This is a genomic window from Thiomonas sp. X19 (assembly GCF_900089495.1).
GTDB lineage: Bacteria > Pseudomonadota > Gammaproteobacteria > Burkholderiales > Burkholderiaceae_C > Thiomonas_A.
The window spans coordinates 457953-573295 of sequence record NZ_LT605203.1 but is presented as its reverse complement, the minus strand read 5'-3'; the positions used below and the strand labels follow the sequence as shown (position 1 = coordinate 573295).

General features: G+C 65.7%; 98 protein-coding genes and 4 pseudogenes (2 of these 102 cut by a window edge). 37 read left to right on the top strand and 65 right to left on the bottom strand.

Annotated features, from left to right (window positions below):
* The 3 genes in view from glnE to THIX_RS02755 are tightly spaced (at most 52 nt apart) and all read left to right on the top strand, a layout consistent with a single transcriptional unit that may run on beyond the window.
* On the top strand, positions 1–1589 hold the 3' portion of the coding sequence (gene glnE, locus THIX_RS02765; RefSeq protein WP_112488094.1) for a bifunctional [glutamate--ammonia ligase]-adenylyl-L-tyrosine phosphorylase/[glutamate--ammonia-ligase] adenylyltransferase. Its footprint begins 1186 nt before the window's first position; only the last 1589 of its 2775 coding nucleotides appear in the window; the start codon falls outside the window, past its left edge; the stop codon is at positions 1587–1589.
* 39 nt (positions 1590–1628) lie between these two features.
* Positions 1629–2579, top strand: coding sequence for a transaldolase family protein (locus THIX_RS02760; protein ID WP_112484757.1), 951 nt, complete (start codon positions 1629–1631; stop codon positions 2577–2579).
* 52 nt (positions 2580–2631) lie between these two features.
* Positions 2632–3387, top strand: coding sequence for a 16S rRNA (uracil(1498)-N(3))-methyltransferase (locus tag THIX_RS02755; RefSeq protein ID WP_112484755.1), 756 nt, complete (start codon positions 2632–2634; stop codon positions 3385–3387).
* Here the strand turns inward: THIX_RS02755 and THIX_RS02750 are convergent.
* The gene (locus THIX_RS02750; protein ID WP_112484752.1) at positions 3302–4399 is read right to left on the bottom strand and encodes a LysR family transcriptional regulator; all 1098 of its coding nucleotides are present in this window, start codon (positions 4397–4399) and stop codon (positions 3302–3304) included. The two genes, THIX_RS02755 and THIX_RS02750, sit on opposite strands and share 86 nt — an antisense overlap.
* A 575-nt stretch (positions 4400–4974) precedes the next feature.
* Between THIX_RS02750 and THIX_RS02745 the strand changes: the two genes are divergently transcribed.
* The 9 genes from THIX_RS02745 to THIX_RS02705 all read left to right on the top strand — a co-directional run bounded on the left by THIX_RS02745 (position 4975) and on the right by THIX_RS02705 (position 14800).
* Positions 4975–6057 (top strand): class 1 fructose-bisphosphatase, encoded by a 1083-nt coding sequence (locus tag THIX_RS02745; protein ID WP_112484750.1) that lies wholly within the window; start codon positions 4975–4977, stop codon positions 6055–6057.
* Between the two features lie 134 nt (positions 6058–6191).
* Positions 6192–7067 carry a phosphoribulokinase gene (locus THIX_RS02740; protein WP_112484749.1) on the top strand — a complete coding sequence of 292 codons (876 nt, stop codon included), beginning with the start codon at positions 6192–6194 and terminating at the stop codon, positions 7065–7067.
* Between the two features lie 39 nt (positions 7068–7106).
* On the top strand, positions 7107–9194 hold the full coding sequence (gene tkt, locus THIX_RS02735) for a transketolase (protein ID WP_112484747.1): 2088 nt from the start codon (positions 7107–7109) through the stop codon (positions 9192–9194).
* Between the two features lie 16 nt (positions 9195–9210).
* Positions 9211–9909: a phosphoglycolate phosphatase gene (gene gph / locus THIX_RS02730; protein WP_112484745.1), complete on the top strand. Its 699-nt coding sequence runs from the start codon at positions 9211–9213 to the stop codon at positions 9907–9909.
* Between the two features lie 62 nt (positions 9910–9971).
* Positions 9972–10979, top strand: a complete 1008-nt coding sequence (gene gap, locus THIX_RS02725; protein WP_112484743.1) for a type I glyceraldehyde-3-phosphate dehydrogenase — start codon at positions 9972–9974, stop codon at positions 10977–10979.
* Positions 10980–11044: 65 nt separating this feature from the next.
* The gene (locus THIX_RS02720) at positions 11045–12250 is read left to right on the top strand and encodes a phosphoglycerate kinase (protein WP_112484741.1); all 1206 of its coding nucleotides are present in this window, start codon (positions 11045–11047) and stop codon (positions 12248–12250) included.
* Positions 12251–12298: 48 nt separating this feature from the next.
* Entirely contained in the window at positions 12299–13363 is a 1065-nt protein-coding gene (gene fba / locus THIX_RS02715) for a class II fructose-bisphosphate aldolase (protein ID WP_112484738.1), read from the top strand.
* A gap of 92 nt (positions 13364–13455) precedes the next feature.
* Positions 13456–14013, top strand: coding sequence for a thioredoxin family protein (locus THIX_RS02710; RefSeq protein WP_112484736.1), 558 nt, complete (start codon positions 13456–13458; stop codon positions 14011–14013).
* Between the two features lies 1 nt (position 14014).
* A complete protein-coding gene (locus tag THIX_RS02705) occupies positions 14015–14800 on the top strand; it encodes an HAD family hydrolase (protein ID WP_112484734.1) in 786 nt (261 codons plus the stop codon).
* 9 nt (positions 14801–14809) lie between these two features.
* Here the strand turns inward: THIX_RS02705 and THIX_RS02700 are convergent, their stop codons facing one another.
* The 4 genes from THIX_RS02700 to leuS all read right to left on the bottom strand — a co-directional run bounded on the left by THIX_RS02700 (position 14810) and on the right by leuS (position 20053).
* Positions 14810–15493: a hypothetical protein gene (locus THIX_RS02700; RefSeq protein ID WP_112484733.1), complete on the bottom strand. Its 684-nt coding sequence runs from the start codon at positions 15491–15493 to the stop codon at positions 14810–14812.
* Between the two features lie 243 nt (positions 15494–15736).
* Positions 15737–16828, bottom strand: coding sequence for a DNA polymerase III subunit delta (holA, locus tag THIX_RS02695; RefSeq protein WP_112484732.1), 1092 nt, complete (start codon positions 16826–16828; stop codon positions 15737–15739).
* 26 nt (positions 16829–16854) lie between these two features.
* Positions 16855–17379 carry an LPS assembly lipoprotein LptE gene (gene lptE, locus THIX_RS02690; RefSeq protein WP_112484731.1) on the bottom strand — a complete coding sequence of 175 codons (525 nt, stop codon included), beginning with the start codon at positions 17377–17379 and terminating at the stop codon, positions 16855–16857.
* Between the two features lie 43 nt (positions 17380–17422).
* Entirely contained in the window at positions 17423–20053 is a 2631-nt protein-coding gene (gene leuS, locus THIX_RS02685; protein ID WP_112484730.1) for a leucine--tRNA ligase, read from the bottom strand.
* A gap of 268 nt (positions 20054–20321) precedes the next feature.
* On the opposite strand from leuS, the gene THIX_RS02680 reads away from it, so the two are divergent.
* From THIX_RS02680 to THIX_RS02665, 4 genes and pseudogenes are all read left to right on the top strand, one after another.
* Positions 20322–20777: a MarR family winged helix-turn-helix transcriptional regulator gene (locus THIX_RS02680; RefSeq protein WP_112484729.1), complete on the top strand. Its 456-nt coding sequence runs from the start codon at positions 20322–20324 to the stop codon at positions 20775–20777.
* 44 nt (positions 20778–20821) lie between these two features.
* Positions 20822–21345, top strand: a pseudogene (locus THIX_RS23925) (YceI family protein); the annotation flags it as partial.
* 15 nt (positions 21346–21360) lie between these two features.
* Positions 21361–21705, top strand: coding sequence for a YceI family protein (locus THIX_RS23710; protein WP_371412988.1), 345 nt, complete (start codon positions 21361–21363; stop codon positions 21703–21705).
* Positions 21706–21945: 240 nt separating this feature from the next.
* On the top strand, positions 21946–22275 hold the full coding sequence (locus THIX_RS02665; RefSeq protein WP_112484728.1) for a cytochrome c: 330 nt from the start codon (positions 21946–21948) through the stop codon (positions 22273–22275).
* A 70-nt stretch (positions 22276–22345) separates the two neighbouring features.
* Here the strand turns inward: THIX_RS02665 and THIX_RS02660 are convergent, their stop codons facing one another.
* From THIX_RS02660 to THIX_RS02645, 4 genes are all read right to left on the bottom strand, one after another.
* Complete coding sequence (locus THIX_RS02660; protein WP_112484727.1) at positions 22346–22783, bottom strand: biopolymer transporter ExbD; 438 nt, start codon at positions 22781–22783, stop codon at positions 22346–22348.
* Positions 22784–22862: 79 nt separating this feature from the next.
* Positions 22863–23567 carry a MotA/TolQ/ExbB proton channel family protein gene (locus tag THIX_RS02655; protein WP_112484726.1) on the bottom strand — a complete coding sequence of 235 codons (705 nt, stop codon included), beginning with the start codon at positions 23565–23567 and terminating at the stop codon, positions 22863–22865.
* A gap of 25 nt (positions 23568–23592) precedes the next feature.
* Entirely contained in the window at positions 23593–24420 is an 828-nt protein-coding gene (dapB, locus tag THIX_RS02650) for a 4-hydroxy-tetrahydrodipicolinate reductase (protein WP_112484725.1), read from the bottom strand.
* A gap of 144 nt (positions 24421–24564) precedes the next feature.
* Positions 24565–25239: an outer membrane protein assembly factor BamE gene (locus THIX_RS02645; protein WP_112484724.1), complete on the bottom strand. Its 675-nt coding sequence runs from the start codon at positions 25237–25239 to the stop codon at positions 24565–24567.
* A 70-nt stretch (positions 25240–25309) separates the two neighbouring features.
* On the opposite strand from THIX_RS02645, the gene fur reads away from it, so the two are divergent.
* Positions 25310–25783 (top strand): ferric iron uptake transcriptional regulator, encoded by a 474-nt coding sequence (gene fur / locus THIX_RS02640; RefSeq protein ID WP_112484723.1) that lies wholly within the window; start codon positions 25310–25312, stop codon positions 25781–25783.
* 63 nt (positions 25784–25846) lie between these two features.
* Here fur and hprK read toward each other — a convergent pair whose 3' ends face one another.
* The 3 genes from hprK to hpf all read right to left on the bottom strand — a co-directional run bounded on the left by hprK (position 25847) and on the right by hpf (position 27889).
* On the bottom strand, positions 25847–26803 hold the full coding sequence (hprK, locus tag THIX_RS02635) for an HPr(Ser) kinase/phosphatase (RefSeq protein WP_112484722.1): 957 nt from the start codon (positions 26801–26803) through the stop codon (positions 25847–25849).
* Positions 26804–26932: 129 nt separating this feature from the next.
* Entirely contained in the window at positions 26933–27403 is a 471-nt protein-coding gene (locus THIX_RS02630) for a PTS sugar transporter subunit IIA (protein ID WP_112484721.1), read from the bottom strand.
* A 153-nt stretch (positions 27404–27556) separates the two neighbouring features.
* Positions 27557–27889 (bottom strand): ribosome hibernation-promoting factor, HPF/YfiA family, encoded by a 333-nt coding sequence (hpf, locus tag THIX_RS02625; protein ID WP_112484720.1) that lies wholly within the window; start codon positions 27887–27889, stop codon positions 27557–27559.
* Between the two features lie 410 nt (positions 27890–28299).
* Between hpf and THIX_RS02620 the strand changes: the two genes are divergently transcribed.
* Positions 28300–28896 carry a patatin-like phospholipase family protein gene (locus tag THIX_RS02620; protein WP_233224360.1) on the top strand — a complete coding sequence of 199 codons (597 nt, stop codon included), beginning with the start codon at positions 28300–28302 and terminating at the stop codon, positions 28894–28896.
* Positions 28897–29010: 114 nt separating this feature from the next.
* Entirely contained in the window at positions 29011–29160 is a 150-nt protein-coding gene (locus THIX_RS23300) for a hypothetical protein (RefSeq protein WP_158540782.1), read from the top strand.
* Positions 29161–29321: 161 nt separating this feature from the next.
* Here THIX_RS23300 and THIX_RS02615 read toward each other — a convergent pair.
* Positions 29322–29947: pseudogene (locus tag THIX_RS02615) on the bottom strand (glutathione peroxidase).
* Between the two features lie 267 nt (positions 29948–30214).
* Between THIX_RS02615 and THIX_RS02610 the strand changes: the two are divergent.
* A complete protein-coding gene (locus tag THIX_RS02610) occupies positions 30215–31177 on the top strand; it encodes a MerR family transcriptional regulator (protein ID WP_112484719.1) in 963 nt (320 codons plus the stop codon).
* Positions 31178–31184: 7 nt separating this feature from the next.
* Here THIX_RS02610 and THIX_RS02605 read toward each other — a convergent pair whose 3' ends face one another.
* Positions 31185–32660 (bottom strand): chloride channel protein, encoded by a 1476-nt coding sequence (locus tag THIX_RS02605; protein WP_233224359.1) that lies wholly within the window; start codon positions 32658–32660, stop codon positions 31185–31187.
* A 199-nt stretch (positions 32661–32859) separates the two neighbouring features.
* Between THIX_RS02605 and rfaE2 the strand changes: the two genes are divergently transcribed.
* Positions 32860–33372, top strand: a complete 513-nt coding sequence (gene rfaE2 / locus THIX_RS02600) for a D-glycero-beta-D-manno-heptose 1-phosphate adenylyltransferase (RefSeq protein ID WP_112484718.1) — start codon at positions 32860–32862, stop codon at positions 33370–33372.
* A 73-nt stretch (positions 33373–33445) separates the two neighbouring features.
* Here the strand turns inward: rfaE2 and THIX_RS02595 are convergent, their stop codons facing one another.
* From THIX_RS02595 to argS, 6 genes are all read right to left on the bottom strand, one after another.
* Positions 33446–34921 carry an RNA polymerase factor sigma-54 gene (locus THIX_RS02595; protein WP_112484717.1) on the bottom strand — a complete coding sequence of 492 codons (1476 nt, stop codon included), beginning with the start codon at positions 34919–34921 and terminating at the stop codon, positions 33446–33448.
* Positions 34922–34956: 35 nt separating this feature from the next.
* Positions 34957–35682 (bottom strand): LPS export ABC transporter ATP-binding protein, encoded by a 726-nt coding sequence (gene lptB / locus THIX_RS02590; RefSeq protein WP_112488092.1) that lies wholly within the window; start codon positions 35680–35682, stop codon positions 34957–34959.
* Between the two features lie 68 nt (positions 35683–35750).
* A complete protein-coding gene (lptA, locus tag THIX_RS02585; RefSeq protein WP_112488091.1) occupies positions 35751–36380 on the bottom strand; it encodes a lipopolysaccharide transport periplasmic protein LptA in 630 nt (209 codons plus the stop codon).
* A 155-nt stretch (positions 36381–36535) separates the two neighbouring features.
* The gene (locus tag THIX_RS02580; protein ID WP_112484716.1) at positions 36536–37195 is read right to left on the bottom strand and encodes a thiol:disulfide interchange protein DsbA/DsbL; all 660 of its coding nucleotides are present in this window, start codon (positions 37193–37195) and stop codon (positions 36536–36538) included.
* A gap of 90 nt (positions 37196–37285) precedes the next feature.
* Positions 37286–37951, bottom strand: coding sequence for an SPOR domain-containing protein (locus THIX_RS02575; protein ID WP_112484715.1), 666 nt, complete (start codon positions 37949–37951; stop codon positions 37286–37288).
* Between the two features lie 84 nt (positions 37952–38035).
* Positions 38036–39778: an arginine--tRNA ligase gene (gene argS / locus THIX_RS02570; RefSeq protein ID WP_112484714.1), complete on the bottom strand. Its 1743-nt coding sequence runs from the start codon at positions 39776–39778 to the stop codon at positions 38036–38038.
* Between the two features lie 170 nt (positions 39779–39948).
* Here argS and THIX_RS02565 point away from each other — a divergent pair, with 170 nt between their 5' ends.
* A complete protein-coding gene (locus tag THIX_RS02565) occupies positions 39949–40317 on the top strand; it encodes a PsiF family protein (RefSeq protein ID WP_112484713.1) in 369 nt (122 codons plus the stop codon).
* A 45-nt stretch (positions 40318–40362) separates the two neighbouring features.
* Here the strand turns inward: THIX_RS02565 and THIX_RS02560 are convergent, their stop codons facing one another.
* The 3 genes from THIX_RS02560 to coq7 form a co-directional block, all read right to left on the bottom strand.
* Entirely contained in the window at positions 40363–41688 is a 1326-nt protein-coding gene (locus tag THIX_RS02560) for an IS110-like element ISCARN20 family transposase (protein WP_086558138.1), read from the bottom strand.
* Positions 41689–42239: 551 nt separating this feature from the next.
* Complete coding sequence (locus THIX_RS02555) at positions 42240–43439, bottom strand: septal ring lytic transglycosylase RlpA family protein (RefSeq protein ID WP_112484712.1); 1200 nt, start codon at positions 43437–43439, stop codon at positions 42240–42242.
* Between the two features lie 272 nt (positions 43440–43711).
* Positions 43712–44419, bottom strand: coding sequence for a 2-polyprenyl-3-methyl-6-methoxy-1,4-benzoquinone monooxygenase (coq7, locus tag THIX_RS02550; RefSeq protein WP_112484711.1), 708 nt, complete (start codon positions 44417–44419; stop codon positions 43712–43714).
* A gap of 353 nt (positions 44420–44772) precedes the next feature.
* Between coq7 and THIX_RS02545 the strand changes: the two genes are divergently transcribed.
* Entirely contained in the window at positions 44773–45861 is a 1089-nt protein-coding gene (locus tag THIX_RS02545) for a porin (protein ID WP_112484710.1), read from the top strand.
* A gap of 168 nt (positions 45862–46029) precedes the next feature.
* Here the strand turns inward: THIX_RS02545 and THIX_RS02540 are convergent, their stop codons facing one another.
* The 3 genes from THIX_RS02540 to THIX_RS02530 all read right to left on the bottom strand — a co-directional run bounded on the left by THIX_RS02540 (position 46030) and on the right by THIX_RS02530 (position 51619).
* Positions 46030–50010, bottom strand: a complete 3981-nt coding sequence (locus THIX_RS02540; RefSeq protein WP_112484709.1) for a DUF3683 domain-containing protein — start codon at positions 50008–50010, stop codon at positions 46030–46032.
* A gap of 107 nt (positions 50011–50117) precedes the next feature.
* On the bottom strand, positions 50118–50636 hold the full coding sequence (locus THIX_RS02535; protein WP_112484708.1) for a copper chaperone PCu(A)C: 519 nt from the start codon (positions 50634–50636) through the stop codon (positions 50118–50120).
* Positions 50637–50851: 215 nt separating this feature from the next.
* The gene (locus tag THIX_RS02530) at positions 50852–51619 is read right to left on the bottom strand and encodes a class I SAM-dependent methyltransferase (protein ID WP_112484707.1); all 768 of its coding nucleotides are present in this window, start codon (positions 51617–51619) and stop codon (positions 50852–50854) included.
* A gap of 202 nt (positions 51620–51821) precedes the next feature.
* Between THIX_RS02530 and THIX_RS02525 the strand changes: the two genes are divergently transcribed.
* Together THIX_RS02525 and THIX_RS02520 are read left to right on the top strand one after the other, a co-directional pair.
* Complete coding sequence (locus THIX_RS02525; protein ID WP_112484706.1) at positions 51822–52721, top strand: helix-turn-helix domain-containing protein; 900 nt, start codon at positions 51822–51824, stop codon at positions 52719–52721.
* Between the two features lie 49 nt (positions 52722–52770).
* A complete protein-coding gene (locus tag THIX_RS02520) occupies positions 52771–53922 on the top strand; it encodes a homocysteine S-methyltransferase family protein (RefSeq protein WP_112484705.1) in 1152 nt (383 codons plus the stop codon).
* Positions 53923–53999: 77 nt separating this feature from the next.
* On the opposite strand, the gene THIX_RS02515 is transcribed toward THIX_RS02520, so the two are convergent.
* A complete protein-coding gene (locus tag THIX_RS02515) occupies positions 54000–55466 on the bottom strand; it encodes a sensor domain-containing diguanylate cyclase (RefSeq protein ID WP_233224358.1) in 1467 nt (488 codons plus the stop codon).
* A 58-nt stretch (positions 55467–55524) separates the two neighbouring features.
* Entirely contained in the window at positions 55525–56121 is a 597-nt protein-coding gene (locus THIX_RS02510) for a cyclic nucleotide-binding domain-containing protein (protein WP_112484703.1), read from the bottom strand.
* A gap of 90 nt (positions 56122–56211) precedes the next feature.
* Here THIX_RS02510 and metH point away from each other — a divergent pair, with 90 nt between their 5' ends.
* Positions 56212–58959 (top strand): methionine synthase, encoded by a 2748-nt coding sequence (gene metH / locus THIX_RS02505; RefSeq protein WP_112484702.1) that lies wholly within the window; start codon positions 56212–56214, stop codon positions 58957–58959.
* A 155-nt stretch (positions 58960–59114) separates the two neighbouring features.
* Here metH and THIX_RS02500 read toward each other — a convergent pair whose 3' ends face one another.
* The 3 genes from THIX_RS02500 to THIX_RS02490 form a co-directional block, all read right to left on the bottom strand.
* On the bottom strand, positions 59115–62243 hold the full coding sequence (locus THIX_RS02500; RefSeq protein WP_112484701.1) for an efflux RND transporter permease subunit: 3129 nt from the start codon (positions 62241–62243) through the stop codon (positions 59115–59117).
* Positions 62244–62317: 74 nt separating this feature from the next.
* Complete coding sequence (locus tag THIX_RS02495; protein WP_112484700.1) at positions 62318–63460, bottom strand: efflux RND transporter periplasmic adaptor subunit; 1143 nt, start codon at positions 63458–63460, stop codon at positions 62318–62320.
* Positions 63461–63508: 48 nt separating this feature from the next.
* On the bottom strand, positions 63509–64996 hold the full coding sequence (locus THIX_RS02490; RefSeq protein WP_112484699.1) for an efflux transporter outer membrane subunit: 1488 nt from the start codon (positions 64994–64996) through the stop codon (positions 63509–63511).
* 242 nt (positions 64997–65238) lie between these two features.
* On the opposite strand from THIX_RS02490, the gene THIX_RS02485 reads away from it, so the two are divergent.
* Positions 65239–66099 carry a helix-turn-helix transcriptional regulator gene (locus THIX_RS02485; RefSeq protein WP_112484698.1) on the top strand — a complete coding sequence of 287 codons (861 nt, stop codon included), beginning with the start codon at positions 65239–65241 and terminating at the stop codon, positions 66097–66099.
* 556 nt (positions 66100–66655) lie between these two features.
* Positions 66656–68368, top strand: coding sequence for a 2-isopropylmalate synthase (gene leuA / locus THIX_RS02480; protein WP_112488090.1), 1713 nt, complete (start codon positions 66656–66658; stop codon positions 68366–68368).
* Between the two features lie 40 nt (positions 68369–68408).
* On the opposite strand, the gene fabA is transcribed toward leuA, so the two are convergent.
* The gene (fabA, locus tag THIX_RS02475) at positions 68409–68924 is read right to left on the bottom strand and encodes a 3-hydroxyacyl-[acyl-carrier-protein] dehydratase FabA (protein WP_112484697.1); all 516 of its coding nucleotides are present in this window, start codon (positions 68922–68924) and stop codon (positions 68409–68411) included.
* A 98-nt stretch (positions 68925–69022) separates the two neighbouring features.
* Here fabA and ruvA point away from each other — a divergent pair, with 98 nt between their 5' ends.
* Positions 69023–69601 carry a Holliday junction branch migration protein RuvA gene (gene ruvA, locus THIX_RS02470; RefSeq protein WP_112484696.1) on the top strand — a complete coding sequence of 193 codons (579 nt, stop codon included), beginning with the start codon at positions 69023–69025 and terminating at the stop codon, positions 69599–69601.
* Positions 69602–69606: 5 nt separating this feature from the next.
* Positions 69607–70656 carry a Holliday junction branch migration DNA helicase RuvB gene (gene ruvB / locus THIX_RS02465; protein ID WP_112484695.1) on the top strand — a complete coding sequence of 350 codons (1050 nt, stop codon included), beginning with the start codon at positions 69607–69609 and terminating at the stop codon, positions 70654–70656.
* A gap of 53 nt (positions 70657–70709) precedes the next feature.
* On the opposite strand, the gene THIX_RS02460 is transcribed toward ruvB, so the two are convergent.
* From THIX_RS02460 to THIX_RS02385, 16 genes are all read right to left on the bottom strand, one after another.
* Positions 70710–71837 (bottom strand): DUF3443 family protein, encoded by a 1128-nt coding sequence (locus THIX_RS02460; protein ID WP_233224357.1) that lies wholly within the window; start codon positions 71835–71837, stop codon positions 70710–70712.
* Positions 71838–72073: 236 nt separating this feature from the next.
* Positions 72074–72574, bottom strand: coding sequence for a DUF2844 domain-containing protein (locus THIX_RS02455; protein WP_112488089.1), 501 nt, complete (start codon positions 72572–72574; stop codon positions 72074–72076).
* Positions 72575–72881: 307 nt separating this feature from the next.
* Positions 72882–73526 (bottom strand): histidine phosphatase family protein, encoded by a 645-nt coding sequence (locus THIX_RS02450; protein ID WP_112484693.1) that lies wholly within the window; start codon positions 73524–73526, stop codon positions 72882–72884.
* Positions 73527–73656: 130 nt separating this feature from the next.
* Positions 73657–74202 (bottom strand): acyloxyacyl hydrolase, encoded by a 546-nt coding sequence (locus THIX_RS02445; RefSeq protein ID WP_112484692.1) that lies wholly within the window; start codon positions 74200–74202, stop codon positions 73657–73659.
* A gap of 56 nt (positions 74203–74258) precedes the next feature.
* The gene (locus THIX_RS02440; protein WP_112484691.1) at positions 74259–75863 is read right to left on the bottom strand and encodes a DHA2 family efflux MFS transporter permease subunit; all 1605 of its coding nucleotides are present in this window, start codon (positions 75861–75863) and stop codon (positions 74259–74261) included.
* Between the two features lie 33 nt (positions 75864–75896).
* The gene (locus THIX_RS02435) at positions 75897–77138 is read right to left on the bottom strand and encodes an efflux RND transporter periplasmic adaptor subunit (protein ID WP_112484690.1); all 1242 of its coding nucleotides are present in this window, start codon (positions 77136–77138) and stop codon (positions 75897–75899) included.
* Positions 77139–77189: 51 nt separating this feature from the next.
* Positions 77190–78758: an efflux transporter outer membrane subunit gene (locus THIX_RS02430; RefSeq protein WP_112484689.1), complete on the bottom strand. Its 1569-nt coding sequence runs from the start codon at positions 78756–78758 to the stop codon at positions 77190–77192.
* A 116-nt stretch (positions 78759–78874) separates the two neighbouring features.
* Positions 78875–79429, bottom strand: a complete 555-nt coding sequence (locus THIX_RS02425) for a MarR family winged helix-turn-helix transcriptional regulator (RefSeq protein ID WP_233224356.1) — start codon at positions 79427–79429, stop codon at positions 78875–78877.
* A 90-nt stretch (positions 79430–79519) separates the two neighbouring features.
* Positions 79520–80749, bottom strand: coding sequence for a deoxyguanosinetriphosphate triphosphohydrolase (locus tag THIX_RS02420; RefSeq protein ID WP_112484687.1), 1230 nt, complete (start codon positions 80747–80749; stop codon positions 79520–79522).
* Positions 80746–81885, bottom strand: a complete 1140-nt coding sequence (aroB, locus tag THIX_RS02415) for a 3-dehydroquinate synthase (protein ID WP_112484686.1) — start codon at positions 81883–81885, stop codon at positions 80746–80748. Before aroB ends, THIX_RS02420 begins: the two co-directional genes overlap by 4 nt.
* Positions 81886–81998: 113 nt before the next feature.
* Positions 81999–82628, bottom strand: a complete 630-nt coding sequence (locus tag THIX_RS02410; protein ID WP_112484685.1) for a shikimate kinase — start codon at positions 82626–82628, stop codon at positions 81999–82001.
* A gap of 69 nt (positions 82629–82697) precedes the next feature.
* Positions 82698–84929: a type IV pilus secretin PilQ gene (gene pilQ / locus THIX_RS02405; protein ID WP_233224355.1), complete on the bottom strand. Its 2232-nt coding sequence runs from the start codon at positions 84927–84929 to the stop codon at positions 82698–82700.
* A gap of 92 nt (positions 84930–85021) precedes the next feature.
* Positions 85022–85639 carry a pilus assembly protein PilP gene (locus tag THIX_RS02400; protein WP_233224354.1) on the bottom strand — a complete coding sequence of 206 codons (618 nt, stop codon included), beginning with the start codon at positions 85637–85639 and terminating at the stop codon, positions 85022–85024.
* Positions 85636–86319, bottom strand: coding sequence for a type 4a pilus biogenesis protein PilO (locus tag THIX_RS02395; RefSeq protein WP_112484684.1), 684 nt, complete (start codon positions 86317–86319; stop codon positions 85636–85638). The genes THIX_RS02400 and THIX_RS02395 overlap by 4 nt, the downstream gene beginning before the upstream one ends.
* 7 nt (positions 86320–86326) lie before the next feature.
* A complete protein-coding gene (locus THIX_RS02390) occupies positions 86327–86950 on the bottom strand; it encodes a PilN domain-containing protein (protein WP_112484683.1) in 624 nt (207 codons plus the stop codon).
* Positions 86947–88008 carry a pilus assembly protein PilM gene (locus THIX_RS02385; protein WP_233224353.1) on the bottom strand — a complete coding sequence of 354 codons (1062 nt, stop codon included), beginning with the start codon at positions 88006–88008 and terminating at the stop codon, positions 86947–86949. Before THIX_RS02385 ends, THIX_RS02390 begins: the two co-directional genes overlap by 4 nt.
* A 396-nt stretch (positions 88009–88404) precedes the next feature.
* Between THIX_RS02385 and THIX_RS02380 the strand changes: the two genes are divergently transcribed.
* A complete protein-coding gene (locus THIX_RS02380) occupies positions 88405–90774 on the top strand; it encodes a penicillin-binding protein 1A (protein WP_112484681.1) in 2370 nt (789 codons plus the stop codon).
* A gap of 2 nt (positions 90775–90776) precedes the next feature.
* Here the strand turns inward: THIX_RS02380 and cyaY are convergent, their stop codons facing one another.
* Entirely contained in the window at positions 90777–91094 is a 318-nt protein-coding gene (cyaY, locus tag THIX_RS02375) for an iron donor protein CyaY (protein ID WP_112484680.1), read from the bottom strand.
* A gap of 37 nt (positions 91095–91131) precedes the next feature.
* Between cyaY and THIX_RS24740 the strand changes: the two genes are divergently transcribed.
* Both THIX_RS24740 and lysA read left to right on the top strand, forming a co-directional pair.
* Positions 91132–91290, top strand: coding sequence for a lipoprotein (locus tag THIX_RS24740; RefSeq protein ID WP_112484679.1), 159 nt, complete (start codon positions 91132–91134; stop codon positions 91288–91290).
* 92 nt (positions 91291–91382) lie between these two features.
* Positions 91383–92681: a diaminopimelate decarboxylase gene (gene lysA, locus THIX_RS02365; RefSeq protein ID WP_233224352.1), complete on the top strand. Its 1299-nt coding sequence runs from the start codon at positions 91383–91385 to the stop codon at positions 92679–92681.
* A 29-nt stretch (positions 92682–92710) separates the two neighbouring features.
* Here lysA and THIX_RS02360 read toward each other — a convergent pair whose 3' ends face one another.
* The 5 genes from THIX_RS02360 to THIX_RS02340 all read right to left on the bottom strand — a co-directional run bounded on the left by THIX_RS02360 (position 92711) and on the right by THIX_RS02340 (position 99480).
* The gene (locus THIX_RS02360) at positions 92711–93403 is read right to left on the bottom strand and encodes a sulfite oxidase heme-binding subunit YedZ (RefSeq protein WP_112484678.1); all 693 of its coding nucleotides are present in this window, start codon (positions 93401–93403) and stop codon (positions 92711–92713) included.
* 14 nt (positions 93404–93417) lie between these two features.
* Positions 93418–94428 (bottom strand): protein-methionine-sulfoxide reductase catalytic subunit MsrP, encoded by a 1011-nt coding sequence (gene msrP, locus THIX_RS02355; protein ID WP_112484677.1) that lies wholly within the window; start codon positions 94426–94428, stop codon positions 93418–93420.
* A 344-nt stretch (positions 94429–94772) separates the two neighbouring features.
* Entirely contained in the window at positions 94773–96221 is a 1449-nt protein-coding gene (ccsB, locus tag THIX_RS02350; protein WP_112484676.1) for a c-type cytochrome biogenesis protein CcsB, read from the bottom strand.
* 13 nt (positions 96222–96234) lie between these two features.
* Complete coding sequence (locus tag THIX_RS02345; protein ID WP_233224351.1) at positions 96235–98433, bottom strand: cytochrome c biogenesis protein ResB; 2199 nt, start codon at positions 98431–98433, stop codon at positions 96235–96237.
* A 318-nt stretch (positions 98434–98751) separates the two neighbouring features.
* Positions 98752–99480: a cytochrome c gene (locus tag THIX_RS02340; RefSeq protein ID WP_158540781.1), complete on the bottom strand. Its 729-nt coding sequence runs from the start codon at positions 99478–99480 to the stop codon at positions 98752–98754.
* 49 nt (positions 99481–99529) lie between these two features.
* Between THIX_RS02340 and yihA the strand changes: the two genes are divergently transcribed.
* Positions 99530–100231, top strand: a complete 702-nt coding sequence (gene yihA, locus THIX_RS02335; protein ID WP_112484674.1) for a ribosome biogenesis GTP-binding protein YihA/YsxC — start codon at positions 99530–99532, stop codon at positions 100229–100231.
* Between the two features lie 161 nt (positions 100232–100392).
* Here the strand turns inward: yihA and THIX_RS02330 are convergent, their stop codons facing one another.
* The 4 genes from THIX_RS02330 to groES all read right to left on the bottom strand — a co-directional run bounded on the left by THIX_RS02330 (position 100393) and on the right by groES (position 106533).
* The gene (locus THIX_RS02330) at positions 100393–102882 is read right to left on the bottom strand and encodes a patatin-like phospholipase family protein (protein WP_233224350.1); all 2490 of its coding nucleotides are present in this window, start codon (positions 102880–102882) and stop codon (positions 100393–100395) included.
* A 132-nt stretch (positions 102883–103014) separates the two neighbouring features.
* Positions 103015–104205, bottom strand: a complete 1191-nt coding sequence (locus THIX_RS02325) for a zinc ribbon domain-containing protein (RefSeq protein ID WP_112484673.1) — start codon at positions 104203–104205, stop codon at positions 103015–103017.
* Between the two features lie 362 nt (positions 104206–104567).
* Positions 104568–106205, bottom strand: a complete 1638-nt coding sequence (gene groL, locus THIX_RS02315) for a chaperonin GroEL (RefSeq protein ID WP_112484671.1) — start codon at positions 106203–106205, stop codon at positions 104568–104570.
* A gap of 37 nt (positions 106206–106242) precedes the next feature.
* Complete coding sequence (groES, locus tag THIX_RS02310; RefSeq protein ID WP_112484670.1) at positions 106243–106533, bottom strand: co-chaperone GroES; 291 nt, start codon at positions 106531–106533, stop codon at positions 106243–106245.
* Between the two features lie 199 nt (positions 106534–106732).
* Between groES and THIX_RS02305 the strand changes: the two are divergent.
* A pseudogene (locus tag THIX_RS02305) lies at positions 106733–107023 on the top strand (IS5/IS1182 family transposase); the annotation flags it as partial.
* A 67-nt stretch (positions 107024–107090) separates the two neighbouring features.
* Here THIX_RS02305 and THIX_RS02300 read toward each other — a convergent pair.
* The 3 genes from THIX_RS02300 to THIX_RS02290 form a co-directional block, all read right to left on the bottom strand.
* Complete coding sequence (locus THIX_RS02300; protein WP_112484669.1) at positions 107091–108380, bottom strand: MFS transporter; 1290 nt, start codon at positions 108378–108380, stop codon at positions 107091–107093.
* A gap of 155 nt (positions 108381–108535) precedes the next feature.
* Positions 108536–108970, bottom strand: coding sequence for an aconitase X swivel domain-containing protein (locus THIX_RS02295; protein WP_233224349.1), 435 nt, complete (start codon positions 108968–108970; stop codon positions 108536–108538).
* Between the two features lie 7 nt (positions 108971–108977).
* Positions 108978–110219, bottom strand: coding sequence for an aconitase X catalytic domain-containing protein (locus THIX_RS02290; protein WP_112484668.1), 1242 nt, complete (start codon positions 110217–110219; stop codon positions 108978–108980).
* Between the two features lie 842 nt (positions 110220–111061).
* Here THIX_RS02290 and THIX_RS02285 point away from each other — a divergent pair.
* The gene (locus THIX_RS02285) at positions 111062–111877 is read left to right on the top strand and encodes a GntR family transcriptional regulator (RefSeq protein WP_112484667.1); all 816 of its coding nucleotides are present in this window, start codon (positions 111062–111064) and stop codon (positions 111875–111877) included.
* Positions 111878–111888: 11 nt separating this feature from the next.
* Here the strand turns inward: THIX_RS02285 and THIX_RS23920 are convergent.
* The 3 genes and pseudogenes from THIX_RS23920 to THIX_RS02275 form a co-directional block, all read right to left on the bottom strand.
* Positions 111889–112115: pseudogene (locus tag THIX_RS23920) on the bottom strand (gamma-glutamyltransferase); the annotation flags it as partial.
* A gap of 94 nt (positions 112116–112209) precedes the next feature.
* Positions 112210–112392 (bottom strand): hypothetical protein, encoded by a 183-nt coding sequence (locus THIX_RS23915; protein ID WP_233224790.1) that lies wholly within the window; start codon positions 112390–112392, stop codon positions 112210–112212.
* Positions 112393–112482: 90 nt separating this feature from the next.
* A complete protein-coding gene (locus THIX_RS02275) occupies positions 112483–113235 on the bottom strand; it encodes a GntR family transcriptional regulator (protein WP_112484666.1) in 753 nt (250 codons plus the stop codon).
* A gap of 181 nt (positions 113236–113416) precedes the next feature.
* Between THIX_RS02275 and THIX_RS02270 the strand changes: the two genes are divergently transcribed.
* Complete coding sequence (locus THIX_RS02270; protein ID WP_112484665.1) at positions 113417–113698, top strand: SAF domain-containing protein; 282 nt, start codon at positions 113417–113419, stop codon at positions 113696–113698.
* 291 nt (positions 113699–113989) lie between these two features.
* Here THIX_RS02270 and THIX_RS02265 read toward each other — a convergent pair whose 3' ends face one another.
* Positions 113990–115343, bottom strand: partial view of an IS1182-like element ISThsp16 family transposase gene (locus THIX_RS02265; RefSeq protein WP_112484377.1) — the 3' portion only. The gene runs 2 nt beyond the window's last position; the window shows 1354 of its 1356 coding nt (coding positions 3–1356); only part of the start codon is in view: it crosses the right edge, with 1 base visible at position 115343; its stop codon occupies positions 113990–113992.

The following is a 115343-nucleotide window of genomic DNA, read 5'->3' as shown; positions in this document are numbered from 1 at the left end:
TGCTGCGCGAACTCGACGCGGTGCGCGAATTCGTCGCCGGCGAGTTCGACGCCCTGCTGCATGCCGGGCCGCGTTGCGTCGGCTGCAAGAAACCGGCCGACTCGCTCGATGCGCTGCGCCACAGCCTGGCCAAATCGGGCATTGCCGGCGAGGCCAGCCACGCGCGGCTGAAGGCGCTGGAGCACTCGCCGCGCTACACGGCGCTGACCGAGGCCGGGCGTGGGCGCATGCTGCGCGTGATCGAGCGCGGCATCGCCATCGCCGCCAGCAGCCGCGACCCCGACCTGACGCTGGCGCGCCTGCTCGACGTGTTGGAGGCCATCGGCCGGCGCGAAACCTATCTCGCCTTCTTCGCCGAGCAGCCGCAGGCGCTGACCCGCCTCATCGGCGCGCTCGACGCCTCGAGCTGGGCGGCCGACTACATCAAGCGCAACCCCATGGTGGTGGACGAACTGCTCGACGCGCCGCGCGAGCGCTTCAAGATGGAAGACTGCATCGCCTACTGCGAGCAGCAACGCACCCGCTTGCTCAAGCGCACCGCCTGGGATGCGGGCGAAGGCCTGGACATCATCCGCCGCGGCTTTCACACCGAGCTGTTCCGCACCCTGGTGCGCGATCTCTCCGGTCAGCTCACGGTCGAGCAGGTGGCCGACGATCTCTCCGCCCTGGCCGATGCGAGCATCAACCAGGCCATCCGCTGGTGCTGGAACGAACTGCCCCAGCGCCACCGCGAGCAGCCCGCTTTCGCCGTCATCGCCTACGGCAAGCTCGGCAGCAAGGAGCTGGGCTACGGCAGCGACCTCGACCTCGTGTTCCTGTTCGACGACCCCCACCCCGACGCGCCCGAACGCTACGGCGCCTTCGCCCGCAAGCTGGTGTGGTGGCTCACCGCCACGACCGCGGCCGGTCACCTGTTCGAGATCGACACCCGGCTGCGCCCCAACGGCAACGCCGGCCTGCTGGTGACCACGCTCGACGCCTTTGCCGCGTACCAGCTCGGCCGCGGCAGCAACACCGCCTGGACCTGGGAACATCAAGCCCTGACGCGAGCACGCTGTTGCGCCGGCGATGCCGGCATCGGCGCGCGTTTCGAGGCCATTCGCGAGCAGGTGCTGCGCATGCCGCGCGACGCCGCGGCGCTGCGCCATGAAATCATCGCCATGCGCCGCAAGGTGGCCGATGGCCACCCCAACCGCACGGCGCTGTTCGACCTGAAGCACGACGAAGGCGGCATGGTCGATGTGGAGTTCGCCGTGCAGGCGCTGGTGCTGGAACACGCCCCGGCACATGCCGAACTCGTGGCCGACGTCGGCAATATCGCCCTGCTGCAACGGGCCGAGGCGCTGGGCTTGCTGCCCGCGGGCGTGGGCCGGGCCGCGGCGGACGCCTACCGCCAGTTGCGCAAATTGCAGCATCAGGCGCGCCTGAGCGGCGCCCTGCATGCGGCTCATGTGCTGCCCGAAGTCGTGGGCCACGAACGCGCTGCGGTGCGCGCGCTCACGGCAGCGGTGTTCGGCGCGACACCTTCAGCCGAACAGCTGTCCGAACAGCAGTCACGGCACCTTGCCGCGCCGACGCTGCGGGCGTGAGCGAAAGTGCCAAAACGACCGCTTTGCTACGATGCGGCGATGAACAGCCTGACCGAGCTTCGCCGCCACAGCGCCATCGTCGCCGACACTGCCGAGTACCTGCAACTGCCCCGGCTGCAGCCGCAGGATGCCACCACCAACCCCAGCCTGGTGCTGCGCGCCGTGCGTCTGGCGGACTATGCGCACGTGCTGCAATCCCCCGAGGTTGGTGACGCCGCGCGTCATGACCCCGACTTGGCGATGGACCGCCTGCTGGTGCGCTTCGGCTGCGAGATCCTGCAACGCGTTCCCGGGCGCGTCTCCACCGAGATCGACGCCAGGCTGTCGCACGACACCCAGGCCACAGCGGCGCGCGCGCGCCGCATCATCGCGCTCTACGCCGCAAGCGGCGTGGCCCACGAGCGCGTGCTGATCAAAATCGCCACCACCTGGGAAGGCATCGAGGCGGCGCGGCTTCTGGCGGCCGAGGGCATCGCCTGCAACATGACCCTGCTGTTTTCCTTCGCCCAGGCACGCGCCTGTGCCGCCGCAGGGGTGGATCTCATTTCGCCCTTCGTCGGCCGCATCACCGACTGGTATCGCCAGCAGGCCGGCACCGCCTGGAACGCCGGGGCCATGCGCGGGCCGAACGACCCGGGGGTGCAGGCGCTGCTGCGCATCTGGCGTTTCTACAAGGCGCGCGGCATCGCCACGGAGGTGATGGGCGCGAGCTTTCGCGAACCCGCGCAGATCGCCGCCATCGCCGGCTGCGATCTGCTCACCGTGTCGCCGGCCCTGCTGGACGCGCTGGCGCAATCCACCGAGCCCATGCCGCGGCAACTCGATCCGCAGAACGCCGGCACCCCGGAGGACGACGCACCGCTGCCGCTGACGCGAGCGCAGTTCGACGCCGCACTCGGCGCCGACCCGATGAGCAAAGCCAAGCTCGCCGAAGGCATCGCGCAGTTCAGCGCCGATACCGTGGCGCTGCTGGACTCGCTGCGGGCCTGAGCCTGGCGCGCACGGCCTGCGCGCACCCCGCGAACCCCTTCCTTCCACCCGCATGGCCCGCCTGCATCTGCCCGGGCCGCTGTCGGCGGGCCTGCTCGATTTGCCACGCGACATCGTCCGCCATGTGCAGGCGCTGCGCCTGCGCGTCGGCGACGATCTCACCTTGTTCGACGGCCGCGGTGGCGAGTGGCAAGGCCACCTGGTCAGCCCGCCGCCAGCGGCGCGCGTCGAACTCCTGCGCCATGTCGCGGTGGAGCGTGAACTGCCCTGGGCGGTGACCCTGGCCGTGGGCATGCCGGCCAACGAACGCATGGACTGGTTGGTGGAAAAAGCCACCGAACTCGGCGCTGCGCAGGTGCAGCCGCTCATGACCGTGCGGTCGGTACTGCGGCTGGACGGCGAGCGCGCCGCGCGCCGCGCCGCGCACTGGCAAGCAGTGGCGCAAGCAGCGTGCGAACAATGCGGCCGCAACCGCCTGCCGCAGATCGCCATGCCCACACGCCTCGACACCTGGTTGGCCAGCCTGCCGCCGGCAACACTCAGCGGCTCTGGCGCGGCGGGGCGCTGCATGTTGGCGGCCCCCGGCGAAGGCCAGGCGCTGCCCTTCGCCGCCTGGGCCGCAGGGTTGGCCAGCAGCCAAAACCTGCTGGCGCTGAGTGGCCCCGAAGGCGGACTGAGCGCGGATGAGATCGCCCTGGCGCAACGCGCGGGTTTTGTCGCCGTCAGCCTCGGGCCGCGGGTTTTGCGCGCCGAAACGGCACCGCTGGCGCTGCTGGCGGCACTGGCCGCGCAAGTTCCGCCGCACTGACGGGTGGCGGCGCGCCGACCGGCTCCGCGGCAGCCGGCGACACCCTCCCGGGCAAAGCCAGATCAGCATGCGCTGCCTGCGATCCCAGCGGCTGCATGCTGCCGAACTCCCGCGCGAGATAAGCCTCGCCATGCTCCAGCACGAAATAGCGAAAGGCTTCGGCCGAAGGCGAGAGCATCTTGCTTGAGGTATTGACCACATGCCAGCGCCGCACCAGCGGCAAGCCCTCCAGGTCGGGCACGCCGATCATGCCGGCGCGCAATTCCATGCCAATGCTGTGCAGCGACAGGAAGCTGATGCCCATGCCCGACATCACCGCCTGCTTGATGGTCTCGTTACTCGCCAGTTCCATCTCCGTGCGAACCTCCACCCGGTATTCGCGCAAGTATTCCTCCATCGCGGTGCGCGTGCCCGAGCCGCTCTCGCGAATGATGAAGCCATAGTTGGACAGCGCGCTGGCCGGGCTCTGCTCGCCGAACATCAGCGGATGATCCGGCGCGCAGACGATGCCCAGCGGGTGCGCCGCGAACGGCTCGGACCGGGTTGCGATTTCGCGCGGCGGCCGGCCCATGATGGCCAGGTCCAGGTCATTGCGCTGCATCTGCGCCACCAGCTGCTCGCGATTGCCCACCACCAGCCGCGCCTCGATATGCGGATGCTCCTCGCGGAACAGCTTGAGCAGGCGCGGCACGAAATACTTCGCCGTGCTCACCATGCCGATGGTCAGCCGCCCCGACTCCAGGCCGCGGAACCGGGCCAGCGCGTCCTCCGCGTCCTTGAGGGTTGACAGCATGCGCCGCGCGTACACCAGCAGGTATTCTCCAGTCATGGTGAGACTGACGGATTTGCCGCTGCGCTCGAACAGCGGCAAGCCCACTTGCAGTTCCAGATCGCGGATCTGCATGGAAATGGCCGGTGGCGTCAGATGCAGGTCTTTCGCCGCCTTGCCGAAATTGAGGTGGCGGGCCGCGGCCACAAACACGCGCAACTGGCGCAGGGTGATGTTCTTCATCAGAAATCCTGAACTGAGAATCAAGAAATCGTGAATTTACCTTAAGTCACTGTGGGCTTATATTTGTCGACACGGCTGTTGCACCCAAAACAGCGGCAATCCCAAGGCATGCCGGGCAGCGCTCAAAACACGAAGCTGCGCCCGAACCGTTGTGAACGGGCTCAAAGGGCGACCGATGAGCTTTTACCGCAGTCGCAGTGTTCTGTTCATGCGAGTCTCCGTTAATTCTGGCTGCGGGCTTTTTCAAGGGCCCTGAATCCCCAACCGCCTCACGAGGTGACGGGGTGACGGTTCAGGGCCTTTGAAAAAGCAGTTCGGAGCCGACCGCAATCAGCGGCGTCAGCCATCAAGCTCTCGCCGGATCGCCGGGCGCAGAACTGGAGCCCGACAAGACAGTACCCAACAACCGGCGCAACGATCCAACCAGGACGATTGCTCCGGCCCAGGCCGCGAACCATGCCCTGCAACTGGCCATGCCAGATCGGGCTTGCCTTGCAGCCTCACGGATCTGCGGGAAACCGCGGAGTCGAACCACGACGGGCCCTGCCACCCCGATACGAACCTGGAGCCACATCATGCAGCAAGGCCGCACCACCATTTCCAAATTCCTCATCGAGCAGCTCCGCGGCGCGGAAGACCAGGCCGACCTGGCCGCCTTGCTGATCGACGTCACCGCCGCGGTCAAGGCCATCGCCTCGATGACGGCCAAGGGGGCGCTGGGCGGCTTCCTCGGCTCGCTGGACAGCGAGAACGTGCAGGGCGAAGTGCAGAAGAAACTCGACGTGCTGTCGAACGACGCCATGATCCAGTCCTGCGAATGGGGCGGCCTGGTGGCCGGCATGGCCTCCGAGGAAATGGACGACCCCTACACCCTGCCCAAGGAGTTCGAACGCGGCCCCTATATGCTGGTGTTCGACCCGCTGGACGGCTCCTCGAACATCGACGTCAACGTCTCGGTCGGCACGATTTTCTCGGTGCTGCGCCACACCAGGATCGGCGATCCCACCGTGGCCGATTACCTCCGCCCCGGGGTGGAGCAGGTGGCCGCCGGCTACGCCATCTACGGCCCCTCGACCATGATGGTCATCACCGTGGGCAAGGGTACGCACGGCTTCACCCTCGACCGCGAAATCGGCAATTTCGTCCTCACCCATCCCGACCTCAGGATTCCCGAGGACACCAACGAATACGCCATCAACAGCAGCAACGAGCGTTTCTGGGAACCGCCGGTGCAGCGCTATGTGGCCGAATGCAAGGCCGGCAAGACCGGCGACCGCGGCCGCGACTTCAACACCCGCTGGATTGCCTCGATGGTGGCCGATGTGCACCGCATCCTGATGCGCGGCGGCATTTTCATGTACCCCAAGGACGCGAAAGACCCGAGCAAACCCGGGCGCCTGCGCCTGATGTACGAAGCCAACCCCATCGGCTTCATCATCGAGCAGGCTGGCGGCGCCGCGTCCACCGGGCGCGAACGCATTCTCGAAGTGCAACCCAGCGCGTTGCACCAGCGCGTGCCGGTGATGCTGGGCTCGAAGAACGAGATCGAGCGCCTGGAGCGCTATCACCGCGAATACGATTGCGGTGCTGACAAGCCCTTTGCTTCGCCGCTATTCAAGGATCGCTCGCTGTACAGCAGCGACGATGTGCGGGTCTGATGCGGCATACCCCATCCGGCCCCGACGTCCCAGACCGCCCCACACCGCAGTCAACCACATCCCACCTGCGCAAACTCCGGTCTGCGCAGGCTGCCCTCCGGCTTTCCTGATTCTCTTCTCCGCACCTTCACGCCATGTCAGCCAAACACCCCATCATTGCCATCACGGGCTCGTCGGGAGCCGGCACCACCACGGTGATGCGCAGTTTCCAGCACATTTTCCGCCGCGAAAAGCTCACGGCGCAAATCGTCGAGGGCGATTCCTTCCACAAGTTCAACCGGATGGCCATGCGCGAGGAAATGAAAAAACAGGAAGCCGACGGCAACCTCAATTTCAGCCACTTCGGGCCCGACGCCAATCTGCTCGGCGAGCTGGAAGGCTTGTTCAAGACCTATGGCGCAACGGGCGGCGGCAAGGTGCGAAAATATATCCACGATGCGGTCGAGGCCACCGAGTTCGGGGTCGAGCCGGGTAACTTCACCGATTGGAAAGACATCGCTCAAGGCTCCGACCTGATGTTCTACGAAGGCTTGCATGGCGGCTATGCCGACGGCACCATCGACGTGGCCAAGCAGGTCGATCTGCTGGTGGGCGTGGTGCCCATCATCAACCTGGAATGGGTGCAAAAACTGCACCGCGACCAGGTTCAGCGCGGCTATTCGCAAGAGGCGGTGATGGACACCATCCTGCGCCGCATGCCGGACTACATTTACCACATCACGCCGCAGTTCTCACGCACCCATGTGAACTTCCAGCGCGTGCCCACGGTGGACACCTCCAACCCTTTCATCGCCAAAGACATCCCGACCCTGGACGAGAGCATGGTGGTGATTCGCTTCGCCGATCCGCATGGCATCGACTTCCCCTACCTCATCTCCATGCTGCACGACTCCTGGATGACACGCCCCAACACCCTGGTGGTGCCGGGCGGCAAGATGGGCCTGGCGATGCAGCTGATTTTCACCCCCATGATCCTGCGCCTGATGGACATCAAGCGCCGCGCTGGCTGAAGCGCCAGCATGCCCAACGTCCCCTTCGCGAGAAACCCCATGAACGCGCACAGCGAACTGTTCCCCGTCATCGACCCGACCCAGCGTCGCCGCCTGGCCAACGCCATCCGCTTCCTCGCCATCGACGGCGTCGAGGCGGCCAAGTGTGGCCACCCCGGCGCGCCCATGGGCATGGCCGACATTGCCGAAGTGCTGTGGCGCAACCACATGCACCACAACCCGGCCAATCCGCACTGGGCCGACCGCGACCGTTTCGTGCTGTCCAACGGCCACGGTTCGATGCTGATCTACGCCCTGCTGCACCTCACCGGCTACGCGCTGCCGATCGACGAGCTCAAGCGCTTCCGTCAGCTTCACAGCAAGACCCCGGGCCACCCCGAAGTCGGCTACACCCCGGGCGTGGAAACCACCACCGGTCCGCTGGGCCAGGGCCTGGCCAATGCCGTGGGCATGGCCTTGGCCGAGCAGATGCTGGGGCGCAAGTTCAACCAGCCGGGGCATGAAATCGTCAACCACCACACCTATGTGTTCCTGGGTGACGGCTGCCTGATGGAAGGCATCAGCCATGAGGTGTGTTCGCTCGCCGGCACGCTCAAGCTGAACAAGCTCATCGCCTATTACGACGACAACGGCATTTCCATCGACGGCCATGTCGAGCATTGGTTCACCGACAACACCGCGCTGCGCTTCCAGGCCTATGGCTGGAACGTGATCGGCCCGATCGACGGCCACGACGCGCTGGCGGTGGAGCGCGCCACCGCCGAGGCCAAGACCAGCGACAAGCCCACCCTCATCATCTGCCGCACCACCATCGGCTGGGGCTCGCCCCACAAGGCCGGCACGCACGACGTGCACGGCTCGGCGCTGGGTAGCGCCGAAGCCGAGGCCACGCGCAAGGCGCTGGGCTGGGAGTACGGTCCTTTCGACATTCCACAAGACATTTACGACGCCTGGAGCGCCAAGGCCCACGGCGCCAAGCTGGAGGCCGACTGGAACCAGCGCTTCGCCGCTTACGAGAAAGCGCATCCGGCCCTCGCCGCCGAATACAAGCGCCGCATGGCCGGCGATCTGCCCGCCAACTGGGCCGAGACCGTGCAGGCCCTGTTCACCAAGGCACGCGCCGTGACCGCACCCACCGCGACGCGCAAGTCCTCGCAGATCGCGCTCGAAACCCTGGTTCCCGCATTGCCCGGCATGTTCGGCGGCTCGGCCGACCTGACCGGCTCCAACCTCACCGCGGTGAAAGACTCCAAGCCCTGGGCCAATGCCAAGGACGGCGAGGTCGTGAACTACCTGTCCTACGGTGTGCGCGAATTCGGCATGGCCGCGATGATGAACGGCATGGCGCTGCACATGGGCTTCCTGCCCTACGGCGGCACCTTCCTGATGTTCTCCGACTATTCCCGCAACGCCGTGCGCATGAGCGCGCTGATGAAGCAGCGCGTGGTGCACGTGTTCTCGCACGACTCCATCGGCCTGGGCGAAGACGGCCCCACCCACCAGGCGGTGGAGCAGACTCCGAGCCTGCGCCTCATCCCGAACCTCGACGTCTGGCGTCCGGGCGACGTGCTCGAAACCGCGGTGGCGTGGAAATGCGCCGTCGAGCGCAAGACCGGCCCCAGCGCCCTGCTGCTGTCGCGCCAGAATCTGGTGTCGAGCCAGCATCCCGAAGGTGCCGAGGCGCGCATCGCGCGTGGTGGTTATGTGCTGGCCGAAGCCTCCGGCAAGCCGCAAGTGGTGCTGATCGGCACCGGCTCGGAAGTGGAAATCGCGCTCAAGGCGCAGAAGCTGCTGGAGGGTGCCGGCGTGGCCGCGCGCGTGGTGTCCATGCCCTGCACCGCCGCCTTCGACCGCCAGGACGAGGCCTACCGCAACACCGTGCTGCCGCTGTTCGTGCCGCGCGTTGCGGTGGAGGCGGCGCAGCCCGACTTCTGGCGCAAGTACGTCGGCCTGTCCGGCGGCGTGGTCGGCATCGCCAGCTTCGGCGAATCGGCCCCGGCACCCGATCTGTACAAGCATTTCAAGATCACCCCCGAGCACACCGCCGATGTGGCCCAGGCCGTGCTGCGCATGCACGCCGCGCGGCACGAGTCGGAAGACGGCAATGTCGTGCGGTCGATGAACTGAGCAGCGAGCGCGAGCCATGTTCGATCTGGTGATGTTCGACCTCGACGGCACGCTGGTGCAGACCGCGCCGGAGATTGCCGACGCCGTCAACGACCTGCTGCGCGAGCAGGGGCTGCCCGAGGTGGGCGAGGATCTCATCGCCACCTGGATCGGCCATGGCACGCGCGAGCTGATGACGCAAGCCTACGCCCATGCCGCGCAAATCGGCATCGGCACCTTGCGCCGCACCGGCACCATGGACCGGCTGATGCCGCGCTTCACCGAGTTCTACGAACAACGCTGCGGCACCCGCAGCCGGCTGTATCCGCAGGTGCTGGAGGCGCTGCGCGCGCTGCGCCAGGCCGAGGTGCGCATGGCCGTGATCACCAACAAGGAGCAGCGCTTCACCACCACCGTGCTGATGGCCCACCAGATCCGCCCGTTTTTCGACATGGTGATTGCCGGCGACACCCTGGCGGCGAAGAAACCCGATCCCCTGCCCGTGCGCTATTGCCTGGATGCGCTGAAGGTGCCCGCGGCGCGCGCCCTGTTCGTCGGCGATTCGCAGATCGACGTGGACACTGCGCGCGCCGCGGGCGTGCCCATCTGGGCCGTGCCGTATGGCTACAACCTCGGCCACCCCATCGCCCAGGCCAATCCGGATCGCATCATTCCCACCATCGCCGTCGTGGCCGAGGCCATCGCCGCTGGCGCGCCGCAATCGTGCGCGGCCTGAGCCGGCGGCATATCCCCCATTCACCATCCCAACCATCCACCATCAAGCAAGGAGTGATCCCCATGACTATTCGCGTTGCCATCAATGGTTTCGGCCGCATCGGACGCATGGCGTTCCGCGCCGTGGCGAAGGAAGCCGAGTTCAGCGATCTTGAAATCGTCGCCATCAACGACCTGCTCGAACCCGACTATCTCGCCTACATGCTGCAGTTCGACTCGGTGCATGGCCGCTTCAACGGCACCGTCGCGGTCGAGGGCAGCCATCTGGTGGTCAACGGCAAGAAAATCCGCCTCACCGCCGAGCGCGATCCCGCCAATCTGAAGTGGAACGAGGTCAAGGCCGACGTCGTCATCGAAGCCACCGGCTTCTTCCTCACGCTCGACACCTGCCAGAAGCACATCGACGCCGGCGCCAAGAAGGTGGTGCAGTCCGCACCGTCGAAAGACGCCACGCCCATGTTCGTCTACGGCGTGAACCACGCCAAATACGCCGGCGACGCCATCGTTTCCGCCGCCTCCTGCACCACCAACTGCCTAGCCCCGGTGGCCAAGGTGCTGAACGACAGCTTCGGCATCAAGCGCGGCCTGATGACCACGGTGCACGCCGCCACCGCGACGCAGAAAACCGTGGACGGCCCGTCGAGCAAGGACTGGCGCGGCGGCCGCGGCATTCTGGAAAACATCATTCCCTCCAGCACCGGCGCGGCCAAGGCCGTGGGCAAGGTCATTCCCGAACTGAACAAGAAGCTCACGGGCATGGCCTTCCGCGTGCCCACCTCCGACGTGTCGGTGGTCGACCTCACCGTCGAGCTGAACCGGGAGGCCAGCTACGACGACATCTGCAAGGCGATGAAGGCGGCGTCCGACGGCCCGCTCAAGGGCGTGCTCGGCTACACCAGCGACAAGGTGGTGGCCACCGACTTCCGCGGCTGCCCCCTGCCGTCGATTTTCGATGCCGAAGCCGGCATCGCGCTCGACTCCACCTTCGTCAAAGTCGTGGCCTGGTACGACAACGAGTACGGCTACACCTGCAACATGATGCGCTTCGTCAAGCATGTCGCCTCCCACTGATCTGCGCCGACACGGCCGCTCGCTTCGGCGCGCGGCGGCTTTCATGACTATCGAGAAGCAGCCCCATGCAAATTCTGACCTTTGAGGAAGTCTGCAAACGCGGCTTCGCCCAGGACAAGCGCGTGTTCATTCGCGCCGACCTGAACGTGCCGCTGAACGACCGTGGCGAAATCACCGAAGACACCCGCGTGCGCGCATCCGTGCCCGCCATTCAAATGGCGCTGAACGCCGGTGCCGCCGTGATGGTCACCTCCCACCTGGGGCGCCCGACCGAGGGTGAGTTCAAACCCGAGGACTCGCTCGCTCCAGTGGCCACGCGCCTGTCCGAGCTGCTGGGCCGTCCCGTCACCCTGGTGCAGAACTGGGTGGACGGCGGCTTCGAGTTGCGCCCCGGCGAGGTGGTGCTGCTGGAGAACTGCCGCCTGAACAAGGGCGAGAAGAAGAACGACGACGCCCTGGCGCAAAAAATGGCCAAGCTGTGCGACATCTTCGTGCATGACGCCTTCGGTACCGCGCACCGCGCCGAGGCCACCACCCACGGCATCGCCAACTACGCGGCCATCGCCTGCGCCGGCCCGCTGCTCGCGGCCGAGATCGACGCCGTCAACCGTGCGCTGGCCGATCCGGCGCGGCCGCTGTTGGCCATCGTCGCCGGCTCCAAGGTGTCGACCAAGCTCACCATCCTGCAAAGCCTGGCCGACAAGGTCGATGGGCTCATCGTCGGCGGCGGCATTGCCAACACCTTCATGCTGGCCTGCGGCCTGCCCATCGGCAAGAGCCTGGCCGAGCCCGACCTGCAGGGCGCCGCCCGCCTGGTGATGGACAAGATGAAGGCGCGCGGCGCCGAAGTGCCCATTCCCGAAGACGTGGTCGTGGCCAAGCAGTTCAGTGCCACGGCCGAGGCCACGGTGAAAGACGTCAAGGACGTGGCCGCTGACGATCTCATCCTCGACATCGGCCCCAAGACCGCGGCCAAGCTGGCGGCCAAGCTCAAGGCTGCGGGCACCATCGTCTGGAACGGCCCGGTGGGGGTGTTCGAGTTCGACGCCTTCGCCAACGGCACCAAGACCCTGGCCACGGCCATCGCCGAAGGTGCGGGCTTTTCCATCGCCGGTGGTGGCGACACCCTGGCGGCCATCGCCAAGTACGGCATCACCGACAAAATCGGCTACATCTCCACCGGCGGGGGCGCGTTCCTCGAAGTGTTGGAGGGCAAAACCCTGCCGGCTTTTGAAATCCTGCAGCAGCGTTCACGCATCCCCTTGTCCTGAACCCGCTGTCGCGAGCCCTGTCATTTTTTTTCCATCCCGGAGTTCGTCATGGCCCTCATTTCCCTGCGTCAATTGCTCGACCACGCCGCCGAGCATTCCTACGGCGTTCCCGCCTTCAACGTCAACAACCTCGAACAGGTGCGGGCCATCATGGAAGCCGCCGACGAGACCGACTCCCCGGTCATCCTGCAGGCCTCTGCCGGCGCCCGCAAGTACGCTGGCGCGCCCTTCCTGCGCCACCTCATCGAGGCTGCGGTGGAAGAATGGCCGTACATTCCGGTGGTGATGCACCAGGACCACGGCACCAGCCCCGGCGTGTGCCAGCGCTCCATCCAGCTCGGTTTCTCGTCGGTGATGATGGACGGCTCGCTGGGCACCGACGGCAAGACTCCGACCACCTATGAGTACAACGTCGACGTCACCCGTCGCACGGTGGACATGTCGCACGCCTGCGGCGTCTCGGTCGAAGGTGAACTCGGTTGCCTCGGGTCGCTGGAAACCGGCACCGCCGGTGAAGAGGACGGCATCGGTGCCGAGGGCACGCTGGACCATAGCCAGCTCCTGACCGACCCGGAAGAAGCCGCCGACTTCGTGAAGAAAACCCATGTGGACGCGCTGGCCATCGCCATCGGCACCAGCCATGGCGCCTACAAATTCACCCGCCCGCCCACCGGCGACATCCTCGCCATCGGCCGCATCAAGGAGATTCACGCCCGCATCCCCAACACCCATCTGGTGATGCACGGCTCGTCCTCCGTGCCGCAGGAGTGGCTGAAAATCATCAACACCTATGGCGGCGACATGGGCGAGACCTATGGCGTGCCGGTCGAAGAAATCGTCGAAGGCATCAAGCACGGCGTGCGCAAGGTCAACATCGACACCGATCTGCGCATGGCCTCGACCGGCGCCACCCGCAAATTCCTCGCCGAGCATCCGAAAGAGTTCGATCCGCGCAAATTCCTCATCGCCTCGACCAAGGCCATGAAAGACATCTGCAAGGCGCGCTACGAAGCCTTCGGTACCGCAGGCCACGCATCCAAGATCAAGCCGATCAGTCTGGAAGCCATGGTCAAGCGCTACGAGAAAGGCCAGCTCGATCCCAAGATCAACTGAGCATCCCCTCCGTCTGCATGACCCGCCCCGGCACCTGCCGGGGTTTTCGTCTGCACCTCCCTCGTTCTGAACCCTCGCAAAGGAGTTTGCCCATGGCCGCCACCGCCGATCCCTTGCAACGCGGATTCTCCGCACCCGATTTCACCCTGCCCGGCACCGATGGCCGCGTCCGGAGCCTGGCCGAGCTGCGTGGCCCCAAGGGCCTGCTGGTGATGTTCATCTGCAACCACTGCCCTTATGTGCAAGCCGTCGCCGACCGCATGGTGCGCGACGCACGCGAACTTCAGGCCATCGGCGTGAACGCGGTGGCGATCAGCAGCAACGACGTGACGGCCTATCCGGAAGACTCCTTCGACTCCATGAAGCAGTTCGCCGTGCGGCACGGTTTCGGTTTCCCCTATCTGTACGACGAGACTCAGGCCGTGGCCAAGGCTTATGGCGCAGTCTGCACGCCGGATTTTTTCGGCTTCAACGCCGACCTGCAACTGCAATACCGCGGCCAGCTCGACGCCTCGCGCAAGCATGCAGCGCCGGCCGATGCGCGACGCGACCTGTTCGAGGCCATGAAGCAAATCGCCGCCACCGGCATCGGCCCGGACGAGCAATATCCCAGCATCGGCTGCTCGATCAAGTGGAAAGATGAGGCCTGAAATGTCCAAGCTTCAAGCCCTGATCTTCGACGTCGACGGCACGCTGGCCGAAACCGAGCGCGACGGCCATCGCATCGCCTTCAACCAGGCCTTTGCCGACGCCGGCCTGGATTGGAACTGGGATGTGCCCACCTATGGCCGCCTGCTCGCCATCACCGGGGGCAAGGAACGCCTGCTGCACTACTGGCTCAGCATCGACGCCGAGGCCGCCGCGCGGCCTGACGCGGCCGGACAACTCGCCGAATGGCACCGCCGCAAGACCGCGCACTATGTGCGCCTCGTGGCCGATGGCGGCATCGCCCTGCGTCCCGGCGTGGCGCGGTTGCTGCACGAAGCGCGCGACGCCGGCCTGCGCCTGGCCATCGCCACCACCACCACGCCCGACAACGTCGAAGCCCTGCTGCACGCCACGCTGGGCGCGAGCGGCATGGCGATGTTCGAGTGCATCGGCGCCGGCGACGCCGTGCCACGCAAAAAACCCGACCCCGGCATCTACACCTGGGTGCTGGAGCGCATGAACCTGCGCCCCGAACAATGCGTGGCCTTCGAAGATTCGACCAACGGCCTGCGCGCGGCCCTCGGCGCCGGGCTGCAAACCGTGGTCACCACCGGCACCTACACCGCGGACGAGACCTTCTGCGGCGCCCTGGCCCGGCTGGACGGGCTGGGCGAACCGCAAGCCCCGGCCCATGGCCATGTCGGGCAGCAGGTTTGGAGCGGATGCGTTGACTTGAACACGCTGCGGACTTGGGCGCGGCTCGCGCCCGCTCGGGTTCCACAGGCTTGATCTCGCCGCTCACCCCACCACGCTGATCGATTCCGGCGGCAGGACGATGGGTTGGCGCGCAGCCTTGCTGACGCGGCGCTCCAGCCCGGCCTTGGCGGAGGCTGGTGACGCGCGCAACCAGGCTTGATGCAAGGCGGGTTTGGCGCCAACCCAATGGCCCAGATCGACCCGAATCGGCGTGGCGCCGAGATTCACCAGCAGCACGCGGCTGCCCTGCGAGCCGATGAAGCTGGCGCCCTGCAAGGCGGCATGCGTGGCCGGCGCGGGATAGGCGCCGTCGACGCCGGGAAAGCGCAGTTTCTCGAAGTCCTGCGCGCCCGCCAGGACCACGCCGAGCAAATGCCGCGAGGCGGCCAGCGGGGCGCAGGCCGAGGGCGAGTCGTCCGTCCAATGCGCAGCGCCACACGGCCTGCCGACGCCGGGCTTTGCATGGGGCACCTGGCCTTGGTCCAGCGCCTGCAAGACGGCGACGACGCCGCGCAGTTGCAGCGCCCAGGCCTTGGCCAAGGGGGCGTGCAGGGCACTGCGGCTGACCAGCGCGGCCTGGGTGTCGCGGGTGCGCGGCAGAGCGCGCATCACATCGTCGGGGCCGACTCCGGTGAACAGGGGGCGGGGTGCAACATGCGCCTGAGCGAGGCGGCAAAAGCAGACCAGACCGAGGCAGGCGAAAAGCGAACGGCGCAAGGGCAGCATGGCGTGCAAGGTGAAGTGGAGCTGAAGTGGAGCCGGAGACGATGGCACTCTGAATCGCCGAAGGCGCCAGAAATTCCCGCTGGAGCCGGGCTTTTGGTGTCCGGCTGTAAGCGCGGTGCGGTGCGGTGCTGCGCTGCCGGCGTTAGGGCATGCGGCGTGGCACCAGGCCCGCCAGCCTGCACGTCATCGAACGCATTGCGTGGCCGCGTTTGGAGCGTTGGCCGAACGCGGGCGCGTGGGGCTTCAGTCCGCCGCCAGCAGCACCAGCCTGGCGCCGTGCGGGCTGGCGGCGGGCAGCGGCGCCGCGGCTTGCGCCATGGCCAGCGCCAGGTGGCGTACCGCCTCCCAGGGTTCGTGCGGAATGCCGGGCGGCCGCAGGCCTTTCACGGCGCGGTCGCAGGCCGCGGCGCGCAGCAACAGGCCTTCCAGCAGCGGCAGGCCGAGGCGCGGCAGGGCGCGTTGCAGCAGCTTCTCCTTCGGCCCCCAGATGCGGTTGGCGCGCGCCAGCGCGGCGAAGTTCTCGCCCGCCTCGAGCCCCTGGCGCAGGCGCAGCCAGGCGCGCACTTCCTCGGCCAGCGACCAATGCGCCAGCACCGGCGCCACGCCCTCGCCCTGCAGACCTTCGAGCATGCGCAGCAGGCGTGGCAGGTCGCCGGCGAGCACGCCTTCGCCCAGGCGGAACACGCTGTAGCGCGCCGCACCCTGCACCAGGTCTTCCACCTGCGCGGGGTCGAGTTCGCCGGGCGGCACCAGCAGCGCGAGTTTTTCCACTTCCTGATGCGCCGCGAGCAGATTGCCTTCGGTGCGCGCCACCAGCATGTCCAGGCAGGCGTGGCCGGCGCCGCCGCTGGGCATGCGCAGACCGTGGCGCGCCAGACGGGTGCGCATCCAGGCGCCGAGCTGGTCGGCTTCGATGCTGTCCACCCGCACCGCGACGCCGGCGTCGGCCAGGCGGCTGAACCAGTCGGATTTCTGCGTGGCGGCGTCAAGCCTCGGCAACAGCACGAGCACCAGAACCTCGGCGCTGGTTTCCTGCGCCAGCGCGGCCAGCGCCTGGGCGCCGTCGCGTCCGGGCTTGCCGGTGGGAATGCGAATCTCGATCAGCTTGCGCTCACCGAACAGGCTGAGTTCGCGGCTTTGCGCCAGCAGCGTGCCCCAGTCGAAACCGCGCTCGACCTGGTGTTGCTCGCGCGTGGCGTAGCCCTGCGCCTGCGCGCTGGCGCGAATCGCATCCACCGCCTCGTTCACCAGCAGCAGCTCGTCACCAAACACGGTGTAAGGGCCGCGCAGGCCGGCGTCCAGGCGGGCTTGCAACTGCTCGGCGCGGATCTGCATGGGGTTGGGGCGGCGAACTTGATCGCTCAGGGCGCGGAGGCCGGCGCTGCGGGCATGGGCGCGCGCTTCACGGTGGAGAGCTGGAACATGATGCGGTTGACGATGTCTTGCCGCATGCCGCGATAGAGCAGGTCCGCCTCGTTGGCCTTGGCCAGCGTGGCCGAGGTGCTGTAGCTCAGGCTGCTGGTCTGGCTGATGGTGGTGGGCGCGATCAGCATCTGCCCCGCGGGCGTGGCGAGCTGGAAGCTCACGGTCTCGCGCAACTGGTATTGCGCCACGGTGCCGTTGGCGTTGTAGGCCACGGCGGTTTGCGTCGGGCTGTCCGACAGCAGGGTGAAAATGGCCTGCGCCTGCTTCGGGTCGTTGGCAATGCGGGTGGTGGTGGTGCTGGCAATCTGGCGCTTGAGGTCGATGAGCAGCGGCCCGCCCGGCCCCTGCACCGCCAGCGTCGAGAACGCCAGATTGGTGGAGCCGCGCAGGTGGAAACCGCAACCGGCCAGCCACAGCGTGACCAACAGGGCGAGGATGAACTGAAAGGGGCGTCGCGTCATAGCCGCATTGTCGCTGGATGCGCCGTGTGCGTCGGGCAGGCGCTCACACCACCACGTTCACCAGGCGCCCGGGCACGACCACGACCTTCTTCGCCGCATGGCCTTCGCCGAACCTGGCGAACTCGGCGCTCGCCAGCGCGGCGGCTTCGATCACGCTCTTGTCGGCGTTGGCCGGCACCTGCAGCGCGCCGCGCAGCTTGCCGTTGATCTGCAGCATCAGTTCCACCGTGTCTTGCATCAGCGCGGCGGGGTCCACCTGCGGCCAGGGCGCGTCGAGCAGATCGCCATGCTGCGCGGCGTAGCCGAGCTCCTGCCACAGCGCATGGGTGATGTGCGGCGTGGCGGGGTAGAGCGCGCGCAGCAGGATGCCGAAGCCTTCGCGCAGCGCGGCAGGCATGCCCGCCGCCGCCGTGTCCGCCCCCTCCAGTGCATTGAGCAGCTTCATCGCGCCCGAGACCACGGTGTTGTATTGCATGCGTCCGTAGTCGAAACTCACCTGCTGCAGGGTCTGATGCAACTCGCGGCGCAGTTTGCGCGTGGCCTCGGCAGGCTCTGCCGCGCTGGGGGGCAGGCCCTGCAACTTGAGGCCGAACGCCCACACCCGCTTCAAGAAGCGATGCGAGCCTTCCACCGCGGCGTCGTTCCATTCCAGCGTGGCTTCGGGCGGGGCGGCGAACATGGTGAACAGGCGTGCGGTGTCGGCGCCGAAGCGGTCGATCAAATCCTGCGGATCGACGCCGTTGTTCTTGCTCTTGCTCATGGTGCCGACGCCGCCGTAGTCCACCGCCGAGCCGTCGCTTTTGAGCTTCGCGCCGATGATCTTGCCGTGCGTGTCGAGCACGTTCTCCACCTCGTGCGGCCAGAAGTATTCGATGCCGCCTTGCACGCTCTTGCGCGAGTAGATGTGGTTGAGCACCATGCCCTGCGTCAACAGCCGGGTGAAGGGCTCTTGGGCCTGGGTCAGGCCGAGGTCGCGCATCACCTTGGTCCAGAAACGGGCGTAGAGCAGGTGGAGGATGGCGTGCTCGATGCCGCCGATGTACTGGTCCATCGGCATCCAGTAATCGGTGCGCGCGTCCACCATGGCGCTGTGGTTGTCGGCACAGGTGTAGCGCATGACGTACCAGCTCGAGTCGACGAAGGTGTCCATGGTGTCGGTCTCGCGCTTCGCCGGCTTGCCGCACTTCGGGCAAGCCACGTCGACGAATTCCGCGCACTTGGTCAGAGGGTTGCCGCTGCCGTCGGGGATCAGATTTTCCGGCAGCACCACCGGCAGGTCCTTCTCCGGCACGGGCACCGTGCCGCAGTCGTCGCAGTGGACGATGGGAATCGGCGTGCCCCAGTAGCGCTGGCGGCTCACGCCCCAGTCGCGCAGGCGCCAGGTGGTTTTTTTCTCGCCCAGGCCCTTGGCGGCGAGAAGTTCGGCCACCTTGTCCACGGCGGCTGTGTAGGGCAGATCGTCGAGCACACCGGAGTTGACGCACACCGCGCGCTGTTTGTCGCCGTACCAGTCGGCCCAGGCGTCGAGATTGAAGGATTCACCTTCGACCGTGACGACTTGCTGAATGGGCAGCGCGTATTTCTTGGCGAAGGCAAAGTCGCGTTCGTCGTGCGCGGGAACGCCCATCACCGCGCCGTCGCCGTAGCTCATCAGCACATAGTTGCCCACCCAGACAGGCACTTCGGCACCCGTCAGCGGATGGGTGACGCTCAGGCCCGTGGGCATGCCCTCTTTTTCCTTCAACGCCAGTTCGGCTTCGGTCGTGCCGCCCTGCTGGCAGCGTTCGATGAAGGCGGCCAGTTCTGGGTTGCCTGCTGCCGCGTGCGCCGCCAGCGGATGCTCGGGCGCCACGGCGCAAAACGTCACGCCCATGATGGTGTCGGCGCGCGTGGTGAACACGTACATGCGCCCGCCTTGAATCAATGCTCCGGCGGCGTCGCGGATGGTGTGCGGGAAAGCGAAGCGCACGCCGGCGCTCTTGCCGATCCAGTTCTCCTGCATCAGCCGCACACGCTCGGGCCAGCCGGCGAGGAAGTTCTTGTCCTCGGGGTTGCTCACCGCGGACAGCAGCTCTTGCGCGTAGTCGGTGATCTTGAGGTAGTAGCCGGGAATCTCGCGCTTTTCCACCACGGCGCCGCTGCGCCAGCCGCGGCCGTCGATCACCTGCTCGTTGGCCAGCACGGTCTGGTCGACCGGGTCCCAGTTCACCACCTGGGTGCGGCGCTCGGCGATGCCCTTCTCCAGCATCTTGAGGAACAGCCACTGGTTCCACTTGTAGTACTCCGGCGAGCAGGTGGCCACCTCGCGCGACCAGTCGATGGCCAGCCCCATCGCCTGCATCTGTTTTTTCATCGTGGCGATGTTGTCGTAGGTCCACTTGGCGGGTGGCACCTTGTTTTTCATCGCCGCGTTTTCCGCGGGCAGACCGAAGGCGTCCCAGCCCATGGGCATGAGCACGTTGTACCCGTTCATGCGCAGATGGCGCGCCAGCATGTCGTTGATGGTGTAGTTGCGCACATGGCCCATGTGCAGCTTGCCCGATGGGTAGGGCAGCATGGAGCAGGCGTAGAACTTGGTGCCGGGTTTGTCTTCGCGCACGCGGTAGGCGTCGGCGGCTTGCCAGTGGGTTTGCGCGGCGGCTTCCACCGCGCTGGCGTCGTACTTCTCGTTCATCGTGGAGCTTGCAGGTTGAAGCCGCGCAGAGCCCTGGCGCCAAGGCGGCGGCGTGAGGCTGCATCTTAGTGGCGCAACCTGCGCAGGGGCGCTGCGGAACGCCTCGCGGACACCACGTCTCCAACGCCCGGACCGCCGCATCCACGAGGCCAAAACCTGGCTTGCCCGTCGCGGCTTGCAAGTCGCGGGCACAAGCCCATAACCCTACCTGTTTTAATCGTTCTAGTGCGAACTATTATTTTGGCCATCGTTTCTCGTCACGAGCCCCATGCCTGCCCAATCATCCTTCCTGCCCTTGCTGCGTGAGCTCGTTCGCACCTACCAGGCGTTCGAGCGCCATTCGGCGGTGCATGTGCTGAGCCTGGGGCTCACCCCGGCACAGTTCGACGTCATTGCCACCCTGGGCAATACCGCAGGCATGAACCCCAAGCAGCTGGGGCTCAAGACCCTCATCACCAAGGGCACCCTGACCGGCGTGGTCGATCGACTGCTGGCCAAGGGCCTGGTACGGCGCCTGCCCGACCCCAGCGACGGGCGCGGGCAGATCGTGCGGCTCACACCTGCCGGGCAGCGCCTGTTCGAGCAGGTGTTCCCGGCGCACGGCGCGCACCTGCATCGCGTGTTCGAACGCCTGAGCGCGCAGGACGCGGCCCAGGCGGAACGCAGCTTGCGCATCCTGCGCACCGCCTTCGAGCAGGCCGCTGCCGAGGAATCGACGCCATGAAGACTCCCGCCGCAGCGCGCGTTCAGCGCTACACCTAGCCGGCCATGGCGCTGCACTGGCTGGTGACCCTGCTGATCTTCGGCCTGTTTCCGCTCGGCCTGTACATGAGCGACCTGCCGCTGTCGGTGCTCAAGCTGGAGCTATACGCCTGGCACAAATGGTTCGGCATCACCGTGCTCTTGCTGGTGGTGTTGCGCCTCGGCTGGCGCGCCTGCCATCGGCCGCCCAAGCTGCCGACATCCACGGTGGACTTCAGCGCCACGCAAATGGGCGTGGCCATGCACGGCCACTTCAAGGCGTTGGTGGCCGTGGTGGATTTCCAGCCCGCTGGCCTGGCCAAGAGCCATGTGAACGTTGCCATCAACGCGGCCAGCGTGGACGCCGGCAGCAGCCAGACCGACGATCTTCTCACCGGCAGCGGCTGGCTGGACGCGAAAACCTATCCCAGGACCGCTTCGTTTCCACCGGCTTCGCCCCGGCCGGCCCCGGGAAGTATGGGCTCACGGGGCAGTGCACCGTCAAGGGCAAAACCCAGCCGCTGCGCGTGCTCGTGACCACGCACCCGGCCGGCGCGAATCTGGTGATGGACGCCGACTTCCCGCTCAATCGCACCGCCTTCGGCCTGGGCACCGGCAGCTACACCTTCGACCCGAAGAGCCGCAGGGCCGACAAGGCCGACATCACCATTCCGGTGGACGGCCTGGACACCTTTTTCCCCATGCGCGACCAAGACCTCAAGGGCGCCGCCTTTTTCGACGCCAAGGCCAACCCCGCCATCCACTTCGTCAGCACCGAGTACGTGCCGCAAAGCAAGATCGCGGCCGGCTCGAAGGCGCGGGCAAGGTGCCCTATTTGCCCAAGCCCTGGGGCGGCTATCTCACCGGCTTCGTCGCCACCGCAACCATCGATCGCATGGACTTCGGCATGAGCGCCTACCCCAGCGGCCTGAGTCACAAGGTGCGGGTGAGGGTGGAAATCGAAGGGGCGCAGGCGTCGTCCTGATCCAGGCCGGAAGCACCCACGCTGCGCCCCTGGAGTTGCCAGGACGGTGGTGGACAAAGCCGCCGCCCTCGTTCACACTTTGTCGCATCGGTGTGTCGTGAGGAGTGGAGCCATGTCTGGGACGCTGAATGGAGGTGCTCGCAGCCGTGGGGCGTTGCTCAGACGCATGCTGATCGCTTGGCTGGCGCTGCCGCAGGCTTGGGCTGCCGATGCGCCGGCCGCAACGCCTACCGACGTGCCGAAGATTTTCGTCGGCGCCAATCTGGCGCAGGGCGAAAAAACCTATAACGAACTCAAATGCGCCGCCTGCCATGCCGAGCGCATGATGGGCTCGACCTCGGCGATGTACACCCGGCCCGACCGCAAGGTGCACAACGCGATGGAGTTGCGCGGCTTCACGCAGATGTGCGTGACCCAGCTCAACCACAGCCTGTTCCCGGAGGAGGTGACGGACATCGCCGCCTACCTCAACAAGGCCTACTACCACTTCAAGTGAAGGTGGCGCGCGGTGCGACCCGCGTGGCTGGGGGCAGTGATTGCGGGGTGGCGGTTGACGCTCACGGCGCTCACGGCATCGCGCCGGAGGCGGCAGCCGCGGGCTGGGTGATGAGGCCGATGCGGTCGAGCCCTGCGCCCTGGGCAGCGCCCATGACCTGCGCCACGTCGCCATAGGGTGCGGCAGTGTCGGCGCGAATGCGCAGTTCGGTGTCGGGGCGGGCTTTGGCGGCGGCGGCGAATCGGGCTGTGAGCGCGGCCAGCGTGGTGGGCTGATCGCCCAGGTAAAGCTTGCCGTCTTTCTGGATGGAGACCGACAGGCTCTTGGGGGCCCGCTGCGCAGCCGCGGTGTCGACCTTGGGCAGGTCGAGTGCGATATGGCCTGCCAGCAGCGGCGCGGTGATGATGAAAATCACCAGCAGCACCAGCATGACGTCGATCAGCGGCGTCATGTTGATGTCGCTCATCGGCGCCTCGTCCACACCGCGATCGAAGCGGCCGAAGCTCATGGCCTTGTCCCGGGGGTTGCGCGCCGCAGAACCTTGCGTGAAGGTTCGCGCGGCTGCGGCTGAGCGTCAGCGCCGCGCATCACGCCGAGCCGTTGGCATGGCGCGGCGCGGCCTCGCCGCTGAGCAGGTGCTGCAGGTCGAGGGCATAGCCTTCGAGCTCGGCGTCCAGCGCGCGGGCGCGTTTGCCCAGGGCGTTGTAAGCCAGCACGGCGGGAATGGCCACGGCCAGACCGGCGGCGGTCATGATGAGGGTTTCGCCCACCGGGCCGGCCACTTTGTCGATGCTGACCTGCTGCGTGGCGGCGATGGTGGTGAGCGCGTGGTAGATGCCCCAGACGGTGCCGAACAGGCCGACGAAGGGCGCGGTGCTGCCGACGCTGGCCAGCAACACATGGCCGGCGTGGAGCTGGCGGCTGGCGGCGTTGAGGGCGCTGCGCAGTTCGCGGCGCACGCGGTCGGGGCGCGACTGCCAGTTGGGCGCGGACGCGTCGTCGGCCCTGTCTGCGGGGTTCGCCGCCTGGTTGTCCAGCTTGGCCGCGACATCGGCCAGTCGCACCGTGAGGCCCTGCGGGTCGGCCGCGAGCGCGGCGGCGGGGGCATCCTGCCGGTGCGGCGCGGCCCAGAACGCGGCAATCGCGCGCGGCACGCGGCGCGCGGCGGCGGCCAGCATGGCGGACTTCCACAAAATGACGAACCAGCTCGCCACCGACATCGCCAGCAGCAGCAAGGCCACGGTGCGAATCAGCGCGTCGCCTTCTTGCCAGAATGCTGCGAGACCTCCCATCGTGCCGTTCCTTGGGTCGGGTGTTTCAGCCGCCGAAGCCGAGCACGGCCTGCATGTCGTACAGGCCGCTGCTCTTGCCGGCCAGGAAGCGCACGGCGCGCAGGCTGCCGGCGGCGTAGGTGGCGCGGCTGCTGGACTTGTGGGTGATTTCGATGCGCTCGCCGGTGCCGGCGAACAGCACGGTGTGGTCGCCGACGATGTCGCCGCCGCGAATGACCGAGAAACCGATGGTGCCGGGCTCGCGCTCGCCGGTGTGACCGTGGCGCGCCCAGACGGCGTCGCGCTCCAGATCGCGCCCGGCGGCCTGCGCCACCACCTCGCCCATTTTCAGCGCGGTGCCCGAAGGAGCATCCACTTTATGGCGGTGGTGCGCTTCGATGATTTCGATGTCGTAACCCTCTGCCAGCGCGCGCCCGGCCTGCTCCAGCAGCTTGAGCACGACATTGACGCCAATGCTCATATTGGGCGCCATGACGATGGGAATGTGCGCCGACGCCGCACGGATGCGTGCCAGCCCGGCGGCGTCGAACCCGGTCGTGCCGATGACCATGGCCACGCGGTGTTGCCGGCAAGCGTCCAGGTGCGCGAGCGTGCCTTGCGGCCGGGTGAAGTCGATCAGCGCCTGCGCGCCTTGCAGGCCGAGCGCCAGATCGGCGCTGACGCTCACGCCGGTCGCCAGACCCAGCGCGGCGCCGGCGTCCTGACCCAGCGCGGGCGAGTCGGCACGATCGAGCGCGCCCACGAGCTGGCAATCCGGTGCGGCGGCGATGGCCTCGATCAGCGTGCGGCCCATGCGGCCGCTGCTGCCGGCGACGGCAATGCGGTGGCGGGTTGGAACGGATTCTGCGGTCATGCTGGGGTCATGCGGAGCGTTTGCGGAAACGGTTGGGAGTTGGGTGTCATTTGGAGACGAATCGCACGGGGTGTTCTGCACCTGCAGGGGTGGTTGCGCCACGCCAGGCCGGCGCCATGCGCAAGGCGCGTCATACCCCATACCTTACTGCGCGCTGCTTGCTGCCGATGCCGGAGTTGCCGGGCTCGCCAGTGGCGCCGCCGAGGTTGGCGGCGCCAGGGCTTCGAGTTTGCTGATTTCCGCTGCAGGCGCGACCACTTGCAACGGACCTTGCGCACTGGACGCGGCCGCCACGGGATGCCGCTCGGCCAGCTTTTTCTGCGCGGCGGCGATTTCAGCCTGCAACTGCGCCTCGGTCAATTCCTTGGGTTTGCTGCCGGTGGACCGCAGGGCGTTGATCTGGGCCACGAACTGGTTTTCCGACGGCAGCGGATCGCCATCGGCGCGGATCATCTTGCCATCCTTGTCGAAGAACACGGTGTAGCGGCGCACGATCGGGGCTTGATAGCCCTGGCGCAGGCTGAAGACATATTCCCAGCGGTCGGCATGGAAAATATCCTGCAGCAGGGGGGTGCCGAGAATGGCGCGCACCTCGTCTTTGCTCATGCCGGGCTTGAGCTCTTCGGCCATTTCCTTGGACACGAAGTTGCCCTGGATGACATCGATGCGGTAGGGCTTGAAGATCGAGGTGAGGTCGTGCTGCTGGGTGAGGTTGCTGCAGGCACCCAAACCGAGAGCTGCGGGCAGGATCACGGCCAGAAAACCCAAACGCAGGGCAGACGAGGCGTGATGCGCAAGACGGGTACGCGGGACGTGCATCAGGGATTCGGCGGGTGGTTCCCGCCCCGGGGGTGAACTATGATGTTCATTCTAAACACCCCTCATCGTCATGCCGCCTTCCAACGCTCAAGGTCTGCGCAGCACGGGGCTGAAGGTCACCCAGCCCCGCTTGAAAATTCTGGAAATCTTCCAGAAAAGCGTCTTGCGCCACATGACGGCCGAAGACGTCTACCGCGAATTGCTGAACGACAATTCACGCGACATCGGCCTCGCCACGGTCTACCGTGTGCTGACCCAGTTCGAGCAGGCGGGCATTTTGTCGCGCACCCATTTCGAGTCGGGCAAGGCCATTTTCGAAATCAACGAAGGCAAGCACCACGACCATCTGCTGTGTCTGGATTGCGGCCGGGTGGAAGAGTTCGTCGACCCCGAGATCGAGCGGCGGCAGAAAAAAATCGCCACCGAGCATGGCTTCGTGCTGCAGGAGCATTCGCTGGCCTTGTACGCCAGCTGCAAGCGCGAGCCTTGCCCGCATCGCCCCGCCGCGCCGCGCGTCTTCCTGGGCGAGCGGGACCATCGCTGAGCGCCTCGGCGCACGGCAGGCCGCGAGCCGTCAAAGCTTGGAGCGGGCCTTCAGCAGGCCCCGTCAATCGTCGCTGTTTTCCAGCATGGCCACACGCTGACGATCCTGGAACTCCTTGAAGGTGTCGATGCCGCGCAACTGCAGAATGGTGTTGCGCACCGCGGCCTCCACCAGCACCGCGAGGTTGCGCCCGGCCTCGACCGGAATGAGCACCTTGCGGATGGCCACGCCCAGCACGTCCTGCCGCACATAGCCGGTGGGCAGGCGCTCGAAGTCCTGGTCCTGGGTATCGCGCCGCACCAGGTGCACGATCAGCCGCAGGCGCAGCTTGCGTCGCACCGCGGTCTCGCCAAAAATGGTCTTGATGTCGAGAATGCCGATGCCGCGCACTTCCAGCAGGTTCTGCAGCAGCTTGGGGCAATGGCCTTCGATGGCGGTTTGCGACACGCGCAGCAGTTCCACGCAATCGTCCGCCACCAGGCCGTGGCCGCGCGAAACCAGTTCCAGCCCCAGTTCGCTCTTGCCCAGACCGGATTCGCCGGTGATGAGCACGCCCAGACCCAGGATGTCCATGAACACGCCGTGCAGCGTGGTGCGGTTGGCGAACAGTTTCGAGAGGTAGGCACGCAGCACGTCGATGACGAAAGCTGCCGGCTCGGCCGTGGTGAACAGCGGAATGCGGGCTTGCTCGCAGGCTTCGATCAGCGTGTCCGGGGGCTTGGCGCCGTCGGCCATCACCAGCGCCGGCGGTTCCAGTCCGACCACACGGCGAATGCGCCGGGCGCTGTCGGCCTCGTCGGCATGCACCAGGTAATGCACCTCGCGCCAGCCGAGAATCTGCACCCGGTAAGGGTGGATGTAGTTGAGGTATCCGACCAGATCGGCGCCGGAGCTGGCGCCTTCCACGGCGGCGTCGTCGAAGCGGCGCTCGGGGTTGCTCTGCCCGGCCAGCCATTGCCATTTCAGCAAGGACGTGTTGGCCTCGAACAGGCTGTCGGCGGAAAGGGTTGCGGCTTTCAAGTGGCTGCTGGCGAAAGCCGGCGATGCGACGGATTCATGGCGGACACAAGCCAAGCGCCGGGCCGTCCCAAGCTTGGCTTGCCCCCTCGGGGGGTGGGGCGGCGCAGCGCGGCGCCCCAGGGGGCATGTTCAGGCCGCATGCTGCAGCGTCGACCAGTCATGCACCAGGCGGTGCGCCTGGATGGCGTCCGGCGCGTCCAGCAGGCGCTGGCGAAAGCCGTCGTCGGACAACATTTCGGCGATGGCGGAGAGGATTTCGAGGTGCTTGGCGGACGCCGCTTCGGGCACCAGCAGGAACACCAGCAACTGCACCGGCAGATTGTCAGGGGCCTCGAAAGGCACCGGGCTTGCGAGGCGCACCAGCGCGGCACTCGGTTGCCTCAGACCTTTGATGCGGCCATGCGGAATGGCCACGCCCTGACCCAGCCCGGTGGAACCCAGGCGTTCGCGGGCGAACAGGTTGTCGGTGACGACGGCGCGGGCCAGCCCCAGGTTGTTCTCGAACAGCAGACCCGCGTGCTCGAACGCGCGTTTCTTGCTGCTGGCCTCCACGTTCATCTGAACATGCGCCAGCGGCAAAATCTGGGCCAGTTGATTCATGGCATGGAGTGTGAATGCAGAAAGCTTGCGAGTGTATCGGCATGTGCTGACATGACGTCAAGCATGGGCCGAGACCGGGGTTGCAGCACGACAAATCGGAAGGTTCTGCGCCGCACGGCCCCTTGCGAAGGTCCGGCGGCGACTTGGGTGATCTCAGGATACGAGATGCTTGCTGGGCACGGCTTGGTGGGCGCGCGTGCGATTTTTGTGTTCCACCACCTGGCGGTCGAGTTTGTCGACCAGTTCATCGATGGCGGCGTACAGATCCTGGTCCTGGCATTCGGCGAAGATGTTCCTGCCTTTGAGCTGCAAATTGCATTCGGCCTTCTGGCGGCGCTCCTTTTCCTTTTGTTTCTCCACAGAGAGCAACACGTTGACACTGATCAGCTGATCGAAATGTCGCACCACACGGTCGAGCTTGGCTTCGACGTAGCTACGCAAGGCCGGTGTGACGTCCATGTGATGGCCGCTGATAGTCAGGTTCATAGATCCCTCCAGGTACACGTTGAGCAAACGGTTGACAGCGAAACAACACCCTAGCCGGCTGGACTGCGACGTCGATGGATCCGCCCGCCGCGCCCGCACCAACGAGGCGATTGCAGTGTGCGCCCGCCGCCCGCCAAAATCAAGGTTGGATTGCATCGCGGCGCAAGCGGCGGCATGCTCCACGCTGGGAATCTGGGGTCAACGGCAGCTTAGATCGTTCAACTGCGTTGATTTGCGTTGAATCACAGCAAAATTGACCTCATTCTCCTGCTGGCCGAATTCCCAGCATGGAGCCATTGGCCGGTGTTGGCGCCGCATTGCGGTGCAGGGAACAACGCCACGTCGGCGTTGCGGACAATCACCTTGAGCGCCGCGCCGAATTGCCGCACCATGTGGCAACCGGCACGTCCATGCAAGAAGCATCGCCCCTCCACCTCCCCTCGCCCCGGCCTTCGCCTGGCGAGGGCGCGGCGCTGGTGCTGCCTGGCGGCGAAGCGCGTACGGCCTACCAGGCAGGCGTGCTGCAAGGGCTGGCCAACCTTCTGCAGCAGCAGGGCTGGCCGGCGGAGCGCAACCCGTTTCCGGTGGTTTGCGGCACATCGGCGGGGGCCATCAATGCCGCGCATTACGCCAGCGGCGTGGCCACCTGGGCCGACACGCTGCAAGCGCTGCCGGGGATCTGGGCCAGTCTGCATGCCGATCAGGTGTTTCACACCCAGCCGCATTATTTGCTGCGCGGCGAGCTGCGCTGGCTGGGCTTGATGTCCACTGGCTGGCTGGTGCGCCAAAGTCCGCGCGCGCTGCAGCCCTTTCGCGAGTTCCCGGTGCTGCTCATCACCCCGTCCGAGTCCATCAACGCCATCGCGGCACTGGAGCCGCATGCCGCGCGGCATGCGCGCGCTCATGGGCGCCATCGGCGCGGCCGAGGCCACGGGCGCGGCGCTCGCCAGCTATCTGCTGTTCGAGCCCGGCTTCTGCACCGAACTGACGCAACTGGGCGAGCGTGACACGCTGATCCAGGCCGATGCCATCCGTCGCTTTGTCGACGCCCACGTTCCGGCGCCCTGAGCCTTGGAGCGCAGCCCTCGCAAGGCGCCCCGACGCTGCAATAGGCTCCGCCCATGCTCAACGTCTTCACCCTCCAGAACAATCGCCTCGTCCGGCACGAAATCGAGGATGCCGACGACCTCGTCCGGATCGACCCGGTGCGGGTCGATCCGGACGAGCCCGAGAGCTGGGAACTGGCCTGGGTGGAGGAACGCTTCGGCTGACCGTGCCGGCCGAAGCCCTCGAAGGCGTGTATGTGGCGCTGGAAGCCGCCAGCGAGTCCATCATGCGCCCGGCACCACCGACACCCGCGCCGCCGGGCAGGCCCGCCGGCTGTTCGGGCGATACCGAACCGCCCCTTGCAGCGGCGGTCAGCCCGCCGATCTCAACTCTTTTGCTTCAACAGCGCCTGAATCGTGTCGACGAACTCGGCGTTCTCAGGGGTTGTCAGGCTGGAATACACGTTCACCACCTTGCCCTGGCGGTCGATCAGGTATTTGTAGAAATTCCACTTGGGTTGATCGCCCGTGGCCAGGATGAGCTTCTTGTAGAAGGCATTCGGCTGGGGCTCGGTGACGTGTGAGGGCGCGAACATCGGGAAATTCACGCTGTAGGTGTCTTTGCAGAACGCGGCGATCTTGCTCGGATCCTTCATTTCCTGGTTGAAGTCGTTGGACGGGAAACCGAGCACACCAAGCCTTCAGGCCCGTATTTCTTGGACATCGCCTCCAGCCCCTTGTACTGCGGGGTGAAGCCGCAATAGCTGGCGGTGTTCACCACCAGCACCACCTTGCCGGCGTATTGGCAGAGGTCGATGGATTTGTCGTCCTGCAGGCGCGGAACGGTCTGGTTGAGCAGGGTTGGGCAGGTGCCCGAGGCCGCCTGGGGGGCGGGCGACGCAGGCGCTTGGGCGTTGGCGGCCTGGGCATTCAGGGCCAGGCCGCCAAACAAGGCGGCGGCAAGCACGATGGGGAAGAGGCGCATCGGTAACTCCAGTCGGGTAGCAGGCATGAACGTGGGAAGGATGATGCAGGATGTCCTCGACAAAACACCAGCCGAAGCCGTTCTGTCCAGGACAACTGTGGGGTTTTGTCCAGGACGAGTCGAGGCCGCCTAAGATGCCCGCGAGCACCGAGGCGGCACGACGCTGGCGCTCCTCGATGTCAAGGGCAGCTGGAAGCGGCCATCCGCTTCCTTGAGAAAGCGAAGATGGACACCCATGATTGACAACGCCTGTCATGTCGATACGGATTCAAGCCGCCCGCGAAACCCGCGACCATGAATGACCGCACCGCCTCATCCGCCCTGCGCATGAACATTGCCGCCGTCGAACGCGATACCGGAATTCCCAAAGACACCTTGCGGGTCTGGGAGCGGCGCTACGGCTTCCCCCAACCGTTGCGCGACGCCATGGACGAGCGCCAGTACCCGCTCGATCAGGTGGAGAAGCTGCGGCTCATCAAGCGCCTCATGGGCGCCGGGCACCGGCCCGGGCGCATCGTCGGCCTGCCCACCGAGCATCTCGATGCCCTGGCGCGGGCGCAGGAAGGACCCGCGCAGGCGCCAATCGCACGCACTCAGGCCCAGAGCCTGCATGACCTGCAGCTGATCAAGCAGCACGACGCCGAAAAGTTGCGGCGCGAACTGGTGCAGGCGCAGATGCGCCTGGGCTTGGGCCGCTTCGTCACCGAGATCGCCGCCCCGCTCGTCACGGAGGTTGGCGAAGCCTGGATGCGTGGCGACCTGGAAATTTTCGAAGAACACCTGTTTTCCGAAATCATGCACCGCGTGCTGCGCGCCGGCATCGCGGCCGTTCCGGGTACGGAATCCCCGGCGGCGGCGCGCCCCCGCGTGCTGCTCACCACCATGCCGCAAGAGCCGCACGGCATGGGCTTGCTGATGGCCGAGGCGATGCTGGCGCTGGAAGGTTGCCACTGCGTCTCGCTCGGCGTGCAGACGCCGTTGTGGAACATGCTGCTGGCGGTGCAGGCGCATCGCAGCGACGTGCTGGTGCTGAGTTTTTCAGGCGTGCCGACGCAGACCCAGGTCCTGGACGCGTTGGCTGAACTGCGCGACAAGCTGCCCGCCCATGTGGCACTGTGGGCCGGCGGCTCGTCGCCCGCGCTCAAACGCGCAGCGCCCGACATTCAGGTCACCCGCACTCTCGGCTCGCTGGCCGAGGCCGTGGCGGCCTGGCGCAGCGCCCACCCCTCGCCACCGGCGGTGGACGGCGCCGCCTGACGCCCCGTCAAGGCTTGGTCGCCGTCGGCGTGCCGGCTTCCGGTGTTTGCGCATCACCCAGGGGTGCCACCTCATCCGCAGGCGGGGGCACGGCCGTGGCTGGAAACTCGCCGCCGGCCACCTTCGGCTCGCGGTGTTCGCCTTCCTTCAGCCCCAAGGCCTCGGAGTAGACCGAGCGATGGCGCAGCAGGCTGCCGATGACGGAAGCGATGACGCAGGCCGGCATGGCCGCCATCACCACGTTGTAGTTGCGCGTGATCTCGAACACCATGATGGCCGACATCGCCGGGGCGTGGGTGGTGGCGGCCAGCAGGCTGCCCATGCCCACCAGGGTCCACAGCGCCTGCGAGTGGCTGGCTTCGGGCACGAGGAACAGATGCGACACCATCAGCCCCATGGCGCCGCCGAGCGCCAGCGTGGGGGTGAGCACGCCGCCCGGAATGCCGGCGGCGCTCGCCGCCGTGACGGCGAGCATGCGCAACACGAACACCGCGGCCACGGCCGTGAGCGTCCAGTGATCGACCAGGAAGGACTGCACCACGCTGTAGCCATTGCCCCAGACCTGCGGCATGAGCAGGGACAGCAGGCCGATGAACAGGCCGGCCAGGCCCATGCGCAGCGGCAGGAAGCCAACCAGTGGCTGATACTTGCGGCGCGCGGTGTCGAGCAGCCAGAGGAAGGCCGGACCGATGAAGCCGGCCAGCAGGCCGAGCAGCGAGGCGTCGAGCAGGTCGATGAAGCTGATGGGCGGCACCATGTGCGCCAGGTAGAGCGGGCCGGTGGCGAACAGGCTTTGGGTGGTGAGTTCCCCGATCACCGCGGCCACCAGCACAGCGGTGATTTCGCGCAGCTGCAGGCCGCCGAGAATGATTTCGGCGACGAACAGGGTGCCGGCGATCGGCGCGTGATACGCCCCGGCAAAACCCGCTGCCGCACCGCAGGCGACGATGAGCCGCTGGTGCGCCGGGTCGGCGCGGCCGATGCGGCCGATGAAGGACGACACCAGCGAGGCGAACTGGATCATCGTGCCTTCGCGGCCGATGGTGATGCCGCCGCTCACCGCCACCAGCGACGAGGCGGTGCGCATCAGGTTGGGCACCACCGGCAGCAGGCCGTCGCCCACGCGCACCGCCTCCATGTACTCCGGCCCGCGCGGGCGCTTGATCCAGCGCTGCCCGGCCCACATGATGAGCCCGCCGACGACCGCGGCAATCACTGGAATGACGGCCCGCTGCCAAAGCGGCAGCCCGGCGGCAGCGGTGACCAGATGCTCGTGCGTGCTGTAGAGGCGGATGATGGCGTACATCGCCTGGCGGAAGCCCTCCACCGCCACCGAGGCGACAAAACCGATGATGGCCGCGACCAGCATCATCGGCACCATCGGGTCTAAACCCAGGCGCAGATGGACGAGCAAGGCGTGGAAGCGGTTCGAGATGGATTCGGACATGACGAGCTGGCGCGGCAGGCCATCGCCGCTGCGCAAGGGAAAGGTTGCAGAAATGGTATCGGCTCGCACGCCCCAGAGCGGTGAAGTTTGGTGAACGCCGACAACAAGCGCTCCACCGCGAGGACGCGCGACCGATCGCGGGTCCTCGCGGATGGTCGTGGTTGGCAGCTGGCGGTCGCGTTGCCGCGAACGGGTTCGTACCGCCCGCACGGACGGCTTTGCGACAATGCCAGCCATGTCCAGCAGCCCCGCATCCACCTCACCCCCCGCCCCGGCCTTTCTGCGCAAGCTCTGTGCGCCGGCGCAATTGCCGCAGGCCCTGGCCGCGCTGCCGCGCCCGCTGGTGTTCACCAACGGCGTGTTCGACATCCTGCACCGCGGCCATGTGACTTACCTCGCACAGGCGCGCGCGCTCGGCGCCAGTCTGGTGCTGGGGCTGAACTCCGACGCTTCGGCGCGCAGCCTGGGCAAGGGCCCCGAGCGCCCGCTCAACCCGCAAGACGATCGCGCCGCCGTACTGGCCGCGCTGGAAAGCGTGAGCCTGGTGGTGCTGTTCGACGAAGCCACGCCGCTGGCGCTGCTGCGGCTGGTGCGCCCCGAGATTTATGTGAAGGGCGGCGACTACAGCGTCGCGACCCTGCCCGAAACCCCGCTGGTGCGCGGCTGGGGCGGCGAGGTGCGCATCCTGCCCTTCGTCGCCGGCCGCTCTACCACGGCGCTGGTGCGGCGCATTCGCGGGGAAGGCTGAACCCGCCTCACGGGGGCGCGTCACGCATCGGGGTGCGGATGCAGAGTCCGCCGCACGGGGCCCGCGCACGGCCCTATGGGCTGGACGCGCTCTTGCGTTGCGCCGTCGGCGGAATGCGCAGGGCTTCGCGGTACTTGGCCACGGTGCGCCGCGCCACGGTGATGCCCTGGGCGGCGAGGCGCTCGGCGAGTTCGCCGTCCGAGAGCGGCGCCGCCGGGTTCTCGTCCTGCACCATTTGGCGGATGATGGCGCGCACCGCGGTGCTCGATGCGTTGCCGCCGGTATCGGTGGACAGGCCCGAGCCGAAAAAGTATTTCAGCTCGAACGTGCCGAACGGCGTGAGCACGTATTTCTGCGTGGTCACACGCGAGATGGTGGACTCGTGCAAGCCGAGCTCATCGGCGATTTCGCGCAGCACCAGTGGGCGCATGCCCAGCTCGCCATGGCTGAAAAAGTTCTGCTGGCGCTCGATCACGGCCTGCGCCACGCGCTCGATGGTCTCGAAGCGCTGCTGCACATTGCGCACGAACCAGCGCGCCTCCTGCAACTGGCCCGACAGCCCGGCGCCGTCGCGCGAGCGGCGCAGCAGATCGGCATACAGGCTGTTGATGCGCAGCTTGGGCAGCACCTCGGGGTTGAGCATCGCGCGCCAACGCCGGCCGCTGCGCATGGCGATGACGTCGGGCGTGACGGCCTGCGCGGTGGACGGCATGAAGCGCGCGCCCGGGCGCGGATCCAGCCGCGCGATGCGTTGCTGCACCTCGCGCAGCGCGGCCTCGTCGACCTGCAGGGCGCGGGCCAGCCGCTTCCAGTCGCGCTTGGACAGCAGGGCCAGATGGCCGCCAGCGCACAAGGCGATGGCCAGGTCGCGCTCCGGGCAGGGGGCTTGGCGCTGGAGTTGCAAGCACATGCACTCGCCCAGGCTGGTGGCGCCGACGCCAGCCGGGTCGAAACTCTGCACCAGCTTCAAACCCATGCGCAGCGCGCTGCACAGCGCTTCGCGCTCCTCCTCGCCGGCCTCGGCGTCGAGTTCGGCGCCCAGCAACTCGGGGCCTTCGGCCAGGTAGCCGTCTTCGTCGAGCGAGTCGATGATGGCCTCGGCCGCGGCGCGGTCGGCCTCGCTCAGCCCCAGGCCCGCGAGCTGGCCGCGCAGATGGGCGCGCAGATCGGTGCCCACATGCGCCAGGCCCAGCGGGTCGAAGTCGTCGTCGGCCTCGCCGCCACTGCCCTGCCAGTTTTCGCCCGGCGCGGTATCCCACTCGCCCTGCTCGGCACCGGACTGCCAGTCCTCGCGGTCGAGCTTGAGTTCGACGGCCTCATCGCTCGCCTCCTTGCGCGCCTCGGCGGCTTCCGTCGCGCTTTGCGCCTCGGCGGGCGTCTCGACATCGCCCTCGCCTTCCTCATGCTCCAGAAAAGGGTTGGCCTCGAGCATCTGCTCGACTTCCTGCAGCAACTCCAGCGTGGAGAGTTGCAGCAGGCGGATGGATTGCTGCAACTGCGGCGTGAGCGCGAGGTGCTGCGACAGGCGAAGATTGAGCGACTGCTTCATGGTTTTGGCGCGCGCTCAAGGAAACGCAGGAGCGCTCATAAGCGGAAACTCTCGCCCAGATAGACCTTGCGCACGGCCGGATTGTTGACGATGTCGTCCGGCTTGCCCAGCGCCAGCACGCTGCCCTCGCTGATGATGCAGGCGTGGTCGCAGATGCCCAGGGCTTCGCGCACGTTGTGATCGGTGATGAGCACGCCAATGCCGCGCGACTTGAGGAATTGGACGATGCGCTGGATTTCGATGACGGCGATGGGATCGATGCCGGCGAAGGGCTCGTCGAGCAGGATGAACTGGGGATTGGTGGCCAGCGCCCGGGCAATTTCCACCCGCCGCCGCTCGCCGCCCGACAAGGCGATGGCTGGACTGTCGGCCAGATGCTCCACATGCAGCTCGCGCAGCAACTGCCCCAGGCGCGCTTCGATCTCGGGCTTTTTCAGGGCACGGCCCTCGGCGTCGTGCTGCAGTTCCAGCACCGCACGCACGTTTTCGGCCGCCGACAGGCCGCGAAAAATCGAGGCTTCCTGCGGCAGGTAGGACAGGCCCAGACGCGCGCGCCGGTACATCGGCTGATGCGTGATGTTCTGGCCGTTGAGGTGGATCTCGCCGCCGTCGGCCCGCACCAGGCCGACGATCATGTAGAACGAGGTGGTCTTGCCGGCGCCGTTCGGGCCAAGCAGCCCGACCACCTCGCCACCGCGCACCTCCAGGCTCACGTCGCGCACCACCTGGCGCCCGCCATAGCGCTTTTGCAAGCCGCGCATGCTGAGCACCCCGGCATGCTGGGTCTGGGCCGACGCCGCCGGCTCCACCGGCTTCAACACCGCCGCGTTCACGGCCGCGCTCCCAGGCCTGGCGACACCTTCAACGCCGGCGCCGGCCCGCTGGGCTTGGCTGCGGGCTGCGTGGTGCGCGGCGACAGCATCACCCGCACCCGGCCGTTGGGGTTGGAAGGCGTGGCGCCGGCTTTGCCGCCGACCACGGTGAAGACATCCGTCAGGTCGTTGTAGGTGATGACCTCACCCTGGGCACGGTCCGTCAGCTTGCCATCGCTCAGGCGGTCGAGCGTGGCCTGGCCGGTGAATGTGACCACGTCGCTCTTGCCGTCGTAGTGAATGGTGACGGCGCTGCCGAACATCGACGGCGTGGGCTGCCCCGGCTGCGCGTCCAGCGTCTGCGCGTAGGTCGCGAGCTTGTTCGGCGTGCCGAATGCGGTGGCGTCGTCATAGCCCTGCGGCGTCTGCACCACCTCCACGCGGGCGGCGTGAATCACCAGCGAACCTTTGGTGACCACCACATTGCCGGTGAACACGCTGGTCTGCTTGACGTCGTTGTAGTGCATCGCGTCGGCCTCGACCTGAATCGGCTGCGTCTTGTCGGACTGCAGCGCCTGGGCCGGAACCAGCGTGGCCGCCAGCAGCGCCGCCAGCAGCAGGCGCGTCGCGGAGCGAAGCATGGGCATGAAGTTTGCTTTCATGTGGAGCATTGTAGGCATGTCGGCCCCGTTCCTGAGCCGCCCGGCTCGGGCAGGGGTCGGCTGTCGGCTGGTCTTGGCCCAAGCGTGAAAAAGCCCGCGATTGCGGGCTTTTCAGCGGCAAGACGAAGCCGGAATCTGGCTTATTTGGCTGTTTTCGCCATGCCAGCGCGCAATTGCTGCACCAGAAAATCGACCGCCTGCAAGACCTTCTCGTTGTTGGGCGTCTCCGGCATCGAGGCTGATGCGGTGTACATGCCGCCGACCGCAAGCGTGGGCACGCCGGTGATCTGGTAGTCCGTCACCATTTGCGTGGCGCGCTTGGTTTCCATTTGCACGCCGAAGGAGTTGTAGGCGTTCATGAACGTGGCCTTCGGAATGCCGCGCCCGACCAGCCAGTTGGCCATCTGCTCCGGCGTTCCGAGCGGGATGTGCTGCACATGAATGGCGTTGAAAATGGCGCCCTGCAAGGCATCGACCTTGCCCAGGGCCTTGAGCGCGTAATACAGCTTTTGCTGCGCGACGTATTGCGGCGCGAACGCCACCGGCACGCGTTCCAGGACGACATCGGCCGGTTGCTTTTTCGCCCAGGCTTCCAGCAGGGGCTCGAACTCGAAGCAATGCGGGCAGTCGTACCAGAAGAATTCGGTGACGACGATCTTGCCCTTGTGGCCAACCGGCTGTGCGCTCGGCAGCTTGTTGTAACCGGCGCCTTCCTGGAATGGGGCGGCGCCTGCGGCGTTTGCCGCAACACTGAAACCGAGCAACAGCAGCGCGGCGATGCGGGCGAACCAGCGATTCATGGTGCTTCCTTTCAAGGGGTTGAGATGGGTGTGCAATTCAGTTGCCGCGTGCAGGGTCGCCTCGCTCGAGACCAACCCTGTTCCGCAGGGCTACTTCGAAACCTTAACGACTGCGGATTCGATTCCGTTGTCATTCAAGAGTTTCTGCGCCTTGTCGGCCTGCTCGGCGGCGGGGTAAGGGCCCACGCGCACGCGGTAGAGGGTGCGGCCACCGACCACGCGCTCGTCAATATGCGCTTCCAGCCCGGTGAACGCCACTTTGGCGCGCTGGCTTTCAGCGTCGGCCTTGGTGCTGTAGGCGCCGATTTGCAGGATGTAGAGCAGATTGGAAGATCCCGCCGGAGTGGCGGTATTGGCCGGTGCTGGCATTGCGGGGCTGATTGCACCCGTGACACCAGCGGCAGTCGCTGCCTGGCCCGACTGCACCACACCCGTGGGCGGCTGGCCCAGCGACTCGATCGCCTTGGGCGAGAGCGGGGCGCTGCTCACCTGCACGGGGATGGAGCTGCCGGCCACCGGAGCCGGAGCGCCGCCGCTGACCAGGCCCTGATTCGGATTCCAGTTGGCCGCGCCGGACGCCGCGCCGCTGGGGCGCTCCTGGAAGCGGTTCATGAAGGGCAGCGGCGCCTTGGTGATGTACATGGCCGCCACCAGCGCGATGGCCAGGCCCAGCACCAGACCGACGATCAGGCCGAGCAGGGTGCCGCCGCGCTGGGCGCAGCCGGGCGAACGGATGGGGAGAAGGTGTTGAGGCATGGCGTGACGGGATGGGGTGCGATGGAATGACGGCGGCGCGAACCGAGGGCTGTTGAACCTGCGCCGGCCTGGCCTGGGCGGGCCTTACATGCGCTGCGGGCTGCTGACGCCCAGCATGGCCAACGCATTGTGCAACACCTGACGCACGGCTTGCAGCAGGGCGAGACGAGCCTGCTTGAGTGCGGCATCATCCACCAGCACGCGCTCGGCGTTGTAGAAGGCGTGGAAGCTGCCGGCGAGCTGGCGCGCGTAGAACGCCACATCGTGCGGCGTCAGGTCGTCCGCCGCCTGGCGCAGCATCTCGGGGTAGCGGGCGAGCAGCATCATCAGCTCCAGCTCGCGCGGGCTGGTGAGCAGGCTCAGGTCGGCCCGCTGCAACGCCGCCTGCTCGCCGTTGTCGCGCTCGGCCCATTGCGCCAGCACCGAACAGATGCGGGCGTGGGCGTACTGCACGTAGTACACCGGGTTTTCATCGCTCTGCGCCAGGGCCAGGTCGATGTCGAAGACGAACTCGGTGTCGGCCTTGCGCGAAACCAGGAAAAAACGCACCGCGTCGCGCCCGCGCTGCAAGGCGGCGTCGCGCTCGGCTGGCGTCATGTCGTCGCGCACGCCGCCGGACCATTCGATCAGGTCGCGCACCGTGACATAGCTGCCGGCGCGCTTGGAAATTTTCACTTCCTCGCCGCCGCGCATCACCGTCACCATCTTGTGCAGCACATAGCTCGGGTACGTTTTGGGAATGGCCAGATTCGCCGCCTGCAGACCGGCGCGCACGCGGGCCATGGTGCCGTGGTGGTCCGAGCCCTGGATGTTGATGGCGTGGTGGAAGCCCCGCTCCCATTTGGCCAGGTGATAGGCGACGTCCGGCAGGAAGTAGGTGTAGCTGCCGTCGGACTTGCGCATCACGCGGTCCTTGTCGTCGCCGAAATCGGTGGTGCGCAGCCACAACGCGCCCTCGTGCTCGTAGGTGTGGCCGGAAGCGACCAAGGCCTGGACCGTGCGCTCCACCCTGCCGTCGGCGTACAGGCTGGACTCCAGGTAGTAGGTGTCGAAACGGATGCCGAAGGTCTTGAGGTCGAGGTCTTGCTCGCGGCGCAGATAGGCCACGGCGAAGCGGCGGATGGCGTCGAGGTCGTCGGCGTTACCCGCGACTTGCACCGCCGCGCCGTCTTCGGCCGGCACCACCGCCCGCCCCAGATAGTCGCGCGCGATCTCGGCGATGTACTCGCCGTTGTAAGCCGCCTCGGGCCAGCCAGCCGCGCCCGGCGCCAGCCCGCGCGCCCGCGCCTGCACCGACAGCGCCAGGTTCTGGATCTGCACCCCGGCGTCGTTGTAATAGAACTCGCGCGTCACCGTCCAGCCGCTGGCGGCCAGCAGGGCAGCCATGGTGTCGCCCAAAGCGCCCTGCCGGCCGTGGCCGACGTGCAAGGGCCCGGTCGGGTTGGCCGAGACGAACTCGACGAGCACCGGCCCGGCGCTGCCCGCCGGCTCGCGGCCGTAAGCCTCGCCCAGGGCATTGACCGCCGCCACCACGGCCTGCTTGAGCGATGCGGCCAGGGTGAAATTGATGAAGCCCGCGCCCGCCAACTCGATGTTCGCCAGCCCCGCCATCAAGGCCGCATCGGCCTGCACGGCGGCCATCAGGGCTTGGGCGATATCACGTGGGTTGCGCTTAAGGCTGCGTGCGAGCTGCATCGACAGCGTGCAGGAAAAATCACCATGCCCGGCTGATTTTGGCCGCTCCAACACGGCTTCGGGGGCTTGCGGGTGCAGATGTTTCGCGGTTGTGGAGAGAACTCCTGTCAACCGTGATAGATATTCGTACATTATGGTTTCGTTGCGATACAAATCCGCGCATTTTAGGTCGCCTTCCGCCACGGTTGCCGCCCTGCAGGTGTGGAGTTGAGTTCGCAGCGCCATCTTGGTTCCCCTGGCCCTCCAGACGGTTTGCCGCCTGCGTCCTGGCTCTCATTCATCTCTCGCTCGGAGTTTCACCCATGAAGAAGATCATCGTCGCCATCAGCCTGTCCTGTGCCGCCTTCACCCTGCCAGGCCTGGTTTCAGCCCAAGCCGCCACCGCGCAAACCAGCAAAATGGCCACCTGCAACGCCGACGCCAAGACCAAGGCGCTCAAAGGCGAGGACCGTAAAAAGTTCATGAAGGAATGCCTGAGCGCCAAGGCTGCCGAACCGTCCAAGATGGCCGAAGAAAAGAAAGCCATGCCGGCCGCCGCTGCGCACGAAGGCAAGAAGCTGACCGTTCAGCAAGAAAAAATGGTGACCTGCAGCAAAGACGCCAAGACCAAGGCGCTGAAGGGCGACGATCGCAAGAAGTTCATGAAGGAATGCCTGAGCGCCAAGAAGTAAGGCAGTAAGGCGCTCTCAAGAAACAAAATGGGTTGAAGGCCGGTTTCATGCTGGCACCGGGTTTGGATGGATCTGGAAGCCAAGGGCAGCGGCGCGGCGCTTGAGGGCGACGATTGAGCGCTCGCGCTGCTGATCTTCATAGCGCTGCTGGCCTTGATCGACGAACGCCTCGCCACGCGTCAGCATGAAATACACCATGCGCGCCAGCTTGTGCGCGGTGGCGGTATTGGCACGCGGCTTGTCCATGCGGCCCGACAAGCGGCGGTAGAACGCGCCGAGGGCCGAGTCGCTGTGCGACAGGCTCATCGCGGCCATCTTCAGCGCCTGCCTGACCCGATTGGCGGATCGCCGGGTCTTGGCTGACAGCACCTTGCCGCCGCTGATCTTCGTGCCCGGACACAGCCCCAACCAAGAACAGAAGTGCTTGACGTTGGCAAAGCGACTCAGGTTGGGGCCGACCTCCGAGAGGATCTTCATCACCGCAGCCAGACCCAGGCCGTTGATGCGCGTGAGATCGACGCCGGCCCAGTTGGCCAGAATCTGGCGTGCGTCGAACTGCGCGCGCAGCTTGCTGCCTGCACGAGGCGTCTTGCCCAGATCGACCTTGGCCGCGCCAAGCTGGCTCAGCAGTCCTTGCAGCTTGGCGTCGCATTCGCCCAGGTGCCGGGCAATGTCGTCATACATCGCCAGCGCCTGGCGCAGCACGAACAGGTGCTCATCGCGCCAATTGCCCGTCAAGGCCTTGGCAATCTCCGTCTCACTGGCCTTGACACGAGCGTTGCGATACCGGGCCAGCGTCTTGGGGTCGCGCTCGCCAGCGACGATGGCGCGGATGATGGCTTGTCCCGTCAGTCCCATGACATCGGTCAGAACCTCGGTGAGCTGGATGTTCATCTGCACCAGCGCCTTTTGCATGCGCTGCACCCAACTGGCCTGCTCGGCCAAGAGCACGTCGCGCTGACGGGCCACGGCACGCACCACACAGACCTCATCGGTCGGGCGGAACGCCGCGCGCAAGAACCCCAGGCTCATCAACTTCTGCAACCACTGGCAGTCCTGCACATCGCTCTTGCGCCCAGGCACATACTTCATCTGCCGCGCATCGACCAAAAACACCGTCAAGCCGCGTTGCTCCAGCACCTCGAACACCGGGATCCAGTACACCCCGGTGGACTCCAGCGCCACGGTGTCGACCCCACACGCGAGCAGCCAGTCGGCCATGGCGTGCAGATCGTCGGTCATCGCACCGAACTCGCGCACCGGTTCGTCGCAGGCTTGCCGGGGTACCGCCACCCAGTGGCTCGACCCTCCTACGTCGATACCCGCCGCGTTGGGGAAGACCAGATCATCATCTCGCTTGCGCATCGCCATCGTTTGCTCCAAGATTGTCAACGAACGGCAGCGCCATGGGAGTCGTCGAATTCGACTCGATCTCTCAAACGGGATGCACATCGCTGTGCTCACCACTGTCGCCGACGATTCCCGGACCATGCTCACGAGCGGGCTCACCTCACGGCGTCCTACAACGCCGCAGGCTCGCACCAATGACTTGTCGGTCATCTCGGCACTGCCGTTCACCTTGTAGCCCAAAGATCGTTTCTTCGCGAACGCCGGGCGCCCCCAGGGGCTTGGGATGCTCATGAGAAAACGCCGGGCCACCCCAAGTTTTCTCATCCCCCTCGGGGGCGCCTGACGCAAAGCGGCAGGTCTGGGGCCCTTCCAAGGAAACGAAGGGCCGCTCCCGAGCTTCCTGGCCCCTTCGCAGGGCTGGCGCGAAGCGGACGTTTGGGGCGCTGTGCTTGACGTTTTGCACTGTCGGCAGACCGCCGGTGGTGTTTTTCGAACAACGGGGGCTGCTTTGCCGCCCCCGTTGTTCGACCCGCCGCAGTCTGGCTGCACTATTGCACTATTGCACTATTGCACTATTGCTGCACCAGGGTATAGGTGTTCAGCCCGAGGCTGCCGAGTTTGCTTTGCAGCGCCGCATCCGGCTGGCTGGAGGCCAGGGGACCGATCTGCACCCGGTAAAACACCGCGCCATGAATCGTGCCCGGGACGATGATCACCGGCCCGACCCCCGCTGCCATCAGGCGCGCGCGCTCGGCCTGGGCGTTGGCTTGCAGCGCGAAGGCGCCGGTCTGTAAATAGGTTTGGGGCGAGCCCGGCAGTTGCGGCGCAAGTTCCTGCGGCGCGGAGGCCGGCATGGGCGCGGGGCCAGCCAGGGCCGGCGGCGCTGGCTGGGTCGATGACACTGGAGTCGCCGAAAAGCCCGTCGCCAGCTGCACAGGCGCTGGCGGCACCCCACCATCCGCAGGATTCGGGCTCGTGGGACTGTCGACGGCAGCCATTTGCAGGGGTGGCAGGGGCTGCGTCACGATGCCCGCATCCTGCACCGCCCCGGTTTGAGCCACAGCCACGGCGGGAGCCGGCGCAAACTGCTCGGGCAGCGCCGGATTGGCCGGCATGGGGGACGGCCCAGGCTGGGGTGTGGCTGGCGTCGCCGGCGCGCCGCTGGCGGGCGATGGCGTTGCTGGCGGGACATTGCCGGCCAGCGCGACGATGCGCACCTGGGCCGTCCCCGTGCGCGTGATGCCCAGCGCCTGGGCCGCGCCGTAGGACAGGTCCATGATGCGGCTATCGACAAAGGGCCCGCGATCGTTCACCATCACCAGCGCGCTGCGGCCATTGGCCAGATTGGTGACTTGCACACAGGTCGGCAGCGGCAGCGTGCGGCTGGCCGCGGTGAAGGCGCGCGGGTTGAAGCGGTCGCCCATGGACGTGGTCGAGCCCGACTCCCAGCCATACCACGACGCCTTGCCCTGCGCCTCGTAGCCCGACGCGCTGCGCAGCGGCGTGTAACTGCGCCCCAGCACGCGGTAGGTGCGGTTGTAAGCGGCGCGGGTGTTGGGCGGGGGTGCATGACAGCCGCTTTCACCATTCACCGGCGCCTGCCCCTCGGTCCCTTGCGAACTCAGCGGCACGCTGGAACAGCCGCCCATGGCGAACAACACCGCCAGCAACGGCACAAACCCCAGCGTCGCCCGGCCTTTGCCGGGGGCGGGATGGCATGCGACCCCGGCGTCGCTGGAAAGTCCGGCAACAAGCTTGAGGCCGCTGCTCATGGCCTCAAGCTTGAAGGCTCTTGCCGTCGCGCCGCATGCCATGCAAACGCCTGCATTCGGGGCATGCCCGCGCCTCGCAGATTGCAAGTGCCTTGGTGCGCGTTCGAGGAGACCGTCGACATGGCGCTGATTTTAGGGACTGCCGACGCGATTTCCGCGCCCGCGACGGGCCTGGGCGCAGGGTCAGCCACTTTCAAGAAAACGCAGGGCCGCCCCAAGTTTTCTTGCCCCTCGCGGGGGGCGAGGCGGGCTCGGCCCGACCCTGGGGACACTCAAACCCATTGCGCCGTCGTCGTCATCATCATGGCTGCGCCGCGCATGGCCCAGCGCACCGGGGCGGGCAGGCGGGCGGCGCCCAGCTTGTCCGCCGCCCGCGCATGCTCCACCTCGTCGGCCTGCATCTGCGCCACCACCGCGCGCGACTCCACATCCGCCTGCGGCAGGCGTTGCAGATGCGAAGCCAGGTGCTGCTCCACCTGGTTCTCGGTTTCCACGACGAAGCCCAGGCTCACCTTGTCGCCCGCCACGCGCCCGGCCAGCAGGCCCAGGCCGAAGGCCCCGGCGTACCACAGCGGGTTGAGCCAGCTCGGGCGCGAGTCCAGTTCGCGCAGGCGCTGCGCGCACCAGGCCAGGTGATCGCCCTCCTCCCGCGAAGCGTGCAGATAGTGTTGGCGCAACTGGCCGTCGCGCGCCGCCAGCGCCTGCCCCTGGTACAGCGCCTGGGCGCAGATTTCGCCGACGTGGTTCACCCGCATCAGCCTGGCCGAAAGCTCGCGCTCGGCCAGGGACAAGGGAGTGCCCTGACTGGCCGCCGGCCTCGCCAGGGGCGGCGCAGGCATCGGCCGCGACGGCTGCAAGCCGCCGGCCAGGGTTTTCAACGCGTTGTCCGCCGCGACCAGCAAACGGTCGACCGCGCGCGGGTGCGTCGGTGCCCGCGACCGGGCGGATGATGCTGGCTCGGCTCGATGGATGGTGACCATGATGGAACTCCTTTCAAAGTCAGGCAGAGGACACAGGCCGGCAACCCATGCCCATTCCCTTGCCAGGGTGAAAGCATAGACTTCTCCTGGCGGCTTGGCTGCCATCCGGGCGTGCTTGTTCACCACGCTGCCGCGCCCCGCATGTTGTTCCAGTGCAACGCAAGCTCAGGAATCTGGCCCGATGTCGGAACGAGGCCTTGCACCGGCCATCCTCGGGTGCTGAAATGCATGCAACTCCCATCCCGGAGTTGGCGAGTCTGACGGTCGGCACCCAGCCCAAGCCGGCTTGCTACGCAGCGGTAGGCAGCATCGCGGCAAACCGTTTTATCCAACAATCTTCTGGAGATGCATCTATGAAAAAATCACTACTCGCGCTGGCCGTGCTTGGCGCATTCTCAAGCGCAGCCTTCGCCCAAAGCAGCGTGCAGCTGTACGGCATCATCGACCTGGGCGTGGCCCATTACAGCAACGGTAGCGGCAGCGTCACCAAGCTGGGCACCGGCATCCAGTCGGGTTCGCGTATTGGCGTGAAAGGTACTGAAGATCTGGGCGGCGGTCTGTCGGCCTTCTTCGACGCCGAAACCGGCTTCTGCGCCAACGGCGGCACCGGCGCACCCAACACCGGCAATGTCAGCCCCTATTGCACCGGTGGTCCTGGTGGCCAAGGTTTCATGGGCCGCCAGGCCTTCGCCGGCTTGAAGGGTAATTTCGGTGCCGTGTCCTTCGGCCGCCAATACACCCTGACCTTCCTTGACCAAGCCAATATCGACCCGTTCGGTTACGGCCTGACCGGCACCATCAGCAACATCGGCACGATCGGTGCTCCGGCTCGCGCCAGCCAGTCGATGATCTATCAATCGCCGAATTTCAGCGGTTTCAATTTCGCCGGCATGTATGTGTTCGGTGACGGTCTGGGTCTGACAACCACCACAACCACCCAAACCACGGGCGCCTACAACCTGCACGCGGGCTACAACAACGGCCCGGTCATGGTTGGCCTGGATTACCTGCGCGTGAACGCCATTACTGGCAACCCCACTGCCAAGCACACGATGGTGGTCGGCAGCTACGACTTCGGCGTGGCCAAGCTGGCGGGTATGTACGCCCAAAACCAGCTGGGTACTGCTGCTGGTGCAAGCGGCGACAAGTTCGACGTCTGGATGCTGGGCGCGACCGTGCCTGTGGGTCCGGGCTCCATCCTGGCTTCCTACACGCAGATGAAGGACAAGACCACAGCCGGTCTGGGTGCCAAGCAGTACGCGATCGGTTATACGTATTCGCTGTCCAAGCGTACCAACCTGTACACCTCTTACGCTCACATCTCGAACGATGCTTTGGCTGCCAATATTGTTGGCGACGCAACCGGTAACAACGATGCGCCGATCGTCGGTACGGGTTTCAGCTCCAGCGGTTTCGCCCTGGGCATCCGTCACCAGTTCTGATCAGCGCGAGCTGCTTCGTCTGTGATTTTGAAAGCCGCCTTCGGGCGGCTTTTTTTCGCCCCTGCGATCCAAAACAGAAAGAGGGCTTTGCCTGTTCTGGCTTGACGCCGCCGGGATTGGCTGCGAGATCGCACGGCCCTCGCGCAGAGGACCCCATCGGACGCGCCGCTACACCAGCACCCGCTCGATGCCCCCCGCATTGGCCGCTTGCACATACTTCGGCATCCAGTCTTCGCCGAGGATGTGGCGGGCCATCTCGATCACGATGTAGTCCGCCTCCAGCAGGCCGCTTTGCAGGTCGTCGCGGTAGCGCGACAGGCCTTGCAGGCAGCTCGGGCAGGAGGTGAGGATCTTGATGTCGCCGCTATGGCCCTGCGCCCGCAGCGCGGCCTCGTCGGCGCGCAGTTCCTCTTCCTTGCGAAAGCGCACCTGGGTGGAGATGTCGGGGCGGCTCACCCCCAGGGTGCCGCTCTCGCCGCAGCAGCGCTCGCTCTTGCGCACGCCGTCGCCCAGCAGGGCTTTCACCGTTTTCATCGGCTCCTGCTGTTTCATCGGGCTGTGGCAGGGGTCGTGGTAGAGGTAGGCGGTGCCGCTGGCGGGCAGCGTCACGCCCTTTTCGAGCAGGAATTCGTGGATGTCGACGATGCGGCAGCCGGGAAAAATCTTGTCGAAGTCATAGCCCTGCAACTGGTCGAAGCAGGTGCCGCAGCTCACCACCACGGTCTTGATGTCGAGGTAGTTCAGCGTGTTGGCCACGCGGTGGAACAGCACGCGGTTGTCGGTGATGATCTTCTCGGCGCGGTCGAACTGACCCGCGCCGCGCTGCGGGTAGCCGCAGCACAGATAGCCCGGCGGCAGCACGGTCTGCACCCCCACCTGCCACAGCATGGCCTGGGTGGCCAGGCCCACCTGTGAAAAAAGGCGCTCGGAGCCGCAGCCGGGGAAATAGAACACCGCTTCGCTGTCCACCGTGGTGGTGGCCGGGTTGCGGATGATGGGGACGAAGTCCTTGTCCTCGATGTCGAGCAGGGCGCGCGCGGTTTTCTTCGGCAGCCCGCCCGGCATGGGTTTGTTGATGAAGTGAATGACCTGCTCGCGCAGCGGCGATTTGCCGGTGGTGGCGGGCGGCGCGGCGGTCTGCCTTTTCGCCGGGCCGCGCAGCAATTTCACCGCCGCGTTCTGCGCCTTGAAGCCCCATTGCATCAAGCCGGTTCGCACCGTCTTGATGGTGCGCGGGTCGGTGGCGTTGAGGAAGAACATGGCGGCGCTGCCGCCGGGGTTGAAGCTCTTCTTGCCCATCTTGCGCAGCAGGTTGCGCATGTTCATCGACACGTCGCCGAAGTCGATGTCCACGGGGCAAGGTGTGAGGCATTTGTGGCAGACGGTGCAGTGGTCGGCCACGTCCTCGAACTCTTCCCAGTGGTGGATGCTGATGCCGCGCCGGGTTTGCTCCTCGTACAAAAACGCTTCCACCAGCAGCGAGGTGGCGAGGATTTTGTTGCGTGGCGAATAGAGCAGGTTGGCGCGCGGCACATGGGTGGCGCACACCGGCTTGCACTTGCCGCAGCGCAGGCAGTCTTTGATCGAGTCGGAAATCGCGCCGATGTCGCTTTGCTGCATGATCAGCGACTCGTGCCCCATGAGCCCGAAGCTCGGCGTGTAGGCGTTGGTCAGGTCGGCGGGCAGCTTGGGATCGTGCAGCAGCTTGCCCTTGTTGAAGCGGCCTTCGGGATCGACGCGCAGCTTGTAGTCGCGGAACGGGCCGATCTCGGCCTCGGTCAAGAACTCCAGCTTGGTGATGCCGATGCCATGCTCGCCGGAAATCACGCCGTCCAGATTGCGCGCCAGCGCCATGATGCGCGCCACCGCAGCTTGCGCGGCTTGCAGCATGGCGTAATCGTCCGAGTTCACCGGGATGTTGGTGTGCACGTTGCCGTCGCCGGCGTGCATGTGCAGCGCCACCCAGACGCGGCCCTTGAGCACGCGCTTGTGGATGGCGTCGAGTTCGCGGCGCAGCGGCTCGAAGGCGCCGCCGGCGAACAGCGCGTGCAGCGGCCGGCGGATGTCCGCCTTCCACGACACCCGCAGGCTGTGGTCCTGCAGCAGATGAAAGAGCTGCGCCCGCGGCTGGCGGTGCAGCATCTGCATCGCCGCGGTTTCGGCCGGGGCCAGCCCGAGCGCGGCGAAGTGCGACAGGGCCTGCGACAGCGGCGCATCCAGCGCCTGCAGCAGGAAGCTCCAGCGGGCGTGCACGCCGCCGAGCAGCTCCAGCGCCTGTTCGCGCGCGGCCTCCAGCTCGTCGGCCGCGACCGGGGCCTCGCCCTCGCCCAGCTCCTCGTTCTTCGCCAGCGGCAGGCGTCCGCGCAGGAAGCGGTCCAGCTCGGCGGCGAGCTGCAGCTTGTTCGTCAGCGAGAGTTCGATATTGATGCGCTCGATGCCGTCGACATACTCGCCCATGCGCGGCAGCGGAATCACCACGTCTTCATTGATCTTGAAGGCGTTGGTGTGGCGGGCGATGGCCGCGGTGCGCTTGCGGTCGAGCCAGAATTTCTTGCGCGCCTCGGCACTGACGGCGACGAAGCCTTCGCCGACGCGGGCATTGGCCATGCGCACCACCTCGGCCGCGGCGCGGGCCACGGCGGCGGCGTCCTCACCCACGATGTCGCCGAACAGCACCATTTTCGGGAAGGCGCCGCGCTTGCTCTTGGGCGCATAGCCCACGGCTCTCAGATAGCGCTCGTCCAGATGTTCCAAGCCGGCGAGGATGGCGCCGCCGGGGCGGTTCTCCAGGAAGTTCTTGATCTCGACGATGCTGGGAATGGCCTCGCGCGCCTGGCCGAAGAACTCCAGGCAGAAGGTGCGCACTTGCGGCGGCATGCGGTGCAGCACCCAGCGCGCGCTGGTGATGAGCCCGTCGCAGCCTTCCTTCTGGATGCCGGGCAGGCCGGCGAGGAATTTGTCGGTCACGTCCTTGCCGAGGCCGGCCTTGCGAAAGCGCGCGCCTTCGATTTCCAGCACTTCGCTGCTCAGCAGCGTGCGCATGTCGGCGGCGAAGGTCTCGACCTGGAAGCGCGCCAGTTCGACGTCGTGAATCTTGCCCATGTTGTGGTCCAGGCGCGTGACCTCGACCCAGCGGCCTTGCGGGTCCACCAGGCGCCACCAGGCGAGGTTGTCGATGGCGGTGCCCCACAGCACGGCCTTCTTGCCGCCGGCGTTCATGGCGATGTTGCCGCCAATGCAGGAGGCGTCGGCGGAGGTGGGGTCGACCGCGAACACCAGGCCGGCGCGGTCGGCGGCGTCGGTCACGCGCTGCGTCACCACCCCGGCGCCGCTGCGGATGGTGGCCACGGGCTCGGCCAGGCCGGGCAGTGCGATGTGCTCCACCGCGCCCAGGTCTTCCAGCTTCTCGGTGTTGATGACGGCGCTGTTCCACACCAGCGGCACCGCGCCGCCGGTGTAGCCGGTGCCGCCGCCGCGCGGCACGATGGTCAGGCCCAGCGAGACGCAGGCCTGCACCAGCGGCGCCATCTCGGCCTCGGTGTCGGGGCAGAGCACGACGAAGGGCACTTCGACGCGCCAGTCGGTGGCGTCGGTCATGTGCGAGACGCGCGCCAGGCCGTCGAAGCGGATGTTGTCGCGCCGGGTGTGGCGCGTGAGCTCGCGCAGCGCCCGCTTGCGCAGCGCCGCGACCGCGTCGAACCAGGCGGCGAACGCGCCCACGGTGGCGCGGGCGCGCTCCAGCAGTTGCAGCACCAGGGCGTCGCGCGCCTGAGCCTGTGGATCGCTCATTTCCGGTGCGCTGCGGCGCTTGTCGATTTCGCGCAGGCGGTGCCAAAGGGCGTCGACCAGGGCGCGGCGGCGCTTGGTCGAGTGCAGCAGATCGTCCTGCAGATAGGGGTTGCGCTGGATCACCCAGATGTCGCCCAGCACCTCGTACAGCATGCGCGCGCTGCGTCCGGTGCGGCGCTCCTGGCGCAATTGGTCGAGCCAGCCCCAGGCTTCGGCGCCAAGCAGGCGAATGACGATCTCGCGGTCGGAGAACGAGGTGTAGTTGTAAGGAATTTCGCGCAGGCGCGCAGGCTGGTCGGTCGCAGCAGCGACGGGCGTTTGCGCCTGGAGATTCAACAGCGGAGCTTGGGGGGCATTCATGGCGGCACCAAAACGGCCATTGTAGGAAACGGGTGTTTCCCCGCGTGGCTAGGGCCTGCTCGCGCTGTTTTGCCCCGGGCGGCCGCATCGGCTGCGGCGGCCAGGCCTCAAGGTTTGTGGGACATGCCCTTCATGTCCATGCCTTCCATGCCGCCGGGGCCGGTGGCGTCGGCCTTGCGCACCTCGAAGTCCACGCTCAGGGCCATGCCGCCGGAGAACTTCAGGGTGATGGGCACCTTGTCGCCAGGCTTCACGTCTTTCTTCGGCTGCATCAGCATGATGTGATAGCTGCCGGGCTTGAAGACCACGCTGCCGTGCGCGGGGATGAGCACCTGTTCGACGTGCAGCATTTCGCTCATGCCGCCCTTGCTCATGCTCTGGTGCAGCATGGCGTTGCCATAGTCGGGACTGTCGGCGCCGATCAGCTCCACCGGCTTGGCACTGGTGTTGTGCAAGGTGACGTAGCCACCCGCCGGCAGGCCCGCCGGCAACCAGCGAATCCACGCCCCGCTGGCCTGAACGGCTGGTGCGGCAACAGCTAAGGCCGGGAGCGCAACCAGGGCCAGAGCGGCGGCGCATGCTGTGAGCAGGCCACGGCGGGTATTGCGGTGAGAGTTCAAACGCATGGCAACGCTCCTTCGGGAACAAGGCAAAAAAGGGGGGGTGATGACACGTTGGATGCCGCCATGGTGGTCTGGGGCGGCACAGAGACTCCTGCATCTTAGCCCGCCAACCTGGCCAGAATGGCGATAGGGCGGCCGCGCCAGGAGCCGCCCATTCCGCCGCCCATTCTGCCGCCCATCCGCCGCCCAATCAGGCCGCCGAAGTTGGACCGCCGAACTCAGGCCGACGCACCGGCCCGGCTCCGCATCCACGCCACATCGAGCAGGAAGGAGCCGTCGGGCTGGACCTGAAAATGCCTGCGCGCCTCCGCCGCGGCCTGGGCCAGCACGTCGCGAATGGCTTGCACCCGCAGCGTGGGGGTGCGCATGCGCGCCACCCAGGTGTCGAACACCATGGGCAGCGTCCAGCGGTCGGTCTCGGGCGCGGCGAACCCGGCCGCTTGCAGCATGGCGCGCCATTCGGAGACGCGGTAGTCGCGGACATGCGAGGCGTCACGCAGGATTTCCACGGCCTGCAGCAGGGTGTCGAGCAGGGGCGATTCGGGCGCGACGACATCGACCACGACCAGCGTGCCGTCGGGCCGCAGCACACGGCGTGCCTCGCGCAGTGCGCCGGGCAGGTCCAGCCAGTGGTGGGCGGAGAAGCGGGTGACGATCAGGTCGAACGCGGCGGCGCCGAAGGGCAGGCGCTCGGCCGGGCCTTGGCGGGTTTGCAGCCCGGGCAGGCCGCGGCGCTGCGCCTCCTGCGCCACAACCTCGAGCATCGGCGCGGACAGGTCGTAAGCCGTCACCTGCATGCCGGCTTCGGCCAGGGCAAAGCCGGCATGCCCGGCGCCGCAACCCAGATCGAGCGCGAGTGCCCCAGGCTGGGTGCGCCCGAGTTCGCGCAGGCGCTGCAGGTCCGCGCCCTGGGCATGCACGGCGCTGGTGAGATAGGCCTGGGCGGTGGCGCCGAATTGTTCGGCGGCGAGTTGGTGTTGGTCCATGGCGAGTGTGTGGAGGAGTGACGTGGTGAGGTGAAGATCAGCGCGATCGAGGCATGCGGCGAGCGCCCATCATGGGAAATCGGCAAGCGTGCCACGGCCGGCAACATAGGCGAGCTTTCATCCTGGTACAAGATCATCGTTTATCCTGGTATGCCATACGCTATCCTGACGAGCCGAACGCCAGCCCCTTTCCGCATCCATCATGGTCGAACCCAGCGCAACCCCCGCAGAACTCGCGCCCGCCGCCACGCCCGAGCAGCAACGCCAGCACCTGGGCGATTTCATTCGCCTGCACCGTCAGCGCCTGCAGCCGCAGGCCGCCGGCGTGGCGGCTTCGGCGCGGCGCCGCACGCCCGGTTTGCGGCGCGAGGAACTGGCGCAACTTTGCGCGGTGAGCACGACCTGGATCACCTGGCTGGAGCAGGGGCGCGCCGTGGCCGCCTCCGCGGCGGTGCTGGCGCGGCTGGCGCTGGCGCTGCAGTTGTCTGCCGCCGAGCGCGCCTATGTGTTCGACCTTGCCGGGCGGCGCGACCCGGCCGAGCCGCTGCAGGCAAGCCGGGCCGCCCCCGCCGTGCTGCGCAGCGTGCAGGCGTTGCAATGCCCGGCCTATGTGCTCGACCGTCGCTGGGACGTGGTGGCGGCGAACGCGCTGGCCCGTGACTTGTTTCTCGACTGGGGTGGCGCGGGCGCTGAGGCAGGGTTGGCGCCCACGCCACCCGCAGCCAAGCGCGCCGGGGCGCGCGGAGCCAGGGCCGAACTGCCCGCGTTGCCACCCAATCTGCTGCAGTTCCTGTTTCTGTTTCCACCGGCACGCGAGCTGATTCACGACTGGGAGGCGCGCGCGCAGCGCCTGGTGGCCGAGTTTCGCGCCGACTGCGCGCGCCATGCGGACAGCCCGCCGCTGGCGGAGCTGATCGCAGCGCTGGCGGCCGCCAGCCCCGACTTCGAGCGCTGCTGGCGAAGCCAGGACGTGCTGGCGCGCGAGGGCGGCGAGCGCCGCTTCCAACACCCACGGCTCGGCGCGCGGGTCTACGAGCAACTGACCTTGCGCCCTGCCGTGCGCAGCGACCTCAAACTGGTGATGCTGTTGCCGCAGGCGTGATGGCCGACCGCGTGCCGCGCGCCAGGCCGCCGGCTCCTAAAATCGCCGCATGACAAACGCCGCCACCGCCCTTCCCAGCGTCTCCACGCCCACCTACACCCGTGCCCGGCAACTGCCCGAGCTGCTGCGCCAGCGCATCCTCATTCTCGACGGCGCGATGGGCACCATGATCCAGCGCTTGAAGCTGAACGAGGCGCAATACCGTGGCGAACCGATTGGAGCGCCCCCAGGCGCGCCGCGCCGCGCCGCGCCGACCCCCGGGGGGGCGAAGGACGCTTGGGAGCGGCCCGGCGCGTCCTTCAAGGATTTCGCCCGCGACGTGAAGGGCAACAACGAGCTGCTCAACCTGACGCAGCCGCAGATCATCCGCGACATCCACGACGGCTATTTCGCCGCCGGCGCCGACATCGTCGAGACCAACACCTTCGGCGCCACCACCATCGCCCAGGACGATTACGCCATGGCCGGACTGGCCGACGAGATGAACCGCGCCGCCGCGCGCATCGCCCGTGCCAGCGCTGACGCGCACAGCACGCCGGCCAAGCCGCGCTTCGTCGCCGGCGCTTTCGGCCCCACGCCCAAGACTGCCAGCATCAGCCCCGACGTGAACGACCCCGGTGCGCGCAACATCACCTTCGAGCAATTGCGCGCGGCCTACTACGAGCAAGCGAAGGCGCTGGGCGAGGAAGGGGTGGACCTGTTCCTGGTGGAAACCATTTTCGACACCTTGAATGCCAAGGCGGCGCTGTTCGCCATCGACGAGTGGTTCGAGGCCAGCGGCGAACGCCTGCCGCTGGTCATCAGCGGCACCGTGACCGACGCCTCCGGGCGCATCCTGTCCGGCCAGACCGTGCCCGCGTTCTGGGCCAGCGTGCGCCACGCCCAGCCCCTGGCCGTGGGGCTGAACTGCGCCCTGGGCGCCGCGCTGATGCGGCCGTATCTGCAGGAACTGGTGAAAGCTGCCGGGGACACTTTCATTTCCTGCTACCCCAACGCCGGCCTGCCCAACCCGATGAGCGACACCGGCTTCGACGAAACGCCGGACGTGACCTCGCGGCTGCTGCACGAGTTCGCCGCCGAAGGCTTGGTCAACATCGTCGGCGGCTGCTGCGGCACCACGCCCGAGCACATCGCTGCCATCGGCCGCGCGGTCGATCACCAAAAGCCACGGCTGCTGGCTGGGCGCGGCCCGTTCTACTAGCGGGCGGCGTAAGCCGGGCGAATCTGGCGCGGCAGCAGGGCTGAGCCCGTCAGCCGGGCCGCCGGAAGTCGCCGGCCCTAAGACACGCCGAGTTCGATGCGGTTGCGCCCCGCGCGCTTGGCCCGGTAGAGGGCCTTGTCGCTGCGTGACAGCGAAGCGGCGATGTCGGCATCGTCCGCCAGCATGGTGGCGATGCCGATGCTCACGGTCAGGGCGATGCGGATGCCGCCATCGACCCAGGGGGTATCAAGGGTTCGCTTTTGCACGCGGCTGGCGAAGAGCAGGGCTTCCGCCGGGCACGCCCCGGGAAGCACCACGGCGAACTCCTCGCCGCCGACACGACCCACGCCATCGTCCTTGCGCAGCTGACTGCGCAGAATGGCGGCGAAGTGCTGCAAGACCAGATCGCCCCTGGCATGCCCGTAGCCATCGTTGATGCGCTTGAAATGGTCGAGGTCGCACATCAGGACCGTCGCCCTGGCCTGGGGCGAGCGGCGCAGGCGGGCCAGCTCCTGCTCCATGCGCGCCATGAAACTGCGTTGGTTGGGCAGTTGCGTCAGGTCATCGACCGAGGCGAGCAGGCGCAACTGCCGCTCGGCCTCCTTGCGCTCGGTGATGTCGGTGACGAAGCCGTGCCAGACGGTGCTGCCGTCCTGCAGGCGGCTGGGGCGCGCATCCGCCAGGCGCCAGCGCACGCCCTGCGTGGGCAGTCGCACGCGGTACTCGCAATGCCAGGGCGTCAGCCGCTCGGCCGACTCGGCGAGCGAGGCGCGGTAGCCCGCCCGATCACTCGGATGGATGGCGCGCTCGATGAGCGACGGGTCCTGGGTCACCTGCTCGGGGGTGAGTTCGTAGAGTTCGCGGATGCCGGCGCTGGCATACGTCACCGCCGCCAGCCCCTGGGGCGACAGGCGGTACTGGTACACCAGGCCCGGCACCTGGTTGGTCAGGTGCGTGATGAGATCGACATGCTGCTGCAGTTGCTCCGAGAGCACGCGCAGGGCCGAAAGGTCGGTGGTGGTGCCCACCATGCGCAGGGCCTTGCCCTGGGCATCGCGACGCACGACCTTGCCGCGGCTGGCAATCCATTTGTAGCTGCCGTCCTTGCAGCGGATGCGGTGCTCCACGGTGTAGTCGGGCGTGCGCTGCTCGAAATGCGCCTGCATGGCGGCGCGGACCTTGGGCAGGTCGTCGGGATGGATGCGCCCATAGCTGTCCTCGATCTGCGTCGGCAGCTCGCCGGCGCCATAGCCCAGAATGGCCGTCCAGCCCGGGGAGTAGCGAATGGTTCCAGCCTGGACGTCACGATCCCAAACGCCGGTGCCGCTGCCGCCGATGGCCAGGTCCAGGATGTCGAGGTGTTCGTTGCGCTCCTGTTCGACCCGGGCGACATAGTCGGCGATGCGCGCCCGCTCCGCCGCAAGCGCCGCGAGCGTGGCCGGGTCGCGCTGCTGCAGGGCTTCGAGCAAGCAGGCCATGATCTCGGCCAGGGGCGCACCCCGGTCCATGCAGGCGAAAACATCGGCGTGGGTGAGGTGCTGCATGGGTGGCATCGAGGCGGTCTGGGACGGTGGCGGTCGCACTGGCGATGCTTGCCGCCGCCTACTGCCGGCGCGCCTTGTTGCGCTTGAGCCCGCCGGCGAGGGTGGAGGCGTCGAGCGTGGGATGCATGGCCGCCGTCACTTGCGACAGCGTGGACAGCTTGCTGGACGTGGAGCGCAGGCGCTCGGCCAGGCGCGAGGCGATGCCCAGGGCCAGTTTCGCGGCCACCGGCGGAAATTCGCTGACCAGACGCTCCAGCGCCTCGCGCGTGAGCAGCGCCAGCACCACGTCGGTGTAGGCCACGCAACTGGCGGAGCGCGGCGCGTCGTTCAGAATGCCCATCTCGCCCAACAGCGCGCCAGGCTGGGCGATGGACACGACCAGGCTGTCGGCCTGCTGGTTGGCGCTTTTCTCCACGCTGACCTCACCGTCCAGCAGCAGCATCATGCCGTCGGCGTGGGTGGGGTCGTCCTGGCGGATGAAGACGATGCCGGCCGGCACGAACTGAATGTCCATATACCCGGCGAGGATGCGCGCTTCGGTCTTGCCCAGGCGCAGCCAGGCCGGCATGCGCAGCAGCACGTCGACGATGCGCGGCGTCCAGTCGCGCAGGGTGGGCGAGGCGCGTGACGCGGGTGGGCGGCGAAACAAGGGCATGGAGCGTTGCCTAGAATCTTCTGATTTTGGGAATCGTTTTACATTCTCGCACCGCGTCAAGCAGCGCGGGTTTCCCCAGACACCAGATCCATGACCGCGCCCGCAGACACCACCCCCCCCGACACCACCACACCTCCACCGCTGATGCTGTCGGGCCTGGAGCCGCTGGTCGTTGGGCCGGGTTCGCTGTTCGTCAACATCGGTGAGCGCACCAACGTCACCGGCTCGAAGGCTTTCGCCCGCATGATTCTGGCCGGCGAGTTCGACCAGGCGCTGGCCGTGGCGCGGCAGCAGGTGGAGAACGGCGCACAGGTGGTGGACGTGAACATGGACGAGGCCATGCTCGACAGCCAGGCGGCGATGGTGCGCTTCCTCAACCTGATGGCCTCCGAGCCCGACATCGCCCGCGTGCCGCTGATGATCGACAGCTCGAAGTGGAGCGTGATCGAGGCCGGCTTGCGCGGCGTGCAGGGCAAGGCCATCGTCAACTCCATCTCCATGAAGGAAGGCGAGGCCGAGTTCCGCCGCCAGGCGCGGCTGGTGCGGCGCTACGGCGCCGCCGCCGTGGTCATGGCCTTCGACGAGAAGGGCCAGGCCGACACCTTCCGGCGCAAGATCGAGATCTGCCAGCGGGCTTACCGCATCCTGGTGGACGAGGTGGGTTTCCCGCCCGAGGACATCATCTTCGACCCCAACATCTTTGCCATCGCCACCGGCATCGAGGAACACAACCATTACGCGGTGGACTTCATCGAAGCCACGGCCTGGATCAAGAAGAATCTGCCTGGCGCCAAGGTCTCGGGCGGGGTGAGCAATGTGTCGTTCAGCTTCCGCGGCAACGACGGCGTGCGCGAGGCCATCCACACCGTGTTCCTGTATCACGCCATCAAGGCCGGCATGGACATGGGCATCGTCAACGCCGGGCAGATGGGCGTGTACGGCGACCTCGACCCCGAGTTGCGCGAACGCGTGGAGGACGTGGTGCTGGACCGCCGCCCCGACGCCGGCGAACGCCTGGTGGACATGGCCGAGTCGGTCAAGGGCAAGGTCAAGGACGAGAGCGAGAAAAACGCCTGGCGCGTGCATCCGGTGGAGCAGCGCCTGAGCCATGCGCTGGTGCATGGCATCACCGACTTCATCACCGAAGACACCGAGGAGCTGCGCGCCCGTTTCGCCGCCGAAGGCCGGCGCCCGCTGGCCGTGATCGAAGGCCCGCTGATGGACGGCATGAACATCGTCGGCGACCTGTTCGGCCAGGGCAAGATGTTCCTGCCGCAGGTGGTGAAGAGCGCGCGGGTGATGAAGCAGGCGGTGGCCCACCTGCTGCCCTACATCGAAGAGGAAAAACGCCTGATCGAGGCGGCTGGCGGCGATGTGAAGTCGCGCGGCAAGATCGTGATCGCCACGGTCAAGGGCGACGTGCACGACATCGGCAAGAACATCGTCACCGTCGTGCTCCAGTGCAACAACTTCGACGTGGTGAACATGGGCGTGATGGTGCCGTGCCAGGAGATTCTGGCGCGCGCCAAGGTGGAAGGGGCCGACGTCATCGGCCTCTCCGGCCTCATCACGCCCAGCCTGGAAGAGATGCAATACGTGGCCGCCGAGATGCAGCGCGACGACTATTTCCGCATGAAGAAGATTCCGCTGCTGATCGGCGGCGCCACCACCAGCCGGGTGCATACCGCGGTGAAGATCGCGCCGCATTACGAAGGCCCGGTGGTCTACGTGCCCGACGCCTCGCGCAGCGTGGGCATCACCCAAAGCCTGCTGTCGGAACAAGCCGAGAGTTTCGTCGCCGAGACGCTGGCCGATTACGGCCGCATCCGCACCCAGCATGCCGGCAAGAAGCAAACCCCGCTGGTGACGCTGGCGCAGGCGCGCGCCAACAAGCTCAGGCTGGACTGGTCGCAGGGCTTGCCGCCGGCGCCCAGGTTCATCGGCCGGCGGGTGTTTCGCAATGTCGATCTGCACGAGGTCGCGGCCTTCATCGACTGGGGGCCGTACTTCCAGACCTGGGATCTGGCCGGGCCCTACCCCGCCATCCTCAGCGACGAGATTGTTGGCGAGCAGGCGCGCAAGGTGTTCGCCGACGCCCAAGCCATGCTCAAGCGCATCGTCGACGGTCGTTGGCTGCAGGCCCACGCCGCCATCGGCCTCTACCCCGCCAACAGCGTGAACGAGGACGACATCGTGCTCTACGCCGACGCCAGCCGCACGACTGAACTGATGACCTGGCATGGCCTGCGCCAGCAGACCGAGCGTCCGGTGGTCGACGGCGTGCTGCGCCCGAACCTGGCGCTGGCCGATTTCATCGCGCCAAGGGGCGCGGGCGAGGACCACATCGGCCTCTTTGCCGTCACTTCCGGCCTGGGCGTGGAGAAGAAGGTGGAGGAATTCATGGCCGCGTTCGACGACTACAACGCCATCCTGCTCAAGGCCCTGGCCGACCGCCTGGCCGAGGCCATGGCGGAGTGGATGCACCTGCGCGTGCGCACCGATTTCTGGGGCTATGCGGCGGGCGAGCAACTCAGCAACGCCCAACTCATCGCCGAGCAATACCGCGGCATCCGCCCCGCCCCCGGCTACCCCGCCTGCCCGGAGCATTCGGTGAAGGAGGCCATGTTCCGCGTGCTCGCTGCCAACGACATCGGCATGAGCCTGACGGAAAGCTGGGCCATGCTGCCGGCCGCCAGCGTCAGCGGTTTCTACCTCGCCCACCCGCAGGCGCGCTACTTCCATGTCGGCCCGGTGAACGAGGACCAGGCCGCCGACTGGGAACGCCGCAGCGGGCGCAAGTTGCAGGCGGTGCAAAGGGCGGCCGACCGGCTGGTCTGAAGCGGCCCCGCGCCGCCTGCAGGGAGGGCGCTGGAAGGCCGCGCCATGCCCGCAGCGGTTTGGCACGCGCGCCTCAACCGCTGCGGCGGGAACGGTCGCTTGGTGAAATCGGCCGTCGCCCGGCCGCTGCCAGCCGGTTTTCCCAGTCCCTGCGCTTAGCTGCCTTGCGGGGTGGCGGGAGTACCAGAGGCGTTCGTTGCCAGGCCGGCCTCGGCGTCGCGCAATGCCTTGGCGCGGGCTTCGTGGCTGTGGTCGGCACCCAGCATCATGTACATCGCCGGCACCACGAACAGGGTGAACAGCGTGCCGATGGACAAGCCGGCGGCGATCACCAGGCCCATGTTGAAGCGGCTGACGGCGCCGGCGCCCGTGGCGGTGATGAGCGGAACGACGCCGAGGACCATGGCGGCGGTGGTCATCAGGATGGGACGCAGGCGCATGCCGGCGGCGTGCTCGATGGCCTCGCGCTTGGTTCGGCCTTCACGCTGCAGGTTGTTGGCGAATTCCACGATCAGAATGCCGTGCTTGGAAATCAAGCCGATGAGCGTGACCAGGCCGACCTCGGTGTAGATGTTGAGGGACGCACCACCAATGCCGAGGTTGATGAACAGCAACGCGCCGGAGATGGCCATGGGCACCGACACCAGGATGATGATGGGGTCGCGGAAGCTCTCGAACTGCGCCGCCAGCGCCAGGAAAATGATGACCAGGGCGAAACCGAAGGTCAGCACCAGGCCACCCGATTCCTGCTCGAACTGGCGCGAAGGGCCAGCATAGTCGAAGCTGTAGCCGGCCGGCAGGGTGCGCTGCGCCAGTTGCTTGAGGTCATTGAGCGCCTGGCCCTGCGCCACGAAGGGCATGGGCACGCCCTGGACGGTGGCCGAGTTGAGCTGCTGGAAGTGGTTGATGGTCTCGGGCTGCACCGTGGTTTTCAGGTGCACCACGGTGGACAGCGGCACCATCACCCCGCTGCTGGTGCGCGCGTAGTAATGCTTGAGCTGGTCGGGGTTGAGGCGGAAGCGCTGCTCGACTTGCGGGATGACCTTGTACGAGCGGCCGTCCAGCTCGAAGAAGTTGACATAGCCACCGCCCAGCATGGCCGAGAGCGCCGAGCCAATCTCCTGCATGGTCAGGCCGAGCTGCGCCGCCATATTGCGGTCGATCTCGATGCGCGTCTGGGGCAGGTCGATGCGCAGGTCGGACTGCAGGAAGATGAACTTCCCGCTCTTGAGCGCCTGCTGCAGAAACTGCTGCGACACGGCGTAGAGCTTGTTGAACGGCTCGGTGGTGGTGATGACGAACTGCACCGGCAGGCCGCGCGCCCCAGGCAGTGAAGGTGGCTGGAACACGGCGATCTGCGAGCCGGCGATGTGGTTGAGTTTTTGCTGCAGCGCCGGCTGCAGTTGGTTGGTGGTTTGCGACCGCTGATCCCAGGGCTTGAGCACCATGCCGGCAATCACCTGGCTGGGTGTGTTGAGCTGGAACACATGGTCGGTTTCCGGGTAGGTCTTGAACACGTCGTAGACCTGCCTGGAATACAGCTCGCGCTGCGCCAGGGTGGCCGTGGGGTTGTTGAACGAGATGGAGATGAGCACGCCCTGGTCTTCCTGCGGCGCCAATTCTGACTTGGACGTGCTGTAGAGGAAATAGATGGAGCCGAGGATGATGACGGCCATCACCGCCGTCACCGGCAGGAAGTTCAGCGAGCCGTGCAGAGTGCGCTCGTAGCGCTTGTGCAGGCGCTCGAAGCTGCGGTCGAGGAACAGCACCAGGCGGTCTTGCCAGCTGTGGCTTTGCGGGTCGGGCGCTTTCAGCAGGCGCGAGCACATCATCGGCGACAAGGTGAGGGCGATGATGGCCGACATGACCACCGTGCCCACCAGGGTGAAGGCGAACTCGGTGAACAGCGCGCCGGTGAGCCCGCCCATGAAGCCGATGGGGACGTACACCGCCACCAGCACGATGGTCATGGCGATGATGGGATTGGCCAGCTCCCGCGCCGCACGCACTGCGGCATCGAAGCGTGTCATGCCCTCCTCGAGGTGACGGCTGACGTTCTCCACCACGATGATGGCGTCGTCCACCACCAGTCCGATCGCCAGCACGATGGCCAAGAGCGTGAGCAGGTTGATGGAGTAGCCCAAGGCCAGCATCACCGTGAAGGTGCCGATGATGGACAGTGGAATGGCGATCAGCGGAATGATGACCGAGCGCAGCGAACCGAGGAAGATGAACACCACCGCGGTGACGATGAGAATGGCCTCGAACAGCGTTTTCACCACCTCATCGATCGACGAGGTGACGAACTTGGTCGAGTCGTAGACGATCGTGCCATGGAGCCCGGCGGGCAGTTGCGCCTGGATGTCGGGGAAGGCCTTGCGCACGCGGGCAACGACGTCGAGCAGATTCGCCCCTGGTGCGACCTGGATGCCGATATAGACCGAGGTCTTGCCGTCGAACGCGACCGAAGTGTCATAGTCGTCGGAGCCCAGCGTGACGTTGGCCACGTCGTCTAGCCGCACCACCTGGCCGTTCACGCTTTTCACCACCATATTCCGAAAGCCGGCGAGCGACTTCAGGTCGGTGTTGGCCGAGAGGTTGATCTGCACCATCTGGCCCTTGGCGTTGCCCGTTGCGGCCAGATAGTTGTTGGCCGACAGCGCCGTGTAGACGTCAGCCGCCGTCAGGCCGTAGGCCGCCAGCTTCTGCGGATTGAGCCAGGCGCGCAGGGCGAAATTCTTCGCCCCGAGCAGCTCGGCGGTCTGCACCCCGTCGATGGCCTGCAACTTCGGCTGCACCGTGCGCACCAGATAATCGGTGATCTGGTTCGGCTTGAGCACATCGCTGTAAAAACCGATGTACATGGCGTCGATGGTCTGGCCGATGCTCACGGTGAGCACCGGTTTTTGCGCCGCCGGCGGCAACTGGTTGAGCACCGAGTTCACCTTGGTGTTGATCTCGGTGAGGGCTTTGTCCGGGTCGTAGTTCAGGCGCAGGTTCGCGGTGATGGTGCTCACGCCTTGCACACTGCTCGACGTCATGTAGTCGATGCCGTTGGCCTGGGCGACGGCGTTTTCCAGCGGCGTGGTGATGAAGCTGGCCACCAGATTGGCGTCGGCGCCGGGGTAGGCGGTGGTGATGGTGACGACGGCGTTCTGCGTATAGGGATACTGCAGCACCGGCAGCAACCCGACCGAGCGCAGGCCCAGCACCAGAATCACCAGGCTGACCACGGTGGCCAGCACCGGGCGCTCGATGAAAATATCGGTGAATTTCTTGTTCATGTGCGATGCCGCGTGGTGTTCAGGTTGGACGTTCAGGCTCGATGCTCAGCTTCGACGGTCGGACGCTCAGACGTTCAGGAGTTCGGCACTTGCGGGTTCGCGCTGTTGGCCGGCTGCACACTGTTGTTCACCAGAATGGGCGAGCCGTTGCGCAGTTTGAGCTGGCCAGCCGTCACCACCGTCTCGCCGGCCTTCACCCCCTTGAGAACCGCCACCTGGTCGCCACGCGTCGGGCCGGTGGTGATGAAGCGCTGCTCGGCAATCAGCTTGGGTTTGCCGTCCGGCCCCTTGCCGTCATCCTTCACGATGAACACCGTGGCGCCGTAGGGGTTGTAGGCCACCGCGGCATTGGGCAGCGTGACGTACTGCTGCGGCTGGCCCTGGGTGATGTGCACCGTGGCGAACACGCCGGGCAGCAACTCGCCCTTGGGGTTGGGCACGCGGGCACGCACCGTGAGGTTGCGGGTGGTGGTGTTGACCTGGGGCTCGACCGCCGTGACCTTGGCCTCGAAGGTCTTGCCGGGCACGGCGCTGGTCTGGACCTCGGCATTCATGCCCACATGCACCAGATCGATCTGGTTCTGCGGCACGGTGAAATCGACTTCCATCGGGTCGAGCTTTTGCAGCGTGACCACGGCCGTGCCCGGCGCCAAATACTGGCCCAGATTGACTTGGCGAATGCCAAGCTGGCCGCTGAACGGGGCGGTGATGGTTTTCTGCGCAATCAGCGCCTGCTGCGCCGCGACCTGGGCTTGCGCACTTTTCAGCGTGGCGGCGTCGGTATCGACCACGGCCTGGCTGATGGCCTGCGCCTTGAGCTGGGCCGTATCACGCTTGAGGTTGAGCTCGGCCAGCGCCGCCTGCGCCTGCAGCTGAGCGAGTTGGGCTTTCAGCGGCGACGGGTTGAGCTCCACCAGCGCTTTGCCGGCGCGAACCTTCTCGCCCGAATCGAAATGAATCGCCGTCACCAGGCCGCCGACTTCGGCGCTCAGGCTGGCCTGTTGGCTGGCGCTCAGATTACCCAGCGCTTCCACCGTGGGCTGCCAGCTCGACTCCTGCGCCACCATGGTGGACACGGTCTGCGGCGGATTCGACATGCCCTTGATCGCCTTGCCGATCATGGTGGTCTTGAACTGCTGAAACCACACCAGGCCGCCTACCACCACGGCGGCGATGATGAGCATGATGATCATGCGTTTGGTGGTGCCTTTGGTCATCGATGACTCCGTTTTTGCTGTTTTGTGCAAGGGGTTGAAGACCCGACATCAGTGCCCCGTGGCTGGTTCGGCCGTGGTGACCACACCGCCGCCCATGGCCTGGTAGAGCGCCGCGCTGTCGGCCAGGCGCGCTGCCTGTGCGGCAATCAGACCGATGCGGGTCTGCTGCTCCTGCTGCTGCGCGGTAAGCAGTTGCAAATAGCTGGCCGCGCCGAGCTTGTATTGCTGCTCGACGAGCTTGAGCGATTCCTGCGCCGAGGCATCCGCCGCGGCCTGTGCTTGCAGGGTCTGGGCGTCGTTGTCGAGCTGGCGCAGGACATCGGCCACGTTGCGCAGCGCCTGCAGCACGGTCTGCTGGTAATTCGCACCGGCGGCCTGCAGGCTGGCTTCGGCAGCATTCGCGCCGGCCTTCAGCCCGGCGTTGAACAGCGGCTGCGCCAGCGAGCCGGCCAGACTCCAGATCATCGAGCCCGGCCCGAACAACGCGCCTGTGGTGAGCGCCTGCGTGCCCAGGCTGGCGCTGAGGTTGAGCTGCGGGTAGAGGTTGGACACCGCCACGCCATACTGCGCCGTGGCCGCGTGCAGCAGCGCGGTGGAGGCCTGGATGTCAGGGCGCTGCCGCACGAGCTCGGAGGGCACGACCAGCGGCAAGGTCGCGGGCAACTGGAAATCGGCCAGGGTGAAGCGCGGCACGTCGGCCGCACCCGGCGCCTGGCCGATCAGCACCGCCAACAGATGGTCGGCCTGCTCCAGTTTGTTGCGCAGCGGCGGCAAGGTGGCGCGGGTTTGCTCCACCTGGGTTTGCAGGGTGAGCACGTCGGCCTTGGCCGCGGCGCCCAGTTCGAAGCGTTTGCGGGCAATATCGAACTGGCTTTGCTGCGCCTTGAGGATGGCTTCGGTGGCCTCGATCTGCGCCGCCACCTGCGCTTGGCCAAAGGCGGTGGTGACCACGTTGCCAGCCAGGGACAAGCGCGCGCCGGCGAGCTGGTAGGCCTGGTAGTCGGTCTGCGCCGCCAGGGCCTCCAGGGCGCGGCGATTGCCGCCGAACAGGTCGAGGTTGTAACCCACGGCGATGCCGGCGTTGTAGAGGTTGTAGATGTTCTGGCCACCGCCCCGCTGGCCGAAGCTCGATGCATTGGCGGCATTGCGGCTGGCCGCGAGCTTGGCGTTGACCGTGGGGTACAGCGTGGAGCCGGCTTGCGCCGCGTAGGTTTGCTGCGCCTGGCGCAAGGTGGCTTCGGCCGCGGCCAGGGACGGACTGTTTTGCAGCGCCTGGGCCACCAGCGTGTTGAGCCGCGCCGCGCCGAAGCTGGTCCACCAGTCGGCCGCAACCGCTTGGGTCGCGACCAAGTTCTGCGCCCCGCCCATGGCGCCGGGCGCCGATGCGATGCCAGCCGGCAGTGCTTCGCGCGTGTAGCCACCCACCGCGGGGGCGGCCGGCGCCTTGAAATTCGGCCCGACCGTGGTGCAACCGGCCAGCAGCGCGGTGCCCAGGGCCATCCATAAGGCGCGCCGGGGCGCGGTCAATCGGTGCATAGCCATCTAGTCCTGTTTGCAGTGCGGCATGGTGACGACGAGCGAGCCGGCGGGGAATCGACACGGGAGGGGCCAGCGCGCCAACTTGCGCTGGTCGCGCGGTCAATGGACGCCGATTCTAGGGAAAGGCCCCCATTCCCGCCGCGGCCCAAACCAAGCGGTCGATCCATCTTAGACGCACAAATCCTGGCGCAGTCGCTTTACTATGCCAACTTATATCGCGAATCAGCCAAACCGGAACCATGGGACTTTCTTGTGACATCCAGCAGATCATCGACAGCGGTGGCGGCGCCGAACTCATTGCCGTCAATGTGCGCAATGAGGTGGCCTTCGATCCGACCCCCCATGTGCACGCACGCGGCACCCTGTTCCTGCTGACCGAGGGCTTGGTCGCGGTCGAAACCGCACGCGGGCGCTTCCTCGCGCCGCCGCGCGGCATCGGCTGGATGCCGCCGGGCGTACCGCACGCGGTGCAGTCCTACGGCCCCACGGCGGGTTTCGGCGCGTTCCTGGCCGCAGAGTTCTGCGGCGACCTGCCGGCCGAGCCCACCAACTTCCAGGCCAGCCCGCTGGCCGTGATGGTGATGCAGCGAGCCGTGGCCTGGTCGCCCGACAAGCCCTTGGGCCCGGCGCAGATGCGCCTGCTGCTGGTGCTGCTGGACGAAATCCGCCAGACTCCCACCGAGCCGCTGCAACTGCCCTGGCCGACGGATGCGCGCCTGCTCGCCATCGCCCGCGCCCTGCTGGCCGATGTCGCCAACCCGCGGCGTCTCGAGCAATGGGCGCACTGGGCCGACATCAGCCCGCGCAGCCTGAGCCGCAAATTCGTGCAGGAAACCGGCATGACCTTCGCGCAGTGGCGGCAATGGGCGCGCCTGACCCAGGCGCTGGAATGGCTGGCCACGGGCCAGGCCGTCAAGCATGTGGCGCTGTCGCTGGGGTATGACAGTGTCAGCGCCTTCATCAAGGTGTTTCGCCAGGCCCTGGGAACCACTCCGGCGGCGTATTTCCAGAACCGGGGCGCGCTGCGCGACGCCGGCGCCACTCCTGGTCAGGAAGGCGTGGCCAGCGCTGAGCCAGGCGGCGCCGTTCCCGTGGCTTGAGGCCAGCCGGGATCGTATGGGGGGATCGATCGGCACGCGTCGGGGCTGCTCTGGCGCGGAGCCGGCGGCGCGGCGTACGCTCTGGGCGTTCATTCCCCTTGCGTTTGACGCAAGGCAGCGTTTTTGCTACTGTTGCAGGGCTATGAAGCCTTGTTCATCCACCATGCGCATCTCCACCACATGCACCTCGGCCGCAGCCCTGATGGCCATGCAGCGTGCCCAGATGCTGCGCCTACTGCGTGTGGATGGCGCGCGGCGACTGCGCCCGGCGCGCCCCTGATCCGCCCCCGCACGGCTCTGCCGCCGTCCCGCCCGGGATCGAATCGCTGCACCACAGCGCAAGCCGCAGAAGCCGCCTGACCCAGAAGCTCCGCCCCATGTCGCCATTCGCCACGCTCGCCGCACGCATCACACCCAGCCGCCTCCTGCTACGACTACGCAGCGGCAGCCTGGCCCTGCGTGCGCGACAGTCAGGCTGCCATCACGTCGCTCCTTGAAGTTCAGCGTTTGCGCTGAACGCCTTCCGATTTCGATTGCCTTGCCGGAGACTGCCGCCATGTTGAAGCACCCGCAGACCAAATACCGCCCCATGCCGCCCGTGGGTTTGAAAGACCGCACCTGGCCCGACCAGGTCATCAGCCAGCCGCCCATCTGGATGAGCACCGATCTGCGCGACGGCAACCAGGCGCTGTTCGAGCCGATGGACGCGCAACGCAAGATGCGCATGTTCAAGCTGCTGTGCGGCATTGGCGTCAAGCAGATCGAGGTGGCGTTTCCCTCGGCCTCGCAGACCGATTTCGACTTCGTGCGCGAGCTCATCGAAGGCGGCCATGTTCCGCATGACGTGACCATCGAAGTGCTGACCCAGGCGCGCGAAGACCTCATCCGTCGCAGCTTCGAGTCGCTGCGTGGCGCCAAGCGGGCCATCGTGCATGTCTACAACGCCACGGCGCCGAATTTCCGCCGCATCGTGTTCAACGTGGACGAAGCCGGCTGCACCCAAATCGCGGTGAACGCCGCCACCCTCATCAAGCAGCTCGCCGCCGAGCGGCCCGAGACGAAATGGACCTTCCAGTACAGCCCCGAGGTGTTCAGCGGCACCGAGCTGCCCTTCGCGGCGTCGGTGTGCAATGCCGTCACCGAGGTCTGGCAGCCCACGCCCGAGAACAAGATCATTTTCAACCTGCCGGCCACGGTGGAGATGAGCACGCCCAATGTTTACGCCGACCAGATCGAGTGGATGCACCGCCACCTGAACCGGCGCGACAGCATCGTCCTGTCGGTGCATCCGCACAACGACCGCGGCTGCGCCGTGGCGGCGGCTGAGCTGGCGGTGATGGCCGGGGCCGACCGCATCGAGGGCTGCCTGTTCGGCAACGGCGAGCGCACCGGCAATGTGGACCTCGTCACGCTGGCGCTGAACCTGTATTCGCAGGGCATTCATCCGGGGCTGGATTTCTCCAACATCAACGCCGTCGCCCGCGCGGTGGAAGACTGCAACCAGTTGCCCATCCACCCGCGCCACCCGTATGTGGGCGACCTGGTGTTCACGGCGTTTTCCGGCTCCCACCAGGACGCCATCAAGAAAGGCCTCGCGGCGCAGAAAGCCACCGCCATGTGGGAAGTGCCCTACCTGCCGGTGGATCCGGCGGACCTCGGCCGTGCCTACGACTCGGTCATTCGCGTCAACAGCCAGTCGGGCAAGGGCGGCATCGCCTACCTGCTGGAGTCGGCTTACGGTCTGGTCATGCCGCGGCGCCTGCAGGTGGAATTCAGCGGCGTGGTGCAACAGCACACCGACGCGACAGGCCTGGAGGTCACGGCGCAGGAGCTGTGGGCCATGTTCGAGCAGACCTATGTGAAGGCCGAGGAACCGCTGCGCTATGTCACGCACCACCTCACCGAGCACGGCCAGCAGCAGGGCATTCGGATGGAGCTGGAGGTGGACGGCCGGCGCGTCTCGCTGCGCGGCGAGGGCAACGGCCCGATCGACGCCGCGGTGCAGGCTCTGCACTTGCCGCTGGTGGTGCAAAGCTATGAGGAACGCGCGCTGGGCCTGGGTTCGGGCGCGCGCGCCGTGGCCATGGTGGAAGTGGCGATGGAGGGCATGACGGCGTCGACCTTCGGCGTCGGCATCGACCCGAACATCGTCACGGCATCGATCCGCGCCATCATCTCCGGCGCCAACCGCCTGCTGGAGCGCGCCGACGCCGCCGAACGCGAGCCCCTGCTCAAGGGCCTGCAGGCCAAGCTCAAGGCCGTGGCCTGAATTGCCCGGGGGCGCCGCGCACTGCGGCACCCCCGGATTGTCAGAACCCTTCGGTGGACGTGAACAGGCCGACGCGCAAGTCTTTGGCGGTGTAGATCTCACGGCCATCGACCGACATCACGCCGTCGCCGATGCCCATCACCAGGCGGTGGTTGATCACGCGCTTGAGGTTGATGTGATACGTCACCATCTTGGCCGAGGGCAGCACCTGGCCGGTGAATTTCACCTCGCCCACGCCCAGCGCCCGGCCGCGGCCCGGCGCGCCCATCCAGCCGAGATAAAAACCCACCAGCTGCCACATCGCGTCCAGCCCCAGGCAACCGGGCATCACCGGATCGCCGTCGAAATGGCAACCGAAAAACCACAGTTCGGGCCTGATGTCGAGCTCGGCGCGGATCTCGCCCTTGCCATAACCGCCGCCGTGGTCGGCAATGTGAACGATGCGGTCCATCATCAGCATGTTGTCGAGGGGCAACTGGGCGTTGCCGGGGCCGAACAACTTGCCGTGGCCGCAGGCCACGAGCTCGTCGTGGGTGTAGGAGGACTGGGGTTTCATGGGCGCAGGCGCAACGAAACCTTGCAGTTTAGTCGGCGCCAGGCTGGCGCTGGCCGCTTCAGGCGGCCGTGTCGGGCCGGGCTGCTAAAGTCCTCGGCATGATCGGACGCATTCACGGCACCCTGCTGGACAAGACCCCGCCGCAACTCCTGGTGGACTGCGCCGGTGTCGGCTACGAGATCGACGTGCCCATGAGCACGCTCTACGGTCTGCCCGCCGTGGGCCAGCCCGTCACGCTGCTGACGCATCTGGCGGTGCGCGAAGACGCGCACCAGCTCTACGGCTTCGCCACCGCGCAGGAGCGCGAGGCGTTTCGCGCACTCATCAAGATTTCCGGCGTGGGCGCGCGCATCGCCCTGGCGGTGCTGTCGGGTCTGAGCGTGAACGAGCTGGCCCAGGCCATCGCCGCACAAGACCCGGCCCGGCTCACGCGCGTGCCCGGCATCGGCAAGAAAACCGCCGAACGTCTGTTGCTGGAATTGCGCGGCAAGCTCGGCCCCGACCTCGGCCGCGCGGTGGGCGGCATCACCGCGCCCGGCCATGCCGACGTGCTGCAGGCGCTGCTCGCGTTGGGGTATTCCGAGCGCGAAGCCAGCGCCGCCGTCGCCAAGCTGCCCACCGACAGCGGCGTGGACGACGGCATCCGCCAGGCGCTCAAGGCGCTGGCCAAGGGCTGAACGGCATGAGCATTCAGGCCGACAACTTCGACGCCGCACGCGTCATCAGCCCGGCACCCGCCTCGCCGCAGGAAGAGGCGGTGGAGCGCGCGCTGCGGCCGCAGGTGCTGGCCGACTACATCGGCCAGGCCAAGGTGCGCGAGCAGCTCGACATCTTCATGAGCGCGGCGAAAAAACGCGGCGAGGCGCTGGACCATGTGCTGCTGTTCGGCCCGCCGGGCCTGGGCAAGACCACGCTGGCGCACATCATCGCCCGCGAAATGGGCGTGAACCTGCGCTCCACCTCGGGGCCGGTGCTGGAGCGCGCCGGCGACCTGGCGGCGCTGCTGACCAATCTCGAACGCAATGACGTGCTGTTCATCGACGAGATCCACCGCCTCTCACCCGTGGTCGAGGAAATTCTCTACCCCGCGCTGGAGGACTACCAGATCGACATCATGATCGGCGAAGGGCCGGGCGCGCGCAGCGTGAAAATCGACCTGCAGCCCTTCACCCTGGTGGGCGCCACCACCCGCGCCGGCATGCTCACCAACCCGCTGCGCGACCGCTTCGGCATCGTCTCGCGGCTGGAGTTCTACACCACCGAAGAACTCACCACCATCGTGCAGCGCTCGGCGGCCTTGCTGCAGGCGCATATCGAGCAGGACGGGGCGCTGGAAATTGCCCGCCGCTCACGCGGCACGCCGCGCATCGCCAACCGCCTGCTGCGCCGCGTGCGCGATTACGCCGAGGTGCGGGCTGACGGCCGCATCGCCCGCGACGTGGCCGATGCGGCGCTGAAGATGCTGGACGTCGACCCTCTCGGCTTCGACCTGATGGACCGCAAACTGCTGGAAGCCATCGTCCACCGCTTCGGCGGCGGCCCGGTGGGGCTGGACAACCTGGCCGCCGCCATTGGCGAGGAGCGCGACACCATCGAGGATGTCATCGAACCCTTCCTCATCCAGCATGGCTACATCCAGCGCACCCCGCGCGGCCGCATCGCCAGCCCCGCCACCTATGCCCACCTGGGCCTGGCGGCACCGCGCGCCCCGGGCGACTTGTTCGGCGGCTGAGGCGGCACCCTCCGCCGTCTGGCCGAAGGCGCAGCAAGAGCGTCGACAGTTCCCTAGAACGCGACGAAACCGTAGTCGTTCGAATGCGGAGCCTGCTGGATGCCGGTGCCGATCGTGCGCCCGTAGAAAAACGGCAGACCCAGATCCACTTGGCCTGTAATGGCCGCCGTGCCCCCAAGGGCCGGCAGCGCGGCATTGCCGGTCTGGAACATGGTGTCAGCGTTGGCGATGGTGATGCTGGTGCTCGACGACGCCGCCCCCGAACTCAGCTGCAACGCCACGTTCGCTGCCGGGCTCGGGCAATAGAAACCGCTGGATTGCGTGCAGGCCGGCAGATTGAGCGCGGTGTAATAGCCGTTCGAGCCGCTGTCGATGAAGCCGGTGCCACCGCTGCCGTTGACCGTGATCGGCAGGTTGCCGTAGCGGTCGAGCGCGAACACCTGCGCCCCAGCCGGCAACTGGTTGTTGCTCGCGGTATTGATGCCAAAGATCAGCACGCCGGTGGCCGCTTGTGAGCCCCAAGGCAGCGAGGCGGCAGGCAACGTCAGGATGCTGCCGTTGTTGTAGCCGGCAGGAAAAGCGGCAATCGGATTGATGCCTTGCTGCGCATAGCTGGCGCTGGTTTCCGTGCAGGTGCCGCCATTGCAGTCGTAGTAGACGCCGGGACTGGGCGTGTTTTGCGCGGCATAGGCCGATGGCGGATAGGTGCACGCGACGCCGCAGTCGTACTGAAAATTACTGATGCCGAGAATGCCGTTGACCACGCTGCTTAACGACTTGGAAAAATCTCGGCCCTGGTTCTGGCAGGCTTGCGGCGCCGTCTGGGGGATGCTGGTGTCGCCGATGACTTCGATCGGAATCGCCCCGCCGGTGCTCAAGCCGCCGATCTGCACCATGGCCGCACGCATGCTGCCCCAGGTGTAGCCCGAGGCGAACTGGGCGCAGGCTGCGAGTTCACCTCCTGTACCGGTGGTCACGGCCGGCAGGTACAGGCCATTGAGCGCGGAACTGGCGAACAGGCGCAGGCCGGCGGAGCCGGTATCGACCAGCACATCGGGAATGCGGACGCAACGGCCTGAGCTGTTGCAGACCGTCACCGTGACATAGGGTGTATTGGCGGTATTCGAGCCGGTGGCGGTATTCGAGCCGGTACTTGCGAGCTGCAGGATGCCGACCGGCACGACGTTAGGCCCGCTCGGCGGATTCGCCAGGCTGACGGGAGGGTTTCGGCTCGCGGGCGGGTCACTCGGAGCACTGCCCCCGCCACCGCCGCCGCAGCCCGCCAACAAAGCCGCAACAGTCAGCGCGGCACCAAGAGCCAGGCGGCGCAAGGCCGCACTCCCGCCGATCGATGGGACGTTGCGCCACGGGCCTCGGAGGCCGCCCAGTGATGGACTCCGCACTCGAATCGGCGCCCTCATGGCTGCAACCCCGCGACATCGAAGCCCGCGGGCACCAGCGACGGCACCCAGGCCGCGCCGTAGAAATTGCGCATGCGGCCGAAGCTGTGCACGACGATGTCGTCGCCATGCACGACCGAGGCGGTCAGGCCCAGGCCGGTACGCGGACTGCCTTGGACGAAGGGCGCGAAATACTGGCCGAGCAGTTGCCGCAGATCCGGCTTGAATGGCCCGCGCCAAGTGATGGCGAACACGGTGCCGGAGGCGCCGGCGTACTCGGTGACGCTGGCGCCCTGCGGGGTCCGGATCGATTGGCTTTGAATCGGCAACGCCGCTGCGGGGGTGGAAGCCGAAGCGGCCTTCGCCGTCAGCCGCGCGCCGGATGCCGCGGCGATGGGGGTGCCGTCCCGTGCCGCGGCGGACAACGGTTGGCCGAGGCCAGCATCGGCCGGCGTGCTGCCGAGGGTGAGCACGAGGCCGGCAGCCATGCCCCAGGAAACAACAAAACGCATGCTCATGCTGAAGAATCGCTCAGTGATGGGTTCAAGGCCACGCTCAGCGCAAAAACCCTGCGCCATACCGCAGGAGCAATGCTGCGTCCCGCGCCGAGTTGACTTGGCGGCCCGAAGGGGCCATTGCATCACACCACAGCCTAGCAGCCATACCGTCCTTGGTGGCTGGGCGGGCCCGCGCTGGCCGAGGTGTGCTGCTCGCCGCATCGCCGTTGCGCAGATTGCGGATGAACACCTGCGCCGCGATGCTGATCCCCTTGCCGTCGATGAAGCGTGGCCGGTGTCGTGGCTCGGCGCCTGCGCCCCGGTGCCATCAACCCAGGGCTTCGTCCAGACCGCTGTCCAGGTGCCCGCCGTCGTTCCAGCCCACCAGGGTCATGCGGCCCTCGGCCACCAGCACGCGGTTGATGGCAGCGTTGCGCAGCTCCCAGGTGCGTGGCGCATGCAGCTCCTGGCTGGTGGCGCAGCGGTGCAGGCAGTCGAGCGCACCGCCGTGGGTGACGATGGCCACCGTTTGCCCTGCATGGCTCGCCGCGATGCGCCGCACGGTGGTGGTGACGCGGGCGTAGAAGTCATCCAGCCGCTCGCCCCCGGGCGCGGCGAAGCTCGGGTCGCGCTTGCGCCAGCGCTCGCAGGCCTCGGGGTGGATGGCTTGCAATTGCACGAAGCTGGACCCTTCGAAAGCACCGAAGGCACGCTCGCGCAGGCCAGGGTCGGTGTGCAGAGGCAAGCCATGGGCTTGGGCGATGGGCTGGGCGGTTTCGCTGGCGCGCAGCAGGTCGCTGGCGTAGACGGCTTGGATGTCGGTATCAGACAGGGCCGCGGCCACGGCCCGGGCTTGGCTGCGGCCCTGCGCGCTCAGGGCGATGTCCGTGTGCCCTTGGATGCGCGCATCACGATTCCACTCGGTTTCGCCGTGGCGGATGAGCAGCAGCAGCGTGGCTTGGTCCTGGAACATGCGCGCATGGTAAGGGGTAAGGGCAGCGCGGGCGGGCTCTGCAAGGCCACTGCCGTTGTGGCCGAGTGGTGGTGGCGTTGCGGCCGAACTGAGGCCGGCGACCGTCCGGCCGCGCGGCGCCTTGGGGCGCTCAGTCGAAGTTGTAAGCCACGCGCAGTTGCAGATAGTCCTGCCCCGGGTTGGGGCGTTTGATGTCGGCGTTGGAATAGTGGGTGAGGCGCAGGCCCAGGCTCCAGGGTGTGCTGGCGAAGCGGTGGAAGACACCGATGGAGTCGCCGAACTGGTAGGCGGTGGAGATGCGTTTGTCGCCGAGATGGGTGCCAGAAAACACATTCGCACCAATGCCGAGCTCGATGCCCGATTGCGGCGTGAGCCACCAGCGTGCCATGGGAGTCAGTCCGACATGCCACAGGGACTGGTGATCCGAGCCCGATGGCCCGGTGACTTGGCCAACCGACCCCTCCAGGCTGAGGTCGAGCTTGCTATGGGCAAAGTCGTGCACCCAGAAAGGATCGGTCTGGTAGGCCAGCGTGGTGTTGTGATAGCCCCGGTACGCGCCCCAGAGCGCGGACAGTTCGGAAGCCCGCGCCTGCGCCAGACAGGTGGCGGCCAGGATGGTGGCCAGCAGGGCGTGGCGCGAGAAGGCGTAGGGACGGGATGCGGATGATGTGCGCATGACGATGGTTTTTTCGAGCGAACGATGTGTGAGGTGATGCCCCGAGCCGGGCCGGTTCAATGTGCGCCGGCCGCCTCGGCGCTGGCTGCGCCACCCCGTGCCGGCTTGATCATCCAGACCAGGACAATCATGGCGAGGAATAGCCAGGCGCTGAGGCGGAACATGTCGTCGGCGGCGATGGTGTAGGCCTGCTGGTCGATGAGGCGGTTGATCACTCCCAGCGCCTGCTCGTGGCTGAAGCCGTGCGCCTGCAGGCCCTGGATCACGGGGCTGGCCACCGGACTGCCGGCGTAGATATGGCTGACGAGTTGCTCATGGTGCAGGTCGGCGCGGTCGGCCCACCAAGTGGTGTAGATGGACGTGCCGAACGAGCCCGCGGTGATGCGGGCAAAGTTCGACAGACCAGAAGCCGCGGCGATGCGATGCCCCGGCAAGCCCCCCAGGATGATGCCCAGCAGCGGGATGAAGAACGTCGCCGTGGCAATCCCCTGAATCACCGTTGGAATGCTGTACTCCCAGTAGCTGTCGCCGGTGGTGAACTGCGAGCGCATGTAGAACACCAAGGCGAAGACGATGAAGGAGAAGGTGGTGACCCAGCGCGAATCCAGCACGGGCAGATAGCGGCCGATGACGGGCGACAGGAGGAGGGCGAACAGCCCGACCCACGCCAGCACTTCACCGGCCTGGGTGGCGGTGTAGCCGATGAACTCCTGCAGCCACAGCGGCAGCAGCACCAGGCTGCCGAAGAACATGCCATAGGCCAGCGCCAGCATGATGGTGCCGAGGGTGAAGCTCGGAATCTTGAACAAGGTGAGGTCGACCACCGGATGGTCGTCGTAGATTTCCCAGATGAGGAAGAGCGTGAAGCCCACCACGGCCGCCACCGCCAGGGCAATGATGACGGGCGAGGAAAACCAGTCGAGTTCCTGCCCCTTGTCGAGCATGATTTGCAGCGCGCCGACCCAGATCACCAGCAGCCCGAGCCCGGTCCAGTCGATCGGCAGCTTGCGGATCGGGGTCTCGCGGCGGGTGTAGATGCTGGCGGTCACTGCGGCGGCGATGAGGCCGACGGGCACGTTGATGTAAAAAATCCACGGCCAGGAAATGTTGTCGGTGATCCAGCCGCCGAGCAGCGGGCCGAGGATGGGCGCGATCAGCGTGGTCATCGACCACATCGCCAGCGCCATGCCGGCGCGCTTCTGCGGATAGCTGGAGAGCAAGAGGGTTTGCGACAGCGGAATCATCGGCCCGGCGCTGGCGCCTTGCAGCACGCGGAACAGGATGAGGATTTCAATGCTGTGCGCCTGCCCGCACAGAAACGAGAACAGCGTGAACAGCAGGATGCTGACGAGGAACACCTTCACGGCGCCGAAACGCTGGGTGACGAAACCGGTGAGCGGCACGGCGATGGCATTGGCCACGCCGAAGGAGGTGATGACCCAGGTGCCCTGCGAGGAACTCACCCCCAGATCGCCGGCAATCGCCGGGATGGAGACGTTGGCGATGGAGGTGTCGAGCACGTTCATGAAGGTCGCCAGCGACAGCGCGATGGTGCCGAGCACCAGCATGCTGCCCTTGAGCGGCGCCATGTGCGCGGGGGTGGCCGGCGCGGCGGGCGTGGCCCCGGCTGCGGCCTCTTCGATGTCGAGTGGGCTGGCCATATGCGTGGTCCTTGGTCGCGCGTTTGCGCTGCCTTAGCGCTTGCCGCCGGCGTTGGCGGCGACGATGGAATCCACCAGGGCATCGGCCTTCTTCCAGTCGGCGGCATAAACGTCGGTGCTGGCGGCCGGGCCGGTCGGCGGCATGTCCGTCACCAGCGGGCCCTTGTGGTCGCTGATGGTGATGGTCACTTCCGTCGACATGCCCACGCGCAGCGGGTGGCTGGCGAGCTGCTTCGGGTCGAGTGCGACGCGCACCGGCAGGCGCTGCACCACCTTGATCCAGTTGCCCGTGGCGTTCTGCGCCGGCAGCAGCGAGAACGCCGCGCCCGTGCCTGCCGACAGGCCGACCACGCGCCCGGTGTAGGTGAAGCTGCTGCCATAGGTGTCGGCCACCACTTTGGCCGGCTGGCCGATGCGCACGTCGCGCAACTGGGTTTCCTTCAGATTGGCGTTGACCCACACGTCGTTCAGCGGCACCACCCACATCAGCGGCATGCCGGGGGCCACGCGCTGGCCGAGTTGCACCGTGCGCTGCGCCACCACGCCACTGACCGGCGCGGGGATCGTCGTGCGCTCGTAAGCCAGATAGGCCTCGCGCACCTTGGCTGCGGCCAGCTTGACCGAAGGATTGTCGGCAATCACTGTGCCTGCCGTGAGCGCCTCACCGCTGGCGAGCTGTTCCTGCGCCGCCTTGACGCCAGCCTGCGCCGTGGTCAGCGCGGCTTTCGCCGCCTGCACCGCGATCTGCGCCTGGCGCAGCTCTTCCGCCCCCACCGCGCCGGTGCCGGCGAGTTCCTGACGGCGCCGCTGCGCGTCCTCGGCCTTGGCCAGATTGGCTTGCGCGGTGGCGACATCGGTCTGCCGCACCGCCACTTGGGCCGCCAGCGTGCCGTTGTTGGCAAAGCTCACGCGCACCTGCCGCACCGCCTGCGCCAGCATGGCCTCGGCCTGCTGCAGGGCGACATGGGTGTCGGCGCCGTCCAGTTGCACCAGCGGCTGGCCGACCTTCACCAGCTGCGTGTCGTCACCGTCGATCGCCACCACGGTGCCGCCCACCTGCGGCGTGACTTGCACCAGGTTGCCCTGCACGTACGCGTCGTCGGTGTAGGCGTAGCGCAGCGACTGCCAGTAGTTGTAGCCGCTGTACAGGGCCCCGGCGATGATGAAGAAGACGATGGCCACGATCATCAGCTTGCGGCGCTTGGCCGCTTTGCCATTGCCATTGCTGGCGGCGGGAGAGCCGTTCTGCGTGTTGGATGGTGGGTTGGCGCTCATGCAAAGCTCCGTGATGTTGTTGTGTTGATGACGAAGTTCGATCGCCGCGGCTCAGGGCCGGGCTGCGGTGCTTGGGGTTGCCGGGGCCGCTGGGGTGGTTGGCGTTTGTGGACTTGCCGCTGCCGAGGCGACCTCGGCCGTCGCCCCCGGCAGCGCCGGCAGTTTGGTGGTCGCATAACCGCCGCCCAGGGCGCGGATCAGGGCCAGGTCGTCCACCAGGGCCTGCGCCTTGAGGCTGGTGCCGATCTGCTCCAGCTGCAGCACCCCGTTCTCGGTGGTCAGCACATTGAGGTAATTGCCCAGGCCGGCCTTGTAGCGCTGTTGTGCCAGCCGCTCGGCGTCCTGCGCGAGCTGGAGCGCATCTTGCTGCTGGACGATCTGCTGCTGCAAGGAGCGCCGATCGCTCACCGCGTCGGCCACTTCGCGCACGGCGTTCACCACCGTGGCGTTGTATTGGGCGATGGCCGCATCGGCCGCCGCCGATTGCCCGCGCAGATTGGCGCGCAGCTTGCCGCCTTCAAAAATGGGCAGCGTCAGCGCCGGCCCGACGCCATAGGCGCGGCTGCCGGCCGCAAGGAATTGACTGAAACCCAGCGCGGTGAGGCCGGCAAAAGCGGTCAGGCTGATGTTGGGATAGAAGGCCGCGCGCGCCGCCTTCACGCCCGCCAGCGCTGCCTGCGCCTGCCAGCGCGCGGCCACCACATCGGCACGGCGGCCGATGAGTTCGGCCGGCAGGCTTTGCGGCAGCGCCGGCATGGGCAGCGTCTGCAGGCTGGGCTTGAGCTTGGCCGTGGCCTCAGGACCTTGCCCGAGCAGGGCAGCCAGCGCGTGGCGCGCCTGGGCCCGCGCCTGCGCGTTCTGTTCGAGCTGCAGCTTGATTTGCGGAATCTCGGCCTGGGCCTGGCGCTGCTGCAGCGAGGTTTCCAGACCGGCGCGAACGCGGTCTCCCACCAGCCGTTCGATGTGCCGGCGCTGCGCCAGGGTGCGCTCCAGCACCTCGCGCTGCGCGTCCAGCCGCGCGAGGCTGACATAGCCGCCCGCCACATTCGCCGCCAGCAACACGCGCGCCGCCTGGGCCTGGGCTTGGGCCGCGCGGGCTTGGCCGATGGCCGCCTGGAGCTGGTCCTGGTTGCGGCCAAAAAAGTCGAAGGTGTAGCTGCCTTGCAGCAGGGCCTGGTTTTCGGTGTAGGTGCCGCCGCCCAGAGGCGGGGGATAAATATCGTTTGCGCTGAAGCGCTGGCGGGTGGAGTTCACCGCGGCATTCAGGCTCGGCTCCAGGCCGCTTTGCGCCACACCCACCGCCGCCTGCGCCTGGCGCATGCGCGCCTGCGCTTCCTGCAGGCTGGGGTTATCGGCCAGGGCTTGGGCGATCAGGCGGTTCAACTCGGGGGCGTTGAACTGCGTCCACCAATCTTCTTTCGGAAACTCTGCCGGGTTGACGGCGCTGTTGCTCAGGCCGAGTTGCGCCGGCTGCACGGCTTGGGCCATGGGCTGGATGCGGCCGGTGGAGGCGCAACCGGCCAGCAGCAGGGCCGCCAGCAGTGGCGCCAGGCGCAGCAGGCCGCCATGGGCCGTGTGGCCATGCAGGGCCCGGGTTCGAAAGGGTGATGGAAGCGGCATGATGGAGAACGGGTGTTGGTCGTGCGGGATGTGCGGTGAGCCAGGGTGATTCAGGCGATGCGTCGGGCGATATGACCGTCTGCTGCCTGTGCATTCGGGGGCGGTGATTTGCGCCTTCAGCCCTCGTCCAGGGTGAGCTTGGGACCGGGGCCGGCATTGCTGGCAGCGGCGAGGGCGTCGCCGTTGTCGACGAAGCGCCGCAGCAAGTCCATCAGCGTGGCGAAGTCTTTGGCCGTGAACCCGCGCAGGTGTTCGTTGAGCACTTCGGCCAGCACGGCGGGCACTTGCTGGGCCACTTCGCGTCCCTTGGGCGTGAGCGCGAGATGCACCACGCGGCGATCCACCGTGCTGCGTTCGCGCACCAGCAAGCCCTTGGTTTCGAGGCGGTCCAGCATGCGGGTCATGCCGCCGGCGTCGGTCTGCATTTCGCGGGCGCAGGCGGCCACGGTGTCGCAACCTTCCAGCACATGAATCAGCGGATGCCATTGCGTGCCCGTGAGGTCGAGCGCCTGCATGCGGTGCTCCAGGTTGCGCAACAGCACGGCCAGGCAGCGCTTCATCAGGAAGCCGACCGAGTTGTCCTTGTAATAGGTGTCGCCTTCATAAAAGCGCGGCGGTGCAGCCGTCGCTTGGATCGGCTGATCTGGAGTTTTCACATTCATGCCTGGCATGTTATTGCCTAGGCAAACAATGTGTTGACATTTTTAGATACGCCCATTCGCCACGCGGGATTCGTCCCAGTCCGTCCTCTCCCGCGCGCGCTACCAGTCCTGCACGGAGAACAGCTTGCGATGCTCCTTGATCGCGTAGCGGTCGGTCATGCCGGCGATGTAGTCGGCAATGGCGCGCAATGGGTTGGTGCCCGCCGGGCGCTGGTGGTCGAACGGCAGCAGGCGCGGCTCGTCGGCATAGGCGGTGAACAACTCGCGCAGCACCCGCGCCGCCTTGGTGGTGGAGCGCAGCACCTGCGGGTGCCGGTACAGCGCCTGGCGCAAGAACTGCTGCAGTCGGGTGAGTTGTTCGCGCACCGGGGCGCTGAAACCCGCCAGCGGCATGCTCGCGCGCACTTCTGCCGGGCTCTGCACGCCGGCTGCCACGATGTTGGCCTGGGTCTGCGCCACCAGATCGGCGATGAGCGCGGAAATCATGCGGCGGATGGTTTCGGCCACCAGACGCTTGGTCACAAGGCCCGGATAGGCGGCGCGCACCGCATGCAGATGACCGCCGAAAAAGTCGATGGCTTCGAGCTGATCGAGCTGCAGAAGACCCGAGCGCAGGCCGTCGTCGATGTCGTGGTTGTTGTAGGCGATCTCATCGGCCAGGTTGGCCACCTGCGCTTCCAGGCTGGGCTGGCCGCCATGCAGAAAACGCGCCGCCACCTCGCCCAGGTGCGCGGCATTGCGCCGCGAACAATGTTTGAGGATGCCCTCGCGCGTCTCGAAGGTGAGGTTCAGGCCATCGAACGCGGCGTAGCGCTCCTCCAGTTTGTCCACCACCCGCAGCGACTGCAGGTTGTGCTCGAAGCCACCGCCGTCCATGTCCCCCATGGAACTGGCGACGCCGTCTCCATCCTCCGAGCGCGGGCGTAAAACCTGCAGCGCCCTGCTGCGCATGCAGTCATTCAGCGCATCTTGTCCGGCGTGGCCGAATGGCGTGTGGCCGAGGTCGTGCGCCAGAGCGATGGCCTCGGTCAAGTCTTCGTTCAGGCGCAGCGCGCGGGCGATGGAACGCGCGATCTGCGCCACTTCCAGACTGTGCGTGAGCCTGGTGCGGAACAGATCGCCCTCGTGGTTGAGAAACACCTGGGTCTTGTACTCCAGCCGCCGGAATGCGCTGCAGTGGATGATGCGGTCGCGGTCGCGCTGGTAGTCGCTGCGGTCACGCGGCGCCGGTTCGGCGTACCTGCGGCCGCGTGAAGTGGCGGCGGTATTGGCGTAAGGCGCCAGGCGCGCTTCATGCGCGTCGGGCGATTCCGCTTCTCGCAGACTCATGTGGATGTCGACGCCGTTGCCCGTCCCTGCGCGGCTGGCTCGGACACCGTCGCCAGAGCGCCATGCGCCAACAGGCTGGCGTTCACCACATCGGCCGGGACCGGGCGCAGCAGGGCATGGCCCAGGCCCTGCAGCAGCACGAAGCGCACGCTGCCGGCCTCGTTCTTCTTGTCCACCTGCATCAGTTCCATGTAGCGCGCCAGCGGCAACGGCGGCGCCTGCACCGGCAAGCCGGCACGGCGCGTGAGTTCACGCAGCCGGGCCGCCGAGGCCGCATCCAGCAGGCCCAGGCGCACCGAAACATCGGCCGCAATCACCATGCCGGCGCCCACCGCCTCGCCATGCAGCCACTGGCCGTAGCCCATGCCCGCCTCGATGGCGTGGCCGAAGGTATGGCCGAAGTTGAGGATGGCGCGCAGACCCGACTCGGTTTCGTCCTGCGCCACCACGGCGGCCTTGATCTCGCACGAGCGCCGTACGGCGTGCGTCACGGCCTCGGGGTCGAGCGTGCGCAGGCGCTCCATATGGGTTTCGAGCCAGTCGAAAAATGCGGCGTCGGCAATCGCGCCGTGCTTGATGATTTCGGCCAACCCGGCGGACACCTCGACGGGCGGCAGGGTGCCCAGGGTGTCGATATCGGCCACGACCAGCCGCGGCTGGTAGAACGCGCCGATCATGTTCTTGCCCAGCGGATGGTTGATCGCCGTCTTGCCGCCCACCGACGAATCCACCTGCGCCAGCAAGGTGGTGGGCACCTGCACGAAGGGCACGCCGCGCATATAGCAGGCGGCGGCAAAACCGGCCATGTCGCCAATCACCCCGCCACCGAGCGCAAACAGCGTGGTCTTGCGGTCGCACTGGTGTTCGAGCAGGGCGTCGAATACCTGGTTGAGGGTGGACCAGTCCTTGTGCTTCTCGCCGTCTGGCAGTACGCAACTCAGCACCTGGGCGAAGTGCGGCGCCAGCGCCTGCCGCAGTCGCTGCATGTAGAGCGGCGCCACGGTGGTGTTGCAGACGATGAGCGCGCGCGCCTTGGGCGCCGCAACCTGAGCGAAACTTCCAGGCCGCGCCAGCAGACCCGCGCCGATGTGGATGTCGTAGGCACGCTGATCGAGTTCGACGCGGACGATGGTCATGGCTGGGGCTTGTCGGGCTGGGCTGTGAGTTCCCGATTGTAGGAAGACCCCTATGGTCGGGACGCCACGAGCACTGCATTGGCGCGAGACCGTAGGCCTGTCGGGCAAGCCGCCTACCGCTCGGAGCGCCTCGTTCGAGCTTGAGTGCCGCCGGCAGGTCCACCCGAGGCGCCAGCCGAAGCCGCACCAGTGACCGCACCAGTGACGTATGCCGCCGGGTCCAGAACCCCAGCCAGCTCCAGTTGGGTGAGGACCAGATTTGCGAGCATCGCCACCGAGGGACGGCCGGTGTCGATGATGAAATGGGCTGTTTCGCGGTACAGCGGGTCACGCTGGCGGAACAACTCGCGCAGTTTGGCGCGCGGATCGCCCGTTTGCAGCAAGGGGCGGCTGCGATCATTGCGGGTACGGTGCGCCAGCTCGTCTGCACTGGCGCGCAAGTACACGACCACACCGCGGTCATGCAAGGCGCGCCGGTTGTCCTCACGGAGAACCACCCCGCCACCGGTGGCGAGAATCAGCCCGCCGCGCTGGGTCAAGGCGTCGATTGCCCGCGCCTCGACCTGCCTGAACCCGGCTTCGCCCTCGCGCGCGAACAGGGCCGCAATGCTGCAGCCTTGCTCCCGTTCGATTTCGTGATCGCTATCGACAAACTCCAACCCCGTGCGCTGCGCAAGCGAGCGCGCAACCGTCGTCTTGCCGGCGCCCATCAGGCCGATGAGATAAACACTCTGCCGGGTCAATCTTCACATCCAGGTTTATGGAAGATCATTCAATGTTTGGACTTGCAAGCCCCTCATCTTTAAACCGCCTCATCGTGACAGATCTGCATGACTGACAATTTTTGGAGTGAGGAAAACCATCAGTTCGCTTTTCTGAATGGCCTTGCTCTTGACCTTGAACAGATAACCCAATACCGGAATGTCTCCGAGCAGGGGTACCTTGTTGGTTTGGTTTTGTTCTGACGAGGTGTAGATACCTCCAAGAACAACCGTCCCGCCGTTTTCCACCTGGACCTGTGTCGTCACGGTATTGGTGTTGATGGAGGGCACCCCATTGGTCGCGGCGCCCTGACTGTCCTTATGAATTTCGACGTTCATGATGACGTTGCCATCCGGTGTGATCTGAGGAGTTACATCAAGACTCAGCACAGCCTTCTTAAAAGTCACGGAGGTGGCGCCACTCGAAGTCGCTTGTTGATAAGGAATTTCGGTACCTTGCTCGATGGTGGCTTTTTGCAAGTCTGACGTAATCACACGCGGGGAGGAAACAATCTTGCCCTTGCCATCGGCCTCCATCGCGGAGAGCTCGAGGTTGATGAAACGGTTTGCTGCAGCATTGAACAGACTCACCGCAACTGAACTCGGCACCGCACCCGCCAAGATGCTTCCGGCAAGTCCGTAAGCTGGAAGATTCACGAACTGGGTATCTGGAATGTACGAGCCGCTGGTCACAGCTGCTTGGCCCGTTTGTTCGCCGACACCTAGATAGTTACCCCCTACGGCGATTCCTGGATTATTACCAGGCCCAGGGATTGTGGTTCGGAGAAATCCCAGCTTGGCCCCCAGGCTGCGCCCGAACTGGTCGGAGGCCTCGACGATGCGCGCCTCGATCAGCACCTGACGCACCGGCTTGTCGATCTTGCCGATGAGACGGCCGATCTCTTCCAGTTTCGATGGGATATCCGTGACGAAAATCTGGTTGGTGCGTGGGTCGGCAATGACCGTGCCACGCGGGGAAAGAATGCGCGAGGTTGGCGCGCCTGCCCCCGAGGAAAAACCTGGAATCGGAGGCATGGCAGCCGCTCCGCCAGCACCGCTTGATTGGGCGCCACCTGCCGCGCCTGTCAGCAGCCCCACCACGGTGGCCGCCTTCTGGTAGTTCAGTTGATAGGTCTCGGACTTGAGCGGCTCAAGGTCCTGGATGGACTTCTTGGCCTCGAGTTCGGACTTTTCGCGAGCCAGGATTTCGTCGCGCGGCGCAATCCACAACACATTGCCTTCCTTGCGCTCCCCCAGGCCCTTGGCCTGGAGGATGATGTGCAGCGCCTGGTCCCAGGGGACGTCTTTCAAGCGCAGGGTGAGGTTGCCGGTGACCGAGTCGCTCACCACCACGTTCAGGCCGGTGAAGTCGGCGAACACCTGCAGCAAGGAACGCACATCGATGTTCTGGAAATTGAGCGACAGCTTCGGCCCGTGATAACCCGGGCCGTTGCCGGGCGCGAGCTGGTTGGGGTTGGGCGTTTCAGGCCGCACTTCCAGCACGAACTTGTTGTCGGCCTGATAAGCGCTTTGCTGGTAGGCGCCGCTGGGTTGCACGACCATGCGCACGTTGTCGCCCATCTGGAAGGTGGTGATGGATTTCACCGGCGTGGCGAAATCACCGACGTCCAGCCGACGCCGCAGTTCCGGCGGCAACGCGGTTTTGAGGAAGTCGACGACGATGTTCTGGCCTTGCTGGCGGATGTCGACGCCAACCTGGTTGTTGGGCAGATTGACGACGACCTGTCCTGAGCCGTCAGGGCCACGGTGGAAGTCCACGCCGCGCAACGGGAGTTGCTGGGTGTTGAGACTGTCGGCGAAGTGCACCGGCTGCGTCAGCGATGCGCCGGAACCGACGGAGGCATTCAGCGGCGCGGAGGCCGCGGGGCTGATGAGCACCAGCAGGCGCTTGCCCAGAATTTCGGTTTTGTAGGTGGTGGAGCTGCGCAGGTTGAGCACGACACGGGAACGGCCTTGCGCCTCGACCACGTTGGCGGAACGCAGATTGCCCTGATCGAAGCTGACGGCGCTGCGGCTGACTTCGGACTTGACGCCGGGGAAGTCGAGCACGATGCGGGCTGGCTGGTCAATGGTGAAGCCGGCCGGCGGCGCCGCCAGTGGCTGCGCGAACTCGAGTTGCACGACGATTTCGCCGCCCTGGCTGCTGGCGCCCACACTTTGCAGCACATTGGTGGATTGGGCCGCAGCCACACTCGCGAAGCCGAGCAACAAGGTCAGGCTGGCGGCCACCCGACCCAGCCATGGCGCCGCAAGGCGAGCCATGAAACGCCGGGCCGCTCCCAAGTTTGCTTGACTCCCACGGGGGTCGTGGCGGCGCAGCGCGCCGTCCTTGGGGGCACAACAACGCTCGGACATCATTTGCTGCTCTCCTGCAATTGAAGGGTTGCGGTGCGTTGCACCCAGTCGCCAGTGGCATCCTGCACCAACTCCTGCAAAACAACCTGGTTTTCGTCGATTTTGGTGATGCGCCCGTAATGCTGACCGGCATACTCGCCCACATGCGCGCGGTACAACAGATTGGCCGCCTTGAGCAAGGCGTAGTCCTGGCCCTTGATCTTGAGGCTGCCCACCATCTGGATCTGGTCGAGCGAATACTGCTCGAGCGGCTGCCTCGGCCGGTTCATCTGCGCCAGGACTTCAGGGCTGAGCTTGTTCATTTCCTGCCGCACGCCGGTTTCCAACTTGGCCGGAGAGAATGGATCGGTCTGGTCGGCAAGGCTGTAACTTGCAGGTGTAAACGGCTTGGGCGCCTCGATGGGTTGCACATGCGGATGCAACTTCGCGCGTTCCTGGCTCATCCAGAGGCGCAGGTCTTCATGCGGTTGGCCACCGCAACCGGCAAGCAGCAAGGCCGTCAGCGGCGTGAGCATGAGCCAGGCCGGGCGACGGCCAGCGAACGCGCGGCGGCGCATGGGCAGGGCTGCGGGCGGGGCTTTGCGGGATTCGCCTTTGAGGCGGCGCAGCGGGCTCATGGCTTGGCCCCCGGTTTCTTGGCCTTTTGCTGCGCCGCGACTTCGTCGGCGTCGAGGTAGCGGAAGGTCTTGGCGGTGGCCTCCATGGTCAGCTTGCCACCGGGCGTCGGGCCGGCCGGGCTGGTGATGGCGATGTTGTTGATGGTGACGATGCGCGACAGCTTCGCCACGTCGGAGGTGAACGCCGCGAGATCGTTGTAGGTTCCTTGCACCTTGATGGCGATGGGCAGCTCGGCGTAGTAGTTCTTCACTTCGACTTGGCCTGGGCGGAACAGGTCAAACTGCAGACCGCGGCCGATGCCGGCCTGATTGATGTCGGACAACAGCGCATCCATCTCGGCCTTGCTGGGCAGTTGCTTTTCCAGCAGCAGGACATATTGCTGCACCTGGGCTTTCTGCGCCTTGAGCAGATCCAGGCTCACCGCCTGGGCCAGCTTGCTCTTGTATTGGTCGCGCAGTTGCACTTCCTGTTGCTGCGCCTGGTCGAGCTGGTCTTTCACGCCCGAAAGCCAGGCATACCAACCGACCGCCAGGGCCAACACCAGGGCGAAGGCATAGGCCGTGGCTCGGGGCAGCGGCGGCCAGGTGCCTGGGTCGTTCTGGTTGAGCCCGCGAAACTGGCTGGCGATGCGCTCCTGGAGCGCCGGGAAATCGATCTGCATCTTGAGGGATTTGGCCATGCTGTCCTCAGCCTGCAGGGTTGGTGTTGGCCGGGGCCGCGCCGGAAGCCGAACCCGCCGGCGCCCCCGGGCGCTTGAGCGTGGCACGCAACTGGAAGGCCGACACGGTCTGGGTGTTGCCCTTGGAAATTTGGGTGGTGACGGAGCGGATCTCGATCAACTCGGGCTTTTCCAGCCAGCCCTTGGTGTCGGCCAGATTGCGCAGCAGATCGGCCACGCGCTCCTGGCTCAAAGCCGTGCCCTGCACGAGCACCGACTGCCCTTCCTGTTTGATCGAGGTGATTTGCACCCCAATCGGCGTGTCCTTGGTCAGATCGTCGAACAGGTAGACCGGCAGATTGCGATCCGACTGCAGGTTTTCCACCGCCTGCTGGCGTGCGCGCAGGCTTTCAATCTCCTGGCGCAACGTGGCGATGTCTTTGATTTGCACGTCGAGCTGGGCGGTTTGCGCCTTGAGGAAGTCGTTGCGCGACTGCTGCTGGTCGATCATCGCGCTCAGCACGGTGTAAGCCAGGCCCAGCAGCAACAGGCCGACGATGAGCGACGCCGCCACCCCGACGAAGAAGGCCTCGCGCCGCTTCTTGCGCTTGGCCTCGCGGTGCGGCAACAGGTTGATCAGGACGATGTTCATTGCAAAAACCTGCGCATGGCCAGACCGCAACATGTGAGATAGCTCGGCGCTTGCAGGCGCAGTTTTTTCTCGCGCACCTGATCGCCGATGGCCATGCCCTCGAAGGGGTTGAGCACCAGGCAGGCGGTGGATGTCAGCTGGGTGATTTTCTCCACCAGGCCGGGCAGCGAGGCGGTGCCGCCAGCCAGCAGCACATAATCGACCTTGCTGTTGGGGGTGGCGCGGAAGAAGAACTGCAGTGCGCGGGCCAACTCCTGCGCCATGCCTTCGATGAAAGGCTCGAGCACCTGGGAGGTGTAGTCGTCGGGAAGGTCGGCATTGCGCTTTTTCGCCTCGGCTTCTTCCTGCGAGAAACCGTAGTGGCGGGCGATGGCCTGGGTCAGTTGCTGGCCGCCGAAAGTCTGGTCGCGGTCATACTGGGTTTCGCCGTTGCGCAGCACCTGCATCGAGGTGCTGGAGGCGCCAATTTCAAACAGGGCGACGAGCAGGTCGTGGCCACCGCGCGGCAGGCGCTCGATCAGCCTGCCGGCAGCCAGCCGCGAGGCGAAGGAGTCGATGTCCATGATCTGCGGCTTGAGCCCGGCCGCTTCGGCGATGGCCTGGCGATCCTGCACCTTGTCGCGGCGCGAGGCGGCGATCAGCACCTCCTGGTCGCCAGGGGAATTGAGGCTGGGGCCGAGGACGCTGAAGTCGAGCGCGACGTCTTCAATGGCGAAGGGGATGTACTGGTTGGCCTCGGTCTCGACCTGAACCTCGACCTCCTCTTCGCGCAGGTCGCCGGGCAGGACGATTTTCTTGCTGATGACGGCCGATGATGGCAGCGCCAGCGCCACGTTTTTGGTTTTGGTGCCGCTCTTTTTCACCAGCTTGCGCACGGCGTCGACCACGTCGTCGTGTTTTTCGATGTTGCCGTCGGTGATGGCACCTTTCTCGAGCGGCTCGATGGCGGCGCGCACCAGGGTGTAGCGGTTTTGCTCATCCAGCGCCAACTCGACCAGCTTGACACTGGAGCTGCTGATGTCCAGGCCGATCAGCGGCGCGTAACGCTTGCGAAGCATGCTGCTGAAGATGGACAACACAACCCCCTGAATGAGTGGAACTTGAAAAAGCTCGCTGGGAACTGATGGCCGCATCGACCCGGGCGGCATGAGTTCAATGTTTTTTTCAATCCTAACAACAAGTGTTTGATTGTTTGTCAGGTTTTCCCGCGGCCAACCGTGATTCGTTGCAAAAGGCCCACGGGTGCACAGACGAAGGCGGCGCGCCAAACGGAAAATCCCGGTGGCTCTCCGAGAATTTTTACAATCGGACATCTTCTCGGGGCTGGCGCATCGACCCGGTTTCGCGCCCCCCCCGTCGTCTTCCCGGCCTTCGTCAGCGTTCGGATCGCGCTCGCCCCTGGCCCCGCGACCCAATCGGCCCACCTCCTGCACCGCTCGCACCTCCGGAGATCTATGGCGACATCCCCGCCCACCAAACCCCCGCCCGACCCTTCCACCGCCCCTCGCAGCCTGGGAGTTCGACTCGTGGGTGGCCTCATTGCCATGCTGACGGGTCTGTTTTTGGCAGCGGTTCTGCTCGTCGGCGTGGTTCTGGCTTTCGCCTGGCCGCGCCTGCCCGATGTTCAGCAACTGCTGGACTACAAGCCCAAGCTGCCGCTGCGGGTGTATTCGGCCGACCATGTCCTGCTCGGCGAGTTCGGCGAGGAGCGTCGCGACTTCGTCCCGATCGGGCAGATTCCCAAAGTCATGAAGCTGGCGGTGCTGGCCACGGAAGACGACCGCTTCTATCAGCATGGCGGCATCGACTGGACGGGCGTTGCCCGCGCCGCGCTGGCGAACCTGCACAAGGCGAAGAGCCAGGGCGCCTCGACCATCACCATGCAGGTGGCGCGCAACTTTTATCTCAGCAGTGAAAAGACATTCACGCGCAAGCTCTTCGAGCTGCTGCTGGCGCTGAAGATCGAGCGCGAACTGAGCAAGGACCAGATTCTGGAGCTCTACATGAACCAGATCTACCTTGGCCAGCATGCCTACGGCTTTTCAGCCGCGGCGCAAACCTATTTTGGCAAGCCTTTGGCGCAAATCAGCCTGGCGCAGGCGGCCATGCTGGCCGGGCTGCCCAAAGCGCCTTCGGCCTACAACCCCTTCGTCAACCTGCCGCGCGCCAAGATTCGCCAGCAGTATGTCCTCGGCCGCATGCGCGCTTTGGGCTGGATCAGCGCCGACGACTACGCCAAGGCCCAAGATGCCGCACTCGGCCTGCGCGCCAGCCGCGCCACCGAAACCTCGGTCCATGCGAGCTATGTGGCGGAGATGGTGCGGCAAGCCATGTTCGCGCGCTATGGCGAGCAGGCTTACACCCGCGGCCTCAACGTCACCACCACCATCGTCAGCCGCGATCAGGACGCTGCCTGGCGAGCCCTGCACACGGGGGTGATGCGCTACGAACTGCGCCAGGTCTGGCGCGGCCCCGAGGCCTATATCGACCCCCCGACCCAAGCCTCGCTGTGGCCGCAAACCGTCGACGACGCCTGCAACGATCATCCCGACACCGAGGGCCTGCGCTGCGCCGTGGTGACGGCGGCCAGCCCGAAGCAGGTGCAGGTGATGCGCCCGGGCGGCGAGTTGCTGGACGTGGCCGGCGACGGCCTGCAGCAGGTCGCCGCCCTGGGTCTGGGGCCCAAGGCGCAGCCCAACGTGGCCTTGCGCCCGGGCGCCGTGGTGCGCATCTGGAAGCAACCTCAAGGGCGCTGGGTCATCACCCAGATCCCCCGCGTGCAAGCGGCGTTCGTGGCGATGAACCCGAACAACGGCGCGATCCAGGCGCTGATCGGCGGCTTCGACTTCCAGCAGAGCGAGTTCAACCACGTCACCCAGGCGCAGCGCCAGCCGGGGTCGAGCTTCAAGCCTTTCATCTACTCGGCCGCATTGCACAAGGGCTTCATGCCGCCGACCATGGTGAACGACGCGCCGCTGTTTTTCGACGCGGCCGCCACTGGCGGCCAGGCCTGGGAGCCGAAAAACTATGACGGCACTTACGACGGGCCGATCACCCTCAAGCAAGGCGTAGCGCAGTCCAAGAATATGGTCGCCATCCGCGTGCTCGACAGCATCGGGCCGAAGTACGCGCAGCAATGGAGCCGCCGGTTCGGCTTCGACGCCAGCAAGCAGCCGCCCTACCTCACCCTGGCGCTTGGCGCGGGCTCGGCCACGCCGATGGACATGGTGCGTGCCTACGCGGTGTTCGCCAATGGCGGCTATCTGTTGCAGCCTTATTTCATCAGCTCCATCAGCGACGCCTCGGGCCATGTGCTGGCCGCGCCCAAGCCCCAACGCGCCGGCGACCCAAGCCTGCGCACCATCACCCCGCGCAACGCCTTCGTCATGAGCACCCTGCTGCAAGAGGTGACGCGCACCGGCACGGCGGCGCGCGCCCAGGCCGAACTCAAACGGCCCGACCTCTACGGCAAGACCGGCACCACCAACGATTCGGTGGACGCCTGGTTCTGCGGCTACAACCCGCAACTCGCGGCCGTGGCCTGGGTGGGGTACGACACACCGCTGAAACTGGGGGCGAAAGAAACCGGCGGGCGTGTGGCACTGCCCATCTGGATCGACTTCATGCGCACCGCGCTGCAAGGCGTTGCCGTGACGCAATACGCCCCGCCTCCCGGTGTCGTGCAGTTGGGCAACGACTATGTGTACGACGACTATGCCGCCGGTGGCGGCGTGCATGCGCTCGGCATTCCAGCAGCAGCACCGCCGCCAGCCGCTTCAAGCGCGGAAGACGCCCTCTCCAAACTGTTCCCGACGCGCAACTGAATTCAGAGCGGCGCCAGCAACGGCCCGCCTTGTTGACGCACCGCCTGCTGCACCAAATCCTCGAAGCGCAAGCCGCTGCGCGTGTCCAGCCACTGCCCGGCGCCGTAGCGGAAGTGATGGGCGCCGGATTTGCTTGCCAGCCATAATTCCTGCAGCGGCGCTTGCAGATTGATGATGATTTTCTCGTCGTTGTCGAGTTCCAGGGTCAGCACCGAGCCTTCGCGCTTGGAGTCGATATCGACAGCGTCGGCAGCCGCTTCCACCCGGCTCAACATGGCATCGGCAAGGCTCAAATAGTCGGTTTGCGGCAGGTCGTTCATGAGGTGGTTTTCCGGGTGCGGCTGATACACTGAATCGATGCTTGACCGAACCATTCTAGGAACAAGATTTGCCCGTACAGCGCGCATTGTCGGGCTCGCCGTGCTGCTCGCCGCATGCGGTCTGTTGAGCGCTTGCGGCCAGCGTGGGCCGCTGTATTTGCCCAAGCCGCCGCCCGCCGCTCCGAGCCAGGGCTGATCGTCTCAGCCGTCACGCCCATTGCGCCAGGCCGCTTTGTTTCGCCCGTGCGCCATGGATCCAAACCCTTCCTCAACCACGACAACCAGCCCATGTCGCAACCCTCTGCTGCCTTCACCGAACTTCCCGGCCATCCGCACCTGGCCTACCGCAATGGCGCCTTGATGGTCGAGGCGCTACCGGCAGCCGAGCTGGCGCGGCAATTCGGCACGCCGCTGTATGTGTACTCGCGGGCCGGCATCGAGCAGGCGGCGGGTGCGTATCAGGCTGCGGCGCAGGGCAAGCCGGTTTCGCTGCGCTACGCGGTCAAGGCCAACTCCAGCCTGGCCGTGCTGCAACTGCTGGCGCATCTGGGTTGGGGTTTCGACATTGTTTCCGGCGGCGAGCTGGCGCGGGTGCTGGCCGCCGGCGGCGAGGCGTCCAAAGTGGTGTTCTCGGGCGTCGGCAAGCTCGACGCCGAAATGCGTGCGGCGCTGGAAGCTGGCGTGCAATGCTTCAACGTGGAGTCGCAAAGCGAACTGCGGCGCCTGAGCCGCATTGCCGGCGAGCGCGGCGTGGTCGCCCCGGTCAGCCTGCGCATCAACCCCGACGTCGACGCGAAAACCCACCCCTATATTTCCACCGGCCTGAAGGGCAACAAGTTCGGCATTCCCCAGGGATTGGCGCGCACGGCCTATACCGACGCGGCGCTGCTGCCGAACCTGCGCATCGTCGGCATCGACTGCCACATCGGCTCGCAGATCACGCGGATCGGCCCCTACCTGGACGCGCTCGACCGCATCCTCGACCTGGTGGCCGACATCGAGCATCACGGCGTCAAGCTCGAGCACATCGACCTCGGCGGCGGGCTCGGCATTCGCTACGCCGACGAAACCCCGCCGAGCATCGCCGCCTGGATGGGCGCCTTGCTCGAACGCCTGGCGCAGCGCGGCTATGGCCACCGACAGGTGATGTTCGAGCCGGGGCGCTCCGTGGTGGGCAATGCGGGCCTGCTGCTGACCGAGGTGGTCACGCTCAAGTCCAGCCTGGAGCGCCACTTCGCCGTGGTGGACGCCGCCATGAACGACCTGATGCGCCCGGCGCTCTACCAAGCGTGGCAGGCCATCGTGCCGGTGCAGCCACGCGACGGCAAGCACAGCCTGCGCTACGACGTGGTCGGTCCGGTGTGCGAGTCCGGCGACTGGCTGGGGCGCGAGCGCGAACTCGACCTGCGCGAGGGCGACCTGCTCGCCGTGCTCTCGGCCGGCGCTTACGGCATGGCCATGGCCTCGAACTACAACACCCGCCCACGCGCCGCCGAAGTGCTGGTGGACGGCGCTCGAGTCCACCTCATTCGTGAACGCGAGAACCTCGAGCACCTGGTGGCGGGCGAACAATTGCTGGTGTTCTGAACGCCGGGACCCGGCCCGCCATCACGCCATCAAACCCGCGCCGGCAACTGTGCGCGGCGCGCCTGCAGCCGTCGTTCCCGCCACGCCTTGGCCACACGCCAGCCGAGCAGCGCGGCAAGCATCAGGGCGTAGATCTTCGGATCGGCCGTGTTGTTCTTCGCGAGCTTGCCCCACCAGTCATGGAACACGGCGACGATGGCCACGACATAAACCAGCTTGTGCAAGGCCTGCCAGCGCGCTGCGCCCAGGCGCTTGATCATGCCGTTGGTCGAGGTGGCGGCCAGCGGCAGCATCAACGTGAGCGCCGTCATGCCGGCGAGCACGAAGGGATGTTTGACCACATCCTTCAGCACGGCATCGAGGCTGAAATCATTGACCAGCCAGAGATAACAGGTGAAGTGCAAGCTTGCATAGCTGAAGGCGAACAGCCCGAACATGCGCCGCAGCCGCGCCAGCTCGGCCCAGCCGGTGAGTTTGCGCAGGGGCGTGATGGCAAGCGTCACCAGCAGGAAGCGCAAGGCCCACAGCCCGGTGGTCCAGATCAGCGTCTGCTCGGGGTTGGGGCCGAGTTCCACCGTGAAGGCGCGCCACACCAGCAAGGACAGCGGCAATAGGCACAGGATGAAGACCACGGGCTTGAACCAGCGGGCCTGCAGGGTTGCACGGCGCAAGCGAAGTGACAGCCGAGCCTGTTTCGGGGCCAAAGGCGTGGAGGCGTTCATGATCCCGGAATCGCTCAAAAATCTCGGGTCAGGTTCATGCCCTTGTACAGGCTGGCGACTTGCTCGCCATAGCCGTTGAACATCTTGGTGGGAATGCGAGGCGAGAACAGGCCGCCAAAACCACCCTGGCCGATGCGGCGCTCGTTCGCCTGGCTCCAGTTCTGCGGGCTGACGTTGGGGTTGACGTTGGAGTAGAAGCCGTACCACTGCGGCACCGCGCGCATCCATGAGGTGATCGGCTGCTTTTCCACCAGACGGATTTTGACGATGGACTTTCCGCCCTTGAAGCCGTACTTCCAGGGAATCACCATGCGCATGGGGGCGCCGTCCTGATTCGGCAACACCTCGCCATACAGGCCGAACGTCAGCAGCGTGAGCGGGTGCATGGCTTCGTCCATGCGCAGGCCTTCGAGGTAGGGCCATTGCAGGATGGGGTCGTTCTGCCCCGGCATCTCGGCATGATTGAGCAGCGTGATGTATTCCACATACTTGGCGTTGCCCGTGGGCTGCGCCGCCTTGATCAGGTTGGAGAGCGAATAGCCCAGCCAGGGAATGACCATGGACCAGCCCTCGACGCAGCGGTGGCGGTAGATGCGTTCCTGCATCGGTGCGAGCTTGCGCAGGTCGTCGATGTCGAAGGTGCGCGGCTTGCCCACTTCGCCCTCGACCACCACCGTCCAGGGCTGCGTGCGCAAGCTGCCGGCGTTCCTCGCCGGGTCGCTCTTGCTGGTGCCGAATTCGTAGAAATTGTTGTAGCTGGTCACGTCCTTGTAGGGCGTGAGCGCCTCCTTGGTGGAGAGCGCGACGTCCTTGGTGGCGGGCAGCAGCGGCAGGTTTCCGGGATGGGCCGCATCGGCCACCGTCGCAGGCACGGCGTGCGCGCGCTGCGCTGCGACCGCAGCGACCGTCGCTGCGGCACCGACCCCGGCCGCGGCGAGGAAGCGCCGCCGATCGCGATAGGCCTCGCGCGGGGTGATGTCGGACGGCACGGGATGCTCAAAACCTTGCTCTTGGCGCTTGTTCATGACGACCTCTCGGTGGTGTGCAGTGAGTGTGCAGTGTTGGAGCCCCGCTTCATCGCCCGGTTTCAGGCGCTGTGAGCCTAGACATTCAGTTCAGACATCCGCCTCGGGCCCCTGGTGCCTGTGGATAGACGAGAAACCGGCAGGTTTATTCCGGCCTTGCTCCCCATGCCCATCCCCGCGGGTGTTGCGGTTAGGGTTTGGTCGAACCATGGCCCGAAACCTTACACGTGCGCGCCAACCCTGTTTTGCTGACGGCTACTTTCTTCCACGCCGCATCCCGGGGCACAGATTCGCTGCGAAACAAAAAAGGCCCCGAAGGGCCTTTTTATGGCTTCAAGTGCCAGTCACAGCTTGCCATAGGAATGCAGGCCGGAGAGGAACATGTTGACGCCGAGGAAGGCAAAGGTCGTCACAAGCAGGCCGGTGAGCGCCCACCAGGCCGCCACTTGGCCGCGCAAACCCTTCATCAGGCGCATGTGCAGCCAGGCCGCATAGTTCAGCCAGACGATGAGCGCCCAGGTTTCCTTCGGGTCCCAACTCCAGTAGCCGCCCCAGGCTTCGGCAGCCCACATCGCACCCAGAATGGTGGCGATGGTGAAGAAGGTGAAGCCGATGGCGATGGACTTGTACATCACGTCGTCCATGACTTCCATGGAGGGCAGATGCATGGCGATGCGCTTGCGGCCATAGAGAATGCCCCCGACGATCAAGGCCGAGATGCCGGCGAACACACCCCAATACTCGGAGATGCCGCCCTGACGGAACACCATGGGTTCGAAGAACATGGTGAAACCCAGCAGCCACAGCGGCGCCAACTTCCACAGCGACGTGGTGGTGGCATGGGCCTTGATGAGGTAGGCGAAACCGACCATGGCGGCAATGGCGAAGGTGCCGTAGCCGATGAAGTTGGCCGGGACGTGAATCTTCATCCACCAGCTTTGCAGGGCGGGCACCAGAGGCTGGATGACATAGCCGCTTTGCGCGAAGCTGAACCACAGCAGGAACACCACCGCGGCACTGACCACGAGCATGGCGAAAGCGCCCATGCTGCGGGTCTTGTACTTGTATTCGAAATACAGGTAGAGAGCGGTCGTGAGCCAGGAGAACAACACGAACACTTCATACAGATTCGACAGCGGGATATGGCCGACGTCGGCGCCGATCAGATAGCTCTCGAACCAGCGCATCATGGTGCCAACCAGCGCCATGGTGATGCCGACCCAGGCCAGACGCGAACCGAACAGTTGCGGAAAGTTGGATTGCCAGCCGCGCCCATCGCGAATCATGGCGCCTTCACTCACTGGGCCGCCCGCCGTCATCGTGCCACCGGCCAGGGATTGTGCCGGTCCTGTGAACATGCCCACCCAGTACGACGCGGTGCTGAGGAAGAACAGGAAGGCCATCCACATGATGGCGGTCTGGCTGGAGAGGAAGTACTTGAGGAAGAAGTTCTGCTCACCACGCGCCAGCACGGGCACACCGGCGGGGCCGTTGTACAGCCAGATGCCGAAGAGCGACAGCACGGCGACGACAATCGCCAGATTCTTGATCGCCGTCCAGCCCCAACCGAGGAACAGCAGGGAGGTCGTCGCGCCCAGGAAAATGAGCTTGACGTAGTAGTTCATATCCTGGCCGTAGCGGCTCAGGACGTAGGCATCCCCGCCGGCGATCAGCGCGAGAAAGATCCAGTCGTAGGTCGATCGGCGGCGCAAGTAGGCCAGCGGGCCGGTCTGCTTCACATCTTGCGGGCCCGAACCCAGGCCTAAGGTGTGGGATTTACTGGTGAGTTCCATGGCGAAAGTCCCTTCAGGGGTGATCCGAACCCGGTGCTGCAGATGCCGCAGAAGCCGGTGCCTGTGATCCTACGCCCAGGGAGGCAGAGCGCAGGGTTTCAAATTCTTTCTCAAATTCGAGTGTGCGGCGATTGGTGCTCATGGCCATCAAGGTCTTGCTGCCCGACGGGCCGTTGTCGCGCACCAGGAACCACACCCGGCGCTCGCGGATATAGAGCATGGAGAACACGCCGAGGATGAGCAGGATGGCGCCGAAATAGACGATGTATTTGCCCGGGGCACGCGCCACCTGGAAGATGCTGGCCTGGACCTGTTTGAAGTCGGTGAGCTGCAGATACAGCGGCGCCGGGTAGAAGGTGGAGTCGGACAACGCGAGCACGGCCGCATTGAAAAAGCGGTTGTTGTCGGGAGTGTCGACCGCCGGCGCCTGGCCGGCCTGGACACGCGAGACTTGCCACAGCTGCCACAGCGTGCCGTTGAGCACGCGGATGAACACATCGGATGCCTTGGTCAATTCAGCCTTGGGCACATTGAGTTCCAGGAACTCGGCCAGGGCGGGCAGGCCGCCGGGCGCCTTCACCAGGGGCTGTCCGGTCTTGGGATCACGCGGAATATTGCCGGCAAAGATATCGAGGGTGCGGCCGGCCGTGGCCCGCAACTGCTGCACCAGAGCCGGCGCAGCGCCTGGAGGCAGTGACTCTTTCACGTAGGCATCGACGGCCTGCTGGCGTGCGGTGGGGTTGTCGAGCGCGGCGCGGAAGTTCATCCAGCCATCGACTGAATCCTTCGAGTCGGCGGGAATGCGCAGGTAGTGGTAGGCGCCGCCGAGTTCGCTGCGCTCCCCGGCGAGGAAAATCTTGGTGCCATCGAGCTCGACTGGCAGCATGTAGTTGAAAAACTCGTGCGCCTGCCCGGCAGCGTCGCGCAATTTGTAGATGACAGCCGGACCGACATTGGTCAGCTGGTTGGTTTCGTTGCGCTTGACGGCGGCGCCCAGGTGCTGCTCGAACAGCTGCGTGAGGCCCTGGCCGGCCGGCTTCTTGCCGCTTTCCTCGGCGCGGCTCAGGTTCTCCACATTCATCAGGCGAAAACCGGTGAGTTCGAGCCGCAGCGCCTGATTGCCGTTGGTGAGCTGGCGTGAGCTGCCGACATCGCCCTTGAGGTCGAAGGTTTTGTCGCCCGGGCCTTGCATCGGCCACGCCTTGAGCATCAGATGCGAGCCGCCGTCGTCGAAGCCGGACTGGAACACCGTGACGCCGTCGTACTCCAGCGGCTCGTTCACCTTGATCGTCGCCGGGAAGGTCTTGCCGGTTTTGCGGTCGGTGATTTCCACATTGCTGGCGAACAGCCGCGGCATGCCGGTGGAGTAGAAATCGACCACGAACTTCTTCAGCGTGATGATGAACGGCAGCGGTTGCAGCACCGAGCCGTCACCGATGGTCAGCACCGCGGTGTTCGAGCTGCCGCCTTCGGGGATGGACAGGTTGCCACGGTAGGTGGGGTTGTTCACGGACAGGATGTTCTGCGGCGGAACCTGGGAGATTTCCATGTTCGACTTCAGCGCCTGCTTGCCCGTCAGCAGCATCTGCAGCCTGATCATCAAGTCGCCGTCGAGCAGACCGCCGAGGCAGATGAGCACGAAGGCACTGTGCGCGAGGATGTAGCCGATGCGGTTGAGCCCGCCGGTCTTGGCCGCCACCATGGTGGCGCCTTGCGGATCGCCCTCCACCGGCTGCACCTTCACGCCATAACCATGCCCCTTGAGCTGGGCCACGAGGTGCGCCACCATGTTCTCGCGTGGCGCATCCACCTCGACCTCGGCCTTTTCGTGAAAGGAGCGCAGTCCCTGCTCACGAATATTCGCCTTGTAGCTCTTCAGGTCGGCAAGGATCTTGGGCGTGTTGCGGGTCAGGCACAGGGTGGTGGACGCCGTCAGGAACCCCATGATGAGCAGGAACCACCAGGAACTGTAGACATTGAACAGATCGATGCGGTGGAACACCGTGGCCCAGAACGGGCCGAACTGGTCGATGTAGTTGTTCAGCGGCTCGCCCTGCTGCAGCACCGTGCCGATGATGCTGGCAATGGCCACGACCACCAACAGCGAAATGGCAAAGCGCATGGACGACAGCAGTTCGACGAAGCTGCGCCAAGAGCGGGAGCCGCGGCGCAACTGCAAACCGGAAGTGCTGACGTTGGATAGGGATGACATGGATTTCGGATTCGAAGCCGGCGATGCGCCGATCAGGCTTTGCCGCGGATGCGGCCATTGCAGCGGGACATCAGCGTCGGTTGCGCCCGACTGGATCGGGCTGCAGGCAGAACAATGGATGTCGCCAGAAATGCCAAGACCCGCTCCCGATTGCGCCCAAATACAGACCTGGGTATGAGTCGACGTTGGTCCAAGCGGTTTTTTGAAGGGCTTTTCGACATCTGCACTATAGCAAAACCTGCCTTTTCCGCCCTTGCCATATCCACGGTTGATTGATGGAAACCCATCATGGCATGGAGCAGCCCCGGGTGGAAACGTTCAACGCAAACCTGCAACAAAATCTGACACATCACGAATCTGGCGATCGCTCATGCGCGAGGCAATCTCATGCATGGGGGTATTGTCGCCCCGCGCCCCGGTACGAAAGGCGTGCAATTGGGCGGCGACATACTCCGACCATTGCCCGGCCAGTCGCGGATACTCTCCGGGGAGGCCCAGGCCGCCAGGGCCGTGGCAAGCGGCGCAGGCCGGCACCATGCGGTTGGCAATACCGCCGCGCCAGATCCCCTCGCCGATCTTGACCCATTCGGCATGGGTCGCGATGGCGGGCTTGATGGTCTGGCGGCTGTAGTAATCGGCCAGATCCCGCATGTCCTGCGGCGACAAGGTGGATGCGATGCCGTTCATGATGGCATTCACCCGCTCCGGCTTCTTGCCGGGGGCGGCAGGTTTGAAGCGCGTCAACTCCTGGACGATGTAGCCGGAGCGCTGCGACGCCAGCTTGGGAAACTGCGTGCTCGTGGCGTTGCCGTCGATCCCGTGGCAGGCGGCGCAGGTCTGCGCCAGCTGCTTGCCATGCGCCAGCTGCGCCGCCGTGGGCGCGGTGGCCGAGACTTCGAAGGTGGGCGCGGTGGGCGCAGCGCCTTCCGCAACGGCGGCCGCGGCCGCCACGGCAAGCAGCAATGCCCCCAGCGCAGCCCGAACGGGCACGAAGGCGCGGGGGTCAGGAGCTGGGGTTGGACGCAAACCTTCCTCGTCTGGCAGCATGGCGACTTGTATGGGGAATAAGATGCCGCATGCTAACGACGTATAAGTCATGACGAATATAGGGAATTCCAGCACAGTCGCAGCCAAGGCGGCCGCCGATACCAGTCCGCTGCTGCAATCGGCCCGGTTTTTCACCACGGCCGCGCAGTTCAACCAGCTTCCCGCCGGCAACTTGCCGGAAGTGGCTTTCGTCGGCCGCTCCAACGCCGGGAAATCCACCGCCATCAACGTGCTGTGCGGTCAGCGCCGTCTGGCGTTCTCGTCGAAGACGCCCGGGCGCACCCAGCACATCAATCTGTTCACGGTCGGCCTGGGCGGTGCCGCGGCCGGGCTGCTGGCCGACCTGCCGGGCTATGGCTACGCCTCGGTGCCACTGGCCACCAAACAACGCTGGGAGCGCTTCATCGCCCAGTATCTGGCGCAACGCGCGCAGCTCGTGGGGCTGGTGTTGATTGCCGACAGCCGCCACGGTCTCACGCCGCTGGACTGGACGCTGCTGAGCTATTCCTCACCCGCCGCCCTGCCCGTGCATGTGCTGCTGACCAAGGCCGACAAGCTCACCCGCAGCGAACAGCACGCCCAGGCCCAGGCCGTGCGCGACGACCTGCAGCGCCATGCCGCGGGGGCGGGCCTGATGGCGCCCACTTCGGTGCAGATGTTCTCGGCCACCAAGCGCCAAGGCCTGCGCGAGGCCAGCCAGGTGCTGGAAGACTGGCTGCAGGCCCCTGCGGACGAGGAACCAGCGGTTTAGGGCGACGCTGAACAAGTCCCTCGTGCGCATCGCATCCGCGCCTCGGGCGGTCTGCGGATTTGCACCTTGCATCCCATCCCGATGCAAGGCGCGCTGCTCACGGGAACTTGTTCAGCGTCGCCTCAGGGCCTGTTAACCCGCTTGCGAAGTTGCCGCCGCCGTCAGGGGCGCCCGAGCATCAGGTAGTAGTTCACCGTCTGCCCCGGCGCCTTGCCGATGCCGAAGTAAACCGGCCCGAGCGGCGTGTCGGCGCCGAGGTAGAGCGCCAGGCTGGATTGCAAATCGCTCAGGGACACTTGATTCCGGTTCGCCCAGGCATTGCCGCGCTCCAGATTCACGCCGGCGTAAGTGGCGCCGCCAAACAGCCCGGCGGTGGTGATTTCGGTGCGCAGACCCAAGCGGAAATACGCCAGGTAGTTGCCGATGATCTGGCCCTCCTGGAAGCCCGAGAGTTGGTCGAAGCCGCCGAGCGCGAAGTAGTTGTAGCCGGTGCCCGAGATGTCGCGGAAGCTGGCCAGCCGCGTCGCCGCCTCCACCGTCTGCCGGCCGAAGCTCTGGTCGATCTGGCCCGACAGGTCGAGGCGCACATAGTTGGCGGCGCTGCCCAGCTTGCGGTCGGCGCTGAAGGTCTCCAGACGCGCGCGCCAGCCCTCGCGCGGGAAATAGGCATGGTCCAGCCGGTCGAACGTGGCCAGGGCGCGGATGCCGGCCTCGCGCACGCTGCCGCTCAGGTTGCTGCTGCCCAGGATGGTGTTGGCCGAAATCTGCGCCACGCTGTAGCCCAGGCGCAGCTCGCCGTAGTCGGCCACCGGCGTGCCGATGTCCAGCCCCACGCGCGAGGTGCTCAGGCGGTAGCGATCGATGGCCTGGCTGCCGGCGTAGACGTCGATCGGGCGCGCATCCAGATCGAAATACGGCGCCAGGAAAACGCGGTCGGTGCTGTCCAGCGGCTGGTACAGCTCCGACAGCCAGCGATTCTCCCAGCCCAGTTGCACGAAGTTGCGCCACTCCCCGCCCAGGTTGTTGAGCCAGGGCCGGCGCTGGGCGAGCTGCAGCTCGAAGCGGGTCTGGTTGCGCAGATTGGTGTAGAGCCCCAGGCCGAAGCGCAGAAAGTTGGGCCCCCAGGACTTGTCGGCGACGCGGTAGACCAGCGCGTCGCTGCCGTCGGGCTCGTCGTAGAGCCGGTAGTCGACGCGTGAAAAATCGCCCAGTCCGGAAAGCTGGTCGACGTCGTCGTGCACGTCGCTGAAATTCAGCGGCTTTCCCGGTTTTTGGCGCAAATTGGCTTCGAGTGCGGGCGCCGGCGCCCACTTCGAGCCTTCCACCCGCACCGAATCGATGGACAATTCTCCGAGGCTGGCCACGAGGCCTTGCGCCTGGGTATCGACCTTGATGCGCCAAGCCCGATAGGCCTCGGGCGACAAGGCATAGCGCGACAGCTGCGGCGCCGCCGCCATGGTGGCGGCATAGCCATCGCGCAAGGCCTGCTCGCCCCTGTTGAAATCGAGCGAGGAGATGTCGCCCAGCGCCGGCGTGACCAGCACGTCGGCCGGGGTCAGGGACTTGAGCTGGACTTCGACGTTCTGCTCCATCAGGATGTTGATCATCTGCCCCGTGAGCCCGACGATGCTGCCCAGGGCCTCGCGCGAGGACAGCGGGGTGGAGATGTTCACCGCGATCACCACTTGCGCCCCCATGGCGCGCGCGACGTCGACGGGCATGTTGTCCACCAGTCCGCCATCGCCCAACAGTTCGCCGTGGGTTTCGATCGGCGGAAAGACGCCCGGCACCGACATGCTGGCCCGCAACGCCGTGGCCAGCGCACCGCGTTGAAGAATGACTTTGCGCCCATTCACCATATTGGTGGCCACGGCGCGAAAGGGAATCGGCAAGTCGGCGAAGTTGCGCACGGCGCGCGTCTGCAACGTGAGGTTGGTCAGCACCGTTTCGAGCGCGGTGCTGTTGATGGCCGCATCGGGCAGGCTGAGCTGGCCGCGACCGTTGATGCCCAGCTCGATGCCGCCAGGCATGCGCGTGTCATCGGACTTGCGCTGGAAATCCAGCCCCGCGCGCGGCGGCCGACCGCGGAAGATCGCGTTCCAGTCCAGCCCCGCCACTTGCTGCCGCAGCACCGCCAGCGGCACCCCGGCGGCATACAGCCCGCCCACGATGGCCCCCATGCTGGTGCCGGCGATGCAGTCCACCGGGATGCGCAGCTCGCGCAACGCCATCAGCACGCCGATATGCGCCAGCCCCCGCGCCCCGCCGCCGGACAGGGCCAGGCAAATGCGCGGCTCGCGCGCCTGGGCCGCATCGGCATGAGCGCCTGGCATGGTTGCCGCTGGCGTCGCCGTGGCAGGTGGTGTCGCGGTGGTTGGCGTTGCCTGGCCCGCTTCGGGCGGCAGTCCTCCCGCACCCTCCTGCGTGGTGGAGGCACCCTTGCGCGGCAAGCCTGCCGCCCCCGGCGTGATGTGCGCCGCAGCTTTGGGCACACCCAGCGCTGCCGGGGCCACATCGCGCAACGGCACGGTCGGCTTGGGGGTGGAATGCCCGTCCGGGGCCGCCTCCGCCGGCGCAGGGCTCGCCACGGCCACCCCCAGGGAGAGGGCGGATAAGCAGCAATAGTGGTGAAGTCTTCGGGTCGCGCGCATGGTTGTGAAGCCTAACGAACACCGCTCAAGGCGTGGCAAACCCATCGAAGGGTTTTTGCAGCGGTGCTGCGCAAGCTTGCAAAAATCCGGCCTCGGCGGCGCCGGCGCCCTCCGAGGCCCGGGCTGCGCGCCTTACCTGGAATGCAAGGGTTGCCCGCAACCGCGGCAGAAGGCATCGTCCGCCGCAACGACGGCTCCGCATGCCGGGCACCGCCTGGTGTCGGCGCTGGCTGGACTTGCGAGCCTCGGTTGCGCTGGAGTTTCGGCCAAGGGCCCCGAGGGTTGGATCGGGCCCGGCGTTGGCGCGCTTGCCCCAGGGGCGGCACCCGGAGTTGCATCCTGAGTCGCTTCCGGAGGCACAGGCGGCGCGGAACCCGTGCGCGGCTTGTTGTCGTCCAGCTTTTGCTTGAACTGCGACAAGCGCTGGCCGACCAGTTCAGCCGCTTCCGAGCCCACCCCCTCGTTGACCGCGCGGTAGACGAAGATCAGGCCCAGGACGTAGATCAGGCTGACGACGGACCAGGCGAGGAAGGTCACCAGCCCGATGGAAATTCCGGCGCCGCCGAAACCGTGGCTGGTCATCTGCGCCAACAGCATCTGCATCGGGCTCGAGCCATCGCCGGGCTCGAAGCCGCCCAGCCCGACCGCCGCATACATCCTGGCGATCTCGGTGCTGGCGCCGAACACCAGGCCGAAGATGAAGACTGCTGCCGGAAACACGACCAACCCCAGCACCAGAAAATGCATGAGCACTTCCAGCGGCTTCTTGATGACGATGTCAGCCGCACGCGACAGGCTGGAGATCAATCCCTCGCCATGCCAGATGGCCGCCACCATCAAGGGCGTGGCCAGCACCAGCACGGCATACGCCAGCGCGACGATCACCACCGAGGGACCGGCGAGGAGGAAGCCAAAGACCCCGCCGACGCCGGGAATGCGCCCGAGCAGCGACAGCAGGTAGGCCGCCACCAGCACCATGGCAAAGCCCACACCGAGCAGGATGAGCGCCCCAATCACGTGGAGCGCCGCCTGCAGGCCGCCGAGAAATGCGGCGCCGAAGCCGCGCACCGGCTGGTCGTAGGCCTGATCGACCAGCATCAGGCCGCTGGCGTTGATGCCGATAATGGCAATGATGGCCCCGACCAAGCCCATCAGCATGCTCACGGCGTAGCTGCCGGAACTGGCCGTGGCAGCGGCCCCGCCCATCATGGCCAGCCCGGCCAGAATGAAGCTGCCCGCCAGCATCGCGAGCGCCTGCCAGTTGTGCAGCGCCTCGTAGCTGCGCAACAGCACGCCGAGGTTGTTGGTGGTTTTCACGGTCATCGCAATCTCCCTGTGTGGTTCATCGCGCCGCATGGCGAAAGCGGCCTGGCATCCATCCAGCCGCAAGCTCTCTGGCAAGGTGCGGCTTTGAAAACCGCCAGCGATCGATCGTACGACCACCGGATGTTTCGGCAAGACTTGGGGCGGCAGCAGCGCCCCCGACGGCAAATGGCGCGGGGCTGGCCCATGGTGTGACCGCGCAAGGCTTGCGGCAAGAGCTGGCCAAAAAAATGGGCCCGCAAACCGCAAGGTCCGCAGGCCCATCATCGCTCCCGGCGGCCGCAAGCGGCCGCCGTCCCTTTCGGGCCGGAGCTTCATGGAGCGGCATGACGCCGCACCTGGAACCCCGCGAACTGGACGCGTTACATGTCCATGCCACCCATGCCGCCCATGCCACCGCCCATCGGCGGGGCTGCGGTGTCGTCCTTCGGTGCGTCCGCCACCATGCACTCGGTGGTCAGCAGCAGTCCGGCGACGGAAGCGGCGTTTTGCAGCGCGGTACGGGTGACCTTGGTGGGGTCCAGAATGCCCATCTCGATCATGTCGCCATACTGGCCGTTGGCGGCGTTGTAGCCGTAGTTGCCTTGGCCTTCCAGCACCTTGTTGAGCACGACGCTGGGTTCGTCGCCAGCGTTGGCGACGATCTGGCGCAGCGGCTCTTCCACGGCGCGCATCACCAGCTTGATGCCGGCTTCCTGGTCGGGGTTGGCACCCGTGACCTTGAGGTTGACGCGAGCGCGCAGCAGCGCCACGCCACCACCGGCGACGATGCCTTCTTCCACCGCAGCGCGCGTGGCGTGCAGGGCGTCTTCGACACGGGCCTTCTTCTCTTTCATTTCCACTTCGGTGGCAGCGCCAACCTTGACCACGGCCACGCCGCCGGCCAGTTTGGCCACGCGTTCTTGCAGCTTCTCGCGGTCGTAGTCGGAGGTGGCTTCCTCGATCTGGACGCGGATCTGCTTGACGCGGGCTTCGATGTCGGCAGCAACACCGGCGCCGTCGATCACGGTGGTGTTTTCCTTCGCCACTTCCACGCGCTTGGCCTGGCCCAGGTCGGCCAGCGTCACCTTCTCCAGGCTCATGCCGGTTTCTTCCGAAACCACCTTGCCGCCGGTGAGGATGGCCAGGTCTTCCAGCATGGCCTTGCGACGATCGCCGAAGCCCGGAGCCTTGACGGCCACGGTCTTCAGGATGCCGCGAATGCTATTGACCACCAGCGTGGCCAGGGCTTCGCCGTCCACGTCTTCAGCGATGATCAGCAGCGGGCGCCCCGACTTGGCCACCTGCTCCAGAATCGGCAGCAGATCGCGGATGTTGGAAATCTTCTTGTCGTTCAGCAGCACGTACGGGTTGTCCAGCACGGCAACCTGACGATCCTGGTTGTTGATGAAGTAGGGCGACAGGTAGCCGCGGTCGAACTGCATGCCTTCGACGATGTCCAGCTCGTTGTTCAGGCTCTTGCCGTCTTCGACGGTGATCACGCCTTCCTTGCCCACCTTGTCCATCGCCTCGGCGATGATCTGGCCGACGTCCTCGTCGGAGTTGGCCGAGATGGTGCCGACCTGGGCGATTTCCTTGCTGGTGGTGCAGGGCTTGGAAATTTTCTTCAGTTCTTCGACCAGGGCGATCACAGCCTTGTCGATGCCGCGCTTGAGGTCCATCGGGTTCATCCCGGCGGCCACATACTTCATGCCTTCGCGGGCCATCGCGTGCGCCAGCACGGTGGCGGTGGTGGTGCCGTCGCCGGCGTTGTCGCTGGTCTTGGACGCCACTTCCTTCACCATCTGCGCGCCCATGTTCTGCAGCTTGTCCTTCAGTTCGATTTCCTTGGCCACGGACACACCGTCCTTGGTCACGGTGGGGGCGCCGAACGAGCGCTCCAGCACCACGTTGCGGCCCTTGGGGCCCAGCGTGGCCTTCACGGCGTTGGCCAGAATGGTCACGCCGTCCATCATGCGTACGCGGGCATCCGCGCCGAACACTACTTCTTTAGCTGCCATGTGTATTTCTCCGATTGTGTAGGGGGAAGTGCTGCGCTTACTTCTCGATGACGGCCATCAGATCGTCTTCGCGCATCACCATCAGTTCGTCGCCGTCCACCTTCACGGTCTGGCCGGCGTACTTGCCGAACAGCACGCGGTCGCCGGCCTTCACGGCCATGGGCTGCAGGGTGCCCTTGTCGTCACGCTTACCCGGGCCTACGGCCAGCACCTCGCCCTGGTCGGGCTTCTCGGCCGCGTTGTCGGGGATGAAAATGCCCGAAGCGGTCTTGGTTTCCTGTTCCACGCGCTTGACGATCACGCGGTCATGCAAGGGACGCAAATTCATTCGTGTTGCTCCTGTTGATGGAATTCGAGAGGTTGAAACGCATGCCACACCGCGAGCGGCTGGCTAGGGGTGCTTGGAAGCTTGACTCGGTTGCGAGTTGCGTTTCGCTAGCACTCACTGGATGCGAGTGCTAATTGTAGGGGCGAAGCTGCTGATTTCAAGTCCTGCCTTGCGAGAGATCGAGTTGCGCACATCCTGCATCCTGCGCTCCGGACAGAAGCGCGGCCTGACGTGAACATTGCACGCCATGGTCAAGCGGCGCAGTACGATCGAACCCGCCATCGGCCACATGCAATCGGACGGGCGCCTGGCCAGCAATCCGCTCCAGGGCGCCCTGGACGACGCCCTGCATGCGGTGATTCGCAGCGCCGTCCACAACATCCGCCTGATCCTGAAGAAGCTGCGGCTTCCTTGCCCCCGAATCGCCCGCGCAGTGCATGCGGTTGGCGGCGTATGGGGCGCCAGCTTTTATCGAAATGCCCCCGGCTGACTGAAAACATTATTTTTCAGGATGGACTCAGTATTGACGATACCAATTCATGGCGATTACACAAAAATCAATGCGCTACTTCAATAAGGTCTGATAGGCGCATCTCAGTGTCTATCAGCCATACAAAACCAGCTCCGATAACCATGAGCCCGCTCGCCACGATAAATGGCAAGGTCCAACTTCCGCTCCACTGCACAAGAGCGCCAAACGCGATAGGAGAAATAATTCCACCGACGTTGGCCCAAGTGTTCATCCAGCCCGCAGAGGTCGATGCATACGACCCCCCCATGTCCATGGCAATAGCCCAGAAAATAGATATCGTGGCGTCAAGAAAGAAAAACGAGCAGGAAAAAAGCAGAATTGTTACAAACTGGCTTTGCGCATAGACGGCTGGCAAAAGTAGCAACACGGAACAAATCATGCCGACGGATGGAATGAGGCGCCTCCATAACTTTTTATTGCCTGTGCGCGCACATAAGTGATCGCACATTGCTCCCCCGAGGACGCTTCCCATCATGCCACCTATGAACGGAAGAAAGCCATAAATACCGACCTTCAGCATCGTAAAATGGTGATCTTTGATCAAAAATGTTGGTAGCCAAGTGAGATAGATCGTCAGTGTGTAGAAGTAGCAGAAATCTGCAATACACAGGGCCCACATACTCCTGCTCTTGAGAACGGCACTCCAAAGCTTTTTTCCATGGATCAATTGATTTTTCTGAGTATGGCTTATCGATGGCGGGCGATAGACGATGAGCCACACAAGGCCAATCGCCACGGTTGCAATACCGAATACCCAGAACGGCCCGGAGATACCGAACGCGATGATGCTGGCAACCGAGATCGGTACGGTGATTGCTGCGCCGAGTCGCGTCGCCGCATGCATCAATCCTTGCGACAGCGCCCGTTTGCCAGTGGGCACCCAGGGAGAAACACCGCCCGTCGCCGCAGGCATCGATGCAGCCTCCCCGGCCCCGGTGGCCGCTCGCATCCACGCCAGTTGCCCGATGTTCAGAGCCGTAACGCCGCTAAGAATGGTGAAGGCGCCATACCAAAGCACCATCAATCCTACAGAGCGCCTCGCCCCAAAAATGTCGGATAGATATGCCAGCAATGGTTGCAGCAAGGTATAAGTGATCGCAAATGCGGAAAAAATCCAGCCCATCGCGATTTTGCTCACATTTAGATCGGCCATTAAATGCGGTGCGACAACCGACATCAATGTCTTGTCGGTATAATTGCTCATGAAAACCATTGCCCCCATCCCCACAATGATCCAGGGATAGATCTGCGCCCGCTGGCGCACCATTAATCGCGACTGTGTCGTGCCGCTCTCTGTGCTTGGTGTTACGCTCATTGTCCCCTCCTAGAAACATATCGATTGATAGGCTGTTTCGAATCTCACCTGAAACTGCTTTTGCGCCATGCTCATAACACCCATGCCAGGCCGTGTGGCGCGAGCTACGGTTAATAGTTATTGGTTGGGTTATTTCGCCTCCAACTTTAACCGTGTCACGACTCTGTGGAACGACGCAAGACTTCTATTATTTTGCGCCCAGGATCGACACGCACCCAATCTCCCGTATGGATAATCTGAGCCGGATGTTGCGACCATCCTTCGGTGATTGTGATGTTGGCGAATATTGCGCCTTGCACCATGACAGGATTTGTGACCCCAAAGATGAATGCGCGTGGCGCGATGCCTTTGTTTTTGATATCGTAAAAGGCCCAGCCAGCGGCAATTCCACCTTTTGCCGTCGGGAAAAAACAGATTTTGTCCTTGATATTCGTTCCTTCGAGTTTATGGCCTGGCTTTGTGATTATGCCGGTCCATCGATCGAGGTCGTAGCGGGGTGAAAAACCCTCTTCGGAAATAACCGCTTCGCCTTCAACCACTGGGCCGAAGGCACGCTTGACGGTAATTGAGTCATGTTGGCCTTTCATCATGGCGTCCTCAGACCAGTTTTCCCGTACACGCGATATCCACGCAGGCCTGTGTCTCGCGCAGAATGGTGTTGAAGCGATGTGCTCCGATGATGTTGACGATCTTTGCCGAATTCGAAATCATGTTGGTCCATTGGTTTTTGACACGCATTTCTGAGAGGTTTTCGAGGATGTAGAAGCACACACCTTCGAGCACGGTCACTCCCGCGTCTTCCAGATCTTTGAGGTAGCCCAGCTCACGAGCTGATGCTTTGACGGATGCCGCGGTTGTGACGAAGACTTGCGTCCCGGGATGGACATGACGCCCCGCGAATCTCTGGGAGATGTCCTTCATCTCAAACAACGACAGTTGCGGTCCCGAAAACACCACCAGATTGGCACTCCGATCGCCCAAGCTGTAACTTGCGTAGACGCGCGCCAAATCGCTGTCTGTGATGACCATTTCTTCGGCAGGCGCATTCGTTCCGAACGCTGCTTCCAACGTTGGCGCCTCTGGGGTTACGCCGACCATGTGGAACATTGCCATCGATCCGTAGCTGGCCAAGGCACAACCGAGATGTTTCAGCTCGTCGGCAACGGGCGCGCGTCGCATGCCATGGAAAACAGGGACTGCGTAATAATTTGGATGTTTCTCGCCGACGATTTTTCCGATCGCCCCCCAGTCGGCAAGATCATTAAGCTGCGCGTCCAGACGCACGCTGATCGTTCCCTTGCGATGACGTTCCAAATGAAAGCCATATTCAGGCGTGCGGCCAGTGACTGCGGCAGCGAGCGCTGATGGCCCTCCTTCGAAATTGGTACGCGCGCCAAATACGGAATTGGCATAAATGACCGTGCCGGTGTCACCCCACGCCACATGCTCCCCGATGTGCGGCTGATAGACGGTTTGATAGTTGATGCACGTATCGCTGGTGCATACATTCATTTTGCGCAGATATTGGATGATTTGCTTTTCCTTCACCGCCTCGGCCTGGTGTTGGCCGAGCTTGTCGACGTAAGGAAAATCCATGCACCGGGCGTTGGTGGTGATTGGGACGCTGCATCGTGTATGGTGTTCGCACGCGCGCTTCATGAAACCGAGACCCGCATCTCCCATCACTTCGATATCGCCCATCATGTGGGCATTTGTAATCTTGACGAATCGTTCGGCACCCCAGAATTTCCCGATCTCCAACTGGTATTCAAGGGCCTCTCGTACTGCCTCGCCGTTCTTGCCATCTAGCATGCCCTGTTCTTCAGGGGTCAGTCTCATAGTGTTCTCCGTGCTTCATCAAAATTGTTGTGATGACTTGTTGCCGCCTCACGCGGACCGCGCCGCTCGATGCAAGCGAGCCTCGAGATTTCGTCCGCGCGCTGCTTGGGGGGTGGTCGGCTTCGAGGTATATGCCACACGCTGTTCAGGAATACGCTGTCATACATGGGGCCTTGTTTGGCACTCTGAGCGCGCGCAAAGACTGGCGCCACATGCGACCTGCGCAGACGACCCAGGCAAAAACGTTGTCTGCACCATTCGTGCGCCTTTGCGGCCAGGTCAGTGGGCATCGGCGCGCGGGCACGAGCCCGCGGTGTGCCCGCGTCACGCCTCCCATATCGGATAAGCGCCCTGGTTTGTGTGGCACTGGGATTCGTGGCGATGTCGGGCAGAACGCTCGTCTGATGGGCCGAGGCGGTATTGGCGATAACGTCAGGTGCGCTCTTTAGCCCATGCGAGTTGACCTTGCGCCAAAGCCCAAACACACGCACGAGCGCGCCGCATCGGCGGCCTCTCGAATCCGTGCTTACGCGCCTCGTCACGCGCGCGATGGGGAAAGCCAGTCCCGTGCTCGCGGACTGTCCGACTTGGTCGTGGTTGGCGTCTCTGCAGGAGACAAGGCTACACACGCGGGCATGTTCCCCACCGCTGCGAACCTGCTGCTCGATTGCCTGACCGGGATGAGACCGCAAGAGGCCGGGGTACGAGACAATACTTTGATTTGTTGGCAACACCGTACCCATCCAATTTGAATTAGCTGTACTTGTATGCATACATTGACATACTTTTTATGGTGTGTCAATTGATGGTCGCACCAACGTCTTCTAGGGAGATATCGCTTTATGCCGCACTCAACCGCCGCCGCACGTCGAGCGAAGACATCGACGACAGCGCAGGGAATCGACGTAGGCGCACTCCAACGCGATAGCGCTCATGCGCTCTACGAGCAGATCGCCGATCGTCTTCGCGACTACATCGCATCGCATAACCAGCCAGGCATGCAGTTGCAGACGGATGACGCCCTCATGCAGCGTTATGCGGTGAGCCGTTCCACGGTACGCAAGGCGGTGCAACGTTTGGTGGATGAAGGGGTTCTTTTCAGAAGGCGGGGCAAGGGCACCTTTGTCTCGCAGCCGGTTCCAAAAATTGTTCACTCGCTAGATCGCCTAGCCCCCTTTTTCGAGACGTTTCGTCAAGTCGGCGCCGACCTGCATACTGAAGTCATTGATTCTTTTTGGGAAGAATCACCGGACTTGCCACCTGAACTCGATGCTTGGGAAAGGCCGGTGTTCACCTTTCTGAGGCTGTACCGATCACGGGGCATTCCGCATGCGTTGACGCGGGTCAGAGTGCCATGCGAGATTGGCCGCCACCTCAGCCGCGCGGACTTCGAGTCGACGCCGATCTACGAAGTGCTTCAGGCCAAGCTTGGTTTGCAGGTGACAAGGGCAGACAATCTGGTGAGCTGCCAACAGCCATCAGCAAGTATCAGCCGGCTCTTAGGCCTGTCGCAAAGCAGCTTCCTACTCGTCCTCGACCGAATCTCGCGAGATAAGTCCGGGGCGCCTATCGAGATGACGACGCATTTTCTGCGTCCTGATGTCTACCAATTGAGCGTTTCGCTGACGACCGTCGTGCCCCATCACACAGGCCCGTGACATTTTCTAACGCATTGCCTCTGCGGGTTCTGGCCCCAGGCCAGCATGCGTGCGAGGGTCTGTACACGACCTTGCGGCTGCATGTTGTGACGCCCATGACCCCGAAGGCCATCACGGCCAGATCCCCCTTAGTCACAAAACCGGGGATGATGGTGTGGAACGGGCGCCTGCCCGGTGCGACCACATTGGGTCCGGGCTGCAGCGAAAAAGCGTGGCCGCGGTTCTGGAATGAGATCCCCCCAGAGCGTCGCGACTCATGGCGCCCCCATAGGCGGCAGAGTGTCGCGCCAGCGCTTCTGCGATCTCCCCGCGATAGAAGGCTTCCCCGCTGCTCATGCCAATGGCTGCAGTGCGCGCGCCGCTGCAGGAAACCGCCAAGTTTCGCCGATCTCGGGGGCACGGCCATCGGGCATGAAGGCTGCGGCAAAGCCCGGCTGTGCGGTGGCCACCACGTTACGCGCGAACACCGGCTGCCGGATTGACGGATAGGTTGCACGGAAGCTGAAAGACTGCATGGCCGATTCACCTCACGAAACGGAAGGGACGGCATCTGACGGCGGGAGATTTGGCCGCAGTCACTCTACGGCGGCCGTTGCCGCCATGGGCTAGAGCTGGTCACCGATCAGGTCGACGGCGTATTCGTAACGGTCGGTGTTGACGTAAGAGTGGCGCAATTCGACCGGCCGGTCCTTGAATGAATGGGCCACGCGCACCACCAACAGAAGCGGGTGTCCCGTTGGCACCCGCAACAGCCGCGCCTTGCCGGAATCCGCCTTGGTCGCGCGAACGCGGTCTGCGGTCCGGATCACACTGATGCCGGCCTGTTCCTGGTAAAGCTGGTAGATGGTGGAGCGACGCTCACGCAGCGTGCGCTCGGTCAGGGTCTTGAACAGCGCGGCGGGCACGATGATTTGATCCAGGATGACTGGGTCGCCCTGCAGGCTGAGCCTGTTGGTGAAGCACAGGACTTTGTCGCCGACACCGATGCCCAGGACGGCGGCCGTTTTCGCATCAGCCTGACGCCTGTCGAACTCGACGAGTTCGACGGTGGGGAATTCGCGATGCCCATCCTGGCGCACGATATGGAAAAACGAAAAAAAGTACCGTCCTCGACCATGCGAGGCGACGAAGGTCCCGCGCCCCTGGTGGCGGATCAGCACGTTCTCCGCAGTGAGCTCGTCGACCGCCTTGCGCACCGTGCCGATGCTCACGGAGAAGCGCTCGCCGAGCTTTTTTTCCGAGGGGATGACCTCGCCAGGCTTCCACTCCCCGGTGCGCAGCGATTCGGTGATCTTGTGCTTCACCTCTTTGTACAGGTGTGTGCCCGGAGACATTCCCGTTGAGATTTCGTCTGTCATCGCGACTCGTTCGTTTTGTGCTGGGTGGCAAGGCCGGGCACGCCATAGCCCGAAACATTCGGTTCTATTTTACCCGGGAATACATCTAGGTCATCTAGTTGACTTAGATGATATGCATGCGTATGCTGGCACGAAGCAGTGTGGGCGCGAGCCCGAGGCACATACATCCCAAGGAGACAGAATGATTCACTTCGTACTGCACGATTCCAAGGATTCCGTTGCCGTCGTCGTCGTTGAGGGCGTCAAGGCAGGCATGGAACTCAATGGCTGGATCATGGATGAAGACCGCATGACCGGCGTCAAGGCGGCGCAAGACATCCCGATCGGCCACAAGGTCGCGCTCAAGGACATGGCCGTTGGCGACACCGTCTGGAAATACGCCGTCGATATCGGCAAGGTCGTCGCCCCGATCCATGCCGGCGAGCACGCGCATGTCCACAACATCAAGACCAAGCGCTGGTAAGCAGCCGTCATGTGCGCCATGCCGCGTCGACTTGCGCGCCGGCCCGGGCACAGCATGGGATAGCCCCGCTGCCGGCACATTGCGCCAATCCGTTCGACGCTCCCGGAACTTCTGACAAGCCCTAGGAGGCTGTCGGACTTGAACCCGAGCGAATCCGATTGATCAGTGCGACGCGTTTTTTTTGACAGCGGCGCGCTGATCGAACGCTCTCGATGGTTGGCGAGACACTGTGAGGGCACATGGGGCGGCCTGGGGACTCGGTTTTGGCGTGGTCGGGGCGCACTATTGCCCTCACGCGGCTCGCAGGACGTGCATGCGCTTGATGTTCCAAGCCATGGTCACCAAGCTCCATTCGCCTTGTGCCTTGGCCAGCCCGCGCATGCTCATCTGGCGCCAACCCATCACTTGCTTGATGATGCCGAACACCGGCTCCACTGTCTGCTTGCGCAGGCCGTACAGGGCTCGGCCTGCTTGCGTGCCCAGGCGGTGTGCCATCTGCACGAGCGGATCCGTCGTCTGGGGCTCGGGCACATCGGGTGCAAAGCGCCCCATCACCGGCGTGTGATGCGACTCCCGCTTGAGCGCCAGCAGCGGCTCGATACCCGCGTCGTTGCACGCGATCACGTTGGCTTGGCTGAAGAAGCCGTTGTCCGTGATGAGCGTGTGCACCTCGCCCAGCACCGCGGGTAACGCTTGGATCTGCTGCAGCGTAGGCACAACTTCGCGCTTGTCGTTGGATGCCTGGCTCACATGCTGGGTGATCACCATCATCGTCGCGATGTCCACGCCGGCTTGTGCGTTGTAGCTTTGCTCGAAGCCCCCACCCGACACGGGCATGATGCGCGACTCTTCATCCGTGAGGTTGACCTGATCGCTGCTCCGGGGGCCGGCCTCTGGCGGCTCAGGGTCCTTGCCGCGCGGCTTCTTGCCCGCCTCGCGCTGGGCTTGGCGCTTGGCGGTCTTGGCCTCGTACTCCTGCTGCTCGACCTGATGGCGTTCGCTGGCGCGCTGCTCGATCTTGGCCTTGGCCTGCGCGATTGCGCTCAAGCGATCTGCACGCAGGGCGATCTCCGCCGGCACATCCATGCCGTCGGGTACCGTCGCGCGGTCGCTGTTCTCTGCCAGCGCCAGCAGCGTTTGTACTTCCTGGCGCAGCTGCGCCTCGATCTTGTTGGCATGAGCCCACGACAAGGCCTTGTGCTTGCTGGCGTTGGCGTCGATCTTGGTGCCATCCAGCGCGATGTGTCCGAGCTTGAGCAGCTTCATCTCGCGCGCCAGAACCAGCACCTGCACGAACAGTGCCTCCACCTCCTTCAAGAAGCGGCGGCGGAACGTCGCCAGCGTGTCGTGATCGGGGTGGGTATTGGCCGCAACAAAGCGGAACGCCACCGAGTCGTAGGTCGCCCGCTCGATCTTGCGGCTGGAGTGCACGCCGTTGGCGTAGCCGTAGATCAGCAGGCCCAGCAGCACCGCCGGATGGTGCGCCGCCGAGCCCCGGCCTGCGTACTGTCGGGCCAGATCGCCCAGATCAAGCTGCTCGATGACTTCGACCACGAAGCGCGCCAAGTGATCAGTGGGCAGCCATTCGTCCACCGACGGTGGCAACAGATATGCGGTGTCTCGGTCAACAGGGACGAAGCGGCTC

Coding starts and splice junctions, on each gene's coding strand:
- THIX_RS02760 (WP_112484757.1), top strand. CDS start 1,629: ATGAACAGCCTGACCGAGCTTCGCCGCCACAGCGCCATCGTCGCCGAC.
- THIX_RS02755 (WP_112484755.1), top strand. CDS start 2,632: ATGGCCCGCCTGCATCTGCCCGGGCCGCTGTCGGCGGGCCTGCTCGAT.
- THIX_RS02750 (WP_112484752.1), bottom strand. CDS start 4,399: ATGAAGAACATCACCCTGCGCCAGTTGCGCGTGTTTGTGGCCGCGGCC.
- THIX_RS02745 (WP_112484750.1), top strand. CDS start 4,975: ATGCAGCAAGGCCGCACCACCATTTCCAAATTCCTCATCGAGCAGCTC.
- THIX_RS02740 (WP_112484749.1), top strand. CDS start 6,192: ATGTCAGCCAAACACCCCATCATTGCCATCACGGGCTCGTCGGGAGCC.
- tkt (WP_112484747.1), top strand. CDS start 7,107: ATGAACGCGCACAGCGAACTGTTCCCCGTCATCGACCCGACCCAGCGT.
- gph (WP_112484745.1), top strand. CDS start 9,211: ATGTTCGATCTGGTGATGTTCGACCTCGACGGCACGCTGGTGCAGACC.
- gap (WP_112484743.1), top strand. CDS start 9,972: ATGACTATTCGCGTTGCCATCAATGGTTTCGGCCGCATCGGACGCATG.
- THIX_RS02720 (WP_112484741.1), top strand. CDS start 11,045: ATGCAAATTCTGACCTTTGAGGAAGTCTGCAAACGCGGCTTCGCCCAG.
- fba (WP_112484738.1), top strand. CDS start 12,299: ATGGCCCTCATTTCCCTGCGTCAATTGCTCGACCACGCCGCCGAGCAT.
- THIX_RS02710 (WP_112484736.1), top strand. CDS start 13,456: ATGGCCGCCACCGCCGATCCCTTGCAACGCGGATTCTCCGCACCCGAT.
- THIX_RS02705 (WP_112484734.1), top strand. CDS start 14,015: ATGTCCAAGCTTCAAGCCCTGATCTTCGACGTCGACGGCACGCTGGCC.
- THIX_RS02700 (WP_112484733.1), bottom strand. CDS start 15,493: ATGCTGCCCTTGCGCCGTTCGCTTTTCGCCTGCCTCGGTCTGGTCTGC.
- holA (WP_112484732.1), bottom strand. CDS start 16,828: ATGCAGATCCGCGCCGAGCAGTTGCAAGCCCGCCTGGACGCCGGCCTG.
- lptE (WP_112484731.1), bottom strand. CDS start 17,379: ATGACGCGACGCCCCTTTCAGTTCATCCTCGCCCTGTTGGTCACGCTG.
- leuS (WP_112484730.1), bottom strand. CDS start 20,053: ATGAACGAGAAGTACGACGCCAGCGCGGTGGAAGCCGCCGCGCAAACC.
- THIX_RS02680 (WP_112484729.1), top strand. CDS start 20,322: ATGCCTGCCCAATCATCCTTCCTGCCCTTGCTGCGTGAGCTCGTTCGC.
- THIX_RS23710 (WP_371412988.1), top strand. CDS start 21,361: ATGGACGCCGACTTCCCGCTCAATCGCACCGCCTTCGGCCTGGGCACC.
- THIX_RS02665 (WP_112484728.1), top strand. CDS start 21,946: ATGCTGATCGCTTGGCTGGCGCTGCCGCAGGCTTGGGCTGCCGATGCG.
- THIX_RS02660 (WP_112484727.1), bottom strand. CDS start 22,783: ATGAGCTTCGGCCGCTTCGATCGCGGTGTGGACGAGGCGCCGATGAGC.
- THIX_RS02655 (WP_112484726.1), bottom strand. CDS start 23,567: ATGGGAGGTCTCGCAGCATTCTGGCAAGAAGGCGACGCGCTGATTCGC.
- dapB (WP_112484725.1), bottom strand. CDS start 24,420: ATGACCGCAGAATCCGTTCCAACCCGCCACCGCATTGCCGTCGCCGGC.
- THIX_RS02645 (WP_112484724.1), bottom strand. CDS start 25,239: ATGCACGTCCCGCGTACCCGTCTTGCGCATCACGCCTCGTCTGCCCTG.
- fur (WP_112484723.1), top strand. CDS start 25,310: ATGCCGCCTTCCAACGCTCAAGGTCTGCGCAGCACGGGGCTGAAGGTC.
- THIX_RS02630 (WP_112484721.1), bottom strand. CDS start 27,403: ATGAATCAACTGGCCCAGATTTTGCCGCTGGCGCATGTTCAGATGAAC.
- hpf (WP_112484720.1), bottom strand. CDS start 27,889: ATGAACCTGACTATCAGCGGCCATCACATGGACGTCACACCGGCCTTG.
- THIX_RS02620 (WP_233224360.1), top strand. CDS start 28,300: ATGCAAGAAGCATCGCCCCTCCACCTCCCCTCGCCCCGGCCTTCGCCT.
- THIX_RS23300 (WP_158540782.1), top strand. CDS start 29,011: ATGCTCAACGTCTTCACCCTCCAGAACAATCGCCTCGTCCGGCACGAA.
- THIX_RS02610 (WP_112484719.1), top strand. CDS start 30,215: ATGAATGACCGCACCGCCTCATCCGCCCTGCGCATGAACATTGCCGCC.
- rfaE2 (WP_112484718.1), top strand. CDS start 32,860: ATGTCCAGCAGCCCCGCATCCACCTCACCCCCCGCCCCGGCCTTTCTG.
- THIX_RS02595 (WP_112484717.1), bottom strand. CDS start 34,921: ATGAAGCAGTCGCTCAATCTTCGCCTGTCGCAGCACCTCGCGCTCACG.
- lptB (WP_112488092.1), bottom strand. CDS start 35,682: ATGCGCGGCTTGCAAAAGCGCTATGGCGGGCGCCAGGTGGTGCGCGAC.
- lptA (WP_112488091.1), bottom strand. CDS start 36,380: ATGCCCATGCTTCGCTCCGCGACGCGCCTGCTGCTGGCGGCGCTGCTG.
- THIX_RS02580 (WP_112484716.1), bottom strand. CDS start 37,195: ATGAATCGCTGGTTCGCCCGCATCGCCGCGCTGCTGTTGCTCGGTTTC.
- THIX_RS02575 (WP_112484715.1), bottom strand. CDS start 37,951: ATGCCTCAACACCTTCTCCCCATCCGTTCGCCCGGCTGCGCCCAGCGC.
- argS (WP_112484714.1), bottom strand. CDS start 39,778: ATGTACGAATATCTATCACGGTTGACAGGAGTTCTCTCCACAACCGCG.
- THIX_RS02565 (WP_112484713.1), top strand. CDS start 39,949: ATGAAGAAGATCATCGTCGCCATCAGCCTGTCCTGTGCCGCCTTCACC.
- THIX_RS02560 (WP_086558138.1), bottom strand. CDS start 41,688: ATGGCGATGCGCAAGCGAGATGATGATCTGGTCTTCCCCAACGCGGCG.
- THIX_RS02555 (WP_112484712.1), bottom strand. CDS start 43,439: ATGAGCAGCGGCCTCAAGCTTGTTGCCGGACTTTCCAGCGACGCCGGG.
- coq7 (WP_112484711.1), bottom strand. CDS start 44,419: ATGGTCACCATCCATCGAGCCGAGCCAGCATCATCCGCCCGGTCGCGG.
- THIX_RS02545 (WP_112484710.1), top strand. CDS start 44,773: ATGAAAAAATCACTACTCGCGCTGGCCGTGCTTGGCGCATTCTCAAGC.
- THIX_RS02540 (WP_112484709.1), bottom strand. CDS start 50,010: ATGAATGCCCCCCAAGCTCCGCTGTTGAATCTCCAGGCGCAAACGCCC.
- THIX_RS02535 (WP_112484708.1), bottom strand. CDS start 50,636: ATGCGTTTGAACTCTCACCGCAATACCCGCCGTGGCCTGCTCACAGCA.
- THIX_RS02530 (WP_112484707.1), bottom strand. CDS start 51,619: ATGGACCAACACCAACTCGCCGCCGAACAATTCGGCGCCACCGCCCAG.
- THIX_RS02525 (WP_112484706.1), top strand. CDS start 51,822: ATGGTCGAACCCAGCGCAACCCCCGCAGAACTCGCGCCCGCCGCCACG.
- THIX_RS02520 (WP_112484705.1), top strand. CDS start 52,771: ATGACAAACGCCGCCACCGCCCTTCCCAGCGTCTCCACGCCCACCTAC.
- THIX_RS02515 (WP_233224358.1), bottom strand. CDS start 55,466: ATGCAGCACCTCACCCACGCCGATGTTTTCGCCTGCATGGACCGGGGT.
- THIX_RS02510 (WP_112484703.1), bottom strand. CDS start 56,121: ATGCCCTTGTTTCGCCGCCCACCCGCGTCACGCGCCTCGCCCACCCTG.
- metH (WP_112484702.1), top strand. CDS start 56,212: ATGACCGCGCCCGCAGACACCACCCCCCCCGACACCACCACACCTCCA.
- THIX_RS02500 (WP_112484701.1), bottom strand. CDS start 62,243: ATGAACAAGAAATTCACCGATATTTTCATCGAGCGCCCGGTGCTGGCC.
- THIX_RS02495 (WP_112484700.1), bottom strand. CDS start 63,460: ATGACCAAAGGCACCACCAAACGCATGATCATCATGCTCATCATCGCC.
- THIX_RS02490 (WP_112484699.1), bottom strand. CDS start 64,996: ATGCACCGATTGACCGCGCCCCGGCGCGCCTTATGGATGGCCCTGGGC.
- THIX_RS02485 (WP_112484698.1), top strand. CDS start 65,239: ATGGGACTTTCTTGTGACATCCAGCAGATCATCGACAGCGGTGGCGGC.
- leuA (WP_112488090.1), top strand. CDS start 66,656: ATGTTGAAGCACCCGCAGACCAAATACCGCCCCATGCCGCCCGTGGGT.
- fabA (WP_112484697.1), bottom strand. CDS start 68,924: ATGAAACCCCAGTCCTCCTACACCCACGACGAGCTCGTGGCCTGCGGC.
- ruvA (WP_112484696.1), top strand. CDS start 69,023: ATGATCGGACGCATTCACGGCACCCTGCTGGACAAGACCCCGCCGCAA.
- ruvB (WP_112484695.1), top strand. CDS start 69,607: ATGAGCATTCAGGCCGACAACTTCGACGCCGCACGCGTCATCAGCCCG.
- THIX_RS02455 (WP_112488089.1), bottom strand. CDS start 72,574: ATGAGCATGCGTTTTGTTGTTTCCTGGGGCATGGCTGCCGGCCTCGTG.
- THIX_RS02450 (WP_112484693.1), bottom strand. CDS start 73,526: ATGTTCCAGGACCAAGCCACGCTGCTGCTGCTCATCCGCCACGGCGAA.
- THIX_RS02445 (WP_112484692.1), bottom strand. CDS start 74,202: ATGCGCACATCATCCGCATCCCGTCCCTACGCCTTCTCGCGCCACGCC.
- THIX_RS02440 (WP_112484691.1), bottom strand. CDS start 75,863: ATGGCCAGCCCACTCGACATCGAAGAGGCCGCAGCCGGGGCCACGCCC.
- THIX_RS02435 (WP_112484690.1), bottom strand. CDS start 77,138: ATGAGCGCCAACCCACCATCCAACACGCAGAACGGCTCTCCCGCCGCC.
- THIX_RS02430 (WP_112484689.1), bottom strand. CDS start 78,758: ATGCCGCTTCCATCACCCTTTCGAACCCGGGCCCTGCATGGCCACACG.
- THIX_RS02425 (WP_233224356.1), bottom strand. CDS start 79,429: ATGCCAGGCATGAATGTGAAAACTCCAGATCAGCCGATCCAAGCGACG.
- THIX_RS02420 (WP_112484687.1), bottom strand. CDS start 80,749: ATGAGTCTGCGAGAAGCGGAATCGCCCGACGCGCATGAAGCGCGCCTG.
- aroB (WP_112484686.1), bottom strand. CDS start 81,885: ATGACCATCGTCCGCGTCGAACTCGATCAGCGTGCCTACGACATCCAC.
- pilQ (WP_233224355.1), bottom strand. CDS start 84,929: ATGGCTCGCCTTGCGGCGCCATGGCTGGGTCGGGTGGCCGCCAGCCTG.
- THIX_RS02400 (WP_233224354.1), bottom strand. CDS start 85,639: ATGAGCCCGCTGCGCCGCCTCAAAGGCGAATCCCGCAAAGCCCCGCCC.
- THIX_RS02395 (WP_112484684.1), bottom strand. CDS start 86,319: ATGGCCAAATCCCTCAAGATGCAGATCGATTTCCCGGCGCTCCAGGAG.
- THIX_RS02390 (WP_112484683.1), bottom strand. CDS start 86,950: ATGAACATCGTCCTGATCAACCTGTTGCCGCACCGCGAGGCCAAGCGC.
- THIX_RS02385 (WP_233224353.1), bottom strand. CDS start 88,008: ATGCTTCGCAAGCGTTACGCGCCGCTGATCGGCCTGGACATCAGCAGC.
- THIX_RS02380 (WP_112484681.1), top strand. CDS start 88,405: ATGGCGACATCCCCGCCCACCAAACCCCCGCCCGACCCTTCCACCGCC.
- cyaY (WP_112484680.1), bottom strand. CDS start 91,094: ATGAACGACCTGCCGCAAACCGACTATTTGAGCCTTGCCGATGCCATG.
- THIX_RS24740 (WP_112484679.1), top strand. CDS start 91,132: ATGCTTGACCGAACCATTCTAGGAACAAGATTTGCCCGTACAGCGCGC.
- lysA (WP_233224352.1), top strand. CDS start 91,383: ATGTCGCAACCCTCTGCTGCCTTCACCGAACTTCCCGGCCATCCGCAC.
- THIX_RS02360 (WP_112484678.1), bottom strand. CDS start 93,403: ATGAACGCCTCCACGCCTTTGGCCCCGAAACAGGCTCGGCTGTCACTT.
- msrP (WP_112484677.1), bottom strand. CDS start 94,428: ATGAACAAGCGCCAAGAGCAAGGTTTTGAGCATCCCGTGCCGTCCGAC.
- ccsB (WP_112484676.1), bottom strand. CDS start 96,221: ATGGAACTCACCAGTAAATCCCACACCTTAGGCCTGGGTTCGGGCCCG.
- THIX_RS02345 (WP_233224351.1), bottom strand. CDS start 98,433: ATGTCATCCCTATCCAACGTCAGCACTTCCGGTTTGCAGTTGCGCCGC.
- THIX_RS02340 (WP_158540781.1), bottom strand. CDS start 99,480: ATGCTGCCAGACGAGGAAGGTTTGCGTCCAACCCCAGCTCCTGACCCC.
- yihA (WP_112484674.1), top strand. CDS start 99,530: ATGACGAATATAGGGAATTCCAGCACAGTCGCAGCCAAGGCGGCCGCC.
- THIX_RS02330 (WP_233224350.1), bottom strand. CDS start 102,882: ATGCGCGCGACCCGAAGACTTCACCACTATTGCTGCTTATCCGCCCTC.
- THIX_RS02325 (WP_112484673.1), bottom strand. CDS start 104,205: ATGACCGTGAAAACCACCAACAACCTCGGCGTGCTGTTGCGCAGCTAC.
- groL (WP_112484671.1), bottom strand. CDS start 106,205: ATGGCAGCTAAAGAAGTAGTGTTCGGCGCGGATGCCCGCGTACGCATG.
- groES (WP_112484670.1), bottom strand. CDS start 106,533: ATGAATTTGCGTCCCTTGCATGACCGCGTGATCGTCAAGCGCGTGGAA.
- THIX_RS02300 (WP_112484669.1), bottom strand. CDS start 108,380: ATGAGCGTAACACCAAGCACAGAGAGCGGCACGACACAGTCGCGATTA.
- THIX_RS02295 (WP_233224349.1), bottom strand. CDS start 108,970: ATGATGAAAGGCCAACATGACTCAATTACCGTCAAGCGTGCCTTCGGC.
- THIX_RS02290 (WP_112484668.1), bottom strand. CDS start 110,219: ATGAGACTGACCCCTGAAGAACAGGGCATGCTAGATGGCAAGAACGGC.
- THIX_RS02285 (WP_112484667.1), top strand. CDS start 111,062: ATGCCGCACTCAACCGCCGCCGCACGTCGAGCGAAGACATCGACGACA.
- THIX_RS23915 (WP_233224790.1), bottom strand. CDS start 112,392: ATGCAGTCTTTCAGCTTCCGTGCAACCTATCCGTCAATCCGGCAGCCG.
- THIX_RS02275 (WP_112484666.1), bottom strand. CDS start 113,235: ATGACAGACGAAATCTCAACGGGAATGTCTCCGGGCACACACCTGTAC.
- THIX_RS02270 (WP_112484665.1), top strand. CDS start 113,417: ATGATTCACTTCGTACTGCACGATTCCAAGGATTCCGTTGCCGTCGTC.